Origin of the sequence: Streptomyces sp. NBC_00005 (assembly GCF_045160215.1) — a bacterium.
GTDB lineage: Bacteria > Actinomycetota > Actinomycetes > Streptomycetales > Streptomycetaceae > Streptomyces.
On record NZ_CP108316.1, the window covers coordinates 731,292 to 844,471 of the forward strand.

Annotated in this window: 110 protein-coding genes and 1 pseudogene (2 of these 111 cut by a window edge); 43 read left to right on the forward strand and 68 right to left on the reverse strand. The window is 69.6% G+C overall.

The genetic code is table 11. The annotated features are described in order from the left end of the window. The 4 genes from OG303_RS03740 to OG303_RS03755 form a co-directional block, all read left to right on the forward strand. Positions 1-1,123, forward strand: partial view of a hypothetical protein gene (locus OG303_RS03740; RefSeq protein ID WP_405864667.1) — the 3' portion only. The gene continues 488 nt to the left of window position 1, outside the view; 1,123 of the gene's 1,611 nt are visible here — the last part of the coding sequence; the start codon falls outside the window, past its left edge; it ends in the stop codon at positions 1,121-1,123. 218 nt (positions 1,124-1,341) lie between these two features. Continuing rightward, the gene (locus OG303_RS03745) at positions 1,342-2,451 is read left to right on the forward strand and encodes a sugar ABC transporter substrate-binding protein (protein ID WP_405877066.1); all 1,110 of its coding nucleotides are present in this window, start codon (positions 1,342-1,344) and stop codon (positions 2,449-2,451) included. Between the two features lie 31 nt (positions 2,452-2,482). Then, positions 2,483-3,262: an ATP-binding cassette domain-containing protein gene (locus OG303_RS03750; protein WP_405864668.1), complete on the forward strand. Its 780-nt coding sequence runs from the start codon at positions 2,483-2,485 to the stop codon at positions 3,260-3,262. Further along, positions 3,259-4,500 (forward strand): sugar ABC transporter permease, encoded by a 1,242-nt coding sequence (locus tag OG303_RS03755; protein WP_405864670.1) that lies wholly within the window; start codon positions 3,259-3,261, stop codon positions 4,498-4,500. Before OG303_RS03750 ends, OG303_RS03755 begins: the two co-directional genes overlap by 4 nt. 136 nt (positions 4,501-4,636) lie before the next feature. Here OG303_RS03755 and OG303_RS03760 read toward each other — a convergent pair whose 3' ends face one another. From OG303_RS03760 to OG303_RS03790, 7 genes are all read right to left on the reverse strand, one after another. Continuing rightward, positions 4,637-4,810, reverse strand: coding sequence for a hypothetical protein (locus OG303_RS03760; protein ID WP_405864672.1), 174 nt, complete (start codon positions 4,808-4,810; stop codon positions 4,637-4,639). Then, the gene (locus tag OG303_RS03765) at positions 4,807-5,178 is read right to left on the reverse strand and encodes a hypothetical protein (protein WP_405864674.1); all 372 of its coding nucleotides are present in this window, start codon (positions 5,176-5,178) and stop codon (positions 4,807-4,809) included. Before OG303_RS03765 ends, OG303_RS03760 begins: the two co-directional genes overlap by 4 nt. A 592-nt stretch (positions 5,179-5,770) precedes the next feature. After that, complete coding sequence (locus OG303_RS03770; protein ID WP_405864676.1) at positions 5,771-6,610, reverse strand: carbohydrate ABC transporter permease; 840 nt, start codon at positions 6,608-6,610, stop codon at positions 5,771-5,773. Beyond that, the gene (locus OG303_RS03775) at positions 6,600-7,553 is read right to left on the reverse strand and encodes a carbohydrate ABC transporter permease (RefSeq protein ID WP_405864678.1); all 954 of its coding nucleotides are present in this window, start codon (positions 7,551-7,553) and stop codon (positions 6,600-6,602) included. The genes OG303_RS03770 and OG303_RS03775 overlap by 11 nt, the downstream gene beginning before the upstream one ends. Positions 7,554-7,560: 7 nt before the next feature. Further along, on the reverse strand, positions 7,561-8,829 hold the full coding sequence (locus tag OG303_RS03780) for an ABC transporter substrate-binding protein (protein WP_405864680.1): 1,269 nt from the start codon (positions 8,827-8,829) through the stop codon (positions 7,561-7,563). 17 nt (positions 8,830-8,846) lie between these two features. Further along, positions 8,847-10,442: an FAD-dependent oxidoreductase gene (locus OG303_RS03785; RefSeq protein WP_405864682.1), complete on the reverse strand. Its 1,596-nt coding sequence runs from the start codon at positions 10,440-10,442 to the stop codon at positions 8,847-8,849. A gap of 134 nt (positions 10,443-10,576) precedes the next feature. Continuing rightward, positions 10,577-11,602 (reverse strand): LacI family DNA-binding transcriptional regulator, encoded by a 1,026-nt coding sequence (locus tag OG303_RS03790; protein WP_405864684.1) that lies wholly within the window; start codon positions 11,600-11,602, stop codon positions 10,577-10,579. A gap of 276 nt (positions 11,603-11,878) precedes the next feature. Here OG303_RS03790 and OG303_RS03795 point away from each other — a divergent pair, with 276 nt between their 5' ends. Continuing rightward, a complete protein-coding gene (locus tag OG303_RS03795; protein WP_405864686.1) occupies positions 11,879-13,753 on the forward strand; it encodes a hypothetical protein in 1,875 nt (624 codons plus the stop codon). Here OG303_RS03795 and OG303_RS03800 read toward each other — a convergent pair. Continuing rightward, positions 13,737-14,237, reverse strand: coding sequence for a GNAT family N-acetyltransferase (locus OG303_RS03800; RefSeq protein WP_405864688.1), 501 nt, complete (start codon positions 14,235-14,237; stop codon positions 13,737-13,739). The genes OG303_RS03795 and OG303_RS03800 overlap by 17 nt on opposite strands. A 134-nt stretch (positions 14,238-14,371) precedes the next feature. Next, positions 14,372-14,611: a hypothetical protein gene (locus tag OG303_RS03805; RefSeq protein WP_405864690.1), complete on the reverse strand. Its 240-nt coding sequence runs from the start codon at positions 14,609-14,611 to the stop codon at positions 14,372-14,374. A gap of 402 nt (positions 14,612-15,013) precedes the next feature. Between OG303_RS03805 and OG303_RS03810 the strand changes: the two genes are divergently transcribed. Beyond that, positions 15,014-15,355, forward strand: coding sequence for a hypothetical protein (locus OG303_RS03810; RefSeq protein WP_405864692.1), 342 nt, complete (start codon positions 15,014-15,016; stop codon positions 15,353-15,355). Between the two features lie 245 nt (positions 15,356-15,600). On the opposite strand, the gene OG303_RS03815 is transcribed toward OG303_RS03810, so the two are convergent. Both OG303_RS03815 and OG303_RS03820 read right to left on the reverse strand, forming a co-directional pair. Continuing rightward, the gene (locus OG303_RS03815) at positions 15,601-16,179 is read right to left on the reverse strand and encodes a GNAT family N-acetyltransferase (RefSeq protein ID WP_405864694.1); all 579 of its coding nucleotides are present in this window, start codon (positions 16,177-16,179) and stop codon (positions 15,601-15,603) included. A 197-nt stretch (positions 16,180-16,376) separates the two neighbouring features. Continuing rightward, a complete protein-coding gene (locus OG303_RS03820; protein ID WP_405864696.1) occupies positions 16,377-16,718 on the reverse strand; it encodes a hypothetical protein in 342 nt (113 codons plus the stop codon). 41 nt (positions 16,719-16,759) lie between these two features. Between OG303_RS03820 and OG303_RS03825 the strand changes: the two genes are divergently transcribed. Next, positions 16,760-17,059, forward strand: a complete 300-nt coding sequence (locus OG303_RS03825) for a transposase (RefSeq protein WP_405864698.1) — start codon at positions 16,760-16,762, stop codon at positions 17,057-17,059. Here OG303_RS03825 and infA read toward each other — a convergent pair. The 3 genes from infA to OG303_RS03840 all read right to left on the reverse strand — a co-directional run bounded on the left by infA (position 17,056) and on the right by OG303_RS03840 (position 19,476). Beyond that, complete coding sequence (gene infA, locus OG303_RS03830; protein ID WP_010981942.1) at positions 17,056-17,280, reverse strand: translation initiation factor IF-1; 225 nt, start codon at positions 17,278-17,280, stop codon at positions 17,056-17,058. The genes OG303_RS03825 and infA overlap by 4 nt on opposite strands. Continuing rightward, positions 17,277-18,068, reverse strand: a complete 792-nt coding sequence (locus OG303_RS03835; RefSeq protein WP_405864701.1) for a GNAT family N-acetyltransferase — start codon at positions 18,066-18,068, stop codon at positions 17,277-17,279. The genes infA and OG303_RS03835 overlap by 4 nt, the downstream gene beginning before the upstream one ends. A 352-nt stretch (positions 18,069-18,420) precedes the next feature. Continuing rightward, positions 18,421-19,476: an RNA polymerase subunit sigma-70 gene (locus OG303_RS03840; RefSeq protein ID WP_405864703.1), complete on the reverse strand. Its 1,056-nt coding sequence runs from the start codon at positions 19,474-19,476 to the stop codon at positions 18,421-18,423. Positions 19,477-19,661: 185 nt separating this feature from the next. Between OG303_RS03840 and OG303_RS03845 the strand changes: the two genes are divergently transcribed. Both OG303_RS03845 and OG303_RS03850 read left to right on the forward strand, forming a co-directional pair. Next, complete coding sequence (locus OG303_RS03845) at positions 19,662-19,961, forward strand: hypothetical protein (protein ID WP_405864705.1); 300 nt, start codon at positions 19,662-19,664, stop codon at positions 19,959-19,961. Beyond that, positions 19,958-21,451, forward strand: a complete 1,494-nt coding sequence (locus OG303_RS03850) for an MFS transporter (RefSeq protein WP_405864707.1) — start codon at positions 19,958-19,960, stop codon at positions 21,449-21,451. The genes OG303_RS03845 and OG303_RS03850 overlap by 4 nt, the downstream gene beginning before the upstream one ends. A gap of 481 nt (positions 21,452-21,932) precedes the next feature. On the opposite strand, the gene OG303_RS03855 is transcribed toward OG303_RS03850, so the two are convergent. Next, on the reverse strand, positions 21,933-22,550 hold the full coding sequence (locus OG303_RS03855; protein WP_405864709.1) for a TetR/AcrR family transcriptional regulator: 618 nt from the start codon (positions 22,548-22,550) through the stop codon (positions 21,933-21,935). Between the two features lie 68 nt (positions 22,551-22,618). On the opposite strand from OG303_RS03855, the gene OG303_RS03860 reads away from it, so the two are divergent. The 3 genes from OG303_RS03860 to OG303_RS03870 all read left to right on the forward strand — a co-directional run bounded on the left by OG303_RS03860 (position 22,619) and on the right by OG303_RS03870 (position 25,356). Beyond that, on the forward strand, positions 22,619-23,953 hold the full coding sequence (locus tag OG303_RS03860; RefSeq protein ID WP_405864710.1) for an alpha/beta fold hydrolase: 1,335 nt from the start codon (positions 22,619-22,621) through the stop codon (positions 23,951-23,953). Between the two features lie 399 nt (positions 23,954-24,352). Continuing rightward, on the forward strand, positions 24,353-24,520 hold the full coding sequence (locus OG303_RS03865) for a hypothetical protein (RefSeq protein WP_405864712.1): 168 nt from the start codon (positions 24,353-24,355) through the stop codon (positions 24,518-24,520). 389 nt (positions 24,521-24,909) lie between these two features. Continuing rightward, a complete protein-coding gene (locus OG303_RS03870) occupies positions 24,910-25,356 on the forward strand; it encodes an SRPBCC family protein (RefSeq protein WP_405864714.1) in 447 nt (148 codons plus the stop codon). A gap of 233 nt (positions 25,357-25,589) precedes the next feature. Here the strand turns inward: OG303_RS03870 and OG303_RS03875 are convergent, their stop codons facing one another. From OG303_RS03875 to OG303_RS03890, 4 genes are all read right to left on the reverse strand, one after another. Further along, on the reverse strand, positions 25,590-26,780 hold the full coding sequence (locus OG303_RS03875; RefSeq protein ID WP_405864716.1) for an MFS transporter: 1,191 nt from the start codon (positions 26,778-26,780) through the stop codon (positions 25,590-25,592). Between the two features lie 131 nt (positions 26,781-26,911). Continuing rightward, a complete protein-coding gene (locus tag OG303_RS03880; protein ID WP_405864718.1) occupies positions 26,912-27,652 on the reverse strand; it encodes a hypothetical protein in 741 nt (246 codons plus the stop codon). Next, complete coding sequence (locus OG303_RS03885) at positions 27,639-28,178, reverse strand: RNA polymerase sigma factor (RefSeq protein ID WP_405864720.1); 540 nt, start codon at positions 28,176-28,178, stop codon at positions 27,639-27,641. Before OG303_RS03885 ends, OG303_RS03880 begins: the two co-directional genes overlap by 14 nt. 31 nt (positions 28,179-28,209) lie before the next feature. Beyond that, entirely contained in the window at positions 28,210-28,662 is a 453-nt protein-coding gene (locus OG303_RS03890; RefSeq protein WP_405864722.1) for a hypothetical protein, read from the reverse strand. Positions 28,663-28,798: 136 nt separating this feature from the next. Between OG303_RS03890 and OG303_RS03895 the strand changes: the two genes are divergently transcribed. Beyond that, the gene (locus OG303_RS03895; RefSeq protein WP_405864724.1) at positions 28,799-31,561 is read left to right on the forward strand and encodes an AAA family ATPase; all 2,763 of its coding nucleotides are present in this window, start codon (positions 28,799-28,801) and stop codon (positions 31,559-31,561) included. A gap of 277 nt (positions 31,562-31,838) precedes the next feature. Here the strand turns inward: OG303_RS03895 and OG303_RS03900 are convergent, their stop codons facing one another. Together OG303_RS03900 and OG303_RS03905 are read right to left on the reverse strand one after the other, a co-directional pair. Further along, positions 31,839-32,654: a DUF899 domain-containing protein gene (locus OG303_RS03900; protein WP_405864726.1), complete on the reverse strand. Its 816-nt coding sequence runs from the start codon at positions 32,652-32,654 to the stop codon at positions 31,839-31,841. A 492-nt stretch (positions 32,655-33,146) separates the two neighbouring features. Beyond that, entirely contained in the window at positions 33,147-33,776 is a 630-nt protein-coding gene (locus tag OG303_RS03905) for an LUD domain-containing protein (protein ID WP_405864728.1), read from the reverse strand. Between the two features lie 158 nt (positions 33,777-33,934). On the opposite strand from OG303_RS03905, the gene sigJ reads away from it, so the two are divergent. Beyond that, a complete protein-coding gene (sigJ, locus tag OG303_RS03910; protein WP_405864730.1) occupies positions 33,935-34,873 on the forward strand; it encodes an RNA polymerase sigma factor SigJ in 939 nt (312 codons plus the stop codon). 60 nt (positions 34,874-34,933) lie between these two features. On the opposite strand, the gene OG303_RS03915 is transcribed toward sigJ, so the two are convergent. Next, positions 34,934-36,538: an FAD-dependent oxidoreductase gene (locus OG303_RS03915; RefSeq protein ID WP_405877067.1), complete on the reverse strand. Its 1,605-nt coding sequence runs from the start codon at positions 36,536-36,538 to the stop codon at positions 34,934-34,936. A gap of 76 nt (positions 36,539-36,614) precedes the next feature. Between OG303_RS03915 and OG303_RS03920 the strand changes: the two genes are divergently transcribed. Beyond that, the gene (locus OG303_RS03920) at positions 36,615-37,337 is read left to right on the forward strand and encodes a TetR/AcrR family transcriptional regulator (RefSeq protein WP_405864732.1); all 723 of its coding nucleotides are present in this window, start codon (positions 36,615-36,617) and stop codon (positions 37,335-37,337) included. Positions 37,338-37,443: 106 nt separating this feature from the next. Next, complete coding sequence (locus OG303_RS03925) at positions 37,444-37,566, forward strand: hypothetical protein (protein ID WP_405864734.1); 123 nt, start codon at positions 37,444-37,446, stop codon at positions 37,564-37,566. Between the two features lie 5 nt (positions 37,567-37,571). On the opposite strand, the gene OG303_RS03930 is transcribed toward OG303_RS03925, so the two are convergent. The 3 genes from OG303_RS03930 to OG303_RS03940 all read right to left on the reverse strand — a co-directional run bounded on the left by OG303_RS03930 (position 37,572) and on the right by OG303_RS03940 (position 40,037). Continuing rightward, positions 37,572-38,054 (reverse strand): SDR family NAD(P)-dependent oxidoreductase, encoded by a 483-nt coding sequence (locus OG303_RS03930; protein ID WP_405864736.1) that lies wholly within the window; start codon positions 38,052-38,054, stop codon positions 37,572-37,574. Positions 38,055-38,319: 265 nt separating this feature from the next. Continuing rightward, complete coding sequence (locus tag OG303_RS03935; protein ID WP_405864738.1) at positions 38,320-39,402, reverse strand: D-2-hydroxyacid dehydrogenase; 1,083 nt, start codon at positions 39,400-39,402, stop codon at positions 38,320-38,322. Beyond that, positions 39,399-40,037, reverse strand: a complete 639-nt coding sequence (locus OG303_RS03940) for an RraA family protein (RefSeq protein ID WP_405864739.1) — start codon at positions 40,035-40,037, stop codon at positions 39,399-39,401. Before OG303_RS03940 ends, OG303_RS03935 begins: the two co-directional genes overlap by 4 nt. An 840-nt stretch (positions 40,038-40,877) precedes the next feature. On the opposite strand from OG303_RS03940, the gene OG303_RS03945 reads away from it, so the two are divergent. The 7 genes from OG303_RS03945 to OG303_RS03975 all read left to right on the forward strand — a co-directional run bounded on the left by OG303_RS03945 (position 40,878) and on the right by OG303_RS03975 (position 47,555). Then, on the forward strand, positions 40,878-42,254 hold the full coding sequence (locus tag OG303_RS03945) for an MFS transporter (protein ID WP_405864741.1): 1,377 nt from the start codon (positions 40,878-40,880) through the stop codon (positions 42,252-42,254). Positions 42,255-42,281: 27 nt separating this feature from the next. Beyond that, positions 42,282-43,097, forward strand: coding sequence for a LamB/YcsF family protein (locus OG303_RS03950; protein WP_405864743.1), 816 nt, complete (start codon positions 42,282-42,284; stop codon positions 43,095-43,097). 22 nt (positions 43,098-43,119) lie between these two features. Further along, complete coding sequence (locus tag OG303_RS03955; RefSeq protein WP_405864745.1) at positions 43,120-43,857, forward strand: allophanate hydrolase subunit 1; 738 nt, start codon at positions 43,120-43,122, stop codon at positions 43,855-43,857. Then, a complete protein-coding gene (locus OG303_RS03960; protein WP_405864747.1) occupies positions 43,854-44,858 on the forward strand; it encodes a biotin-dependent carboxyltransferase family protein in 1,005 nt (334 codons plus the stop codon). Before OG303_RS03955 ends, OG303_RS03960 begins: the two co-directional genes overlap by 4 nt. 85 nt (positions 44,859-44,943) lie before the next feature. Continuing rightward, positions 44,944-45,741 carry an SDR family oxidoreductase gene (locus OG303_RS03965; protein ID WP_405864749.1) on the forward strand — a complete coding sequence of 266 codons (798 nt, stop codon included), beginning with the start codon at positions 44,944-44,946 and terminating at the stop codon, positions 45,739-45,741. 24 nt (positions 45,742-45,765) lie between these two features. After that, a complete protein-coding gene (locus tag OG303_RS03970) occupies positions 45,766-46,935 on the forward strand; it encodes a pyridoxal phosphate-dependent aminotransferase (RefSeq protein ID WP_405864750.1) in 1,170 nt (389 codons plus the stop codon). A gap of 32 nt (positions 46,936-46,967) precedes the next feature. Next, positions 46,968-47,555: a TetR/AcrR family transcriptional regulator gene (locus OG303_RS03975; RefSeq protein ID WP_405864752.1), complete on the forward strand. Its 588-nt coding sequence runs from the start codon at positions 46,968-46,970 to the stop codon at positions 47,553-47,555. Positions 47,556-47,849: 294 nt separating this feature from the next. Here OG303_RS03975 and OG303_RS03980 read toward each other — a convergent pair whose 3' ends face one another. Both OG303_RS03980 and OG303_RS03985 read right to left on the reverse strand, forming a co-directional pair. Beyond that, complete coding sequence (locus OG303_RS03980) at positions 47,850-48,467, reverse strand: phosphatase PAP2 family protein (protein WP_405864754.1); 618 nt, start codon at positions 48,465-48,467, stop codon at positions 47,850-47,852. Then, entirely contained in the window at positions 48,460-49,839 is a 1,380-nt protein-coding gene (locus tag OG303_RS03985; RefSeq protein WP_405864756.1) for a diacylglycerol/lipid kinase family protein, read from the reverse strand. Before OG303_RS03985 ends, OG303_RS03980 begins: the two co-directional genes overlap by 8 nt. An 864-nt stretch (positions 49,840-50,703) precedes the next feature. Here OG303_RS03985 and OG303_RS03990 point away from each other — a divergent pair. Next, positions 50,704-51,192 carry a hypothetical protein gene (locus OG303_RS03990; protein ID WP_405864758.1) on the forward strand — a complete coding sequence of 163 codons (489 nt, stop codon included), beginning with the start codon at positions 50,704-50,706 and terminating at the stop codon, positions 51,190-51,192. A 109-nt stretch (positions 51,193-51,301) separates the two neighbouring features. Here OG303_RS03990 and OG303_RS03995 read toward each other — a convergent pair. From OG303_RS03995 to OG303_RS04005, 3 genes and pseudogenes are all read right to left on the reverse strand, one after another. Further along, positions 51,302-51,733: pseudogene (locus OG303_RS03995) on the reverse strand (GNAT family N-acetyltransferase); the annotation flags it as partial. 58 nt (positions 51,734-51,791) lie between these two features. After that, a complete protein-coding gene (locus OG303_RS04000; protein ID WP_405864760.1) occupies positions 51,792-52,346 on the reverse strand; it encodes a hypothetical protein in 555 nt (184 codons plus the stop codon). 67 nt (positions 52,347-52,413) lie between these two features. Next, on the reverse strand, positions 52,414-53,175 hold the full coding sequence (locus OG303_RS04005; RefSeq protein ID WP_405864762.1) for a sulfite exporter TauE/SafE family protein: 762 nt from the start codon (positions 53,173-53,175) through the stop codon (positions 52,414-52,416). Between the two features lie 83 nt (positions 53,176-53,258). Between OG303_RS04005 and OG303_RS04010 the strand changes: the two genes are divergently transcribed. Further along, entirely contained in the window at positions 53,259-54,212 is a 954-nt protein-coding gene (locus OG303_RS04010) for a LysR family transcriptional regulator (protein ID WP_405864764.1), read from the forward strand. 48 nt (positions 54,213-54,260) lie between these two features. On the opposite strand, the gene OG303_RS04015 is transcribed toward OG303_RS04010, so the two are convergent. After that, on the reverse strand, positions 54,261-55,067 hold the full coding sequence (locus tag OG303_RS04015; RefSeq protein WP_405864766.1) for a hypothetical protein: 807 nt from the start codon (positions 55,065-55,067) through the stop codon (positions 54,261-54,263). 244 nt (positions 55,068-55,311) lie between these two features. Between OG303_RS04015 and OG303_RS04020 the strand changes: the two genes are divergently transcribed. Next, positions 55,312-56,247 (forward strand): squalene/phytoene synthase family protein, encoded by a 936-nt coding sequence (locus OG303_RS04020; protein WP_405864768.1) that lies wholly within the window; start codon positions 55,312-55,314, stop codon positions 56,245-56,247. 282 nt (positions 56,248-56,529) lie between these two features. On the opposite strand, the gene OG303_RS04025 is transcribed toward OG303_RS04020, so the two are convergent. Next, entirely contained in the window at positions 56,530-57,420 is an 891-nt protein-coding gene (locus tag OG303_RS04025; protein WP_405864770.1) for a DMT family transporter, read from the reverse strand. Positions 57,421-57,497: 77 nt separating this feature from the next. Here OG303_RS04025 and OG303_RS04030 point away from each other — a divergent pair, with 77 nt between their 5' ends. After that, the gene (locus OG303_RS04030) at positions 57,498-58,127 is read left to right on the forward strand and encodes a TetR/AcrR family transcriptional regulator (protein ID WP_405864772.1); all 630 of its coding nucleotides are present in this window, start codon (positions 57,498-57,500) and stop codon (positions 58,125-58,127) included. A 34-nt stretch (positions 58,128-58,161) separates the two neighbouring features. Here the strand turns inward: OG303_RS04030 and OG303_RS04035 are convergent, their stop codons facing one another. Beyond that, complete coding sequence (locus OG303_RS04035; RefSeq protein ID WP_405864774.1) at positions 58,162-59,130, reverse strand: TIGR03086 family metal-binding protein; 969 nt, start codon at positions 59,128-59,130, stop codon at positions 58,162-58,164. A 214-nt stretch (positions 59,131-59,344) separates the two neighbouring features. Here OG303_RS04035 and OG303_RS04040 point away from each other — a divergent pair, with 214 nt between their 5' ends. The 3 genes from OG303_RS04040 to OG303_RS04050 all read left to right on the forward strand — a co-directional run bounded on the left by OG303_RS04040 (position 59,345) and on the right by OG303_RS04050 (position 62,997). Then, positions 59,345-60,265, forward strand: coding sequence for a dihydrodipicolinate synthase family protein (locus OG303_RS04040; RefSeq protein WP_405864776.1), 921 nt, complete (start codon positions 59,345-59,347; stop codon positions 60,263-60,265). A 153-nt stretch (positions 60,266-60,418) separates the two neighbouring features. Beyond that, entirely contained in the window at positions 60,419-61,801 is a 1,383-nt protein-coding gene (locus OG303_RS04045) for an MFS transporter (protein ID WP_405864778.1), read from the forward strand. Between the two features lie 140 nt (positions 61,802-61,941). Further along, positions 61,942-62,997, forward strand: coding sequence for a LacI family DNA-binding transcriptional regulator (locus tag OG303_RS04050; protein ID WP_405864780.1), 1,056 nt, complete (start codon positions 61,942-61,944; stop codon positions 62,995-62,997). Between the two features lie 150 nt (positions 62,998-63,147). On the opposite strand, the gene OG303_RS04055 is transcribed toward OG303_RS04050, so the two are convergent. Then, positions 63,148-63,582: an Rrf2 family transcriptional regulator gene (locus OG303_RS04055; RefSeq protein ID WP_405864782.1), complete on the reverse strand. Its 435-nt coding sequence runs from the start codon at positions 63,580-63,582 to the stop codon at positions 63,148-63,150. 129 nt (positions 63,583-63,711) lie between these two features. Between OG303_RS04055 and OG303_RS04060 the strand changes: the two genes are divergently transcribed. Then, the gene (locus OG303_RS04060) at positions 63,712-64,467 is read left to right on the forward strand and encodes an SDR family NAD(P)-dependent oxidoreductase (RefSeq protein ID WP_405864784.1); all 756 of its coding nucleotides are present in this window, start codon (positions 63,712-63,714) and stop codon (positions 64,465-64,467) included. A 346-nt stretch (positions 64,468-64,813) separates the two neighbouring features. Here the strand turns inward: OG303_RS04060 and OG303_RS04065 are convergent, their stop codons facing one another. Continuing rightward, positions 64,814-66,586 (reverse strand): beta-ketoacyl-[acyl-carrier-protein] synthase family protein, encoded by a 1,773-nt coding sequence (locus OG303_RS04065; RefSeq protein WP_405864786.1) that lies wholly within the window; start codon positions 66,584-66,586, stop codon positions 64,814-64,816. 280 nt (positions 66,587-66,866) lie between these two features. On the opposite strand from OG303_RS04065, the gene OG303_RS04070 reads away from it, so the two are divergent. Both OG303_RS04070 and OG303_RS04075 read left to right on the forward strand, forming a co-directional pair. Continuing rightward, positions 66,867-67,283 (forward strand): hypothetical protein, encoded by a 417-nt coding sequence (locus tag OG303_RS04070; RefSeq protein ID WP_405864788.1) that lies wholly within the window; start codon positions 66,867-66,869, stop codon positions 67,281-67,283. Positions 67,284-67,331: 48 nt separating this feature from the next. Continuing rightward, entirely contained in the window at positions 67,332-67,478 is a 147-nt protein-coding gene (locus tag OG303_RS04075) for a hypothetical protein (RefSeq protein WP_405864790.1), read from the forward strand. A gap of 20 nt (positions 67,479-67,498) precedes the next feature. On the opposite strand, the gene OG303_RS04080 is transcribed toward OG303_RS04075, so the two are convergent. The 6 genes from OG303_RS04080 to OG303_RS04105 all read right to left on the reverse strand — a co-directional run bounded on the left by OG303_RS04080 (position 67,499) and on the right by OG303_RS04105 (position 73,041). Further along, positions 67,499-68,119, reverse strand: a complete 621-nt coding sequence (locus OG303_RS04080; RefSeq protein ID WP_405864792.1) for a hypothetical protein — start codon at positions 68,117-68,119, stop codon at positions 67,499-67,501. Positions 68,120-68,286: 167 nt separating this feature from the next. After that, complete coding sequence (locus OG303_RS04085) at positions 68,287-69,258, reverse strand: asparaginase (RefSeq protein ID WP_405864794.1); 972 nt, start codon at positions 69,256-69,258, stop codon at positions 68,287-68,289. 260 nt (positions 69,259-69,518) lie between these two features. Continuing rightward, the gene (locus tag OG303_RS04090; protein WP_405864796.1) at positions 69,519-69,947 is read right to left on the reverse strand and encodes an SRPBCC family protein; all 429 of its coding nucleotides are present in this window, start codon (positions 69,945-69,947) and stop codon (positions 69,519-69,521) included. Between the two features lie 127 nt (positions 69,948-70,074). Next, on the reverse strand, positions 70,075-70,641 hold the full coding sequence (locus tag OG303_RS04095) for a TetR family transcriptional regulator (protein ID WP_405864798.1): 567 nt from the start codon (positions 70,639-70,641) through the stop codon (positions 70,075-70,077). A gap of 109 nt (positions 70,642-70,750) precedes the next feature. Further along, positions 70,751-72,226: an APC family permease gene (locus OG303_RS04100; RefSeq protein WP_405864800.1), complete on the reverse strand. Its 1,476-nt coding sequence runs from the start codon at positions 72,224-72,226 to the stop codon at positions 70,751-70,753. 80 nt (positions 72,227-72,306) lie between these two features. Further along, positions 72,307-73,041 (reverse strand): FadR/GntR family transcriptional regulator, encoded by a 735-nt coding sequence (locus OG303_RS04105; RefSeq protein ID WP_405864802.1) that lies wholly within the window; start codon positions 73,039-73,041, stop codon positions 72,307-72,309. 215 nt (positions 73,042-73,256) lie between these two features. Here OG303_RS04105 and OG303_RS04110 point away from each other — a divergent pair, with 215 nt between their 5' ends. After that, positions 73,257-74,729, forward strand: coding sequence for an amino acid permease (locus OG303_RS04110; protein WP_405864804.1), 1,473 nt, complete (start codon positions 73,257-73,259; stop codon positions 74,727-74,729). 115 nt (positions 74,730-74,844) lie between these two features. Here the strand turns inward: OG303_RS04110 and OG303_RS04115 are convergent, their stop codons facing one another. Continuing rightward, positions 74,845-75,450: a hypothetical protein gene (locus OG303_RS04115; protein ID WP_405864805.1), complete on the reverse strand. Its 606-nt coding sequence runs from the start codon at positions 75,448-75,450 to the stop codon at positions 74,845-74,847. Positions 75,451-75,620: 170 nt separating this feature from the next. On the opposite strand from OG303_RS04115, the gene pepN reads away from it, so the two are divergent. Beyond that, positions 75,621-78,056 carry an aminopeptidase N gene (pepN, locus tag OG303_RS04120; protein WP_405864807.1) on the forward strand — a complete coding sequence of 812 codons (2,436 nt, stop codon included), beginning with the start codon at positions 75,621-75,623 and terminating at the stop codon, positions 78,054-78,056. A gap of 197 nt (positions 78,057-78,253) precedes the next feature. On the opposite strand, the gene OG303_RS04125 is transcribed toward pepN, so the two are convergent. Next, a complete protein-coding gene (locus tag OG303_RS04125) occupies positions 78,254-78,925 on the reverse strand; it encodes a TetR/AcrR family transcriptional regulator (RefSeq protein ID WP_405864809.1) in 672 nt (223 codons plus the stop codon). Positions 78,926-79,059: 134 nt separating this feature from the next. Between OG303_RS04125 and OG303_RS04130 the strand changes: the two genes are divergently transcribed. From OG303_RS04130 to OG303_RS04140, 3 genes are read left to right on the forward strand one after another with little or no spacing between them, the layout of a single operon-like run. After that, positions 79,060-80,262, forward strand: coding sequence for an acyl-CoA dehydrogenase family protein (locus tag OG303_RS04130; protein ID WP_405864811.1), 1,203 nt, complete (start codon positions 79,060-79,062; stop codon positions 80,260-80,262). Beyond that, on the forward strand, positions 80,259-81,299 hold the full coding sequence (locus OG303_RS04135) for a phosphotransferase family protein (protein ID WP_405864813.1): 1,041 nt from the start codon (positions 80,259-80,261) through the stop codon (positions 81,297-81,299). The genes OG303_RS04130 and OG303_RS04135 overlap by 4 nt, the downstream gene beginning before the upstream one ends. A 47-nt stretch (positions 81,300-81,346) precedes the next feature. Beyond that, positions 81,347-82,105, forward strand: coding sequence for an SDR family NAD(P)-dependent oxidoreductase (locus tag OG303_RS04140; protein ID WP_405864815.1), 759 nt, complete (start codon positions 81,347-81,349; stop codon positions 82,103-82,105). Between the two features lie 84 nt (positions 82,106-82,189). Here OG303_RS04140 and OG303_RS04145 read toward each other — a convergent pair whose 3' ends face one another. The 25 genes from OG303_RS04145 to OG303_RS04265 all read right to left on the reverse strand — a co-directional run bounded on the left by OG303_RS04145 (position 82,190) and on the right by OG303_RS04265 (position 107,333). Then, positions 82,190-83,230, reverse strand: coding sequence for an MBL fold metallo-hydrolase (locus OG303_RS04145; RefSeq protein WP_405864817.1), 1,041 nt, complete (start codon positions 83,228-83,230; stop codon positions 82,190-82,192). A gap of 95 nt (positions 83,231-83,325) precedes the next feature. Then, positions 83,326-84,825: a class I adenylate-forming enzyme family protein gene (locus tag OG303_RS04150; protein WP_405864819.1), complete on the reverse strand. Its 1,500-nt coding sequence runs from the start codon at positions 84,823-84,825 to the stop codon at positions 83,326-83,328. Between the two features lie 87 nt (positions 84,826-84,912). Continuing rightward, positions 84,913-85,233: an EthD family reductase gene (locus tag OG303_RS04155; RefSeq protein ID WP_405864821.1), complete on the reverse strand. Its 321-nt coding sequence runs from the start codon at positions 85,231-85,233 to the stop codon at positions 84,913-84,915. 30 nt (positions 85,234-85,263) lie between these two features. Next, on the reverse strand, positions 85,264-85,644 hold the full coding sequence (locus tag OG303_RS04160) for a hypothetical protein (RefSeq protein WP_405864823.1): 381 nt from the start codon (positions 85,642-85,644) through the stop codon (positions 85,264-85,266). Between the two features lie 10 nt (positions 85,645-85,654). Beyond that, the gene (locus OG303_RS04165) at positions 85,655-86,926 is read right to left on the reverse strand and encodes an FAD-dependent oxidoreductase (RefSeq protein WP_405864825.1); all 1,272 of its coding nucleotides are present in this window, start codon (positions 86,924-86,926) and stop codon (positions 85,655-85,657) included. A gap of 4 nt (positions 86,927-86,930) precedes the next feature. After that, positions 86,931-87,290 (reverse strand): nuclear transport factor 2 family protein, encoded by a 360-nt coding sequence (locus OG303_RS04170; RefSeq protein WP_405864827.1) that lies wholly within the window; start codon positions 87,288-87,290, stop codon positions 86,931-86,933. Between the two features lie 31 nt (positions 87,291-87,321). Then, on the reverse strand, positions 87,322-88,515 hold the full coding sequence (locus OG303_RS04175; RefSeq protein WP_405864829.1) for an ABC transporter substrate-binding protein: 1,194 nt from the start codon (positions 88,513-88,515) through the stop codon (positions 87,322-87,324). 178 nt (positions 88,516-88,693) lie between these two features. Further along, complete coding sequence (locus OG303_RS04180) at positions 88,694-89,314, reverse strand: TetR/AcrR family transcriptional regulator (RefSeq protein ID WP_405864831.1); 621 nt, start codon at positions 89,312-89,314, stop codon at positions 88,694-88,696. Positions 89,315-89,395: 81 nt separating this feature from the next. Next, on the reverse strand, positions 89,396-90,544 hold the full coding sequence (locus OG303_RS04185; protein ID WP_405864833.1) for an acetyl-CoA C-acetyltransferase: 1,149 nt from the start codon (positions 90,542-90,544) through the stop codon (positions 89,396-89,398). 28 nt (positions 90,545-90,572) lie between these two features. Then, the gene (locus tag OG303_RS04190; protein WP_405864835.1) at positions 90,573-91,379 is read right to left on the reverse strand and encodes an enoyl-CoA hydratase/isomerase family protein; all 807 of its coding nucleotides are present in this window, start codon (positions 91,377-91,379) and stop codon (positions 90,573-90,575) included. Then, positions 91,364-92,149 (reverse strand): SDR family NAD(P)-dependent oxidoreductase, encoded by a 786-nt coding sequence (locus OG303_RS04195; RefSeq protein WP_405864837.1) that lies wholly within the window; start codon positions 92,147-92,149, stop codon positions 91,364-91,366. The genes OG303_RS04190 and OG303_RS04195 overlap by 16 nt, the downstream gene beginning before the upstream one ends. Further along, entirely contained in the window at positions 92,146-92,925 is a 780-nt protein-coding gene (locus tag OG303_RS04200; RefSeq protein ID WP_405864839.1) for an SDR family oxidoreductase, read from the reverse strand. Before OG303_RS04200 ends, OG303_RS04195 begins: the two co-directional genes overlap by 4 nt. After that, positions 92,922-94,193: an acyl-CoA dehydrogenase family protein gene (locus OG303_RS04205; protein WP_405864841.1), complete on the reverse strand. Its 1,272-nt coding sequence runs from the start codon at positions 94,191-94,193 to the stop codon at positions 92,922-92,924. Before OG303_RS04205 ends, OG303_RS04200 begins: the two co-directional genes overlap by 4 nt. Positions 94,194-94,236: 43 nt before the next feature. Then, a complete protein-coding gene (locus tag OG303_RS04210) occupies positions 94,237-95,211 on the reverse strand; it encodes a phosphotransferase family protein (protein WP_405864843.1) in 975 nt (324 codons plus the stop codon). Then, positions 95,208-96,410: an acyl-CoA dehydrogenase family protein gene (locus OG303_RS04215; RefSeq protein ID WP_405864845.1), complete on the reverse strand. Its 1,203-nt coding sequence runs from the start codon at positions 96,408-96,410 to the stop codon at positions 95,208-95,210. Before OG303_RS04215 ends, OG303_RS04210 begins: the two co-directional genes overlap by 4 nt. A 44-nt stretch (positions 96,411-96,454) precedes the next feature. Next, on the reverse strand, positions 96,455-97,600 hold the full coding sequence (locus OG303_RS04220; protein WP_405864847.1) for a thiolase family protein: 1,146 nt from the start codon (positions 97,598-97,600) through the stop codon (positions 96,455-96,457). Continuing rightward, on the reverse strand, positions 97,597-97,989 hold the full coding sequence (locus OG303_RS04225) for a Zn-ribbon domain-containing OB-fold protein (protein WP_405864849.1): 393 nt from the start codon (positions 97,987-97,989) through the stop codon (positions 97,597-97,599). The genes OG303_RS04220 and OG303_RS04225 overlap by 4 nt, the downstream gene beginning before the upstream one ends. A gap of 5 nt (positions 97,990-97,994) precedes the next feature. Next, the gene (locus OG303_RS04230; RefSeq protein ID WP_405864851.1) at positions 97,995-98,783 is read right to left on the reverse strand and encodes an enoyl-CoA hydratase/isomerase family protein; all 789 of its coding nucleotides are present in this window, start codon (positions 98,781-98,783) and stop codon (positions 97,995-97,997) included. Between the two features lie 106 nt (positions 98,784-98,889). Further along, entirely contained in the window at positions 98,890-99,312 is a 423-nt protein-coding gene (locus tag OG303_RS04235; protein ID WP_405877069.1) for a zinc-binding dehydrogenase, read from the reverse strand. Beyond that, positions 99,309-99,503, reverse strand: a complete 195-nt coding sequence (locus OG303_RS04240; RefSeq protein WP_405877897.1) for a hypothetical protein — start codon at positions 99,501-99,503, stop codon at positions 99,309-99,311. Before OG303_RS04240 ends, OG303_RS04235 begins: the two co-directional genes overlap by 4 nt. A 323-nt stretch (positions 99,504-99,826) precedes the next feature. Next, positions 99,827-101,773 carry an FAD-dependent oxidoreductase gene (locus OG303_RS04245; RefSeq protein ID WP_405864853.1) on the reverse strand — a complete coding sequence of 649 codons (1,947 nt, stop codon included), beginning with the start codon at positions 101,771-101,773 and terminating at the stop codon, positions 99,827-99,829. A gap of 18 nt (positions 101,774-101,791) precedes the next feature. Further along, a complete protein-coding gene (locus tag OG303_RS04250; protein WP_405877071.1) occupies positions 101,792-102,943 on the reverse strand; it encodes an acyl-CoA dehydrogenase family protein in 1,152 nt (383 codons plus the stop codon). A 114-nt stretch (positions 102,944-103,057) separates the two neighbouring features. Continuing rightward, positions 103,058-105,559 (reverse strand): ATP-binding cassette domain-containing protein, encoded by a 2,502-nt coding sequence (locus OG303_RS04255; RefSeq protein ID WP_405864855.1) that lies wholly within the window; start codon positions 105,557-105,559, stop codon positions 103,058-103,060. Between the two features lie 11 nt (positions 105,560-105,570). After that, positions 105,571-106,440 (reverse strand): branched-chain amino acid ABC transporter permease, encoded by an 870-nt coding sequence (locus OG303_RS04260; RefSeq protein WP_405864857.1) that lies wholly within the window; start codon positions 106,438-106,440, stop codon positions 105,571-105,573. 92 nt (positions 106,441-106,532) lie between these two features. Beyond that, a complete protein-coding gene (locus OG303_RS04265) occupies positions 106,533-107,333 on the reverse strand; it encodes an SDR family NAD(P)-dependent oxidoreductase (protein ID WP_405864859.1) in 801 nt (266 codons plus the stop codon). Positions 107,334-107,434: 101 nt separating this feature from the next. Here OG303_RS04265 and OG303_RS04270 point away from each other — a divergent pair, with 101 nt between their 5' ends. From OG303_RS04270 to OG303_RS04290, 5 genes are all read left to right on the forward strand, one after another. Beyond that, entirely contained in the window at positions 107,435-108,493 is a 1,059-nt protein-coding gene (locus OG303_RS04270) for an NAD(P)-dependent alcohol dehydrogenase (RefSeq protein ID WP_405864861.1), read from the forward strand. Positions 108,494-108,732: 239 nt separating this feature from the next. Then, positions 108,733-109,887 carry a substrate-binding domain-containing protein gene (locus OG303_RS04275; RefSeq protein WP_405864863.1) on the forward strand — a complete coding sequence of 385 codons (1,155 nt, stop codon included), beginning with the start codon at positions 108,733-108,735 and terminating at the stop codon, positions 109,885-109,887. A 107-nt stretch (positions 109,888-109,994) separates the two neighbouring features. Then, positions 109,995-111,500 (forward strand): aldehyde dehydrogenase family protein, encoded by a 1,506-nt coding sequence (locus tag OG303_RS04280; protein WP_405864865.1) that lies wholly within the window; start codon positions 109,995-109,997, stop codon positions 111,498-111,500. Then, the gene (locus OG303_RS04285; protein WP_405864867.1) at positions 111,500-113,152 is read left to right on the forward strand and encodes a GMC family oxidoreductase; all 1,653 of its coding nucleotides are present in this window, start codon (positions 111,500-111,502) and stop codon (positions 113,150-113,152) included. The genes OG303_RS04280 and OG303_RS04285 overlap by 1 nt, the downstream gene beginning before the upstream one ends. After that, on the forward strand, positions 113,149-113,180 hold the start of the coding sequence (locus OG303_RS04290) for a sugar ABC transporter ATP-binding protein (RefSeq protein ID WP_405864869.1). It continues 1,519 nt past the right edge of the window; the window shows 32 of its 1,551 coding nt (coding positions 1-32); the start codon lies at positions 113,149-113,151; its stop codon lies beyond the right edge, outside the window. The genes OG303_RS04285 and OG303_RS04290 overlap by 4 nt, the downstream gene beginning before the upstream one ends.

Genomic DNA, 113,180 nt, shown 5'->3' on the forward strand with positions numbered 1-113,180 from the left:
CTGGGCCACCTATGCGCTCGTGGCCGGCGTCCCGCATCGCGCCAGGTGGCGGTGGGCGGTCTATGGCTCCACCATGCTGCTGGCCTGTCTGCTCCATGAGTTCGCGGTCCTCGCCCTGGTTGCACACGGCGTCACACTGATCGTCTCCCGTGCTCCACGACCGGCGCTGAGGGCGTGGAGTGTGGCTGCCGCGGGCGTTGTGGCAGGGCTGTTGCCGCTGGCGATCTTCAGTGCGGGGCAATCAGCGCAGGTGTCCTGGATCGGCGGACCGGTGCGGCCTGGTTATTTCCTGGTGGTGGCGGGAGTGGGCGTGGTGTGTGCCCTCGCGCCCCTGGGGGTGAGGGGGCCCGTGCGGCTTTCCGCGCTGGCGGTGCCGATTCTTGTGCTTCCCGGTCTTCTGCTACTGATCGCCTCACCGGTCAAGCCCCTTTTCGTCGACCGGTATGTTCTCTACAGCAATATCGGAATCGCCTTGCTGCTGGGCGCCTTGATGGATTACTTCCTCCGGCGGCAGCGGTTTTCCCGCTACGTGTGGATCGCGGCGGTTGCCGCACTGGCCACGCTCGTCCAGCCGAGCCTTTCGCTGAGGACGCCCCAGAGCCGGAGCAATGACGTCACCGCCATCGGCGCCGCCGTACGCGAGGAAGGCCGTCCCGGCGACGGGCTGCTCTATCTCGCCGGCCAGCACCGGATCCTGACTGCGGCCAACCCCGAGGACACCCGTTTCCTGACAGATCTCGCCCTGGCACAGGACCCCGTTTCGTCGAACACACTTGCAGGTGTCGAGCTTCCCGCCCAGGAGATTGCGGCACGCATGCTGGCATTCGACCGGATCGTCGTGGTCCGCGCGGTGGGTGTGCACTCGCCGACCAACCCGCAGGAGGAAGCGAAGACAAGCACCCTGCGGCGCCACTTCCGCGAGTACGGAACAACCCACGTCAACGGGGCGCGAGTCACCGTCTATGTCCGAGACCACGACCCATCTCCGAAGGCCGGTCCTGCCCGCAGACAACCGCCGCCGACCAGCACGAGCGGGCTGCGCCGGCCCTTCAGCCACGCCCTCAGAGCGCGGTCGGTGACCGTGAGGCCGGCGTCGCGGGCGTGCTCGGTCCGCGTGAGGTAGTGCAGCCGGGCTGGCCGAGGCGGCGCACGATCCTGCTGGATGTGGCCCTCGATCGGCGGGTGCGCTCTGGCCGCGATCCGCACAGTCCGAGCGCCGCGGGGCGGGCGAATCCGGCAGGAACGGTTCATCGGCGGCTTGGCCACGCTCGACATCGGGCACTTAATAGACTTAAACGCCTATTGTTGGGCAATATCCGACAGATTCGTAAGGAATGGACGATGGCTCTCGGTGCCGGCCTTCCGGCCGTGAAGCGTAGGTCCCTCCCCCGTGCGTCTGTGGTGATCATGGTCGCCGCCGGTCTGGTCCTGGCCGGTGCCTGCGGCGAGGGCGGTGCGGGTAGCGACGACAGTCCCAGCATCGGGGTGCTGCTCCCCGGTGGCGGGGCCTCTCGATTCGGGCAGTTCGACCGACCCCTGATCGAGAAGAAGCTGAAGCAGCTGTGCCCGGACTGCCCGACGACCGTCGCTGCCACGCCTGACCCGGCCGTCCAGCGGCAGCAGCTCGACGCCATGATCACCAGAGGTGTGGATGTCCTGATCATCGCTGCCGTCGCCCCCCAGTTGCTGCGCCCGTCGGTCGAGGCCGCGCACCGGGCCGGTATCCCGGTCGTCGCCTATGACCGGCTCGCGGAAGGCCCGATCTCCGGTTACGTGACCTTCGACGGCGACACGGTCGGCAAGCTTCAGGGCGAGGCGCTCCTGAAGGCCATGGGCGCGAAGGCGCGCGGCGGCCAGATCGTCATGATGAACGGCGCCACGATCGACCCCAATGCCGGCTGGTTCAAGCGGGGAGCACTTTCCGTCCTCAAGGGCAAGGTGAAGATCGGCAAGTCGTACGACACCGTCGGATGGCGGCCGGAGAACGCCTTCGTCAACATGACCGGCGCCATCTCCGCCCTGGGCGCGGGCAACATCGACGGCGTCCTGGCTGCCAATGACAGCCTCGCCGGCGCCGTGATCTCCGCCCTCAGAGCCACCGAGGTCAGGCCGTTGCCCCCGGTCACCGGCCAGGACGCCGACCTCGCGGCCGTGCGACGCATCGTCAGGGGCGACCAGTACATGACCGTCTACAAGCCCTTCAAGCCCGCAGCCGACGCCGCCGCCGAGATGGCCATCGCCCTGGGACGCGGCAAGACGGTCGAGTCCATCGCCACCGGCACCGTCGACAGCGCCACCACCAAAGACATCCCGGCGGTACTGCTCCCGGCGATCTCGGTGACTGTCAGCAACATCAAAGACACTGTGGTAAAGGATGGTATGTACACCATCGACCAGATCTGCACCCCTAAGCTGCGGTCAGCCTGCGACAAGGCCGGCCTCACCCGGTGAACTCTCCTCGAAGGCGCAAGGAGGTGGTCCCGTGCCGGTTCAGCCCCTGCTGGCGCTGCGCGGCGTTTCCAAGCGCTTCGCTGCCGTCCAGGCGCTGGTCGACGTCGAGCTGGAGATCAGGGCCGGGGAGGTGGTCGCCCTGGTGGGTGACAACGCCGCCGGCAAGTCCACCCTGGTCAAGGTGATCTCGGGGGTCGGCCCCGCCGACAAGGGCGTCATCCAGTGGCAGGGCAGTGCCGTCCAGATCAAGCGTCCTCAGGACGCCCAGGTCCTGGGGATCGCGACCGTTTACCAGGACCTGGCGATGTGCGGCAACCTCGATGTCGTAGGCAATCTCTTCCTCGGCCGGGAAATCCACCGGCTCGGCATCCTCGACGAGGTGGAGATGGAGCGCCACACCCGCGAGCTGCTGCACACGCTGCCCATCCGCATCCCGGACGTGCGTGTGCCGCTCGCCTCGCTGTCCGGCGGCCAGCGGCAGGTCGTCGCGATCACCCGCTCGCTCCTCGGCGCGCCCAGACTGCTCCTGCTCGACGAGCCCACCGCCTCCTTGGGCATCGAGCAGACCCGTCAGCTCCTCGACCTCATCGAGGAGCTGCGCGACCGAGGCGTCGGAATCCTCCTCATCAGCCACAGCATGGGCGACATCAAGGCCGTCGCCGACCGGGTCGCCGTCCTGCGCCTCGGCCGCAACAACGGCTTCTTCGACGTGAGCACCACGTCCCAGGAACGGATCATCTCCTCCATCACTGGCGCGGCGGACAATGCCGCCGCCCACCGCCCGACCGACCCGGAGGAGGCCTGGCCGTGACGGGGAGGGAGAGGAGGACGGGGGCGAGCTCCGACGATGCCGCGCCCCCCGCCGGACGTCTCGGGGTGTACGCCGGCGCCGTACGCCGCAGACTGCACGAGCGTGACCTCGGCGCGGCCCCGGTCCTCCTTGTTCTCGCCCTGACCTGGGTGATCTTCCAGGGCCTCAACGACAACTTCCTCTCACCGCGCAACCTGTCCGTCCTCAGCGTGGACATCGTCGGGACCGGCATGGTCGCCGTCGGTATCGTCTTCGTGCTGCTGATCGGCGAGATCGACCTGGCGGTGGGCTCGCTCGCCGGACTGGCGGGCGCCCTGTTCGCGTCGCTGAACGTGAACCTCGGAATGGCGGAATGGCTCGCCGTGATCATCGCAGTGATCTCCGGTACGGCCGCCGGGGCCACCCACGGGTTCTTCTTCGCCAAGATCGGTGTACCCGCGTTCGTCGTCACCCTCGCGGGACTGCTGGGCTGGAACGGCCTGATGCTCTACCTGCTGGGAACGGAGAGCACCATCAACTTCAGCGAGGACGGGTTGGTCGCCATGCTGACCAGCCGCTACTTCAGCGCCGTCGTCGTCACCTACGGCCTGGCGGCGCTGGGCACGGCCGCATACCTCCTCGTCTCCTACCATGACCGCAAACGCCGCAGCGCCGCCGGGATGCCATACCGGCCGGTGGGCGAGATCTGGGCGCGTACAGCCCTTCTGGCAGTGGTCGCGTTCGCCGCCGTCTACGTGCTGGGGCTGTTCGAGGGGCTGCCGCTGGCTCTCGTGCTCTTCCTCGCGGTCATCATCGCCTCGGACCTCGTCCTGCGCCGCACAACCTACGGCCGGCAGGTCCTCGCACTGGGCGGCGGTGTGGAGGCGGCCCGGCGGGCCGGCGTCCATGTGGCGCGCGTGCGGATCTCGGTGTTCATGGTGTCGGGGACCCTGGCCGCGGTCGGTGGCCTGTTCGTCGCGTCGCGACTTACCTCGGCGAGCCAGGTCCCGGGCTCCGGCATGCTCCTGATCAACGCCATCGCCGCCGCCATCATCGGCGGCACCAGCCTGTTCGGCGGACGCGGTTCGGCCTGGTCCGCGCTGCTGGGGGTGCTCATCATCCAGTCGATCGCCTCGGGCATGGCCCTGCTGGGAGTCGAACCCTCAGTCCAGTTCATGATCACCGGTGGCGTGCTGCTCATCGCGGTGGTTTTCGACGCACTGGCACGGAGCGCAGCTCAGTCGCGCGGGCGGGCATGAGGGATGTGCCGGGTCACATCGAATCGGCCAGGCGCGGGACGCAGCCCTGGTCCACGAGGGAGCTGCTCTTCACGTCGAGCATGCCGGGCTCCCGACGCCGCAGGCATCGGGAACCCGGTGTGCGCCGGACCAGGGATCAACGCAGGCAGGACTCCGCCGCGCCGGTTTCGCCCGCGGTGGTCCGGACGAGGTAAATGACCTTGTCAGCGCCACCGCGCACATGGGCCGGCACGTCGAACGAGACGCTCTTGCTGCCCTGGTCGACATCTTCATCAACCGGGAAGTCGACGCGAGTCAGCCACGGGATCATTCGAGCTCTCGCGGCTCATCCAAAACGGCCGCCTGATGCTCCTGCCCGGATGCGTGCGGCTTCGCCGGTCGAGCCTCAAGTTCCCGCTGCCTGGCGGCCAGTGCCCTCGCCAGCATCTTCGCCCGGTACGGATTCACCGTGCTGAGGGCCTTCGCCGCTTCCACGGCCTCGTCCAACAGGGCCAGCCGTCGCTCCGGCAACTCCCGCACCAGGGGCGAGCCACTCTCCTCCACCAGGACGTACGCCAGCTTCGACCCGTACACCTCCGGCTCGACCTGCGTCAAAAGACGGTAGATCCACAGCCCCTCGACACCCCGCACCACCCGCCGGTTGGCACTGATCAGCCTGACCCTCGCCAGCACAACCATGTCCTGATCCATCGATCCCCTTCGTCCCACCACCCCCGGCCCACGCATGTCACACGGCGAGACAGCACGGCGAACGCACCGGCAGCCGATGACGGATGCCGACACGTTGGCCGGAGAGTGGATGACGACGATTCTGCGGGCACCGCACTACCCTCAACAAGACCGAACGGGCGTGCGCTACGTCCTACCGAAAGCGTCTCCGAACAGGCATGATTGACCTGACACTCACTCAAGCCTCGTCCGTACCCACTCGCCAGGACGCGACGACAACATCCCGAGCATCGATCGGGCGCCCTCGGAGACAGACTGAGATCTGGAGGGGCAGCCGCCACGGGTACTCAAGGCAGGCGATGCCCCGTTCGAGCCCCGCGGCGACGTGATCCACTACCAGGGCGGCACCAACCTTCCGGACACACAGTCGCAGCCGGTGGTCACCATTTTCGCGCAGCGAAGGACCCCGGTTCTGACCGTGGTCGGCGCCGAGGACCTGGCCGAACGACGGCACCTATGGGTTACCCGGCCATGACGGCCACGAGCATTCCGGCCTCCGGCCCCTTCTGCGAGCTTCGATGCGTCCGCCGACCACCTCGCGTCACTTCAGCCCCGTATGCGCGAGCCCCTCCACGAACTGGCGCTGGGCGAAGACGAACACCGCGACCACCGGCAGCGCGGTGAGGGAGGCGGCCGCCAGTTGGACGTTCCACATGGGTCCTCCGTAGGCGTCGACGTACTGGGTGAGGGCCTGCGGCAGGGTGAACATCTCCGGCGTGGAGAGGTAGACGATCGGCTCCAGGTAGAGATTCCAACTGTGCAGGAAGGTGAAGATGGCGACGGCGGACAGTGCGGGGCGGGCCAGCGGCAGGGCGATGCGCCAGTAGATGGCGAAGCGACCCAGGCCGTCCATCCGCGCGGCCTCCTCCAGCTCGTGGGGCAGTGCGATGAAGAACTGCCGCATGATGAACGTCGCCAGCACGCTCGGCGCGCCGAGGACCGGCACCAGGATCAGCGGCCAGTGGGTGTCGATCATTCCCCAGTCGTGGAACATCTGGAACAGCGGGACGATGGTGACCTCGCTGGGGATCAGCAGTCCGGTGAGGACCACGAGGAACAGGACGTTCTGCCCGGGAAAGCGGATGCGGGCGAAGGCGTATCCGGCCAGCGACGAGACCGCGAGCGTTCCCAGGGTCACCACGATCGCGATGTACATGCTGTTGAAGTACTGCTGGCCGAACGGCTGCAGTTCGAAGACCTTGCGGTAGGCGTCAAGTTGCGGGTTGTCGGGGACCAGCTTCGGGGGGAAGGCGAAGATGTCACCGGCCGGCTTCAGCGAGGACGTCGCCATCCACCAGGTGGGGAAGACGAACGGCACGCACAGCACGATCAGGAGGCCGTAGAGCAGCAGCTTGGCGCGGGTGGACAGGTTACGACTCATGGAACACCCACTTCTTGCGCATCTGCCACTGGATGACGGTCAGCACCAGCACGATCACGAACAGCAGGACCGAGAGTGTCGCCCCGTAGCCGAAGTGGTGGAAATTGAAAGCCTGTTGATAGAGGTAGTAGACGAGCACGGTGGTGGAGCCGGACGGGCCGCCCTGGGTGAGCACAGCGATCTGCGCGAAGACCTGAAGCGAGCCGACGACCGTGATGATCGAGGTGAGCAGAATGGTGGGGCTGATCAGCGGCACCGTGATGCGCCAGAACTGCCGCCATCGCCCGGCACCGTCCACGGTCGCCGCCTCGTACAGCTCGCGCGGCACTCCCTGCAGAGCGGCCAGGAAGAGCACCATGTTCAGGCCGACGTTCTTGAAGCACTGCACGACGACGGCCGACAGCATCGAAGTGCCCTCGCTGCGCAGCCAGTTGGGCCCATTGACGCCGATCAGGTCAAGGCCGGCGTTGATGCCGCCGTTCTTCTGCAGCAGGAAGCCCCACACGATGGTCCAGGCGACGAGCGAGACGACGACCGGTGAGAAGAACACAGTGCGGAAGACGACGCTGCCGCGCAGCTTCTGGTTGAGCAGCACGGCCAGCGCCAGTGCGAGGGAGAGGTTGAGGACCACCAGGCCGGCGGAGAAGTAGGCCGTGGCCCGCAGCACACCCGGCAACTGCGGGTCGTCGAGCAGCTTCTGGTAGTTGTCCGTGCCCACCGAGTGGAAGGTGCCGGCCAGCACGTTCCACTCGTGGAAGCTGTACCAGACGACCAGGACCAGCGGGATCAGCACGAAGACGACGATGCCGACCAGTTGCGGGGCAATGAACAAGTAGCCGGCAAGGTGGTCCCGGCGCCGGGACGTCCAGAAGGGCTTCCCGCCGCGAGGGGCATCGCCCGGTGGGCCGGCGGCCGTGGTGCGGGGTCGTTCGAGGGTCTTCATGGCGCGGTCACTGCTCCAGCTGCGGCTTGATGGAGTTGCAGACCCCCGTCAGGATCTTCTGTACGTCGGCGTTCGGCTTCCACAGCGCGTCCAGGCCAGAGCGTACGGCCGCGTAGATCTCTGCCTGGCCGATGTGGACAGGCTTGACCTTGCCGCGCTTGATGCCGTCGATGACGACGTCGGCCAGCTGCTTCTCGCTGAGCTTGGCGTTGCTCTTGGCGAGCGTGGCGGCGTTCAACTGAGAGGTGCGGGCCTGTGGGAAGTAGGCGCCGAGTTTGGCGGAGTTCTCCTTGTTGGTCATGAAGGCCTGGAAGTCGGCGGCGGCGTCGGCGTGCTTGCTCTTGGCGAGCACGGCGATTCCGGCCTGGCCGATCACGGCGTACTTGCCTTTGGGCCCTTCGGGCAGCGGGACGAAGTCCCATGAGAACTTGTCCGTGAGGAGGGAGGCGCGGCTCATCTGGGTGACGGTCATGGCGGATTCGCCGGCGAAGAAGTCGGCGGTGGTGCCGGGGGCGAGCATCGCCTCGTCGTCGAAGATCGCCTTGTGCAGGCTGGTCATCGCCTCGACCATCTCCGGCTTGTCGAAGCCGCAGGTCTTGCCGTCGGCCGACCAGGCTTCGGCGCCCCAACCGTCCCAGTAGGTGGCGAGGTTGTCCCAGGCCTTGTAGTCGAAGTCGCGGATGACCATGCCGGTCTTGCCGGTCTTGGTGTGGACGGCGGCGCCCATCTTGTTGACCTCGTCCCAGTTCCACTTGCCCTGCTTGATCAGCACGGCGGGGCTTGGCTGGCCGGCCTTCTTCAGCATGTCGAGGTTGACGAAGACGCCGAAGGGCGAGGTGGAGAAGGGGTAGGCGTAGAGCTTGCCGTCCTGCTGCCAGATCTTCTTGGCGGCGGGCAGTACGTCGGGGTCGTCCTTGACCTCCTTGAGGGCGCCCGAGGAGACGAAGTCGAGGGCGGAGTTCTCGAATATCCACGCCAGGTCGGGGGCCTTGCCGCCGGCCATCTGGGTGGTGAGGGTTTCGGTGTAGTTCTCGACCGGGAGGACGTCGAACTTGATCGACTTCACTTCGGGGTGGGACTTGCGGTACGCGTCGGCGATTCCGTTGAGGAGCTTCAGATGCTCCGGGGCGCCGGACCAGACCGTCATACGCAGGCTCACGGGCCCGTTGTCGGAGCTACTGCTGTCGCCGCCGCTGCCGCAGGCGGTCAGGCCCAGGAGTCCGGTGGCGGCCAGGGCGGCGAACTTCTTTGTGCGCTGCTGTCGTTGGGAGTTCATGCGGGTGTCTCTCCTGGTCAGTAGCCACTGATGTCGGGCCAGCGCAGTTCGACGCCGTGGGCGCGGAGCAGGTGCTGGAAGGTCTCGAGCCGGTCGGGGGTGTTGCGTACGGCGCGGGGGGTGATCTTGTGTTCGACGCAGTGGGCCGCAAGGAGTCCGGCGACCTCGCCGATGTTCCACTCGACGGGGTGCAGGCGGTAGCAGCCGTTGGTGAGGTGGGTGGTGCCGAGGTTCTTGCCGGCGGGCAGCAGGTTCTCCATCCGGGTCGGTATCAGCGCGCCGAGCGGTATCTCGAACGGACTTGAGGGGACGTCGATGTAGGTGTCGCCGCCGGTGGAGGGGTGCAGGTCGAGGCGGTACATGCCGATGCCGACCGAGTCGGGGTAGTTCATGGCCCCCTTGCCGCCGCGCACATCCAAGGACAGATCCTGTTCGACGACGGTGTACTCGGCGCGGATACGGCGGGATTCACGGATATAGGGCGCCTGGGCGAGGCCGTCCGCTGCGCCGGTGATGTCGCCGCGCAGCCGCAGCCCGGGGAAGCCGGTGCCGCCGTCGGCTCGGGGGGCCTCGGTCTGCATCCAGAACAGCAGGGAGTACGACAGCTCCTTCGCCGCGGCCAGATGCGCCTCGGCGTCGGGGACGTCGATGACCGGGCCCTCCCAGTAGTCGATCATCGGCCAGTTGACCAGGGTGATGTCGCTGACGTACGCGCCGGGGACGAAATTGTCGCGGGCGGCGATGCGGCGGAAGGTCCACAGGTTCATGTCGCCCCCGCCGACCCGCTGATCGGCGACGACCTCGGCGGGGTCGTCGCCGGGGTTGGGAGTGAAGCCGCGTTCGACGACTTCCAGGGTGCGCGGGTGCGGGGCGGACCAGGACAGCAGCGGGGCGCCCCAGAAGGAGGGCTGGTAGGAGCGCCAGAAGTCGTAGGAGGCGGGGCGGTCGATGGTGTGGTTGCCGTCTACGTGGTCGAGGGCGAAACAGTAGGAGACGGCCTGCATGTTCAGCGGCTGGGCGGCCTCCGGGGCGGAGGGTTCGCCGGTGTCGCTCTGGGCCTCGAAGCCGGTGACGTACTCGGTACCGGTCAGCGGCAGCAGCTCGCCGGTCTCGGTGGCGTCGAGCACGTAGGCGGCGGTGACGGTGATCTGCTCGCCGCTGACGCGGTGAGCGAGGGTCACGCCAGTCACCCGGTCACCGTCGGTGGCCGCGGTCACGGGGCGGTAGGGCTGCAGGACACTGAGCCGTCCGCTGCCGCGGTACGGGGCGAGCAGCGCGTCGATCACGGCGACGCCCACGCGCGGTTCGTGGCACAGGCGGCTCACCCAGCCCGCGCCGGGGTTGAGGTCACGGCGGGCGCGGGCCCGGGCGGTCAGGGGGTAGTGGCGCCGGTAGTAGTCGCGGATCCCGTCGCGCAACGCCCGGTAGGAGGCGGTGGCGCCGAACTGCTCGATCCATGTGTGCTCGTCCGGCGGCACGGCCTGGCTGGTGAGCTGACCGCCCAGCCAGTCGTACTCCTCCGTGAGGATCACACTCCGGCCGGCGCGCAGCGCACCGAGCGCTGCCGCGACACCGCCGGTGCCGCCACCGACCACGAGGACGTCCGCGTGCATGGGTCTCCTCACTCAAAGGGGCGTTGCTCAATGGGGCGTTGCTCAGAAGCGCGTTACTCAGAGGGGCGTTCGGTTGTTGCGGATGTTTCGGACCGGAGCGGCTCTCCGCCCGTGTTCTCACGCCTGCCGGGGCGTCAGGACGCGGGCGGGCCGAGGGTCTCCCCGTACGTCAGCTCGCAGCCGAGCAGTAGCTGAGTGGCGGACGTCTGCCCGTGCAGCACGTCGAGCAGCAGTTCCACCGCCTGCTGCCCCATCTGCTGCCGGGGGATGTGGAACCCGGTGAAGTCCAGGGACGAGTCGACCGGGATGGTCGGGTCGCCCAGGGTGACCATCGACAGATCGCGCGGCACCGACAGGCCCTGTCCCGACGCGGCCGCCGCCAGGGCCACCGCTTCGGCCTCCACCTCCACGAACACCGCGGTGACACCCGCCTCCAACAGCCGGGCCAGCCGCTCTGCCGGATCCGGCGTCCGGGCCGAGAGGAACAGCGCCTCTGCCCCGGCCGCCCGGCGAAAGCCCGTGAGCCGGTCCGCGGAGGACTCCGCCCCCGTACCGGGGCCCACGAAGGCGAAGCGCCGATGTCCGAGGGCGCGGGCCCGCTCGACGAGTTGAGCGGTCACGTTCACGTAGTCGGCGCCCACGTACGGCACCGGCCGGCCGTCGGCGTCGTCGCGGCGGCCCACGCAGACGAACGGATAGCCTTCCGCCACCAGCCTGCTGAGCTCATCCGACGGAATTTCACGTCCCAGCAGGACACAGCCGTCCGCGACCCGCAGCCGGTTGTTCTCGTGGAAGATCCGCCGCTGCCCGTCGCGCACCGGTGCCGAGGTGAACAGCAGCAGATCGCATCCGCTGCGCTCCGCGCTCTCCTCGATGCCCCGCAGGAACGGGTGGTAGAAGTCGGCGCTGGTGCTGGGGAAGACCGGCTCGTAGGTGAACACGCCCAGGATCTGGTTGAGCTGCTTGAGCATCCGGCGGGCCAGCGGATCCGCCGCGTACCCGGTCTCCCGGATCACCTGCAGCACCCGGTCCCGGGTCTCGGGGGCGATCCGGGCACCGGCGTCCCCGCGGTTGTTGAGCACCAGCGAGACCGTGGTCTGGCTGACGCCCGCGAGCCGGGCGATGTCACGCTGGGTGAGCCTTCCGGGAGCCTGGCCCATAAGTGATCGCCCCCTCATTGATGATGCTAATACGCATTGCTAGTCAGGTGAACGGACCGTAGAGCGCGTGACGCAGGCCCGTCAAGAGGTCCGACCGCGACAGCAAATACCTGAAGTAATTCGCATTAGCACCTTGACGGCTGCTCCGGACAAGGCGACTGTGTCCGATCAGTCGAACGGTCACGCACCGCCGGCGACCATCGCCGCCCTCGCTCACCGCTCGTGCACGCACCGCTCATGCACGCACCGCTTCACTCACCGCCCAGGAGCCGCCTTGTGAAGTACGGAACCTCCGTGTCGCGCCGCGCACTGCTGACAGCCGCCGGGGCCGCGGGGCTCGCGGCCGCCCTGCCCGCGCCCCGTGCCCTGGCCACGGGAAGCCTCCCCAACCTCGCGCCCCTGCCCGTCGGCACACCCCACCGGGGCGCCTTCGCCGCCGAGGAACAACGCTTCGCCCCCTACCTCGTGAGCCTCGCCCAGATGGTCAACGACATCGAGGGAAGCAACCCTTCGACCTTCGGTTTCATGGGCGGCGGATGGTGGCGTACGCCGTCGGCGCCGTACAACGCCCGAGTGCAGGAACACGTCTACACGCTGGCCTGGTTCCTCACCAACGCCCGCTCCTGGAATCCGTATGCGGGCGATGCGGCGCTGCTGGCGGGCCTGGACGCGGCACTCGGCCACTACCTGAGCCTCCAGCACCCCGACGGCTCATGGTCGGAGTACAGCGCCGCCGAGCACTCCCTGCCCGCCACCGGCTTCGCACTCGGCTACCTCAGCAAGACCCACGTCCTGCTCAAGGAAGCGAACCTGCTGCCGGCCCGGCGCACCCAGATCGCCCAGGCGCTGCACTCCGCGATGACCTGGCTTCTCAACCCGTCAAACGACGGCGTGTGGCAGACCCCGATCCACTACGCGAACCAGGTCACCGCGGGCCTCGCGGGCTCGGCCCTGGCGCTCAGAACCAACCCCGACGCGGACCTGAGCACACAGCTGAACAACGCCTTCGCCCGCTTGGCGGACAACGGGCAGAGCACGGCCGGCTTCTTCCACGAGAAGGGCGGCATGGACATGAACTACAACTTCGAGGTGATGCTGCCGGAATTGGCGGACGCGTGGCGCCAGTCGAACAACAGCCACCTGGTGACGATGGCCGCGAAGTACACGGACTGGCTCGGTTACAACCTGCTGCGCGAACCCGACGGCTCCGGCTGGTTCACCAACATCGCACCGTCCACCCGGACCAGCACACTCGCCTACGCCGACACCCGCCCCGACCCCGAACGCACCGCTCTCAACGCCCAGTTCGTCCCCGCCGTGCCGGCACTGGGAGCATTCCTGTCCGCACGCGAGGACCTCGCCGCCGCCCGCGCCGCCTGGGCCGCGGACACCTCGCCGGTGCCGGGCCTGGTCAAGCAGGACACCTCCCCACGGATCCTCAGTCACTCGATCTACGGCGAGCGCTACCCGACCAGGCAGGCAAAGAGCGCGGCCATCGCGGCCGTGCCCTACATAGCCTCGAAGAACTTCACCGAGCACCGCACCGACCACGGCCAGGACTTCCTCTACATCCGCCGCCCCAACGTCTACCTCGGCGCCTACCTCGGCACCAGACCGACCACCCTCGCACGCACCGGCCTGGCGTTCCTCTGGCACCCAGTAGCCGGCACGATCATCCAATCCCTGAACAACAACAACTACGGCGTGTGGTCCACCGTGCTGCCCGGCCAGATCCCTGACTCCGACGGCCCGCAGACCGGCCAGTTCTTCGGCGGCAAGCCCTACGCGTTCCGCTTCTCCACCCCAAGCGGATCGGTGGTCACCGGCGTAAAGGTCGGCAACGGCCTGGTGCAGCGCTCGGTACGGGCCACCTCATCCGCGACGGAAACCATGCCGCTGATCCTCAAGGAGTCCGACCGGGTGGTCTTCTCCAACGGCACCACCGTGCCGTGGGGCGGCTCGGCCTCGGCCACCGCAACGGGCATCGACCTGCACCGCGGCCCCGGCGTCGTACACATCAGCTGGGGCACGCCCCACCCGGCCACCATCGCGGCGGCCTCGATCACATACCTGGGCGGCACCCGAAGGATGCACATCCTGAAGGTCCCCCACGCCGGCACGATCGACGTGAGCATCAGACTCGCCTACTGACGCCGGGCCGCTCGCCAACACCCCCTGGGGCATGCCTGCATTCGGCAGGTTGGGGCGAGGGGCAGCAGCCTCGGCCGACTGCCCGTCGCCCCAACCTCCCTCTCGGGTCGACACGACGTTCCTCCATGGTGTCCAGCCGTAGCCGGGTGTGGCCAAGCTTGTGGGCCTCGGTTTCGACGGCAGCCAGCAGACTCCGGCCGATCCCTTGGCCGCGGAACGCAGGGCGCACGAACACGCGCTTGATCTCGCCGACGTCTGGGGACAGCGCCCGGATGCCAATGCAGCCCGCCGGGCTACTGTTGACCCTCGCCAGAAGAAACAGCCCACCGGGTGGGACCAGTCCCGTATTGCCCGCCGGCGCCTCGGTTTGACCGTGCAGCAGCGGACCTCTCCAGCGTTGGAAGAGCTCCTGCTGATACTCCTCCAGCAGTTCCCGGCCGTCAGCAGCGTCGACCGGCTCGGCGTTGATAACGGTGTTGCTCACCGGTTCCTCTTTCGCATGAGTCGCACTTCGTACTGTGGGCCCGCGTTCCGCACTGCCTCCAGGAGTCTCCAGTCCTTGTGCCTGGCGTGGTCGGTGCCGTCCGGATGCTCAGTTGTGAAGGCAGTGAGAGCTGGTCAAGTGTTCGTGGGTGATAGGTGGTTGGGGAGGTCGGTGAGCTGCTCGATGCGGGGGACCGTCTCGTCTGCTGTCGGCGATGGTCCACCGGTGACGAAGTCGATGCCGCGGTCCAGCCAGATGCCGGTGATTCCGGCGAGGGCGCCCTGGGCGAGTCGGTCAAGGCTCTGCGGCTGTCCGGGATGCTGGAGACCCTGGACGTCCGCCTCGCCCAAGTCCACGGTGGCGAGCTGGGACACCTCGACTTCCCGCAGGTCCTCTGCCAGGACGAGACCACCCGCCGGACACCGTCGCCTTCCAACGCCGCTTGCACCGCCCGAAGGTGGCCCGGTCTTCGCAGCCCAGGAGGAATTTGGCGGACTTCACGCCGGAACACAGTGGGTCCACCTCCCCGGCCAGACGTAAGCCTCCGCCCTGACCGTCCAGTCCGAATGCTCCAGGCGGGGCTTCGTCCATACCCGACCCCTTTTGGAACTCATGAACGACCCTTGGAATGTCATGACTCGATCATGGCCTTCCAAAGATCGTTCCAGCTTCGGTCGTTCGCCGGTGACCCTTGGCAAGATGCGCGATGGAGATGCGCATCCCCGCAGGTCAGACCAGCCTGCGGTACATCTCATCGAGATCAACGGGGAGGACCAATGAAACTCAAGAAGCTTGCCGCCGCCTCAGTGGGGGCCGGCATCGTCCTGGCCGGCACTGTCGTCGGTGTGGCGACGCCCGCCATGGCCGCAACGAACTGCAGCACCTGGATATCCAGCAACCAGGGGACCGGTTACGCGAAGTGCACCGGGGGCGTCACCCGCTTCGACACCCACCGGGTGAAGGTGGTGTGCATCGACTCTCGCGGCACGAAGGCCACCAGGTACGGCGCCTGGGTCGACACCCGCAAGGGCGAGACCTCGAAGGCCGTCTGCAGCACCGACCCGGGGAACACCGGTGTCGCGGTGTACAGGGTCAGCGTCGAAACGGACACGCCCTGATACGACGAGGAAGCCCGGTAACCCGTCGGGATGCTGCCGGGTGATTCAGGGCCTCGCGTGACGTCGGCCTTCACGTCCCGATTGTGGACTTGGAGGCCGACGTTGTCCCTTCTACGGATGCAACAGCACCCGCGGGCACTCAGAGGGCGGTATGTAACCATTTGTCCGGTTCGCCGTTGTGTGTGGATGGGGCGCAGTGATCAGTTGCTTGGGGTTGGCCGATACCGGGTGCCGGGCGAGGGAACTCAGTGGGCGGGAACCGGCTCGGACGACGGCTGCCACTCCCGCCTGATCAGCCCGTAGACCCACGAGTCGGAGACCTCGCCGTTGACGACGCAGTCTTCCCGCAACGTCCCTTCACGCACGAAGCCGAGCTTCTCCAGCACGCGGGCAGAAGCCACGTTGCGCGTATCGGTCTCAGCTTGGACGCGATTGAGGTCCAGCGTGTCGAAGGCCCACCGCAGCACAGCGCGCGCGGCCTCGGTCGCGTAGCCGTGGCCCCACGCCGCATCGGCGAAGCAGTAGCCAAGCGATGCGCTGCGGTAGTCCGGATTCCACCCGTTCAGGCTGCACCAGCCGATGAACGCCCCGTCAAAGACACGATCTACGGCCAGCCGCGCCCCGGTGCCCTCCTGTGCCATCTGCCCGCAGGCCGTGATGAACTTCTCGGCGCGCACGCGTTCGCTCCACGGTGGCGCGTCCCAGTAGCGCAGCACGTAGGCGCTGCTGTGCAGTGCGAAGAGGTCGTTGGCATCCGCGTCTTCGAAGGCGCGCAGTCGAAGGCGAGCCGTGTGCAACGAGGGGGTGGGCAGCGACGTCCTCACGTTCCCTCCCTTGATCGGTGGGCGATCATTCAGACATCCGATGCGGGTCACTCGCAACGGGTTTTCTCGGCGGGCCGGCAGAACGACGAGTCCGCTCATCGGCGCGGCCGAGCGCCCCCAGAGGGCGGCATCTGAGGTGATGCCCGGTCTGGCCTTTCGGTTGGGCTGAGCAGGCTGGTTGCGGCCCGCCGTAGAGGCTACGGCCTTGGCAGGGTGAACAGGCCCTGCTCGGTCTCGGCCAGGATCCCCCGCTCGGCGAGCCGCTTGAGCATCAGACGGACGTTGTTGATGTTGCTGGGAGCGATCTCCACGTCCATCGCCTCACACACCGCCCGCGCCCGCAGCGGGGCATCGGCCGCGGCGAACACCTCCGTGATCTGCTGGTAGGCCGGATGGTTCGGCAGCTTCGCGGCCAGCGGTACGGGCAGTGGCAGATCGGGCAGCTCCAGCAGCGTCTTGCGAGTGACCCGGACCTCCTCGGCGGCGGTGTCGAAGGCGTTGTCGTGGGCGGAGGCGGCGAGCACCACCACGGCGATCACCAGGCGCAGGACGTCAACGGCCAGCTGCCCGGCCGTGAAGGGTGGACGATGACCTGCGGGTGCTGATCGCGCCGCTGCTGCCGCCCTGGCCCGAGAAGGCTCCTGGCCCGCGGCCGGTGCCGGACAGTCTGTGCCTGCAGGGCATCCTCTACGTGCTGCACAACGACATCGCCTGGCAACTGCTGCCCCTGGAGCCGGAGTTCGGCTCGGGCCACACCTGCTGGCGGCGGCTGGAGCGCCGGCCGCCGCGGCCATGTGGCCATCATCGGGGTCCCGGTCACGCAAGCGCCGTGACCGGGGCCCCAGGATCAGCTACCGCGGAAGGTGCCGACCGCCGCTAGTTCCGGTACCGGAACACGATCCGGCCGCGCGTCAGGTCGTACGGCGGGAGCTCCACCAGCACCCGGTCTTCCAGCATGATCTTGATGTAGTTCTTGCGGATCTTCCCGCTGATGTGCGCGAGCACCTGGTGGCCGTTCTCGAGCTCCACGGTGAACATGGCGCTGCGCAGACACTCGACGACCTTGCCCTCGACTTCGATGACGTTCTTGTTCTTCGTCATCGCACCAGCTCCAGGTTGCTGCTCAGCGGCCGGGCGCCGATGCCCTCGAACAGTGCCGAGGCTGCTTGGTTGGACTCGTGGACTTCGGTCCAGGCCGCGGCGAACCCGGAGCGGTGCAGCGTCCCCAGCGCGTGGGCCAGCAGCGCCCGCGCGATGCCGCGGCGCTGCTCGCCGGCCCGGACCGCGACCAGCCCGATGCGCGGCCGCTTCACCGTCACCACCCGGATCAGACCCAGGTAGCGGTCCGGCGCCGCGGCCACCGCGTACTTCGACGGGTCGACGATGGTGTCGCCTTCGGGGCGGGAAATCACCTCCGCGGGCATCGACTGCCACCCGACGGTCGCCTCGACTTCGTCGCGGATCGCGCGGTCCACCGCCCGCAGCAGACTCTCGTCCGCCTGGCCGGCGGCCACGATCGTCACGCCCGAAGGCGGCAGGACTGCTTCGAGCCCTGTGACCCGCGGGTCGGTCGGCACGACGTACTCCCACTCGCGGCGCCGGATCGTGAACCCGGCCCGCCGCCAGCCGGCCGTCAGCTCGGCGTCGGCTTCGTCGACCACCGTGTACAGCGGCGCCGGCAGTTGTGCCAGCATCGCCTCGGCGAGCCGGTCGAAGGCGGCGTCGTGCCAGGCGTCGATGCTGACGAACAGGCGTCCGTCGGGCCGGTGCTGCGCATGCCCGCGGCCGACCACCAGGTCGTCATCCAGTGCATGCCATTGCCTGTCCGCGACACGTGTGATCATCACCGCGTTCTCGCTCAGGCCAGATGTGAAAGGCTTCGTGTTCATCGGAGTCTCCCTCCAGGAGTGCCTCGATCTCAGGCGCTCCTGGCGACACCGAACGTCAGCCGCCGGACCGTGACGGGTTGAGGGAGCACCCATGGGTAACTGTGTTCACGGGGCTCACCTCCATACGACGATTTGACGGTCCACCGCGAAAGTAGCAGCGGGGTGGCGCCTCGCTCAAATCATTTCCTATGAGCTCGTAACGAGATCATGATCCGGTCTTCTTGAGGCGTCTCCAGCAGATGAGGCTGCAAGCCAGCCTTCTTCCACCCTGTTGAAGAAGCCTGAGACAACCATCCGAGCTCTGCCTTCATGCGCGGGACAACAGGGTGGCGCCAGAAGTCTGTCAATCTGTTTAGGGGAGGGTTCGGGGTAGTCCGAAGCGCGTCATGGCGTTGGTGTTGAAGCCGGTGATGGCGGTGATCTGGTCGCCGGCGGTGGTGATGACCAGGAGGGCGTAGGCGCGGTAGACACTGGCGTGGGGGTCTGCCAGGTACAAGCCGAGGGCGGGCTGGCCGTTGGCGCGGGTGGGTACCACGCGGTAGGTGCGGCCGGGGCGGAAGGTGGCGGCGGCGAAGAAGCGCTGGGCTGATTCGATGCCGCGGTATTCCAGCATGGCCGGGGGCATGGAGAGTCTCACGTCGCTGACGAGCAGTTCGATCAGGGCGTCCAGGTCGGCGTGTTCCAGGGCGTCGGTGAGCCGGGCGACGAGCCGGTGTTCGGCGGCGGTGTCGGGTTGGCGTGCAGGCCTGCGGTTGCCGGTGCCGCTGCTGCCCGTGCTGCTGCCGGTGCTGCTGGAGTCGGCGAGGTGGTTGTCGACGGTGGCCCGCGCTCGTTTGAGGGCGCTTTGAACCGATTCCTGGGTGGCATCGAGCATTTGGGCGACTTCGGCGGCGTGGTAGCCCAGGACATCGCGGAGGACGAGCGCGGCGCGTTGGCGTGGGGGCAGCAGTTGCAGGGCGGTGATGAAGGCCAGGGAGATGGCCTCGGTGGTCTCGTAGCGGGCCTCCGGTCCGGGGCGCTGGTCGACGAGGTGGTCGAGAAGGACGTCGGGGTAGGGCTCCAGCCAGGGCGGGGCATCGCCGGCGCCGGAGGGCTCGGGCAGGGTGGCCTGGGGCAGCGGCGGGGCGATGCGGGGGCGTCGGCTGTCGGCGCGCAACATGCTCAGGCACCGATTGGTCGCGATCTTGTAGAGCCAGGTCCGGAGCGAGGACTGCTGGCCGAAGCCGCCGAGGTTACGCCAGGCGGACACGAGGGTCTCCTGGAGTGCGTCCTCGGCGTCCTGCAGGGATCCCAGGATGCGGTAGCAGTGCACCTGCAACTCGTGCGAGTGGCCCTGGACCAGGTCGCGGAACGCGTTGTGGTCGCCGGCCCGAGCCTGAGCGATCAGGTCCGTCGTGTCCATCTCCATCGGCAGGCATCCTCGCTTCTCTTCTTTCCGCAGGGCGCGTTCGGCTTGTCTATCGATACCGACGCCGCCGGGCCCGCGAATTGGGCGGTGTCCGCGCGCCCAATTCATGGCCGTGCCGCCGTCTACCCGATTGGAGGCGGTCCCGGTCCGGGGCGCGCCCCGGACACAGAACAGGACCACAGATCATGGCCAGGTACGTTTTCTCCTTCCGTGTGCCCTCCGACTACACGCCCCACGCCGGGACGCCGACCGAGTGGCAGGCCTGGTTCGGCGCGTTGGGCTCGGCCCTGGTGGACGTCGGCAATGCGGTGACCGATTACGCCTCGCTCGGCGAGGTCGGCGGCAGCGGCTCCCGGATGGTCGCCTACTCGGTGGTGTCCGCCGAGGACATGGACTCCGCGCTGGCGCTGGCCAAGGACTGCCCGGTGCTGCGGGTCGGCGGCGGGGTCGAGGTCGGCCCCGTGATGGAAGCCGCCGGGTCGTGAGCGACGCCATGACCGGGTCGACGGCGCCGCCGGTAGGGTCGTTCCTGGCGACCGGGCGTGGCAGGGTCACGCTGGCGCTGCTGTGCGCGGTGACCTTCCTGGACGTCGTGGACGGCTCGATCGTGAACGTCGCGCTGCCGACCATCCGTACGCATCTGGGGTTCTCGGTGCAGAACCTGCAGTGGGTGGTCAGCGGCTATCTGATCACCTATGGCGGGTTCCTGCTGCTGGGCGGTCGGGCCGGGGACCTGCTGGGGCGGCGGCGGCTGCTGATCGCCGGGACAGCGCTGTTCGCGGCGTCCTCGCTGGCCTGCGGGTTGGCCGACAGCCAGGGGCTGCTGGTCGGCGCCCGGCTCGCCCAGGGTTTCGGGGCGGCGATGATGTCCCCGGCCGCGCTGTCCATCCTGACCACCACCTTCCAGGACTCCGACCGGCACAAGGCGCTGGGCGTGTGGGCCGGGATCAGCGGGCTGGCTGCCGCAGTCGGAGTGTTCTTCGGCGGGCTGCTCACCCAGGACTTCGGCTGGCGGTGGGTGTTCTTCGTGAACCTCCCGCTGTGCGCGCTGGTGCTGATCGGGGCGTTCCGGATCCTGAAGGCCGACCACGGCCGGTCCGTGCCGGGCGGTTTCGACGCGGTCGGCGCGGTGCTGGTCACCGCGAGCATGCTGCTGCTGATCTTCACTTTGGTGAAGGCTCCGGACGAGGGCTGGGGTGCGGGACGCACCATCGGCGGGCTGGCCGCCTCGGCGGTGCTGACGGCCGCGTTCGGGGTCAACGAGCAGCGGCGCACCCATCCACTGGTCCCGATGTCGATCTTCCGGATCAAGGGCCTGGCCGCGGCCGACGCCACCCAGGTGATCGCCTGGGCCGGGTTCTACTCGATGTTCTTCTTCGTCACTCTGTACATGCAGAACGTCCTGGGCTATTCCCAACTGCGGACCGGGCTCTCGTATCTGCCGGTGACCGTCGGCATCGGGTTCGGCTCCACCGTGGCGACGAAGATGTTCATCCGGACCGGTACCCGTCCGATCATCGTCTCCGGTGCGGTGCTCGCTGCCGGTGGCATCTTCTGGCTCTCCCGCATCCCAGTGGATGGAACCTATCTCGGCGACCTGCTCGCCCCGCTGGTGGTCATGGCGACCGGATTGGGGCTGCTGTATGCCGGTGTGCAAACGGCCGCGAACGCGGGCGTGCCGGAGGATCAGTCCGGATTGGCCGCGGCCCTGATCACCACCTCTTTCCAGCTCGGGTCAGCGCTCGGCCTGGCGGTGTTCAGCGGGATCGCGACCAGTCGCACCAGCCACCTGCTGGCCGCCCACACCCCGCCCCCGGAGGCACTCACCGCCGGATTCCAGCGGGCCCTGCTCGTCAGCGCCCTCTGCTTCGTGGCAGCCGGAGCCATCGCGCTGCGAGCCTCCAACACCCGCGGCGAACCCGCCGCCACACCAGAAACCCAACAAAACCTGGAACCCTCCTACGACCCCGCATAACACAAGACAACGAAATCCCGGGATGGCGTTCAATGCCATCCCGGGATTCTCCGACCCCCCGAGGAACCACCAAGGCGGCCAGTTCCCGCTCGGACGCATCGTTCGTCACGACCGGTGACCGTGGCGACCGTGGACACCACTTTCCCTCTGAACTGCAGAACCTCCAGGGTTCGTTCAGTCAACGGGGCGTCCGCTGCTCCGTCCTCCAGGTGGACTCCCGCCAGCGACCCCGCGCCTCATCGAGATCATCCAGAACCTCCGAGTACGCATCCGCGAGGCCCGAGCCAACGGCTGGCTCGGCGAGGTCCAGGGACTCCAGGTCAGCTTCGACGCTGCGATGGCCAAGCTCCACAGCCTCAAGCGGGCTCCGACCGATGGTGAGCCGCAGTTGGTCGACCTTGGTATGCCGGTCTTCACCGACCACGCACCCCTGCCCCAGCAGAGACCGGGAAGGTGGGTTCGGATGCCGGCCCTGATCCTGTCAGGGAGCGAGTTCGACTTGGCGAAGACTGTGGAACACCGCCGGGGTCGTCCATCCGCGCAATGTGGCGTGAATCGCCGATCGGAATGCGGCCTCGGCCGTGGCGGCGTCGAGGGCCCCGGCCAATTCGAGAGTCACTAGCCCGTGCAGGGTGGCCCAGATCGACAGGGCGATCGACGTTGCTTCGCCGACGAGGACGGACGCCGCCAACGCGCGATCGATCGCCGCGAGGAGCGGACGGATCGGGTCGCCGACACCGACCTCCCCCGACGGGTCGAAGGACTGCACACCACCGAACAGCACCGTGTACAGGTGGCTGTGTCCGCGCCCCCAACGACGGTAGGCGACGGCCAGCGCGTAGAGGTCGGCGAGAGGGTCCGCGGAGGTCTGCACCGCCGACACGTCCTGGAACAGGCCGGCGACGGCTCTGTCGCGCACCACACCGATCAGCCCGTCCTTGCCACCGAACAAGGAATACACCGCCGTCGTCGATGCCTCCGCAGCAGCGGCCACGGCGCGGACCGTGACCAACTCCCGCGGACGAGTGGCGAGCATCTCGGTCGCGCACACCACAAGCCGCTCTTTGACGGCCTCGTCGTTTGTTCTCGGCCTACCCACGGACCGCAGCCTACCCTCTCTGATAACGTCGTTTTGAAACAGCGTTCTGAAACTGTCGGAGGTCCGCCGTGCCCACGTCCGCCATACGTCTCGTCCGATTCACCGGACGCTTACTGCTGGCCCTGGCCGCCGTCGCGATGCTGCTCGTCGTCTTTCTCGCACTGATCGCCCTCACAGACGGGGCAGGCTCGGGGCTCGCCGCATGGTTGACGACCCTTGGAGTCGGGGCTGTCCTCGCCATGTGGCGGGGTCGGCGCCGCACTTGGCCGGCGCGGCTCGTGCCGTTCCTGCCCGTGGTTGTCGCGGCCGCACTAACGGTGTCGGTCTGCATCCCGACCGTGCCGACGGCCCGGCGGTACCCGCCCGCCCTGCCGTTCGTGACCACGCAGCACTGGAGCCTGACCACAGGCAGCCGGGTCGCGGTGTACCACTACCCGCCCGCGAACCCCCGCACCCGGCATCCCATCCCGTTCGTGTACCTCAACGGCGGACCGGTCCGTGGCATCTCGGTGCTCGACCACCGGTTCCTGCAACTCCTGGCACGCCAGGGCTACGACGTCTACGCCTACGAACAGGCCGGTGGCGGACGAAGCGACCTCCTCCCCATGGGCCAGTACACGATCTCCAGATCGGTCCGCGACCTCGCCGCCTTCGTCGACCGCCTGAACAAGGGCAAGGTCGACATCCTCGGATTCTCATCAGGCGGGGTCGTGCTCACCCGAGCCCTGGCCGACCCGAGCGTCGCCGCACGCTTGCACCGGGCGATCATCGCCGAGCCCGGCCCGATGGACGGCCCCACCGCACACATCACCGGGCACAAGGGCCGAAAAACCGCACGGGGCCTCGCGCCGGCCGTGACCGGACCTCGATCGACGCACGTCCCCCGGTACGCCGTGGCATTCGGCCTGATGCGACTCGGACTCCTCACCCCCGACACCGGACTGATCGGACAGGCCGAAGGCGACAACGCCTTCACCGCCGCAGACCTCGGCAGCGACACCTCATCCGCCTACTGCGCGCGCGACGCGCACCGCATCCCCGCCGAGGAGACCGCACAGAACTTCTCCTTCAGCCCCGCCGCAAGTCTCCGCGTCCAGCAGACGGTCAAGGACTCGCCCTCCATCACACCGCAACTGAGGCAGTCCCGGACTCCCGCGATGCTGATGATCGCCGAGTGCTCCTCCCAGGTCCGTCAATGGGCAACCGCCATCCTTGCCAATGACCCCGCAATCCAGCGCACGCAGTACATGCCCGGAGTCGGACACCACATGTGGAACGGCCTGGACGACAACAACGACCGAGCCGCGGCCGTCATCACTGCGTTCCTTCAGGCCGAGCCGGCCCCCCTGCCGAACTACCCGACCCGCGACGAGATCCCTACCTTCCTGCACGATCACAAATGACGACGTTGCAGCCCGTCACCGGCAACGGCGGGCGAACCCTCGAAGCGGTCCAGGCCCTGCGCCAGGTACAGCCAAGAACGACCTCATAAGGACCGGTCGTTGCCGCGCAGCTCAGTCGTCGTACTGATGGCCTCGAACTCGCCATCAGGGTCTTCTTCGGTGCCCAACAGGTGTCGGTGACCGCCTTCGTGGTGGAGCACGGTGCGCCGGGCGGCGCGGTCCCGATCTTCGCCGTGTCCCAGTTGCAGCGGTCTGCTGGTCGGCTGGCTGTACGGACTGTGCGGGTGGCGCGGGTGGCGTGCCACTCCCCGGTACAACTATTGGCGGCGACCAGTGCGTTGATGCCCGGCACTTTGCTGTTGGCTCACGGTCGGCTCACCGTTCGGGCTCGGATTGGTCGTGGTCCTCACCGGTGCCACGCTCCAGCCTCTTCTGGTGCTCTTCTCCGGGCTCACCGAGTCGACCGTCCACTCGGCCGTCCTGACCCAGACGTTCGCCTGGCTCGGCTCCGCCGGCGCGGCGGGCTCGGCTGCCGCGGCGGCAGTCTCCGGCATTCCGGCCGGATGAAGCCGTCCAGTCCCCCACCCGGCCAGAGTCCCAACACCGGTCGCCTCGCCGCACCACGCTCCTGCGGAAGCGAAAGACCAGGACCTGCAGACCTGCGGGCCGAAGAAGACATCATCGGCCCGCACCACGCCACCCGAGGACGGCCGACGATCCGATCCTTCAGGCATGAGCCGGTACTGGGCCTCTGCGCTTCCTGCGGCTGCCGCACCACGCCCCGACCCGGTGCACGTACCCCACCGGCAGGCGCAGATCCACAGCCCTTGTAGGGCCATGCCCGAGTTGTTGCGCCCATCAGGAGCGCAGGGGGAGCCGCGCCGATAGGCTGATGGGGCTCGGCACATCAGCTTGCGCTCAGCCGAAATTCCAGCGACCGCAGCACAGGAGGAATCGTGGCCGGTCAGTTTGAGGCAACAGCCGAGATCAATCGCCCTGTCGAAGAAGTCTTCGCCTTCCTCTCCGCCGGTACGAACGACCCCAAGTTCAGCCCGAGGGTCCAGGCGATCACGAAGACTCCGGAAGGACCGACGGCAGTGGGCACGGTCTTTACGAGCACGGTCAAGGACGCAGGCATGAAGACCGGCCGGGAGTTCCGGATCACCGAATTCGAGGCTCCCCACCGAATCCGCTGGGCAGAGGCCTCGAAGAACATCGTGACGGCGGACGAAGGTGGTTACGACCTGGAGTCCACCGGTCCGGGCACGACCAAGCTGAGGATCTTCAATGTCCTCGAGGGGCATGGCATCGGAAAACTGCTCGTGGGCTTCGCGCTGAGTGCGGCACGCAAGGACGCGCCCGCGTTCGGGCAGCGGATCAAGACGGCGGTGGAGGCGTCCTGAGAGGCCGAGCCCGAGGTACAAAGCGACGGTCAGGGCCGGCGCTTCGACGTCTGCTCGAAGCATGTGACGCCGCTACTCAACCGTGTGCGAAGCCGGTCGCAGACGATCGGTCTCCCCGACGATCACAGTGATGCGTGCCGCGCTCCCCACGTAGAACGTCGTACAGCGCGTCCGTCCGGCGGGTGGACCGAATCCGCAGACAGGCATACGTGGGCAACCGTGTCCGTAGGTGCTCACGTTCTCGCCGGTACCGGCCGCCGCAGCAGGTAGACGGCCGCGGTCGAGACCAGGACGGCCATGCACGCGATGAACACCAGCCCTGCGCCCTCCAGGCCGATGGGACCAGTCAGCACACCCACCGCGATCACCGGCACGGAGATGCCCGTGTAGGCCACCACGAACAGCGTCGAGATCACCGCCGCGCGGCTGCCCGCCGGAGACGCCTCGGCAACCGCGGACAGCGCCCCGCGAAACGCCAGGCCCTGCCCGCCCCCGCCCATGAGCGCACTCAGCACCAGCAGCGACATCAGGTCCCACCGCAGCGCGCCCGCAAGCAGCGCCAGTCCGGCCAGGAGCGCGGCGCAGCCCACCGGGAGCGATCGCCCCACACCGACCGGGCCCACCGCCAGTTGTCCGCCGGTCGAGGCGAAGAAGGCCAGCGCGACGACCAGCCCGCTCACGGCATGGTTGTCCACATCCAGGGACTTCGCGAGGAACGCCGGACTGACCGACGTGAACACCCCGAACAACGCGAACCCCGCGAACGCTGCGATCGCCGCGGGCGCGAACACCGACCGTACCTGCGCGGGCAGACTGGGGCGTTGCGGCCGTACGGTGCTCAGCGGACGCAGGTCCCGTACGGTCTCCGCGAGCCGCACCAGGACGGCGGCCGAGCCGGCCACCAGCGCGAGATGCACGACGAACGGCAGGTAGAGCGGCCAGGCAGCGTACTGCGCGAGCACTCCGGCGAGCAGCGGGCCGCAGCCCAGCCCGCCCATGTTGGCTGCCGTCGCCACGAACGTGGCCCGCGAGGCGCCGCCGGACGGTGCCAGCTCCATCACGTACGCCGTGGCCGCCCCGGTGAACAGACCGGCGGACAGCCCCGACAGCAGACGTCCCGCATACAGCCAGCCCAGCCCTGTGGCACACAGGAAGCAGACAGCGCTCGCCGCCGCAAAGCCCAGGCCCCACAGCAGCACCGGACGCCGGCCCACCGCGTCCGAGGCATTGCCCATCAGCAGCAGTACGCCGATGACCCCGAAGGCGTACACGGCGTACACGATGGTCACCGTCAACTCGGAGAAGGCGAACTTCTCCTGGTAGAGGGGGTAGAGAGGGGTCGGCAGCGTGGTGCCTGCCATACACACGGCGAACACCGCCCCGCCGAGCAGACACGCTCGCCACCCCCGCCGATCACCATCCATGCCGCCGACCGTAAACCCGCACGCCACCCCGCACCCACCCGCCACACCACCGGCACGGGTGAGTGTCGGCAGGAGACCCACACCTGATCCATGACACTCCCCATCCATGACACTCCCTGCGGTGAGTACGGCTATGGCAGGTTGATCGGGTCGCCGGCGTTGGCGTCACCGAGCCAGATCTTCCGTGCCGGCTCGTCGTAGTAGACGATCTCGGCACAGGCACCTTCCGGTTCCTTGTCTGCCGTCTGGAAATGGCCTGTCGACCACTTGGTGAGGTCGTACTCGGCGAGGAGTTTGTTGGTCACCTTCCGGAACTCGGTGTAGCTGACGCAGGTGCGCTTGGCGAACTTCGTCCTGAGTTCGGTGCGGAAGTGGGCAAGGTTGAGTTGCTCACGGGTCGGTCCGCGATAGGGATCCGCGTGGTGGCGTGCGCACTGCTCGCGGCCGCCGGGATAGACCTGGATGGAGCCTTGCCGTGAGCTGTCCACGCAGGCGGTGAGTGTGTCGGGCGCGGGCGTACCGAAGGCGTCCTTCCACATCCCCCGGCACGCTTTCACAGGATCGTCGCTGACGGGATCGAAGTCGATGACGGCATCGGCGTTCTTCGAGCCGACGCAGGTCAGTCCCGTCGAGTCGAGCGTATGTCCCTTGCCGTCCCCGGCCACCCAGGCATACGTACCGGCGGTGGCGCCGGCCACCACCAGGGCGACTGCCGGCGCCAGGACCATTGCGCGCCTGCGCCGCCGCCGGGTGCGCTGCCGCACTGTCGCCAGGATGCGATCGGCGATCGGCGATTGCGGGTCGGTCGTCGTCGGTGCGGGATTCGGATCGTTGTCCCGGAGCTTCCGGGTGAGTTCGTCATCGCTCAACATGATCCTTCTCCTCGGTCGCAGTGGGGTGGGAGCTCGACGCGGCCAGCCGTTCGCGTAACCGCTGCCGGGCTCGGTGCAGACGTGTGTCGACCGCGCCGACGGAGATGCCGAGCACCGTGGCGATCTCATGGCGGGACAGGTCGTCCCAGTAGGCCAGGCGCAGCAGTTCCCGGTCGGGGGCCGACATCTTGTCCAGCGCCGCCGCCAGCTCATCGCCGTCGTCATCCGGAGGGCTGGTGCAGGGTGGATCGCGCTGTTCTGCCACCCTCCGCAGCAGCCGGGTCCAACGGCGCTGACTGCGGGCCTGGTTGGCGAGTACACGGCGCGCGATGCCCAGCAGCCACAGCATCGCCGCGTCATTGTCCGCGGGCAGATGCCGCCGTCTGCGCCAGGCCACCACATACACCTCGGCGACCGCGTCATGCGCAGCCGCCTCGCCGGTCCGGCGCAAGCAGTAGGCCATCACTCGACGGAACGTCTGCCGGAACAGCTGCTCCAACTGCTCACTGCGTTCATCCGCATTCATAACCCAGCAATGTCCACCACACCGCGATCGCTTACCACCGGCGACGGGTTTCCCGGGACGGGTGCTTGGGCTGGCGTGCGCGTTGCCCTCCTCCTTGCCCCTTTCTCCCGTTCAGGATGTGTGGGTCCGCCGGCAGGGCGCCGACCGGGCGCAGGTGCGGGACCGGGGCGCATTGCTCCTGATGGAACGCCTGTCCCCCGTCGAACGCGCCGTAGTCGAACGCGCCGTACGCGTACTGCGCGAGGCGTTCGGCTAGCCGTTCCGAGCAATCGCCGAAACGCTCGAGTTCAGCGACGTCAACGCGCGGCACCGGGCGCGCAGGCACCTCGCCGAACAACGGCACCACCCGGTCGATGCAGTAGAGCGAGATGGGCTGCTCAAAGCCTTCCTCGCCGCGGCGCGAGCCGGCGACAAGGCGCGCCTCATCGGCCTGCTCCAGGGACTTCTTCCCTGCCTCACCCCTGATGGTCCCCCTGGCAATCATGCCGATACCAGCAGTTCATGAGGCCTCAGCCGAGGCAAGGCGGTGGTTGTCCGGGCCGCGCGCACGGGTGCATGATGGGGACGGTCCGAGTTGATCAGGGTCTGGTTCTGCCCCTTGACCTGCGCGGTGGTGGTGGATGGCTGGCAGCGCTCCTCGACGCGAGCTGCGTGGCCGACGTGGCGAGTGCGGGGCGTTGGATCAGGTCGTGGCCGGCGCCAGGGCGGGTCAGAGCCAGGTGCTGGTGCTGCGCGGCGAGCCGGGGGTCGGCAAGTCCGCGCTGGTGGAGTACCTGGTGGGGACCGCGTCAGGATGTCAGATCCTGCGGGCTGCCGGCGTCGAGTCCGAGATGGAGCTGGCGTTCGCCGGGTTGCACCAGCTGTGCATGCCGATGATGGGGCACCTCGATCGCCTTCCCGGCCCACAACGGGATGCCTTGGCCATCGCGTTCGGTCTGAGCGCGGGGAGCGCGCCGGACCGTTTCATGGTCGGGCTTGCGGTGCTCAGCCTGCTGGCCGATGGGGCGGAGGAGCAGCCGCTCGTCTGCGTGGTGGACGACGCGCAGTGGCTCGACCGGGTCTCCGCGCAGACACTGGCCTTCGTCGCGCGCCGGCTGCTCGCGGAGCGGGTGGCGTTGGTGTTCGCGGTGCGTACCTCGGCGCCCACTCCGGGTGATGACCCGTTGGTGGCGCTGCCGGAGCTCGTGGTCAGGGGTCTGCGCGACGACGACGCGCGTGCGCTGCTGGACTCGGTGGTCCACGGACGGCTGGACGAGCGCGTCCGGGACCGGATCGTCGCCGAGACCCGCGGCAACCCGCTGGCCCTGCTGGAACTGACGCGGGGGTCGACCGCGGCAGAGCTGGCCGGCGGGTTCGGGCGTCCGGACGCCCGGCCGCTGGCGAGTCAGATCGAGCAGAGTTTCCTGCGGCGCATCGGTTCGCTGCCGGACGCGGCGCAACGGCTGCTGCTGGTGGCGGCCGCCGAGCCGGTGGGGGACGTGCCGTTGCTGCGGCGGGTGGCCGAGCAACTCGACATCGCGCCGGACGCCGTGGGGGCGGCCGAGGCGGCGGGGCTGATCGAGTTCGGCGCCCAGGTGCGGTTCCGTCATCCGCTGGTGCGCTCGGCGGCCTACCGCGCGGCCGACCCCGGAGACCGCCGGGACGTCCATCGTGCGCTGGCCGAGGCCACCGATCCCGACTCCGACTCGGACCGTCGGGCCTGGCATCACGCCCACGCGGCGGTCGAGCCCGACGAGGCCGTGGCGGGCGAGCTGGAGCGATCGGCCGACCGGGCCCAGGCGCGCGGCGGTCTCGCGGCGGCAGCCGCGTTCCTGAGACGGGCGACCGAGCTGACGCCCGATCCGGCCAGACGCGGAACGCGGGCGGCGGCCGCGGCGCAGGCCACCTTCGAGGCAGGGGCCCCCGACACGGCGCTCGAACTCCTCGCCGCCGCGGAGCTGGGCCCGCTGGACGAGGTCCAGCAGGCCCAGCTGGCCCGGCTCCGCGGCCAGATCGTCTTCGCGCGCAGACGCGGCGGTCAGGCCCTGCCGCTGCTGCTCGACGCGGCAGGGCGACTGGAACGCGTCGACGACGGGCAGGCGCGCGAGGTGTATCTCGAAGCGATCGGAGCAGCGGTCGTCGCCGGTCGTCTCAGTGGCCGTGCCAGACTGCGGGAGGTGGCCGAGGCCGCACGCGCCGCACCGCGCGCACCGCAGCCTCCGCGGCTGACGGACCTCCTTCTCGACGGTCTGGCGACGCGGTTCACCGAGGGCTACGTCCAGGGTGCGCCGCTGTTGAAGCTCGCGCTGCGGGCGTTTCGGCGAGCCGCCGAACAGGGCGAGGAGGACGTCATGCGCTGGCTCTGGCTGACGTGGCTGGTCGCAGGCGACATGTGGGACGACGAGACATGGCAGGCAGTGACCACGCACGCGGTCCGGGCGGCTCGCGAGACCGGCGCGCTCAATTTCCTTCCCCTGGCCCTCTCCTACCGCGCCGTCCTGCATGTGCATGCCGGGGAGTTCGACCTCGCCTCGGCGTTGATCGACGAGTCCGACACCCTCACGGAGGTGACCGGCAACTCGCCCCTCGGGTACCCCACAGCGTTTCTCATGGTCTGGCGTGGCGACGATGTCCGGGTGGCGGAGTGGATCGAGGGCCGCGCCCAGGACGCGATGGCCTGGGGCGAAGGGCGAGCGATCGGGCTGGCCAACTACCTGCTGGCGGTGCTGTACAACGGCCTCGGCCGCTACCAGGACGCCCTGGCCAGGGCCGAACGGGCATGGGAGCACGAGGAACTGGCGGGTTTCGGGTTCGCCCTCTTCGAGCTGGTCGAGGCGGGTGCTCGCAGTGATGCCCCCGAGGCGGCCGCGGCGGCCCTGCACCGACTCGAGGAACAGGCCGGCGCCAGCGGCACCGACTGGGGCCTTGGCGTCGTGGCCCGGTCCAGAGCGCTGCTCAGCGACGGTCCGGCCGCCGACCTGCTGTACCGCGAGGCCATCGAGCACCTCGAGCGCAGCCGGATCGCGGTCCACCTCGCTCGCACCCACCTGGTGTACGGCGAGTGGCTCCGCCGCGAGAACCGGCGCGTCGACGCGCGCGAACACCTGCGCACCGCCTACGACATGCTGCACGGTTTCGGAGCAAGTGCCTTCGCCGAGCGCGCCCGTCGCGAACTCCTGGCCACCGGCGAGACGGTACGGCAGCGCACGGTCGACGTGCGTGAGGCCCTCACCGCGCAGGAGGCGCAGATCGCCCGGCTGGCCGCCGAGGGAAGGACGAATTCCGAGATCGGCGCGGAGCTGTTCATCAGCCCTCGCACGGTCGAATGGCACCTGCACAAGGTGTTCACCAAGCTCGACGTCACCTCGCGGAACAAGCTCCGCGGAGCGCTGGCCCGCCCCTGACGGCCAAGTCGGTGGCACTCACCTTGTCTTCTGTGGGGCCCCGTCCCGTTGGCCGTAGCGGAGGTATTGGCGGCGGATCGGCGCTCCGGCTGGCAGCAGCACCGGTGAGGCGATGAGGATGGCCACCGGGACCAGGGCACTCACGACGGTGAGCTGTCAATTGTCAGCCAGCCCTGCGGAGTTGGGTGCCCGACCACATGGTGGGTGAGGTGGTTACTGACTGCCAGGTGGCGGTGGTCCAGATCATGGCTTCGTGGGCGCCGTCGCCGAGAGCACGTCAGTGGTGGTTGCCGTGCCGGCCGAGGGTCTCCTCGGGGGTCGCGCCGGGGCGGGTCCACTGAGGCACGGGCCGGCCGGTCGGTCCCCAGGTGGCGACGCCGTCGGCGTCCGTGCGCCAGTACCAGCAAATCGGCGCGCCATGCCCGCCGACCGGCGAGCCGGCATCAGGGGCCTCGGGCCAGCCGTCGGGGTTGTCCTCCCATGCCTCGCGGCGGCCGTACGGTGTCATGTCGAGCAGGCTGAGGGACCCGTTGACCGGCTCGTTGCCACGGCCCGTCGTGGAGTAGGTGAGGAACACGCGGTCGCCGGCGCGCAGGAAGCAGGTGATGTATCCCATTTCTCCGCCGACGGGCGCATCCACGTCGCGCACCGAGTACCAGGGTTGGGTGTAGCCCATGAACTCGACGTAGGAGGCCACCTCGTCCCACCGGCCCGTGGTCAACACGGCGAACGAGACGCCGCGGGCGTTGAGGTAGACGGCGTCCTTCACGTGCCAGGCCGTAGTGGTGCAGCCCTCGCACTGCCCCTGGTGCGGCGCGCCGTCGTACCACATGTGCTGGTAGACAACGAGCTCGTCGCGGCCCTGGAACAGGTCCAGGAACGGGACCGGTCCGTCGGGTCCGACGACCTCGATCGACCCGTCGAGCTCCACCATCGGCAGCCGACGGCGGGCTGCGGCGATGGCGTCGCCCTCGCGGGTGTGCGCCTTCTCGCGGACCACCAGTTCGTCACGGGCGGCCTGCCATGTGGCCAGGTCGACGACGGGTGGGCGGCCGGGCAGTGCGGTGGTCGGATCACTCGGCGTGGTCGGCATGGTGTCCTCCGTGGTGTCTCGCGCCGGGCAGCGTCGTACGACGTTCCACTGCGGTCACCAGAACAGACTCGTGACCCGGTCGGAACTCATCGCGGCATGGGTCTCCCCCGGCCGAGCCTGCACGGACCACGTCGGGCTGACAAGTTCGCAGACGCGCTCTGGGAGCGCGCGCAGATCGGTGGGCGCGGCAGGGTCCAGAACCAACCGAGGCACCGAGCCTCAAGATCCCTCGGGCGCATACTCCTGTGATCGAAAACGAGGATGTCCGTGCCTGCGCTGCCATTTCGGTCTGCCGAACCGCTGTGGGCTCAGTTCGAGGCTCTGCCTGATCCGTAGTGCCTGGACCACCACCGCTGGGACACTCCCCCACAACGCCGCCGCTCATGGCCAGTGATCTGCGCGGGCTCCGAGCGTCCTGCCCAGAAGTGGTGGCCATGGCGGCTCACCCTGCTGCCGCTCTGGATCAGCCTTGGCCGGGAGACTTCTGGTCGTTCAGAATCCGATGGCTTGGCGGAGCAGGAGGACGGTGCCGCGTCCAGGCTGGTGTTCTGCGTTGAGGATGAGAAGGCGGTTGATGGCGCTGGGCCACCCGTAGGCCTCCTGGGTGCGGGCACTTTCCAGCGGGAGGCAATGGTCTTCTATGCGCCGCAGTGCGGTGTCCAGGTCGGGTACCACCTTCTGTGCCCCGACGATCCAGATCGCGCGGGCGGCGCCGCCGGCGTAGCCGGGCAACTGGCTTCCGCTGCCCGAGGCGACCACGAGGGAGCCGGTTTCGGTGACCGCGGCGACGCTGCCCACGGACACGTCGGGGCTGGCGAGAAGCCGCCGGATGTCGTCGGCGCCGGTGACGCGGTCCATGGCCAGGACGCGTGGCTTGATGGCTTGGTACCGTCCGCCGGCGTTGATGTCCTCATCGATGCCGGACAGGCGGAGGGTCTCGCTGGCCCCGGTGAACACGCTGGCGCCCTCCGGTATCAGATCTTTGATGCGGGTACGCGCGGCGGCGACGTCATCGAGGATTTCCACGGTGAAACCGTGTGCGGTCAGAGCGGTGGCCGCCCGCTCCAGGCGCTGCGCTGGCGCCGGGTCGGCGAACGGTGTTGCCGGCATGTGGGTAGTCATGATGTCTCTGATCTTCCTGTTCGCTGGATGCTGTGTGTGTCTCACCGGTTCGACAACACAGCCCCCTGGAATGTGAGGCGCCGCGCCGGCCTCACATTCCGGTGCGCTGTCTTGTCGAGGTGGTGAGAGCAGATGCGACCGAGGGAGCCGTCGGCACCATGACCACGCGATCCGGAGCAGGACACGGCCGGCCCGATCCGGGCCTGGACGCGATCATGAGTGAGCGGCGTCAACTGATCAATGTCGCCTACCGCCTCCTGGGCTCCCTGGCCGAGGCCGAGGATGCTGTCCAGGAGACCTACGCCCGCTGGTACGCCATGTCTCCGCAGCAGCAGGACGCCATCGAATCCCCCGGCGCCTGGCTGACGACGGTCGTCAGCCGTATCTGCCTCAACCTGCTCGGCTCCGCCCGGGCCCGGCGAGAGACCTACGTGGGCGAATGGATCCCCGAGCCACTACCCGAACGTACGGAATGGAGCCCCACGCAGCAGGGCGGCACCGCCGCCGACCCGGCCGACCGGGTCACCCTGGACGAGTCGGTCAACCTGGCCTTCCTGGTCGTGCTCGAATCGATGACCCCGGCCGAACGCGTCGCGTTCATCCTCCACGACGTCTTCTGCCACTCCTTCGCCGAAGTGGCCGAGATCGTCGGCCGTACCCCGGCGGCATGCCGCCAGCTGGCCTCCTCCGCCCGCCGCCGCATCCGGGCCTCCCAGCATCCCGCGACTCCGGCAGCCCAACACGCCGGCATCGTCAGGGACTTCAAACGCGCATGGGAAGCCAAGGACATCGAGGCCCTCATCGGCCTGCTCGACCCCGACGCCACGGCGATCGCCGACGGCGGCGGCCTCGCCACGACCTTCCTGCACCCCATCGAAGGCGGCGAACAGGTCGCGCACGCCTGGGTCGAAATCGCCCGCCGGAGGCCCGGCAACATGACGTTCCTGGAGCGTACGGTCAACGGTCAGCCCGGTCTGGTGGCTGAGCAGGACGGCGTCACCGTGACGGTGTTCGCCTTCGACGTCTCGGGCGACCGGATCAAGCACATCTGGGTGGTTCGCAACCCCGAGAAACTCCGTCGCTGGACGACGGGCTGACGCACAACTCCCTCCCACCACCGGTCCGCTCACAGCCGCCACCCCAGCAGCGGGACACCCTCAAGCAGTGGGCTCGGGTGAGGCCGACAGTGCGCCGGTCCACCCGTGCAGGGCGGCTTCGAGGCCGGTGACGGCGGCGATGTCAGTGGTGTCGGAGGCCCAGGCGACCACCCCGTCAGGGCGTACCAACACCCCGGTCGGTGTCGCGTGGTCGTCGGTCACACTGCTCACTCGCCCGGACCGCGCCGCTGCGAAGCGGGCGAACGCGCCATCCGCAGTGCGGTCGAGCAGCAGGAATCCGCCGCCGTGACCGTGGTCGACCAGACGGGAGCCGTCGCTGAGCCACAGGTCGGGGGCGTACCGGCCGACCAGCGGATGGTCGCCGGGCAGGTCGATGCGCTGCGTGACGCCGGAGATCTTCTTGACCGCGTAGGTCGTGCCGTCGCGGGTGCCCAGCAGATCGGCGACGACCTCCCGCAGCGCCGCTGACTTGGCGTCCCCGCGCAGCACCCCGATCTGGGCCCGCGTCCAGTCCAGCACCCAGGCGCCAAGGGGGCGACGCTCGGCGTCGTAGGTGTCGAGCAGTCCTTCGGGTGCCCACCCGGCGATCACGGCACCGAGCTTCCAACCGAGGTTCATCGCGTCGCCGACCCCGAGATTGAGCCCCTGACCGCCGAACGGCGGGTGCACATGCGCGGCGTCGCCGGCCAGAAGCACCCGCCCCGACCGGTAGGTCGCGGCCTGGCGGGCGTTGTCGCTCCAGCGGGTCGCGGCGCCGCGCAGCGCGGTCAGCGTGACATCGGTGCCCGAGACCCGGCGCAGACTGGTCTGCAACTCCTTGAGGGTGACCGGCGCCCTGGAGGTCCTCCCGCGCGAGCCAACCCGAGCGTCGGGCAGGTCGGCGTGAGGGCCGTGGAACTCCACGGTGACCACCCGCCCGGGCTGCGGCCCGTAGCGGTACGCCCCCCGGGTCGACCACGCCCAGCCGTCTCCGAGCTTCTCCGGGTCGGCGATGTCGACGAGCGCCAGGTGCCCGGTGAGTTCGGGGTCAGTGCCGGGGAAGTCGATGCCCGTGAGGCGGCGTACGGTGCTGCGCCCGCCGTCGCACCCGACCAGCCACCCGGTGCGCACCGTGCCGGCTGTGGTGCCGACGAGCACGCCGTCGCCGGCGTCTTCGAGCGCGGTGACCTCAACCCCCCGACGCACCGGTACGCCGAGTCGCGCGACATGGTCGGCCAGCAACTCCTCCAGCTCACGTTGCGGCACCATCCTCGCCCCGTCGACCGCGGCGTGCGCGGCCAGGTCGGGATCGAACCAGTCCACGAGGTCGGCGTCGAGGACCATCCCCGCGAAGTGCCCGGTGAACCGCGACTCACGCGCTCGCCGACCGCCACCGGGCGGCTGGTCGTTGGCCATGCGAGCGAACGACCCGATCCGCTCGAACATTTCTCGCTGCACCTTTTCGGCGGCAGGCAGCAGGCCGCGGCGGTCGAGTGCCTCGGCCGTCGGCACGTTGATCGACCCCGCCTTCATCGACTCGTCCGGCTCGGCCCGTCGCTCGAGTACCTGCACGGTCGCCCCGGAGAGCGCCAGCTCCGCGGCGAGCACGAGGCCCACCGGCCCGGCGCCGACCACGGTCACGTCCACGTCCTGGTTCACATTCATCGTCACGAACGCTGTTCTATGCGTGAACGCTGTTCGTGTCAAGCGAACGACGTTCGCCGCAAGCTACGATGGCCCGGTGAACCCGAGAGAGCGACGCGCGGCACGCCACCAGCCACCGAACCCCGAAGTCGAAGCCGACCCCAGGCCACGGCGCCGCAAGGCCCCGATCACCGTGGAACAGGTCGTCGACACCGCGCTGGACGTCATCGCCACAGAGGGCTACGAGGCACTGACCATGCGGCGGCTGGCCGGCGCGCTCGAAACCGGACCCGCCTCGCTCTACGCACACGTGGTCAACAAGGCCGACCTCGACGAGCTGCTCATCGGGCGGCTGTGCGCCGAGTTGGTGCTGCCCGAGCCCGACCCCGCCGCCTGGCGCGAGCAGATCCGCGGCGTGTGCACCCAGATCCGCGACCAGTACCTGAAATACCCCGGAATCTCCCGCGCCGCGCTCGCCATGGCCCCCACCGACCTCGAGACCCTGCGCGTGAGCGAAGCAATGCTGGCGATCCTGCTCACCGGCGGCGTCGACCCGCAGGCCGCCGCCTGGGCCATCGACGCCCTCTTGCTGTACGTGGCCGCCTACTGCCTGGAGGCATCGATCGCACGCCGGCGATCAGCACATGATGACGCCGCCTGGGTCCTCGACCGCGACGAACTGCTACGCCGGTTGACCGCGCTGCCTGCCCAGACCTTCCCCCACACCACCCGCTACGCGGCCGAACTCACCGCCGGCGAGGGCCACGACCGGTTCGACTTCACCCTGGCCCTGATGATCGACGGCCTCGCCCATCGCTAGTGCTGCTTCACGGAAGTTCATGGAGGGGTGTTGATCCCATGGCCTTGAGCGGGGTGCCTTCGCAGGTCCATCGGTAGGGCCTGGCGGTCTTGTTGCATCCGATGACGTGCACCTCCAGCTTCTCGATCGGGTCGTCGCGGCCGGCGAAGTCGCCGTGCCGTACGACCCGGCAGGTCAGGTCACCTGCGCGAAGTACGGTGCCTCGAGCAGCGTGGCGATGTCCGGCTAGCTCGGTCAAGGGGGCGCGGGGTGCCGAAGCCGCAGGGTGTCTTCAGAAGCTGAGGAGGACCTTGCCCGAGACCGACGCGTCCGCGGCGACGGCCAAGGCCTCCAGGGCGTCATCGACGGAGAAGGCGTGTGGATGTATCCGGATGCGATTCCGTTGATCTGCAGTCCTGCGCCGGCCCATTCCCACGTCATGGCCCGGGTGAGGTTGCGCAGGGCGCCCTTGGCTGCCGTGTAGGGGCCGATGGCCGGGCGGGCCAGGTCGGTCTGGACCGAGCAGATGTTGATGATCTTGCCGCTACGGCGTGGCAGCATCCGGCGGGCGACATGGCGGCTCACGACGAAGGCGCCGGTGAGGTTGGCCTCGAGCACCCGCAGCCAGTTGTCGAGGCTCACCTCGACGAGGGGTTCACGGTGCTGGACGCCCGCGTTGTTCACCAGGACGTCGATGGCGCCGACTTCGGACTCGATCGACGCGAGGGCCTGGGCCACGGCGTCCTCGTCGACGATGTCGAACGCCCGGGCGCCGCGACACGGCCGGCGCCGAAGCGGTCGGCGAGCGTGGCGCGCGTCGCTTCGAGGCGGGCGGGGTCGAGGCCGTTGAGGACGATGGTGGCTCCGGCGTCGGCGAGGCCGGTGGCGATGCGAGTCCGATGCCGCGGCTCGATCCGGTGACCAGGACGACTTTGCCGGTGAGGTCGAAGGGGGAGGTCATCTCCGTACTGGTTTTCCTGGTGACGGGAACGCGACGGTCCGGTCAGTAGAACTCGACGGTGTTCACGCGGTTGAGGAGGCTGTCTCCGTCGAGGAGCCGCGTGGCGTTGGCGGCGAACAGTTCGGCGATGAGGCGGTCCTCGGCCGCGTTGAGCGCGGCGGTATGGGGGCTCACCAGGACGTGGTCGTGATCCCAGAGGGGGCTGTGGGCCGGCAGGGGTTCGGTCTCGAAGACATCCAGGGCGGCGAAGCCGACACGGCCGGAGTCGAGGGCGTCGAGCAGAGCGGACTCGTCGACGACGGTTCCGCGGCCGACGTTGACGAGGGTGGCGCCGGGCCGCAGGGCGTCGAAGAACCGCTTGCCGAGCAGATGCTCGGTCGCCTCGGTGCCAGGGAGCGTGTTCACGACGGCATCCACGGAAGGGGCCACCTCGGCGATACGGTCCGGAGGCAGCACGGTGGAGACACCGGGGACGGTGACGTCTCTTCTGCTCGTACCGATGACCGTCGCGCCCAGCGCGTGGAGTTTCGCGGCGACGGCGCGACCGATGCCGCCAAGACCGAGCACGAGCACGGTCTGCTCGCTCACCTGCCCCATCGTCCAGCGGCCGCTCCACTCGCGGTGGCGCTGCTGGCTGTTCAGCCGAGGCAGACCCTTGGCGCCGGCCAGGACTCCGAACACGGCGAACTCCGCGAGCGGCTGTCCGTGCACTCCCGCCGAGGTGGTGAACAGCACCCGGTCGAGTTCGTCCGCGCGGAGCCCGGCGGCCCTGACCTGGCTGCCGCCGCCCGCGGCCATCGTGTGCACCCAGCGCAGGCGCGGGTTGGCCCGAATCGTGCGCGCCAGGGCCGCCGGGTCCACATCGGGGATGCCGTACAGGGCGTCGGCGGAGTCGACGGCTGCCTCGTAGGCGCGCTGCTGCTCAGGGGTCCGCCGCCAGGACGGGTCACCGGCGAAGTCGGCGGGCCAGCGCATCGGAGGAAGCAGGGACTGGTCTATGACGAGGTCGATCCGCGGCTCCAGTTCCTGGATGCGCGCGCAGTTGCCCTCGGACAGCGGCGCGGCGACCGCCACCCGGAGCCGCGCGGGCACCTGCTGCTGTGCCACCTGTCGCGGCGTGGTCATCGGGCGAGCCTGTCCCGGATCGCTTCGACCTCGGCGTCCAGGTCGGCCTCGCGGGCGACGATCTCCTCGACCGTCTTGAGCGCCTCGTCGGCGCGGTGCGGCGGGATGACGATGACGCCGTCCCCGTCGGCGGCGACGATGTCGCCGGGGTTCACCACCACGCCACCGATGGCGACCGGTTCACCGATCGTGCCCGGCCCGTTCTTGAACGGTCCTGCGGGGGTGAGCCCGCGGGCGAAGACCGGGACACCGAGCTCTTCGATGATGGCGGCGTCACGGACGTATCCGTCGACGAGCGCGCCGGCGGCACCATACACGGCGAACCGCTGGGCGAGGTTGTCGCCGATGATGGCGCGGCCCTCGTAGCCGAAGGCGTTGATGACGAGGATGTCGCCGGGGCGGATGTGCTCCAGCGCCGCGATCACGGCCTTGTTGTCGCCCGCGACGGTGAGGACCGGGAGGGCGGTGCCGACGGCCTTGGCACCGTTCCAGATGGGCGCGATCCCGCCGTCGACGATGTTCAGCCGGTCGAGGGCGTCGCCGAGGTTGGCCACGGAGTGTGTGCGGAATCGGTCCAGCACATGCCCGTCGACGCGTTCCCATGAGCTGGTCACGCGCACGTTGTCCTGAGTCATCGCAGGCTCCTTCGGGTGGTGTCGGTACGGGGACTGGAAAGACAGAGAGGGGAACGGGCCGACGTCGAGCAGTCGGGCCCCGGCACGGGCGCCCGTCCGCCGGGCCCGCTCGGCGGGTGCGGCACGACAGCGCCGGTCTCTCCCCGCGGCTGCTCCGGCGGATGTGGCACCTGCCCCGCCGGGACGGCTCCCGCCGCTTGTGGCGCTGGGGCCATGAACTGTTCCCGTCCCGTCCCGTCCATAAAATGCGAAAGCTTTCGCTTTTTATGAGAGTCAGTGTGCATCGATCCACGCCACAAGACAAGGGCGGCATCCCAGGTGATGGCGTCGCCGGCGCACCACGGCGAGCGCTCCGTCCGATCAAGGAAAGGCGCCAGACAGACAGGCCCGAGCTCGACTTCCGCAACGAACGTAAGTCCGTCAAGCGTGTCGAGATCGCCGAAACCGGCGCCGAGCAGCCATGGAGATGCTGACGATCCAGTACGGAAGCGCGATGGAATCGCAGGGTTAACTTCAGGGCAACGCAGACTCTTGACCGCCCCCAGAATGCGAACCTATTCTCATTCGCGATCGAAGTCGCAACTTGACTCCGGAGCTGTTCCAGCCCCCTGCCGACACGACGGCGACTCCGACACCGGGCCACAGCAAGTCCCGATGGACGGTTCCTGAACAGCACCGCACAACCACGCGATCATCCCGAGGCGCCATCACCGCCTGCCCCGCAGAGCCAACAGCGTATGGGTCCACCTCGGCACCGGAGCGACTGCCGGCCGCTAGCACGTTCAGCGCATGATTCTCAGGACACCGTCCCGGAGTCCGCGACACCGAAAGTGAACGCGTATGACAACGTCAGATCGGCTCGACACCACATCGGACCGTCATGAGGCCTCGTCGGAAAGGCCCGCCGTGGCAGCGGTCGACATAGTCACCGCCGACGGCAAGGTCGTCCGCAAGGCCACCGTCGCGGGCGCCATCGGGTCCTTCGTCGAGTGGTACGACTACGGCATCTACGGCCTGCTCGTCACCTATCTCGCGATCAACATCATGGGCGGGGCGGAGGCCGGGGGGCTCTTCCTCACCAACGTCGGCTTCCTGATCAGCTTCATCGCCCGCCCGTTCGGCAGCGTCATCTGCGGATACCTCGGGGACAAGCTCGGTCGCAAGTCCCTGCTGGCCACGCTTCTGGTCCTCATCTCCGCGGCGACCGCGGCCATCGGCCTCATCCCCTCGCACGCCGCGATCGGGGTCGGCGCGCCCGTGCTGCTGGTCCTGCTCCGTGTGCTGCAGGGCTTCTCGGCGGGCGGTGAGGTGGCCGGCGCCATGTCCTTCGTCGGCGAGTACGCCCCGGACGCGCGCCGCAACTACATGATGAGCTTCATCGCCGTCGGCTCGTTCATAGCCCTGATGTTCGGCAGCGCCTTCTCCGCCGTCCTCATCACCACGCTCGGCGACGCCGCGATGACCTCCTGGGCCTGGCGGGTGCCGTTCCTGCTGGCCGTCCCGCTCGGCTACGTCGGCTTCTACATCCGGCGCCGGCTGGAGGAGACCCCGCACTTCGCGGTGCTGCGTGCGCAGAAGACCGTCGCCCGCAACCCGCTGCGGGACGCCCTGACCTCCCCGCGCCACCTGAAGGCGATCGCGCTCACGATCTTCCTCCCCGCGCTGAACGGCCCCGGCTACTACCTGCTCTTCGTCTATATGCCGACCTACTTGAAGACCTCGCTCGGCGAGCACAACTTCTCGATGCTGCGGGCGCTCACGGTCACCGCGTTCAGCCTGATCGCCATCGCTGTCGCCATCCCGCTCATGGCCCGCCTGTCGGACCGGATCGGCCGCAGGCCCGTCCTCGCCGGATCCGCCATCGCGATGGCCGTCGTCTCGTACCCGATGTTCCGGCTCATCGTCACGGGCGAGTTCGGGCTGGCCTGTGTCGGCACCATCGTGCTGGCGATCGCCTTCTCCGGCCACGCCGCCGTCGTCCACACCGTGCTCGCCGAGATGTTCCCGACGACCGTGCGCTACTCCGCGTACAGCATCGGCTTCAGCATCTCGACGATCATCTTCGGTGGCAGCGCCCCGCTGCTGATGACCGAGCTGATCGAGTCGACCGGCTCCAACCTGATCCCGGCCTTCGCCTCGATCATCACCGCCCTGATCACTCTGGTCGCCCTCGCGTTCGTGCGCGAGACCAAGGGCCAGCCGCTCGCCACCACCTGATACACCCGCTACATCCCGGGAGACACCATGGGAATCAACTCCGCAGCCGTCGTCGCCGATCTCGGTGAGAGCTTCGGCAACTACACGATCGGCGACGACGCCGCCCTGCTCGGCCTGGTCACCTCGTCGAACATCGCCTGCGGCTTCCACGCCGGTGACCCGCGCATCATGGACCGGACCGTCGCCGACTGCGTGGAGCGCGGGATCGAACTCGGGGCCCACCCCGGCTACCCCGACCTCGTCGGCTTCGGCCGCCGGCTCATCGAGGCGACCGAGGAGGAGATCCGCACCGACGTCCTCTACCAGCTCGGCGCGCTCGACGCCTTCGCGCGGGTGCACGGCGGCACCATCAGCCATGTCGCGCCGCACGGCCGTATGGGATCGATCGCGCAGACCGACGCCAAGCACGCCCGTGCCATCACCGACGCGGTAGCCGCGTACAACACCGACTACATCGTCATCTGCCAGCGCGGGCTGCTCGCCGAGGAGTCGCGCAAGCGCGGCCTCGAGGTCGGTTACGTCTTCCTGGCCGACCGTGGATACGGCGACGACGGCATGCCGGTTCCCCGCTCGCACGAAGGCGGTCTGATCCACGACCCCGAGCTGATCGGCCGCCGCTGCGCCCAGGTCGTACGGGAGGGGACCGTGCTCTCGGTCGAGGGCAACGTGGTGCCGCTGGGCCACGACGCCGACGTACTGCTGCTGCACGGCGACCACCCGTCCGTCCTCGCGAACGGAACCGCCCTGCGTGCCGCGCTCGCGGCCGAGGGCATCCGCGTCGCCGGTCTGCGGGACGTGCTGGCGGAGAAGGCCGAGAAGGCAGAGGCGGCCCTCGCCCACTGAGGGACGGACACAGGATCAGGCGATGACCACAGCCCAGTACGGCGCCATCACCGCCGAGCCCTTCGGGGACTCGGCGGTGATGGTGACCATCCCCCACACCGACCAGGCGATCCGCCGGGCCGGGATCGTCGCCTTCCGTGACCGGTTCCTGGCCCACCGCCCCCACGGCGTGCTCGACGTCGTCTCCGGTCTCGAGTCCCTGCTCATCGAGTTCGACCCGCTGCAGACGGCGCTCGAGCACGTCGAGTACGCGGCCCGCCTGGTGGCGCAGTGGGCGCCGTCGCCGTCGGACGGGGCGGCCCGTGTGCGGGCGGTGCGGGAGTTCGCCGTCCCGGTCGTCTTCGACGACGAGACCGGCCCCGATCTGGCGTCCGTGGCCGAAGAGCTGGGCCTGGCCCCCGCCGAGGTCGTCGAGGCGATCGCGGAGTCCACTTTCACGATCGCCCTCCTGGGCGCGGCGATGGCGCCGATGATGGACGGGCTCAAGGTGCCCCGGCCGGTGCGCCGGCGGGCCGAACCGCGCACGGACGTCGCCCCGGGCGCCCTCATGATCGCCGGGACCAACGCGATCATCCAGCCGTTCCCCGGTCCGACCGGATGGCGGGTCGTCGGGCGCACCCCGCACACCATCGTCGACATCTCCCGCCCGGACCCCGTCTCGTTCGGCACCGGCGACATCGTGCGCTTCGTCCCCGTCACCCGGAACGAGGCCTCGGCGCTGGACGCCGGCTTCCTGCTGCCGGTGGAGGAACCCGTATGACGACCGTGGCACTCGACATCACGAGCGGCGGATGGGTCACGACGTTCCAGGACCTCGGCCGCAGCGGCACGGAGCAGCGCGGTGTGCCCACCGGCGGCGCGGCCGATCAGCACTCGGCAGCCGTCGCGAACCTCCTCGTGGGCAACGCCCGGGGCGCGACACTCCTCGAGAGCCTCGGCGGCGAGCTGGCCCTGGTGCCGGACGCCGACGTCCTGCTGGCGGTGACCGGCGCCCCCGCGCAGGTCACCGTGGGCTGCGCGCCCGTCGACAGTTGGTCGCCGCTGGTGGTGCCGGCGGGCCAGGAAGTACGGGTCCGCGGCGACGTGAGCAAAGGGACCCGGGCCTATCTGGCCGTGAACGGCACGCTCAGCGCGGGCACCCTGCTGGGAAGCACGGCGCCGGACGCCAGGATGGGATTCGGGCAGGTCATCGCCCGGGGCGACCGGGTGGTGCTGGAGACGGAGTTCCGTGGGTTCGGGCGCCGGCTGTTCGAACCGCCGTTGTTCCGGCTGCCCGTTCCCGTTCCGCGCTTCGACGACGGGCCCTGGGTCGTCGACGTCGTCGCGAGCCACGGCATCCACACGATCACCGGCATCCGCGAGCTCATCGAGGACTCGACGTACGTCGTCACGCCCCGCTCCAACCACGTGGGGCTCCGGCTCGACGGGCCGGTGCTCCACCCGGAGGGCGACACCGAGATCGTGTCGCACGGTGTGCCCATCGGCGCGCTGCAGATCCCGCATGCGGACGAGCTGATCGTGCTCGGCCGCTACCGGAGCCTGACGGCGGGCTATCCGATCGTCGGCGTCGCCTCGCGGGCCTGTCTGCCCCTGCTCGGACAGGCCGGTCCGGGACGGGAACTGCGCTTCCGCTGGACCGACCGCGAGACCTCGCTGCGCCGGTTCGCCACGCGCGAGGCCGAAGTGCGCGCGCTGGGACACGCGGCGGCAGAGGCCTTCGGCGCGCTCGGGTTCTCGGCACCCTTGTCCCGCATCAACTGAGAAGGTATTCTCATTTGAAACTGAGATATCATATCTCTCGGATCCCATATCAGACATACCTCGCATATGTCATGAAGGAGGAACGGTGACGACGTCGGCCGACAGGACCGCGCTCATCACAGGAGCGGGCAGCGGGATGGGGCTCGAGACCGCGCGGCTGCTCGCGCGGGACGGCGCCACCGTCGTGCTGGTCGGCCGCCGGCAGGAGGCCCTCGACGCCGTCGCGGCCACGATCCGCGCCGAGGGCGGAACCGCCCTCGCCCTCGCGGCCGACATCACCCGCTCCGACGACGTGACACGGGTCCTCGACCGGGTGCACGCCGAACTCGGCCCCGTCGACGTCCTGGTGAACAACGCGGGCAGCGCCTCGTCGGTGCTCAACCCGCAATGGCTGCCGCACGACGAGTGGCGTGAGGTGCTCGACGTGAACCTCACGGCGGTCTTCCAACTCACCCAGGCGGTACTGCCCGACATGCTCGGCCGCGGCACGGGGACGATCGTCACCGTCTCCTCGCTCGCCGCCGTCAACCCCAACCTGCTCGGCGGAGCCGCCTACGGCGCGGCCAAGGCCGGGGTCCGCAACTTCATGACCTTCCTGCACAACACCTTCCGCAACCAGGGGCTGCGCGCGATCACCGTGCTGCCCGGGGAGGCGGACACCCCCATCCTCGACAACCGTGCCCGGCCGCCGGCCCCGGAGGAGCGTGCGCACATGGTGCAGCCCGAGGACGTGGCCGCGGCCATCCGCCTCGCCGTCACACTCCCCCAGCGCGTCGTCCTCCAGGAGATCGTCGTCGCCCCCACCCGGCAGCGCGACACCTCGGGCGACCTCGAGATCAGCCGCTGGGCGGGCGCACCCGCCGACGCCGCACCGCAGGCCTGAACACCCCGTTACCAGGAGGAGCGCATGCCGCCCACCATCACCACGCAGCCGCCCCGGTTCGCCACCGCCGACGCCGCCGCCCGGATCGCGGCCGCCTCGCGCCGGACGCAGCAGCCGCAGTCCCGGGGCGACCTCGTCTCACTCGCCATGGGCGAACCCGACTTCGACACCCCCGCCCTGGTGACCGAGGCGGCCCACGCCTCACTGAGCGCCGGACGCACCCACTACTCCCCCCTGCTCGGTGAACCGGCACTGCGCGAGGCGCTCGCCGAGAAGCTCGCGGGCATCGCCGGAGTGCCGGTCGGCGCCGGGGACATCCTGATCACCCAGGGCGGGACGGCGGGCCTCGCCGCCTCGATCCTCGGCATAGTCAACCCCGGCGACAAGGTGGTCGTCCCCGACCCCACCTACTCCCTCTACGCCGACCTGGTCAGCATGGCCGGCGGAATCGTCGTGCCCGTCCCGCTCGCGCCGGACCTGCACTGGGACCTCGACCTGCTCGCCGACGCACTCAAGGACGCCAGGCTCTTCGTCTGCTGCAACCCGGTGAACCCGACCGGCATCGTGCACAGCCGCGAGGAACTCGACGCGCTCGCCGACCTGTTGGAGGGCACCGACACGATCGTCATCTCCGACGAGGCGTACTCCGACCTCGACTACACCGGCCGCCCGTTCACCTCGGCGATCTCCATCGACGGCCTGCGCGAGCGTACGGTCTACTGCCAGACCTTCTCCAAGAGTTACGCGATGACCGGCTGGCGCGTCGGCTACCTCTGGGGTCCTGCGGCACTCATCCGGGCCTCGGCGCGCATCCACAACACGTTCAACGGCTCCGTGAACACCTTCATCCAGGACGCCGCCCTCGTCGCCGTGCAGAGCTGCGCCGACGACGTCGCCCGGATGCGTGCCGCCTACCAGGAGCGCGGCGAGATCATGCGGAAGGAGCTGTCCGCGATCCCCGGCCTCACGCTCAGCGCGCCGGAGGGAGCCTTCTACCAATTCCCCCGCTACGACATCGACTTGCCCTCCGTGGAGGTCGTCGCGGCACTGCGCACCCACGGTGTCGCCGTCCGCCCCGGAAGCGAGTTCGGGGCCCAGGGCGAGGGTCACCTGCGACTGTCGTACGCTGCCAGCGCGGAATCCATCACCGAGGGCGTGCGTCGGCTGGCCCACGGCCTCTCGGTACTGCAGTGAAAGCCGTCTCGCATGCACCCGGGGGTCGACCCATGCGCAGTGACACCGAGCGCAACCGCAGGCACCTCATCAAGGCTGCCGCGTTGCTGTTCGAGAACTCGCCCACACCGGTGAGCCTGGCGGAGATCGCCAAGCATGCCGAGGTGTCGACCGCCACGGCCTACCGGCACTTCTCCTCCGTCGAGGAGATCCTGCACGCCTTCCGGGCCCAAGTCGGTTCCGAGCTACGGGACTTCAGCGCGCGCCAGAGCACACGGGGCATGGCGCGACTCGAGGCGGTCTCGCGGTACTGGGTGTCGCTGGTGCTCGAACACGGCGGTGCGATGGCGCAGATGCGTTCGCACCGCGGCTACCTCGAACGGCTTCGAGAGGGGACCGGTTACCTCGCACCGCAGGCCGAGGCACTCGCCGAACCGCTCCGGCAGAGCACCGAGGACCTCGGCCTCGGAGATCTCGGCGACGAAGCCCTGTACCTGTGGAACGTGCTGTTCGACCCACGCGACATCCTCGACCTCATCAAGAGCGGACGCACCGAGGACGAAGCCGCCGCCGGCCTGGTCGCCGCACTGCGCGGCGCCCTGATCGGCTGGTCGACGGCGCAGCGGCAACGGCCGGAGTGAGCGGGCGCCGCGACCGCGGGCGCGCCGAAGGCTCCCGAGGGATGCCGGGCCTCTCGTACACGCCGTGCGGCCGAGCACGAGTCCACCTTGCCCCAACCGGGTAGCGGTGCTCATGGCCCGGCCGCTGCGTGTGCCGATGGTTCGGGTACCAGGTCGTTGGCGGACGAGTGCGGGGCGGGCGAGTGCAGGGCGGGCGAGTGCAGGGCAGGCGAGGACTTCCCCTCTCCGCGGCCCGCGCCGCAGCCGCTATCACCGAGGCAGCAGCCATGTGCGTGAGTCAGGGCTGCAGGATCGTCAACGAGCCGACAGCCCGGAGGGGCGAAATGCTGTGTCCCTCAAGCCGTCCCAGCCGGCTGCCGCGAGAACCGCGGCTGCGGCACCGGTTCCGAGTACGGCGCCGGCGATGACGTCGCCCGGGTAGTGCACCCCGGTGTGGATCCGTGAGTAGCCCACGGCACAGGCCAGCAGGCCCAGCGGCACCGTGGCGGCCGGGAACGCAGGGCCCACGGCCGCGGCGAAGGCGACCGCCGAGGCCGTGTGACCCGAGGGGAACGAGGCCGATTCGGGCATGGGGACGTGCCGGCCCGGGAAAGGCGAGTCCTCGGCGCGGCGAGGGCGTGGCCGTCGGACGAGCCGCTTGCCGAGCAGATTGGCCGTCGCCGAGGCGACGCCGATCGCCGCGACGCCGAGAGCGGCGGCGCGCCGCGAACGGCCGGGGCACACTGCCAGGGCTCCGGCGACCGCGAACGAGATCTTCGAGTGGTCCGCCGCCGCCGAAAGCCGCCGCAGTGCGGAATCCAGCGTGGGTGTGCTGGTGACCGTCACGGCCTCGTAGAGCGCCTGGTCGAGGGTGGCGAGATCGCGCAACAGTCCTCGCGGTACCCGCTGGTCCCGCGGCGGGCGGTCAGTCATCGCTCTGCTCCTGGTTCTTCTCGCGTGGGAGGGGGGTTCGGGCGAACGCGAGCCGGACGACGCGCCGCCAGTCGACGGACGGTGCCACGTACGGGGCGCCGGGACGATGTCTGGGTACCCGCACCCGCAGTGCGCCCGGCCGCACAGTGCAGACCACGGGTGCGGGCAGGGTGAGCGCCTCACCGTCCACGGCCACCGGGATGAGCTCTTCGTCGGACTCGACCACTACACGGCGGCACGTCAGGGAGGTGATGCCGCCGGCCCGTTCCCCACGCAGCGCCAGTTCGGCAGCCTGGGCCGCGCTGTCGACCCGGATCGCGATCACGCCGAGCGTGCCCGTGTCGACCCGCGGTCTGCGCCCGCCGCCCAGCGGGTCGGCCCGTGCGTAGGGGTTGTTGCTCACCAGCAGTGCCTGCGGAGCCGCCAGACGTTCCTCGTCGGCCCGGGCGTTCAGGGTGGCGCCCGCGGCGCCCGCCAGCAGGTCCGGCAGATGATCAAGTGCCGTGGCCGCCTTGGCGTCCCGGTAGTCGGGGTTCTGCACGATCTCCGCGTACGCCCCGAACGAAGCCGTGTTGACGAACGGCCGGCCGCCCATGTCCCCCAGGTCGACGCGGAGTTCCACTCCGTCCGAGAGGGCGTCCAGACTGCTCGCCGGATCGTCACGGTCCAGGCCGAGGTCCATGGCGAAGTGGTTGCGGGTTCCGGCGGTGACGACGATGAAGGGCAGTCCGTGCTCAGCGGCCACTCCCGCCACCAGGGCCTGCGTGCCGTCGCCACCGGCCACGCCGAGCAGGTCAGCGCCCTCGGCCACGGCCTGACGGGCCAGCGCAACCGGGTCGGGATCGGTGTCCAGATCGAGCAGGATCACCCGAGCGCCCAACTCCTCGGCCCGCTCCACCAGCCCGAACTGTCCGACCTTCCCGCCCCCTGATCGCGGATTCATGATCAGCACGGCGCGTCGGGGCCGCCGGGCCGAGTGCGAGTGCATGCCGTGCGGCCTGCGCAGTCCGCGCAGCGCGCTCCTGGCGCAGGCCAGTGCCACCGTCCACGACGCAAGGGCCGCCACCGCCACCACCCACAGGCCCGAAGCCGCGTACAGCACCAGGACACCGATGGGCGCGGCAATCGCCAGCAGGGCGCCGAGGAGACGGGCCACCCCACGGTGCGCCAGCGCCCACCAGATGCCCGCACCGGCCAGGGCCAGTCCGGCCAGGCCCAACAAGAGAATCAACCACTGGCCGGCTCCCGCCACCACGGCCGCGACGGCTCCGGCAACGCACAGCAGGGCGAGCCGGGCCAGCGCTCGCGGCGACCTCACGCCTCGGCCGGAGCCGTCCGGCTCCGCCGCACTCGTCGTTCCCGTCGCGTTCATGGTCGCTTCCCGGTCACAGCTTGATCGGACAGTCATCTTCGCATTGCATGATCCGCATTGCTGGAGCACTTGAAGTGCTTTTCGGCGCTCTTGGGAGCGAGGTCGAGTGTGTGACCTCGCCCCTCCGACCGACCGAGGCCGTCGGCCCGGCCCCACGTGGGTCGAGCGGCGAACCCGATGAGGGACACGTATGCGGTACTCGCCCCACCTGCCGCCCAGGTCCACGACAGCATCGTCGACCCACGCCTCGTCGAGTGCTGCCTTGTCGCCCTCTCCCCAGGCTCCCACGATGCGGTTGCCCCAGCCCTCCCGTCGAGCGTGCGCTACTCGGTCTTTGGCCGACGGAGCCTTGGGACCTGGGTCTGGTTGAGCGGGGGAACTCGACGCCCCGAGCGCCGCTCCTTCCTGGCTCACCGTGCCCCGCAGTCGGCCGGAGGACGTCTACGGCCCCGTCCTCGACGCCCCGCGGCGCAATCCCGCGTCGGAGGTTCTCCCGATGGCGACGCAGCAGCAGGCTGCGGTGCCGGTCCGCCACCCCAGCCGGACGACGTCCACACCGGTCGCCGAGCCGGGCACCGACGAGGTGCGCTTGCGGACTGTCGGAGCGTTGCCTCCTCGCCTGCGAGGGTGGTCCGGGCTACCGCGGGCCCGGCCGGTCGCTGTCGACGCCACGGGGTCAGCCGAATGAGGCTTCGTGCGGGACGTGACGTGCCGATCAGGTGTACTGCGAGGACACATCACGTCAACAGACGTTGGCGGTGACGCAGACCATAAGCGATCGACAGACCAGATGTGTTGGTAGCGACCCGTCCAAGAAGTAGGTCCCCGTGGGATTCCGATGTTCCGGCGGGGATAGGTCCGCTCATGGCCCGGGTCGAGAAACGTATGTGGATCACCTGCACGGTGATCGGGGTGCTGTGCTTCGTCATCGCCACGATTACAGGCGTCAGCGCGGGCCGGCAATGGCGGGACGGGGAACGGATCGACGCCGCGCCCCAGCGCGTTGCCGGTGTCATCGAGCGAAGGGTGCCGGAGCCCAGAGGGAACATACGGCTGGACATCACCTACTCGGTGGGCTCCCGTCATTACTCGACGAGCCGAGAAGCATATGAACTGCCGCCCAAAGCAGTGCCCAAGCCAGGTGTCTCACTCTGCCTCGAGGTGGCTGCCTCGGTTCCGTCCGTCAACCGGCTCTGCGGCCAGCACTATCCGGCAGGCGACGACATGATGCCGACGTACGTTCTCGTCACCGTGGCAGGGACCATCGGAGTGCTCATCTGCATCGGTACCGTCGTCGCCACCCGACGTTCACGCACCCCTGCGAGACAAGGCGACCAGGTTCCTGCTCCGTGACCCGCCCGAAGTCCTGCGGCTTCCTACCAACCACCGCTGGACGGTGTCGAGTTGCTCGCCTGGCCACGTGCCCGAAACGTTGCCGGGATCGAGAAGGCGAGCCCGACAGCTACGTCGTCGAGGGCTTCGGGCCTGGCGCGAAGGAGCCCGGGTCTGTCAGTCGAGCGCTCAGGCGTGCCTTTGCCGCGGACCACTCCTCGGCGAGCAGCGAGAAGTACACGGTGTCCCGCCAAGTGCCGTCGTGACGGCGCCGGTGACGGCGCAGCACCCCTTCGCGTTGCGCCCCGAGGCGCGCGATGGCGTCCTGTGAACGATGGTTGAGGTGGTCGGTCTTCAACTGGACGCGTCCCATGCCCAGATCTTCGAAGGCGTGCGTGAGCAGGAGAAGCTCCGACTCGGTGTTGACCGCCGTAGGCCAGTACATGCGTCCGTACCAGGTCCAGCCGATCTCCAGCCGCTCGTTGGCCACGTCGATGTCCATGTACGTCGTCCAGCCGATGGCCCGCCCGTCGGCACGGTGGATGACCGCGAACGAAACGTACTCATAGTCAGGCATTGGGCTAGGAGCAACTTCGGTCCGCACTAGTGCAAATACGGCTCTATCGGCGGGAGTGACGCGAGCGGCTCGGTACCGCACCCAGGCGACCGGACACAGGCGCGACGCCGAGGTCACCGTCTCCGCCCCCGCCCTCGTGGCGCAGAACCCAGTCGTCGAGGTCGAGGGCTGCTTCCAGTGGTTCCCTGATCATGTGGGACCGCCACCAGGTCGGATCGCCCAGGATGCCGGTGCTGTCGATGACTTCAGGGGAGCGCAATTCCCTCCGGAACCGTGTCTCGGCCATCGCGAAGCGTTTTCGAGCAGAGTGCGCCGACGTCCCGAGCACATCGCCGACGAGGTCCCAGTCTGCGCCGCCCATGCGCTCGAATACGACAGCTGCTTCGAGGAAGTGGTGAGCAGCCATGAGTACTTGGACGGCGTCGGCGAGCACGCCGCCGGGAGAGCGGGTGGTGCCATCGGTGCTCAGTTCGTGCTCACCGATCGGGACGGCGGCTCGCGCCAGATCGGACAGTTCGCATGCCTCGTAGGCCATCACCAGCCGGGCCCGCAATGTGTCGGCGTAGGACGTGGTGGCTTCGATGTCACCTTCGCTCATGTCAGTCAGCCTCGGTTCCGGCGATGGGTGGGGTGATCAGCGCGGCTCGCCACGGCTTTCCAGGTGGTCAACTGCCTAGGAAATACAGGACAGTCATGGATACGGCGGTGGTCAGGATGATGCTCCGTAGCAGCCACGCAGGCAGGCGGCGGGCGACGTGCGCGCCGGTGAATCCGCCGGCCACCGCACCGGTCAGCATGGCGGCGAGGAAGTGCGCGGCGCTCAGTGCGTCGGAGGCGACGAGGAACAGCGCGGTTGCACTGAGATAGATGGCCGCGAGCTGGGTGACCCGCATCGGGTTGCTGGCGGCGGTGTCGAGACCGAGGCCGATGTTCCACAAAGCAAGCATCATGATGCCTACGGCTCCGCCGAAGTATCCGCCGTACGCGGCCAGTACGAACTGACCGAGCAGGACGGCCGTCGAGCTCATGCCGAGCGGGCGGCCCAGCGCGGTGCTCACTGCGCGGGAGACGTGACGCCCCAGAGCGAGGATCACGGTCGCGAAGGCGAGCAGCCACGGCACGGCCACGTCGAACGACGACGCGGGCAGCGTCAGCAGAGCTGCGGCGCCGATACCGCCCCCGACGACACTGATCGCCGTCAACGCCCAAGTGGGCGTTGTTCCCACGGGGGTCAGGTCGCGCCGGTAGACCCATGCGCTGGCCACGGCCCCGGGTACGAGCGCGATGGTCGACGACACGTTCGCCGTCACCGGGGACAGGCCGACCGCGACGAGAGCGGGGAGAGCCACGAACGTGCCACCCCCGCCGACGGCATTCAGCGCTCCGGCGGCAACACCGGCCACAAGGACGAGCAACAACGAGGACACCGGGCGAGCATCCCCCGTGGCGGACGGGCTCACAATGCGCAATCCGTGTACTCAGCCTAAGTCTGTTCCTTACCCTCGGGAGAGTGCGGTACGACTTGGACGACCTGCGGCTCTTCCTCGGCATCGTGGCTGAGGGGTCGATCACCGGTGGCGCGCGCCGGATGCACCTGAGCCTGCCTTCGGCCAGTGCCAGGGTGCGCGCCCTGGAACACCACGCGGGCGTGGCTCTGCTGGTCCGCGGCCGACGCGGGGTACGGCCCACTCCGGCGGGGACGACACTGGCCCGGCATGCACGCGAGGTGCTTGTCCAGACGGCCCGGCTCGAGAGCGCCGTCGCGAGCTACTCCCCGTCCCCCACCGCTCCGCTGGTGCTGCTCGGCGGTAGCTCCGCGATGCACCGGCTCGTGCCGCAAGCGCTGGTCTCGTTCCTGCGCGAGAACCCGGAGGTGGACGTCACGGTCTCCGAGAGCCGCACCCTGGACACCGTGCGACTGCTCGCCTCCGGCAAGGCGGACCTGGGCGTTGTCGTCGATGACGACGCCCGTGACTGTGACCTGGAGTTGGAACCCCTGGGCGACGACTCCCTCGTCGTGATCGGCCAGGCCGGCGGGATTCTCAACGGCCGCACCGCGCTTCCCTACAGCGAAGCCGCCGAGCACCCGATGGTCGGGCTCGACGCAGACTCCGCACTGCGCCGCTGGATCGAGAAGCACCTCGGGCCCCATGCTCCGGCGGTCCGTTACCGCACCACCGTCGCCGGCCTCAACCTCGTCGTCGCTCTCGCTGCCGCCGGAGTCGGCCTCGCCGTCGTCCCACGTCGCGCCGTCGACGGCCACCATCAGCTCGACGTCTGCGAACTGCAGGACTCCTGGGCCCGCCGCCGTCATCTGCTGGCCTGGGGCGTAAAGGATCACGTCTCCTCACCGGCCACCGAGGCCCTCGCCGAACACCTGCGCCGCGCGGCACAGTCCGACCTGTCCTCCCCCGCCGTACATGAGCAGCCTCCCGGCCAAGGGTTTGTCGTCGGCGACGCGTGAACGAGTGGTGGCGACGCCGGACATCCGGGCCTGCGGCGGATCCGCGCTTCAATGAAGGACGTCGGTGGCCGCGGGCTCAGGCATCCTCTGACGTCGCTTCGCGCGTCGTGCGCTCAGCACGCGGTCGGTTCCGGCAGCCAGTACCGCGGTGAAGGTGGTCGATGCCGCAAGAGCGAGGAGGGTTCGTCCTCCGAGACCCGCGGCTGTCCCCGCAACGGCGGCTCCCACGGAGGACAGGGCGATCTTCAACCCCGCGCTCGTCACGAAGATCTGTGCGCGGGCACCGGGCGGTGCGTAGGCGGACCGAGCGGCCAAGGTGGCCGTGAAGGAGGCCGAGTTGGCGACGCCGACGACGGCGAAGGCCACCAGTGCGAAGACGTAGCCGGGTGACAGCGCCGCCGTGAAGGTCACGACGGCCAACGCCGTGAACAGCCGTATCGCCAGGGTCTCGGGCTCTCCACGCAAGGGGAACGCCGTGACGAGCAGCGACCCGGCCAGGTTGCCCACGCCGTACGTCGCGATCAACGTGGCTCCTGCGGCGGCCTGGTGCGTCAGCCGCGGGCCGAACGCGGCTGCCACGACGGGAAGCGCACCGAGTTCCAGTGCACTGAGCATCGTCAGTACGGTGACTCTGCGCAGCGGCGCCCGTGACACGAGGAGGGCGATACCGGCCCGCATGCTGGGCGTACGATCCGCGCCGTGCGCCTGGGACTGGTCCGCCGGCAGCGCCCGGGTCAGCCCCGCGCCGCACACAGCCGCCGCGCACAGTACGAGCAGTGCGGTCAACGGGGCGTACGCCGCGGACAGGCCTGCGACAGCCGCGGGCCCGACGGTGCCGCCGATTCCGTACGTCATGGCGTCCCAGCCCTGGGCTCGCCGCTGGGCAGGCTCGTCGCGGCCGGCGATCCCGCCGAGGCGACTGCTCAGGCCACCGGTCAGGAGCGGGCCGCAGCATCCTGCCAGCGCGGCGCCCGCGATCGCGACGGCGATCGAAAGGTTGTTGAACGTGCTGGGTTGAACCCACTGGGTTGAGCGCGCTGGGTGAAGTTACGCTCTCTGTCTGCCTGATCATCGGACGGGCGACGGAGCAAGGAGTCATGTGAGCAGGTGGTCGGTCGCCCTGGATCAGTGCGGCATCAGTGATCCCGGTCTTCGCAGGGACTACGGCATGCAACGCACGATCGCTCGGCGGTTCGCCCCGGCGGAGTATCTGGCGGTCTGGCTGCTGCTCCCCGTGGAGCTGCATCCGTCTATCGTCGTTGCCGTTGCCTTCATGCACGAGACGGACAACCGCATCGACACCGGGGAGATGAGCGCTCGGCAGGAGGCTCTCCGTTCCTGGGACCAGCAGGTCACCGCCGCGCTGGAGAGTCTTGGCAACGCTGAACTACCCATGCTGAGGGCCCTTGCGGACACCACCCGGCGGCATCCGCACATGGCCGCACGTGTGCGCGCCTTCCTCGATGGAGCGTCGACGGAGGTCGCCTGGACGGGCTTCGACACCGAGAGTGACTTCCAGGCGTACGTGGACAGTTACTCGTTGCCCGCTCTCATGCTCACGGCCTCACTGCTCCAACCGCCGTCAGAGGCGGGCGCGTTGACGTTCCTCGCTGGTTGCCGGACGTTGATCGAGTCCATGCAGCGCATCGACTTCCTTGCGGATCTTGCCGAGGACACCGCTCACGGACGTATCGGCATCCCGCGTGACGACCTGGCCCGATTCGACCTCAAGACCGAGGACCTGGAGCGCAGTTCGGGTGAGCACCTGCCCGCCGTCGAGCGCCTGGTCGCAGCTCAAGCGCGCCTGGCCGGTACCGCACTCGATTCCTGCCGGGCCCTGCCGAATCTCGTCGAACCTGGATATCGGCCGTTCCTCGACACCCTGATCGCCGTCCAGCTCCTCCGTCTGCAGGATGTGGAGCGCAAGGGCGGCTCGCTCTTGGAACGCGGCGCAAGGCCCGAAGTATCGGCGACCCTGCGGCTTCTGCTGCGCCAGTATCGCAACGCCCGCAGACAGCGGCGCCGTTCCGGGTGAGCCCGACGACTCGGCGCGGCACGGGTCCGGTTGCTTGTAGCTGTGCGACAGCCGGCCACCTCACCGGGCACTCCGGGTGGCTCCGCACGGTGACAGGTAGGGCATTGCGCTTTGTGGCGCGGGCACGATGTCTTCGCCTTGGCCGTGGCGACAGGCCGCGGGAGCCCACTCACGTGGCCTGTGCACAAGAGCCCCTGACGGGGGGATTCGATCAAGGCAATTGCGGAACCTTTCCCCATTTTGGACGCCCGTTCTGGCACGACGTCCACACCCTTGCTTCGACTACGGCACCTGCTGCTCGGCCGGGGACGTATTGCCGCGGTGGACGACGACGACCGCTCCGAAGGTGACGGCCAGGCCGAGAAGGGCCTGAAGACCAAGCGGTTCGCCGAACATGAGGGCGCCCCAGGCTGCCGTGACGGGAGCCATCAGGAACATGAGCGTATTGACCTTGGTGACCCCCGAGCGCTTCAGGATGAGCCAGTACAGCCCGTACCCACCGAAGGTCGACAGGGCTATGAGCCAAGTGATGGCGGCCCAGAAGGTCATGTCAGGAGGGGGCGTCACGGTTCCGGTGCCTGCGGCGAGGGCCGTGAAGAGTACGGCGCTGGTGATGCAGTGGACGGTCATCGACGCCGATGCCGCGACCCGGGTACGAGACCTGTCCTCGAGGAACGTGGCCGCCACCAGCGACAGCATGCCGAGAAACGGTATGAGGTAGGCCCACCATGCGTCGGCGGTGTTCGCCGCTGCATCGGCGGTGGTGACCACGGTGACGCCAGTGGCGCCCAGGCACAGGCCGAGCCACTGCCTGGGCGCGACGTACTGACGCAACAGGGGTCCGGCGAGGGCTCCGGCGACCAGGGGCTGGACGCCGTCGATCAGGGCTGTGGTGCCGCTGGAGACACCGAGTTGGATCGCGTAGTAGACGGTGAGCAGATAGCCGCTCTGCGAGAGCAGGCCGATCAGCCCCTGCCGGGCCATGTCCCGCAAGGTGAGGACGCGCCAGAACGCGGCGCCTCCCGCTGCGGAGACAGCGAGCAGGATGACGGCCAGTGGCAGGAACCGCCACATCAGGATCGTGCTCGCGGGTGCACTGCCGGCGCCGAGCTTGGCCCCGATGAATCCGGAGCTCCAGCAGAGCACGAAGGCGACCGAGAGAAGGAAATTCACGCCAACGCCAACCTTCACCGAGTAGACAGATCTGTTTACTCAGCTCCCCACTATACCGATCTGTATACTCGTGCGGTATGGGTACTTCGGAGAAGCCGCGACGGATCACGATGACGCCCGCCGCACGTCGTGTTCTGGACACCGCCGCGCGGCTGTTCTATGACCGCGGCATCCACGCCGTCGGGGTGGACCTGATCGCGGCCGAGGCCGGGGTGACGAAGAAGACCCTCTATGACCGGTTCGGATCCAAGGCGCAGATCGTCGTGGAGTACCTCGCCGACCGCGATGAGCGCTGGAGAGACTTCCTGACCCGGCGGCTCGACGCCGCGGGACCCGCACCGCAGGCGCGCATCCTGTGCGTTTTCGACGCTTCCCGTTCTTGGGCGCAGGAGCACAGCTCAAGAGGGTGCAGCATGGTCAACGCGCACGCCGAGATCAGCGATCCGTCCCACCCCGCGTATCCGATCATCGCCGGACAGAAGGAGTGGATGCTCGGTCTGTTCACGGACCTCGTCACGGACCTCGGCTCGGACGCCGTACCGGCGGGATCGGCCGGATCCGCCCAACTGGCCCGGACGCTCATGCTGCTCCATGAAGGGGCCCTGGTCGCGCATGGCCTGAACATCTTCCCGGACTCCATCGGCCATGCCCGCGACCAGGCGCAGGCGCTTCTTGTCGCGGTCATGAGTGGCGAGGCCCGGAGCTGAGCGGCGCGACCGTCGCGTGGCTGCCGCACCGGGGTCACGCGCCGGACGATCGGCCCCTCGGCGAGCGGCCCATGCGGTTCAACAGCCGGTCCTGGACTGATACTTCGGCGGTGGGGGCGTCGGGCGGCGGTGCGAAGAAGCGATGGGTCGTGTCGGCCGCGGTGAGTGTCTCCGCGAGGCCGGCGTAGATGTCTTCCAGATGGGCGTCGGCCCAGGCAACCAACGATGTGTCGAGTTGCTCATCGGCACCGATCGCACGGGCGAGATCCCATGTGTGTATGAGGGTGTCCGTCGTCCGCACGGCCAGGGACTGCTCTCCGGGGACCTTGCCCAGGGGGTAGTCCAGAACACACGCCAGGGCAAGGGGCTCGGCGAAGGCCTCGGCGCACTTCTGCACCGAGCGTACGTAGGATCCGACCGGATCCACCCCGAGCGCATCCGCATCCCGTTGCTCCAGGAACTCCGCGCCTGTACCGCCCCGCACCAGGCCCACGTAGTTCAGGTTCCCCCGAGCCATGTGGTTCACCAACTGCCGAACGTTCCACTCGGGACAGGGAGTCGGCGCTTCCCACTGCTCGGGGAGAACCAGTCGCAGTCTGTGTTCGAAGCCGGTGCTGGCCAGTAGGAACCGGCTGACGATCTCATGCAGGTATTCCGTCATGTGCCGCATGATGTTCCGCCGGCGGTGCGGGTGCTGGCGGAGATCGGACATCGCGGTTCGGCGGCTGTCCCGGCAGAAGCGCCGGCAGGAAGCGGATGGCTGCAGCGCGACCAAGCGGTCTTGGCGATGTGTCGTGTGGCTTGGGTAGAGGCCATGGCAGGTGGGGCTGTCATGGTGATGAGGCCGTTGCGTGTCGAGCTGTCGCTGACGCAAGTCGCCTAACTGCGGCGTCGGTTGAGAGCGTGGGATCTCGTACCCGACGAGCGCATGCGGCTGGAATGTGTGCGCCTGTCGGGGCAGGGCCGGATCGCTCCCGAGATCGCGTCGCTGGTCGAGAAGCACGTGACCATCGTGCGCAAGGCACTGCACCGGTTCATCGACGGCGGGTTCGATCCGAGACCGGCCTGTCGGATCAGCCCGACAGGCCGGTGCCACGCCACCGAGGTGACGCGAACGGTGCGTCAGGCCGCATTTTTCTTCCCACGTCCCTCTTGACGGTACGCACGGCAAGGTTGTGCAATCGATTCCGTCATCGATTCCACAAGGAGTGTGTGTCATGGATCCCATGGACCTGCGCGGCCTCGTCCCGGCCCCCGTCACCGCGTTCACCGCGGACGGCGAGGTGGACCTTGCCGCCAACGCCGATCTGGCGCGGTGGCTGGTTTCCGTCAAGGGGGTCAAGGGGCTGGTCTGTCTCGGCCATGCCGGCGAGGGAACGTACCTGACCGCCGAGGAGCAGGTGGCGCTCATTCGCACGCTCGTCGAGGCGGTCGGCGGCCGGGTGCCGATCATCGCGGGCATCACCGGTGAGGGCACCAGGGTCGCGGCCCTGGAGGCCCGCCGGGCGGCGGACGCCGGTGCCGTCGGAGCGCTGGTCTACCCCTCGCACGGCTGGCTGCGTTTCGGGTTCCAGAAGGGCGCCCCGCAGGAGCGCTACCGGGCCATCCACGAGGAGTCCGGCCTGCAGAACATCCTGTTCCAGTACCCGGACGTCACCAAGGCGACGTACGACCTGGAGACCCAGCTGGAGATCGCCGCCCAGCCCGGCACCGTCGCGACCAAGAACGGTGTGCGCAACATGCGCCGCTGGGACACCGAGATCCCGGTGCTGCGAGAGAACTTCCCCGATCTGCAGATCCTCACCTGCCACGACGAGTACCTCCTGCACACCATGTTCGACGTCGACGGCGCCCTGGTCGGCTACGGCGGCCTCGCCCCGGAACCGCTGGTCGAGTTCATCGCGGCCGGCAAGGCGAAGGACTACGCGAAGGCGCGCGAGATCCACGACCGCCTGCTGCCCGTGACCAAGGCGGTCTATCACCGCGGCTCGCACATGGAGGGCACTGTCGCGCTCAAGATCGGCCTGGTGGCCCGCGGCATCCTCAAGGATGCAACCGTCCGTCCGCCGCTGCAGCCGCTGGCCGACGGCGCGGCCGCCGAGATCGAGCTCGCGCTCAAGCACGCCAAGCTCATCTGACCGACACCCGCCGCACCCCACCCCATCGGCCCGGAACTCCCCCTTGCCGGGCCCTGGCAGGATCGGCGGCACGAGCTGCCGATCCTGCGCCCCGTCCGCCGGCCCGCACCGCTCACCGCCGGCCGGCACCCCACCTCAACGGCGAGGAACCACATGACAACCTTTGTCGCCGACGGAGGAGCAGCAAGGGCCACGAACGCCGCACTCGTCGCCCGTCTCGAACGCCTTCCCGTCACGCGCCGCCTGATGCTCATCCGCGTCATCGTCGGCAGCGCCACCTTCTTCGACGCCTACACGGTCCTGGCGATCGCCTTCGCGATGCCGAAACTGGTCGACGAATGGCACCTGAGCGCATCCCAGGTCGGTCTGATCCTCTCGGCCGGCTACCTCGGGCAAATGGTCGGAGCGCTCGTCTTCGGATGGCTGGCGGAGAGGATCGGTCGCCTCCACACGCTGCTCATCACCATCGTGCTCTTCGTCTCGATGGACATCGCGTGCCTGTTCGCCTGGAGCGCCGCGTCCATGATCGTGTTCCGCTTCGTCCAGGGAGTCGGAACCGGCGGTGAGGTGCCGGTGGCCAGCGCCTATATCAACGAGTTCATCGGCGCCCGCAAACGAGGCCGCTTCTTCCTCCTGTACGAGGTCATCTTCCCGGTCGGTCTGATGTTCGCCGGCATCGCCGGATACTTCCTGGTGCCGACGTACGGCTGGAAGGCCATGTTCATCGTCGGCGTGATCCCGTCGGTGCTCGCCATCCCCCTGCGCTGGCTGATGCCGGAGTCACCGCGCTGGCTCGCCTCCAAGGGGCGCGTCGAGGAGGCCGACGCCGTGGTCAGGAAGCTGGAGGACGACGCCGTCAGGCAGGGCCTCGCTCTGCCCGAGCCCGTCGTCCGTCCCCTTGACCCCAAGGCCACCGCCCGGTCCGACTGGCGGGAACTGTTCAGGGGCATCTACCGGAAACGGACCCTCATGATCTGGGTCCTGTGGGCCTGCGTCTACATGATCAACAACGGTCTGGTCACCTGGCTGCCCACCCTCTACAAGCAGGTCTTCAAGCTCCCGCTGGAGACCAGCCTCGCCTACGGATGGATCACCTCGGGCGTCGGCGTCATCGCCTCCGTCGTCTGCGCCCTGCTGATCGACAAGGTCGGCCGCAAACGCTGGTACACCGCCGCCTTCCTGGCGGCGACCGTGCCACTGCTCGTCCTCACCGCACTGGGCGCCACCACGGCCACCCAGGTCGTCGTCCTCGCCCCCATCGCCTACGCGATCCTGCAGACCATCTCCTTCTCGCTCTACCTCTACTCCGCCGAGCTCTACCCGACCCGGCTGCGTGCGATCGGCACCGGCTTCGGCAGCGCCTGGCTCAGGGCAGGCTCGTCGATCGGCCCCCTCATGGTCGGCTGGATCGTCGCCGACCTCGGCACCCGCTACGTCTTCACGGCCTTCGCCGCCGTGGCGCTCGTCGGTGGCCTGGTCACGATGGTCTTCGCGATCGAGACCAAGGGCAGAGTCCTGGAGGAACTCTCGCCCTGAGCGTCCGGCGCCGCGGGTCCCGTCCGCGCAGGCGACGGCTTGTGCGGACGGGACAGCCGTGTGCAATCGATTCCTCATCGTGTTGCACAAAGGGTAGGCTGCTCGCGTCGAAGGGGTCCAGGAGAGGGGACGCGGAGAGCATGAGCGGTTCGGAACTCGAGGGCTCACACCAGGATTCCCCGGCTCCGACGGCCGGGAGCAAGCCGCCCACCATCGCCGACGTGGCCCGCGCCGCCGAGGTCAGCCCGTCCACCGTCTCACGCGCCCTCAACCGCGAGCACCGCTTCTACCGCAGCCCCTCTGCCGCACGGATCCGCGACATCGCCACCGAGATCGGCTACGCGCCCAACCCTGTCGCCGCCAACCTCCGCCGCAGGCAGACCAACACCCTCGGCGTGCTGGTGCCCCGCCTCACCGACACCGTGATGGCCATGCTCTACGAAGAGATCGCCTCCGCCAGCCTCAAGCGCGGCTACCACACACTCGTCGCCACCACCCACGACGACCCCGACCGCGAACGCGAGAACGGCGACGTCCTGCTCCAACGCCGTGTCGACGGCCTCGTACTCACCACCGCCCGCACCGACGGCGGCTTCTCCCAGGACCTCGTGGACAAGGGCATCCCGCACGTCCTGGCCCTGCGGACGTACGGGGACAGCTCCGCCGCAGTGGGTGACGACCGCCTCGGGGGCTACCTCGCCACCCGGCACCTCATCGACCTCGGCCACCGGCGCATCGCCCTGATCGCCGGCCCCTCCTACGCCTCCAGCGCCCTCGGCCGACGCGCCGGATACGAGGAGGCGCTACGAGAGGCCGGCCTTCCCGTCGACGAGACACTCATCATCCCCTCCAGCTTCAGCATGGAAAGCGGCGAAGACGCCGGCCAGCACCTACTGGGCCTCGCCTCGCGCCCCACGGCCGTCTTCGCCGTCAACGACAACACCGCCATCGGTTTCCTCGCCGCCGTCCAGCGCGCCGGCCTGCGCGTACCCGAGGACCTCTCCATCGTCGGCTACAACGACATCCCTCTCGCCAGCCGGCTGGCCGTGCCCCTGACCACCGTCCGCGTCCCCTTCGACGCCATCGCCGCAACAGCCGTCGACCAACTCATCGACCTCATCGCCGGCGTCCCCGCGAGCACCCGGACCTTCGCCCCCACACTCATTCCCCGGCGCACCACGGTTCGTGCGACCTGACCTCACGCGGTCACCAGGCGGGCTCGGATGAAGCAGAGGGTCCGGGCGGCACAGGCGGCGTGCGCACGAGCACGAGCGACTGGTTGCCAGACTGTCCGTTGGCCTGGGCACGGCTGGGGACCTTGGTGATGTCAGGGCGCAACGGGGAGGCTAGCGAGGTGCCGCCAGGACGTCCCGGAGTACGTCCTCGAGCGTGACGCGGGCCAGCTCCTGTCTCAGGGTCTCCTCAATGCCCCCGTAGATGCCCTGCATCGCCGGCTGGATGCCGTAACCCACCACGCATCCCTGGTCCGGGGTGGTGCGGTGCATCGCGAACAGAGGGCCGGGTTCCACTGCCTCGTACACGTCGAGCAGGGTCATCGACTTCAGCTCACGCGCCAGCGACCAGCCCGCGCCCACGCCCCGCCGGGACTCCACGAGCCCCGCCCTGCGCAGCTCGCCGAGCAGCCGCCTGATCACCACGGGATTGGTGTTCGCGCTGGTCGCGATCTGCTCGGAGGTGGCGACCTCGTGGCCCTGGCGCTGGTAGAGACCGATCCAGGCCAGCGCGTGGGCGGCGATGGTCAATCTGCTGTTGGCGCTCATGAACCCCTCATCTCGGCCGCAACGCTTCATGTTACGACCGCGCAGTCGTAACAGCAAAGGTTGCAATGGAGCAGTCGTAACAACTACTGTTTCGACTATCGGGAAGGGCCAATCAACGAGGTGAGAAGAATGAGCAAGCCGCTGACGGGCAAGGTCGCCCTGGTCACCGGAGGGTCGCGCGGACTGGGAGCCGCGACCGTACGACTGCTGGCCGAGCAGGGCGCCGACGTCGCGTTCACCTACGTCAGCTCCGAGAAGCAGGCGCAGGCCGTCGTCGACGAGGTGCACGGCAAGGGAGCCAAGGCCGTCGCCTTCCAGTCCGACCAGGCAGACACGAGCCGGGCGCCGGCGCTGATCGACGACGTGGTCGCGCACTTCGGCGGCCTGGACATCCTCGTCAACAACGCGGCGATCTCGGTGGAGCAGGGCCGCACGGTGGACGACCCGGACGCCGACACCGCCGCACTGGACCGGATGCACGCCACCAACTACCTCGGCGTGATCGCGGTCATCCGGGCCGCCTCCCGAGTGCTGCGCGCGGGCGGCCGCATCATCACGGTGAGTTCCGGACTGGGCTCCCGGGTCGGTGTCCCGGGCCTTGCCGACTACTCGGCGACCAAGTCAGGGATCGAGAGGTACACCATGGGCGTCGCACGCGACCTCGGGCCCCGGGACATCACGGCCAACGTCGTGGAGGCCGGACTGATGGAGGGCGGCATGGAAGGGCCGGACCCCGAGACCCTCAAGGCCCTGGTCAGCTCGCTGTCCCTGCAGCGCGTGGGGCACCCCGACGAAGTCGCCGCGGCGATCGCCTTCCTGGCGAGCCCCGCCGCGTCGTACGTCACGGGCGCGGTCCTGGACGCCCACGGCGGCTACAACGCCTGAACCGGAACCCTGCCGCGCGCCCCGAAGGACATCGCGCCTTCGGGTGCGCGCACCGCTGACGAGCACCACCAACACCATGGCGCACACCCGGCGTGCGGTGAGCCGCTCGCGCGGCACGACGAAGCCGACCGCCCCCACGGCAGGGCTCAGCGCGAGCATTGGCGGCCGCCGCGCGCCCGAACCCCGGTCGACCGCACGCCCTTCTTCAGGAAGCCAGTGTCGTCAACGATCCGGACCGCCTCCGGGGCGCCCAGGTGCTCCCAGGCATCCGCCCGCACCGTCTCCCACCCCATAACCAGCACAAGGCCCCAGCTACCCCACCGTCACGCAAAAGACCGTTGCAGTATCAGGTCGTGCGGCGCAGTGCCAGCACGGCGTTGTGACCGCCGAAGCCGAACGAATTGCTGAGCGCGAGATCTCCCGTCGTCGGCAGTGGGCGTGGCTGTCCGGTGACCAGGTCCACGTCGATGGCCTCGTCCTGCGTCTCGCACCCGAGGGTGGGAGGAATCAGCGCGTGGTGCAGGGTCAGGACGGTGACGACGGCCTCCACTCCGCCCGCGGCGCCCTGCAGATGCCCGAGGCTGCCCTTGAGCGCGGTGACCGGCACGGACCGGAGTCCGTCAGGGCCGCCGAGAACTGCCCCCAGGGCGCCGGCCTCGGCGAGGTCGCCGTCGACGGTAGCGGTGGCATGCGCGTTGACGTGCACGACGTCCGCGGCGTGACCGCCCGCGTCCGCCAGTGCGCGCCGCATCGCGAGCGCGACCCCGCTGCCCGACGGGTCGGGCGCGGCCATGTGGTGGGCGTCGGCGGAGAGCCCCCAGCCGGCGGCCTCGCAGTAGATCCGGGCCCCTCGGGCCCGTGCGTGCTCCTCGGCCTCGAGCACCAGCAGCCCGGCCCCCTCGCCGTTGACAAACCCGTTCCGGTCCTTGGCGAACGGCCGCGACGGTGAGCCCGTGTCCAGTCCGTGGGTGGACAGCGCACGCATGGCCGCGAAGGACGCCATGATCGCCGGCGTGACGACGGCCTCGGCGCCACCGGCCAGGGCGACGTCTATCCGGCCGTACCGTATGCGGTCGATCGCCTGGCCGATCGCCTCCGTTCCCGAGGCGCAGGCACTGGTCACGGTGCGCGCCTCCCCGGTCAGGTGCAGCGCGAGGGAGATCTGGGACGCGGCCTGCGAAGGCACGGTCATGGGTGTGGTGAGCGGCGAGACAGCTCGTGGCCCCTTGTCCCGCAGGTTCCGGTCTCCGCCGACGAGGACGGAGGCGTCACCGAGGATGGCGCCGATGCTCACCCCGGCCCGCTCCGGGTCGAGCCCGCTCTCCCGGGTGCCGCCCTCGGCGAAGCCGGCGTCGGCCCATGCCTCCCGCGCCGCCAGCACGGCGAACTGGGCAGCCCGGTTCATCCGTCGGGCGGCCGGCCTCGGCAGGAAGTCCACCGGATCCACGGGAACGGTTCCGGCGATCCGTATGGGCAGGCCGGCGAACTCCTCGCCCTGCAACTCCCTGATTCCGCACCGTCCGTCGAGGAGTCCCTCCCACAGCGTGCTCGTTCCGACTCCCAGCGGGGTGATCGCTCCCAGTCCGGTCACCACGACCCGTCGCGGTCCGATGCCGTCGGCCGGGCGGACCGGTCGTGGCAGGAGCCGTACGACGTGGTCGCGCGGATCGCGCGCCGCCCGCTCGCGCAACTCATCGTCGGCGAGCGGCTTGACGGCGGAGCGGTCCGCGTCCCGGTGCCAGAAGCCCCACCGACGTGTGTACGACTCCTCGACGGCCCGCGGATCCACGGTCCGCAGAATGCTGACGCGATCGCCGTCGCGGAAGCGCGCGGCGCCGAGATCGGCGGAGTCGACGCGGGCGGCCTTGTCGATGTCCGTCCGCCGAGCGGAGACGGTGACACGGCGCGTCGGTTCGAGCAGTTCCTCGTGATCCCTTCCGCCGAGCGGCGGCCGCAGGGCGACGCGGATCGTGTCCGGTGACTCCGGCAGCACGTGGGTGACCACGTACCACCTGTCTTCGCCGACATCGCTGTCCGACAGGGCGAGGAGGTCACCGGGGAGGAGTTCGGCGGCGGTGACCACGTCGCGGGGCGCGGGAAGGTCCGAGGAATGGCGCATGAAGGCAACTGGCTTTCTGGGCTCGGGCTGAGGTGCCGAATGGGTCGTCCGGCGAGGTGGCGCGTTCCGGGCCGGTGTCGGACTGTCCGGCACACCGGCTCATAATTAACCATCAACTGTTGGCCAACATACGTTGACGACTATGCACAGTCTGACACAGCTCGCCGGCGCAGCCGGGCCCGGACCCTGCCGGTGCTCCATGCCCGACCCTCCCCCGGTACGGCGTGGCGTCGCAAGGAACCTTACGACAGCGGCCGAAACACCAGATGCAGTCGGTGAGTTGAGGGCGCTGTTGCTCGGAGCCGTCTCACTGAGCACCGCCGCGCTGGCGATCATGCCGAATCCCCTTGCGCTCGGCGTCGCGCTGGCCATCGGCGGCACCACCATCGCACCGGCGTTGACCGTCTACACCGCCATGGCCGGCCGTATCGTGCCCGCAGGTATGCGGAACGAGGCCGGCACATGGCTGGTGACCGTTCCTGTCGCGACCAACTCTGCGGGCGGCGCCGTCACAGGTGTCATCGTCGACCACGACGGCACAACCTGGTCGTTCCTCTTCGCAGCATTGGTCATCAGCGCAGCGACGGTCGTGGCCGCCCGTCCGGCCGGCTCTGTGGCGCGGGCAGATTTCGTTACGGCAGACGATCAGGACGTACAGATTCGGCATACCTGTGGCAGTGAATGCACGAGTGAGTGAGATGTTGGCTGGCTCGCGGGGTCAAAAACGTTGCATCACACCCGGTATATGTTCCGTGAGGCGGGCCGGTCAGGTCGGTCGGGATGCCAGAATCCCGGCGCCCATCTCACCCTGCTCGGCCGTGTCGGCGGGGAACGCGCCGTCTACGCGATGGTGCTCTTCCCGATCGTGGTGCTCCTGCTCTCGGCAGACTGATTCGTCACCGACCGCGGCTGTCAAACGGCAGCCGCGGTCCTGCCGGACCGTGCCGCCTGCCCCTTGGCGGCGGCGGAGTCGAGCATGGTGTAGAAGACGGATCGCTGCTGCTTGATCCGCTGAACCTCACCACGAGCGACCAGGTTCTCAAGGGTGTTGCGTACGACCTGGTCAATGAACCTCCGCTCCGGGTATGCCTGTGCGAGAGCGCTGGTGACTTCGGCGGCCGAGCGCGGCTGACTGTGCTTGGCCAACTCCTCGACTGCGAGCACACGCAGCACGGGCGACGTGTTCTTGTCCCGCTCGGAGGAGGCCGCAGGCTTCGCGTCGTTGCCCTTGCGAGCAGCCTTGGCCGTGTCTCGACGTGGCGAACCCGCCCCGGCTCTGGAGCCCCCCTTCCTCTTTGCCTTGTCACCCTCATTGCCACGCCGCCGGTCGGCGGGGCGGCCATCGCTGATCGCCTGACGCATGCTCAGGAGCAACGCGCGATCACCCTCGAGCACGCTCAACCGCTCCTGCAGTGTCGCGATCTCCGAACTGATCCGGTCCTGTTCCTTCGCGTTCCCCTCCAAGTCGGCGTCGAGCCGCTCGGCATACTGGGACTTGAGGTCGGCGTGGTTCGGGCCGGCGTCGCCTGACATGTGAGACCTGCTCTCTGAACGATGTCCTTGTGGCGGATGCTACCCATGTCGGCTGTATCCCGGAGACCCCTGTGGACAAGCCTGCCAGGTGGTGAGATGACCGCCGCCGCCAGACATTACAAGTGTATGACCGTCGAGTCACTCCCCGCCCTTCGTCGGCAGCTACCTCATCGTTCACCTGTCAGACCGGCGAATGTGAGCCCGATTCGTGTGCGGTCCGCACCGTCGGCGAGCAGGGCGTGAAGGAGCAACCTTGCCTTCGGTGCGTCGAGGGGACCGGCGGGGATCAGGCCGCGGCCAAGGAGGTCGAACTCGGATCCGGGGCCTTGGTACGTACTGCTGAGGATCGGTCCCGCACCGGTGCGTGAGGCGAGGACCACCGGCATACGGGTGGTGAGGCGCTCCAGTGGCTGGACCAGCCAGGCCGGGGCATGCCCGGCGCCGAAGGCCGCCACGACGAGACCGTCGAAGCGGTCGTCCACCGCGTCCAGGAGCTCCCCCTGATCCCCCAGCGACAGCGTGACCAGGGCGATGCGAACCGGGCGGCGCAGGCTCAGCGGACGCTCGACGGTGGGTGTCGGGGGCCGGAGCAGGATCCGGGGTCGGCCCTCGACCACCGATCCGAGTGGACCCGCACCGGGCGAGGCGAAGGTCGCGATCGACGTCGTATGTGCCTTGCGGACGTGCCGCGCGGCGTGGATCTCGTCCGCCATCACAACGACGGCGCCGAGGCCACGGCACCGCGGATCGCCGGCCACGGCGATGGCCGCCGTCAGGTTCGCGGCACCGTCCGCCCCCGGTGAGTCGGGGCGTCGCATGGCTCCGGTGACCACAACGGGCTCTTGGTGCGCACACAACAGGTCGAGGAGGAAGGCGGATTCCTCGATGGTGTCAGTGCCCTGTACGACGATGGCACCCGAGCCCGCGGCCCCCGCCTCATCGATCAGACCGGCGAGCTCTGCCAGGTCGTCGACGGTCAGCGCCGAGCTGGGCAGCCGCCGGAAGTCCTGCAGGCGTACCGCGATGTCGTCGGTGGGTGCCAGGCCGGCCAGGACCTGGGCACCGGACAGACGGCCTGGGCCTCCCTGTGCGGCCGAGATCGTTCCGCCGAGTGTGAACACGGTGACGGTGCTCGCCATTCGCACTCCATGTGTCTCATACGTTCCGCTCAACCTTTGCCTGCCACCAGGTCCTGCAGGAGTGAGGTCAGAACCGAGTTGGTCGTCATAGCCATGTCGTCATAGCCATGGGGTCAGGCCAGGAGTCCGGGTGTCCAGGTGTTTGGTCCATCGGGGCACCGAATCACTGTGCCAAAAGCCGCCGAATCACGGTGCCGAAAGCCCTGGCGGCATCGACCGGTTCAGGCAGGCCGTCGCGCTGTTTCACATGTTGCTACCGCTCAGGACGCTGCCTGTTCACTGTGCTTCTTGATGCCGTTGCCCTCGAGCGAGAGATAGCGTCGGGTGGTCGAACCGGCAAGGACGCCGACGATCCCCGCCAGCACTCCACTCTGGTGGACGGACAACGTGAGCTTCACGCCGCCGTTCTCCTCGGTCAACGCGTGGACACCGCGGGTGGTGATGCCGCCGCTCTTCGATTCCCAGGTGAAGGAGTGCCCCTCGCGGATCTCGGTCACCGTCCACACCGCTTGGCGAAGCTTCGGCTGCTTGATGGAGAACCGGTTTCCCACCAGTACCGAATCGGTGTCCAACGACTCGACGGAGTCGATGGACGGCGTCAACTCCGGCCAGCCGCCGATGTCGGAGACAACGCTCCACGCGCGTTCGATCGGAGCGTCAATGTGGGTGGAGAACTCGAAGTCCGGCACGACTGCCTCTCAGAGTGATGTGGGTCCTTGCTCGATACACCCCCGCGATCGCATCCATCCAACCTGTGGCGCACGTGTATGACAAGGGGCCGTCCTTCGCGGGATGGCCCGCCCTGGACTCCACTCGCTACCTCTCCAGTACCGCCAGGATCGCGGGGGCGTAGCGGTCGACCAACGTGTCTACCGGCTGCGACGTCACTGCGGGGATCGCCAGCAGATAGCGGCCCAGGGCAAGCCCCAGGAGTTGACAGGACACGAGTGCCGCGCGCTCTGCCGCCTCGCGGTCGTCGAGCGCTGCTCCGAAGGCGGGACTGACCTGCTTCATGAAGATGCTGCGCATGTGCTCGGCGGCCTTCTGGTTGGTGACGGCCGAGCGCAGCAGGAGCAGGAGCGCGTCGTCGGCGGCATCCCCCTCCCAGCGCTGCAGGAAGTGCCGCACCACGACTTGGGGGAGTTCGTCGGCCGGTACCGCTGCCAGGTCGGGCAGCTCCAGATCGATGTCGACGGCGGCTGCGAAGAGCTGCTCCTTGTTGCCGTAGTAGCGCATGACCATGGAGGGGTCGATGTGGGCGTCCGCGGCGATCGCCCGGATGGTGGCCTTCTCGTAACCGTCGGCGGCGAACCGTGCCCGCGCTGCCGCGAGGATTGCCGCGCGCGTTTGGGAGCCTCTGGACCGTTGTGCCTTTTCTGTCATGCCAACGAATGTAGGCCAACAAAGTTGACTCTCCAAGTCGGCGCTCAGGGTTTGCCGGCCGCTGCAAGCCAACACTCGTTGACCGTTCTGGCGCCAAGGCCGGCCGTGTTCACTCCACGTCGGCGACGACCGAACCGACGCGTTCGGCCAGGCCCGGGTCGCGTCGCACCAGGAGGGTCGCGTAGCCGACGGCTGCGAGAAGGGCGGCCAGGGCCGCGTACGGGAACCAGTTGTACGGCGCGGGCTGGCCGGGCTTGGCGAGGTAGTAGAGCGGGACCAGGATCGAGAGGGCACCGATCGCTGGCAGGACCAGGTGCCGTACCGTCCGGAACTCCTGCGGCCGGTACCTGCGGTAGTACAGCGGCAGGGCGATGTTGGAGGCCAGGTAGACCAGCAGGATCAGGATGGCGCCCAGGCTCGAGGACTCGGTGAAGAAGACCACGGGGTTCATCGGGCCGCCGTCGGAGCCGAGCAGATGCCCCAGTGCCCAGCCGCCGATGATCAGCAGAGAGGTGACGGTGAAGGTGACGATCGCGTTGTTCGGCGTACGGCGGGTGGGGTGGACGTAGCCGAAGAACGACGGGAGGAGTCCTTCCCGTCCGGCGTTGAAGATCAGCCGGGCCTGGGAGTTGATGCCCGCGATCAGGACGCCGAGGGTGGAGGTCAGGCCGCCGATATAGGCGACGACCGCCAGCGCGCCGAGCGTGTGGTGGGCGACGTCGATGAAGGGGATGGCGGAGTCGCCGAGCCGCTGGACGTCGTAGCCGAAGCCGGTCACGGTGGCGTAGGCGAACAGGATGTAGCTCACCGTCATGATCGCGACGGAGGAGAACACGGCGCGGCCGACGTTGCGCCGTGGGTTCTCCGTCTCCTCGGCCAGTGCCGCGGAGTTCTCCCAGCCGACGAAGAGGTACACGGCGAGCGGGAAGCCCGCGGCCAACCCCCTGAAGCCATGGGTGATGTGGTCGGGCAGGAACGGGTCGGCAGAGAGGTTGCCGCGGTGTTCGACGACGGCCGCAACCGAGACCACGACCAGGACCAGCATCTCCACGCCGAAGAAATAGCCGGCCCACTTCGTGGAGACCACGATCCCACGCAGCATCAGGACGACCGCCAGCCCGGTCAGCAGCAGCGTCCAGATGATCCACGGCAGGTCGACGCCGGTGTAGTGGTGCAGCGTGATCTGCACGAACCCGCCCGAGATCGCGATGACGGAGGCCATCGCGATGATGTAGCCGAGGCCGGCCAGCAACGCGGTGGTCACGGCACTGACCGGCCCGAAGGTCTTGCCGACGAAGGTGATGAAGCTGCCCGCCGACGGGTGCGCCCGGGAGAACTCGGCGAGCGTGTTGCCCAGCAGGGCGACGGCGACGCCCGCGGCGGCGATGGTCAGAGGGGACGCGATGCCCGCCGTGGTGGCCAGGAAGGCGAAGCCGAAGAAGAAGCTCATGGCCGGGCCGACGTTGGCCATCGTGGCGGCGGCGATGTCCGCCATACCGAGCACGCCGCCGCGCAGACGCTGGGGCGCGCCGCCGACGGGGCCCGATGTCGGCGGCAACGGGCCGACGGCTCCGGGGTCAGGCATGGCGACAGCTCCTTTGCGGAGTAGCGGTGCGAAAGTGCGCGAGTGCGGCGGCTCGGGGCGGCCGGCGTCGGCGGCGGGCGTCAGTCCGGCCCCGCGTGCTGGTGTGCCTTCACCGCGTCCACGGCCGGCGCCATCGCGCCACGGATGAGCTCGTCGAGCAGGTCGGCGTGGTGGCGATTGCGCGCCCGTACGACTTCGGGTGCCGGGGCGAGCTGCAGCAGGCACTGGCGCCCGAGCAGATCGGCGGCGAACTCGCGGATCCCGGGGCCGCCGAGCGCTTGAGCGAGGTCGAGGTGGAAGCGGGCCTCCAGTTCCAGGAGTCGTCCGGGATCGTCGGCCCGGTCCATGTCGTCGACCAGCGCCCGCAACCCGTCGAGCCGGCCGTCCGGGACATCGCCGGCGGCGTGCGCCACGAGGCCGCACTCCAGCAGCAGGTGGAAGGCGTCCAGCGACGCCGCCTCGTCGGGGTCGTGCAGCAGGGCGACGACCGTGTCCCAGTCCTGCGCCACGAAGGTGCCTCCCGACCGGCCCCGACGGCGGTCGAGCAGCCCGTCCTGGCACATGCCCTCCAACGCGCGGCGCACGGTGATCTCACTGATCCCGAGCTCCTCGGCGAGGACTCCGGCGTCCGGCAACCGGTCCCCCGGCGCCTCCGACTTCAGCCGTACCCGCAGGGCGATCCGCGAACGGACGAGTTCCGATCCCGTGGGGCCCCGGCCAGGCAGGACATGGGTGTCCAGCACCCCACCGACCGGCGCGGGCCGCGCGGGACCTGGCTGGCTGTAGGGACCGAACTTGCCCGCTGCGTTCACCACGACGCCACCCTAACGGCGACCACTCTGCTGGTACGTGCACGAAGGCTCCCCTGGGGGCCGGAACACGGGGGACGAGGCGCAGGCGGCACGGAAATCGCAGCTCAGCGCTGAAGCGAAAAATAGAGCAAGGTGAACATTTAAACAAGACTGTTTTTTTAGATCGTACTGAACTAATTTCGTGCCGCCCTGGTCCGTACTCCCTCATGGATGTCGAGATGACCACACGTCCCCCTGTCCCCGCCCCTCCCGCCGCAGACCCGCCGGCCACCGCAGACGGCACCGACGCCCCGTCCGGCTCAGGTCTGCAGGCCGGGCTGAAGAACCGTCACCTGTCGATGATCGCGATCGGCGGCGTCATCGGCGCCGGCCTGTTCGTCGGCTCCGGCTCCGGCATCGCCGCCGCGGGCCCCGGGATCCTCGTCTCCTACGCGCTCGTCGGACTCCTCGTCGTCCTCGTGATGCGCATGCTGGGCGAGATGGCCGCCGCCAACCCCACGTCCGGCTCCTTCTCCGCGTACGCCGACCGCGCGCTGGGCCGCTGGGCCGGGTTCACGATCGGCTGGCTGTACTGGTTCTTCTGGGTCGTGGTGCTCGCCGTCGAGGCGACCGCCGGAGCCAAGATCCTCGCCGGCTGGATACCCGCCGTACCGCAATGGGGCTGGGCCCTGATCGTCATGATCGTGCTCACCGCCACCAACCTGGTCTCGGTCGGTTCCTACGGCGAGTTCGAGTTCTGGTTCGCGGGCATCAAGGTCGTCGCCATCGCCGCGTTCATCGTGATCGGCGGCCTCGCGTTGTTCGGTCTCCTGCCCGGCTCCGACCACCCGGCCAGCGGCTTCACCAACCTCACCGCACACGGCGGCTTCCTCCCCAACGGCCCCGGAGCAATCCTCACCGGCGTCCTCATGGTGGTCTTCTCGTTCATGGGCAGCGAGATCGTGACGCTGGCGGCAGGCGAGACGGCCGACCCGCGGGCCGCGGTCACCAAGGCGACCAACAGCGTGATCTGGCGCATCGCGGTGTTCTACCTGGGCTCGATCCTGGTCGTCGTCTCGTTGCTGCGCTGGGACGACCCGGCGATCCTCAAGGACGGCTCGTACGTCGCCGCACTGAGCTCCATCGGCATCCCGCACGCCGGGCAGATCATGAACGCCATCGTGCTGACCTCCGTGCTGTCCTGCCTCAACTCCGGCCTGTACACGGCCTCGCGCATGGCCTTCTCCCTGGGCCGGCGCAGTGACGCCCCCGCCGCCTTCGGGCGGACCGCGCGGGGCGGAGTGCCGCAGTCGGCCATCCTCGCCTCCGTGGTGTTCGGCTTCGTCGCGGTCGGCTTCAACTACCTGTGGCCCGACACGGTCTTCCAGTTCCTGCTCAACTCCTCCGGCGCCATCGCCCTGTTCGTCTGGCTGGTGATCTGCTTCTCCCAGCTGCGGATGCGCAGGATCATCCAGCGGGAGACGCCCGAGAAGCTGGTCGTCAAGATGTGGCTCTACCCGTACCTGACCTGGGCCACCATCGCCCTGATCACCTTCGTCCTGGGCTACATGCTCACCGACACCGCTGAGGGCGGCGGCCGCGACCAGGTGGTTCTGTCCACCCTGGTGGCCGTGGGCGTCGTGGTCTTCGCACTGCTCCGCCAACGACTGTCCAGCAGGAAGAAGACGTACGACAACGTCCCCCAGTCCTGACGAGCCCATGCATGGAGGCGGGACAGGCCAGGCCGGCGACGGTTCGGACTGTCCCGCCCACGCGCATGCGGGACTTCACCCGATCGCCGACCAAAACCCGTGCTCTGAAGGCCGGTTACTGAGTCTCGAACCCGTCGGCCCGGCTCCAGTGGAGAGTGTCGCCACGCCCGAAGGTGGCCTGACTCCCGTCAGCGGAGACGGAGACCCGCTCCCAACCGTCGAAGTCCTTCTTGACGTTGACGTTCCACTCGGTCAGGGTGCCGGTGCCGACGGCCGCGATGGACTCGGTCGGGGGCTCGCCGTCGTAGCAGTAGGTGCCGAAGTCCGCGATCGCCGCGACCGTTCCGCCGTTGGTCCGCAGTTCGATGCCCTGGCAGGCGTCGGTCTTGGTGCCGTGGACGACGACCGGCTTCGTCCAGGCCTTCGCCCGGGGACTGTAGTGCTGCTCGACGAGCCCCTTGCCCCGGCGGTAGTACATGGCCACCCGGCGACCGTCGTCGAGTTTCACCTGGGCGTTGAACGGGCTCGGACTGCCGCTCCAAGGCCAGTCGCTCTTCCCCAACTCGGAGGCGTACCCCGAGGAATCCGCGGAAGAATCCGCGGAGACACTCGGGGAAGTGTCTTTCGCCGCCGACTCCTGGTGACCGCACGCCACCGCGGCCACCATCACCGACACCGCCACCGAACCCCAGGTCAGAACCCGGCTGCCAGCCTTGCGCATGCATGTCTCCCGTCGCCTCGCCGAAGCATAGGCGGACTGATCCGTCCGCGGCGTCCCGGCCCGCGCCGCCCACGCCGCAAGCCAACGCCCCTTCGACACGCCAAAAACCACTGCGCCCACCACCGCCCTCCGGCATACGCTGACGCCCGCTGTCTGCCGAGGGAGGACACATGGGGATCCGAAGCCTGACCCGTACCGAAGCCGAGCGCCGGGCCGCGCTGTTGACCGTCGAGCGGTACGACGTGGACGTCGACCTCACGGCGCTGACCGACGGACCCGAGGTCCGCTGCGTGTCCACCGTGACGTTCACCTGCCGCGAACCGGGCGCAGAGACGTTCGTCGACTGCGCGGCACAGGTACGAAACGCCACTCTGAACGGCACCGCACTCACTCCCACCGGTGACGGCCGTATCCCCCTGCCCGCGCTGGCCGAGCACAACGTGCTGCGCGTGGAAAGCGTCCAGGCCGACACGGCCACGGGCGAGGGCGTACACAAGGCGGTCGACCATGCGGACGGCGAGGTGTACGTGTGGATGAGTTTCGAACCGGACGAGGCCCGGTTCGTCTGGGCGTGCTTCGACCAACCCGATCTCAGGGCCCCGCACGCCTTCACCGTCACGGCCCCGCCCACCTGGACCGTCACCAGCAACTCGGGCGACCCTCGCATCGAGAACCTGGACTCGGCCCGCCGCTGGTCCTTCCCGGGCACCCCGTCCCTGGCCGTGTACAACACCGTCATCAACGCGGGTCCCTTCCACGAGATCCGCCGCGAGGCCGACGGCCACGACCTCGGCCTCTTCGCCCGACGCTCCCTCGCCGACGTCCTCGACCGCGACGCCGACGAGATCTTCACGCTCACCCGCCAGGGCCTCGCCTTCTTCGGCGAGGCCTTCGCCATGCCGTTCCCGCAGCGCAAGTACGACCAGGTGTTCATGCCCGAGTTCGGCGGGGCGATGGAGAACTACGGCTGTGTGACGTGGTCGGACGGGTTCCTGCGGCGGGCCACGCCCACGCCCGCCGAGCGGGAGCTTTTCGCCAAGATTCTGCTGCACGAGATGGCGCACATGTGGTTCGGCAACATCGTCACCATGCGTTGGTGGGACGACCTCTGGCTGAACGAGGCGTTCGCGGAGTTCGCCTGCCACTGGGCCGCCGAGCGCGCCACCCGGTACACCGACGCGTGGGCGGGCCACCTGGTGGGCGACAAGCTCAAGGCGTACCTGGCCGACCAGGGCCCGGTCTCCCACCCGATCCACCAGCCCATCCACGACGTGGCCCAGGCCGCGTCGATCTTCGACAACATCACGTATCCCAAGGGCGCTTCCGTCCTCCAGCAGCTCATGACGTATGTCGGAGAAGAGCAGTTCAGGGCCGGCATGACCGCCTACTTCGCCCGCCACGCGTGGGGCAACACCACGCTCCAGGACCTGATCGACGCACTTTCCGAGGCCAGTGGACGCGACCTGGCCACCTGGCGCACGGCCTGGCTCGCGACGGCGGGCACTGACCGCTTCTCACTGGAGCGCGACGGCGAGACGGTCACACTGGTGGCCGCCGACACCCCACGCCCACAGGTGCTTGCGGTGGGCGCGTACGACCGGCACGGCGAAGCACTGGAACGCAGCGCGCTGGTACGCGTCGAGGTGACGCAGACCCGTACCGCGGTCACGGGCCTCCCACCCGCGGCCGACGTCCTGCTGATCAACGACGACGACCTGACCTTCGCCACGACCCGCCCGGACGCCACGGCCAGGAACGCCCTCTTCCGTGCCGCGGCGCAACTGCCCACGGCGATCTCCCGGGGCGTGGCCGCGGCCACCGTGTGGGACATGCTGACGACGGGTGAGGCCTCGGCGGCCGAAGCCGGACAGTGCATCACCGCGGTTCTGACGGCCGAGTCGTCCGACGCCGTGATCGAGCCCTATCTGACGCTCGCCGCCAACATCGCCGAACTGTGGGCTCCGCCCGGCGAACGCGCCGCGCTGACGGCGGCGGTGGCCAGGGTATGTCGGGACCTCGCCGCGGACCCCGGGCGCCGCCAGGTCGCCCTGCGCGGTCTGGCCCGTACCGCGACGACCGCGGACGACCGGGCCTGGCTGCGCGAACAGGCGGGCGACGACGTGGACTTGCTCTGGCGCGGGCTGGTCCGCGAGGCGGAACTGGGCCAGGACGTCGCCCGCGAAGCCACCCTCCTGCTGGAACGCGACCCGGACCCCGACGCCTGGATCCGCGCCCTCACCGTACGAGCCGCCCTGCCCGACCCCGCCACGAAGGCGGAGGTGTGGCAGCAGCTCGCCGTCGACCGCGCCGTCCCCGTCCACGCGGTCGGCCAGGTGGCGGCAGCCTTCTGGCGCCCCGGCCAGGACGCCCTCCTGACCCCCTACGCCCAGCACTACCTGAAGGCGATCCCCCACCTGCACCAGGGGGGAATGATCCCGGCGATGGTCTTCACCAGCCACCTCTTCCCACCCCACGCCATCGACCCGGCCTACATCGAAACCGCCCAGCACACGTCCGACAAGGCAGCCCCCGTCGTCCGCACCACGCTTCTCGAACGATCGGACACGGTCCGGCGCATGCTCCGCTCCCGAACGCACGGGGCCTGACCGGCCCAGGTCCCAGCCGCCGGTCGCACGGGCGGTGCGTCCCTCGCCGGGCCCCGCCCTGGCATCGCACAGGGTGTGCCATTTCCTGCGAACTGCCAGAGGTGGGGCGGGAACCGACCCGACGCTCACCGCCCCGGCGACGCTGCGTCCTTCAACCGGCCCACCCCGCGCAGCTGAGCGGCTCCCGCCGTTCGGATCTACTCCGGTGCGCCTGCGGCGTGTGTCCCTCCCCGCGGCTGCGCTCCCACGATGCGCAGGGCGATGTCGCCGTACTGGTAGGCGAGTTGGTCGACGGAGAACTCGCCGCCCTCGTGGAACCAGCTGGACACGCCGATACCCATGTCGAGGATCGAGTACGAGGCGATTCTGGCCGACTGCACGCGGAAGGCACCCTCGGTGATGCCTCGCTCGATGAGTTCGCGGAAGCGCCGCTCGTAGTCGCTGCGGCCACTCAACACCCGTTGCTGGTCGGGCAGTTCCAGGCTGCCGATCTCACGATTGCCGACGAAGGCCTCCAGGCGGTGCCGGGCGTGGTAGCGGATGTGTGCTTCCACGGAGCGGCGCAACTGTTCCCGCACCTGGTCGGTGCCCGCGACGGCCGCGATGTTGTCGGCGATGAGCTGCTCCATCGTGCCGATCATGATCTCGGCCAGCAACTCGTGCTTGGACGCGACGTGTTTGTAGAGGCTCGGACCACGGATGCCGACGGCCGCTCCGATATCGGTCATGGTGGTGGACCGGTAGCCCTGTTCGGCGAACAGGCGCAGCGCGGCCTGCCGAATCGCCGAGCGGCGGTCGGCCATGGGCACGCCCTCCAGACGTGCGGGCCGGTGCGGCCGCTCGTACGGCCCCCCTGGTGCTGAGCTCACCCGAACTCCCGAAGCTATTACTGGTTACCCGATGACTTGATCACTTGAGCTGCCACTATAGCTCGCTCTCTTGACACACGAGGAGCCTTTCCCTTCTGATGGCTAATGGTCAGTAGCCAAGCTCGGGAGTGGACGTGTCCATCGGGTTCGAGATCGACAAGACGGTCGCCGACATCGCGCGGCGCACTACCGAGTTCGTACGGGATGTGGTGATACCCGAGGAGCAGGCGTGCGACGGAGACGTGCACGCCGGACCGGAGCCGCTGCGTCGCCGACTGCAGGACGCGGCCCGAGGGGCGGGCCTGTTCGCTCCGCATGTCGGCACCGAGTGGGGTGGCCTCGGGCTGGACATGTGCGGGCAGGCAGTGGTGTTCGAAGCGGCCGGCTACTCGCTGCTGGGACCGCTCGCGCTCAACTGCGCTGCACCCGACGAGGGCAACATGCACCTCCTCGAAGTGGTGGCCACCGAGTTGCAGAAGGAGCGCTGTCTGCGCCCGCTGGCCGCCGGCGAGGTGCGCTCCTGCTTCGCGATGACCGAGCCGGCCCCGGGCGCCGGATCCGACCCCCGGGCACTCGCCACGACCGCGACGAGGACCGACGGCGGCTGGCGGATCGACGGCCGCAAGTGGTTCATCAGCGGCGCGGACGGGGCCGCCTTCGCCATCTGCATGGCCCGTACCGGCGGCAGCCCCGGAGACCCGGGCGGCGCGACCATGTTCCTCGTCGACGCGGACAACCCGGGCATGAAGATCGTCCGGAACATCGACACGCTGGATCACGGTCTGTTCGGCGGGCACAGCGAGGTTGTCTTCGAGGGCTGCGAGGTCGGCGACGAAGCCGTGCTGGGCCGGGTGGACGAGGGTTTCGCCTACGCGCAGGTGCGTCTGGGGCCCGCGCGGATGACTCACTGCATGCGCTGGCTCGGCGTGGCGCGGCGGGCTCAGGACATCGCCCTCGAGCGTGCGGCGGGGCGTTCGGCCTTCGGTAGGCCGCTGGCCGAACTCGGCATGGTGCAACAGCTGTTGGCCGACTCGGAGATCGACATCGAGACCAGCCGGGCAGTGCTGTGGCGCGCCTGCTGGGAGCTGGACCAGGGCCGCTCGGCCGCGCAGCACACCTCGATCGCCAAGACGTACGTCTCCGAGGCGGTCAACCGCGTGGTCGACCGGGCCGTGCAGGTGTGCGGCGCGCTCGGCATCTCGGGCGACGCCCCGCTGTCGCGGCTGTACCGGGAGGTGCGTCCCTTCCGCATCTACGACGGGCCCTCCGAGACCCACCGCTGGGCCATCGCCAAGCGCGCGGTACGGGCGGCACGGGAGCGGGTGGCCGCACAGTGACCGCATCCGAAGCGGCCTTCGACGCGACGTTGCTCGGCGTCGACGTGCCCGCACTCCAGCGCTACTTCGAACGCCATGTCCCGGACGTCGCGGGGCCGTTGAGGATCGGGCTGTTGCAGGGCGGGCGCTCCAATCTCACGTACGAGGTGACCGACGGGACACACCGGTGGGTGCTGCGCAGGCCGCCGCTGGGGGTGCTGACACCCACCGCGCACGACATGGACCGCGAGTTCCGCGTCGTCGCCGCGCTCGGCGGCACCGGTGTGCCGGTCGCCCGGGCGGTGCTGTCCTGTACGGACGCGGAGGTCATCGGGGCGCCGTTCAGCGTCGTCGACTTCGTGGACGGTGTGGTGCTGCGTGACGGCGACGACGCCGCCGGGCTGCCACGCCTCGAAGCGCGTCGCGCCGCCGAGGCACTCGTGGACGCCCTGGTGGCGCTGCACTCGGTCGACGCCGATGACGTCGGGCTCGGCGACTTCGGCCGGCCGCACGGCTATCTGGAACGTCAGGTCCGACGCTGGCGCGGGCAGTGGGACAAGGTCGCCACCCGTACGCTGCCCGACCTCGACGAGTTGTACGGCCGACTGGCCCGCTCCCTTCCGACGAGCGGCGCCCCTGCCCTCGTGCACGGCGACTACCGCCTCGACAACACCATCCTGCGAACCGGTGACTTCGGGCGCATCGCGGCGATCGTCGACTGGGAGATGGCCACACTCGGTGATCCGCTGGCCGACCTCGGAATGCTCCTCATGTACTGGGATCCGACCTGCGAACCGGTCCTCGGAGCGCGCCACGTCCCGACGGCCAACCCGGGCTTTCCCACAGGCCGCGAACTGGCCGAGCGATACGCCGACGAGTCCGGCCGCGACATCAACGCCCTGCCGTACTACCAGGCGTTGGCCTGCTTCAAGCTCGCCGTCATCGCGGAGGGCATCCATGCCCGCTTTCTCGCAGGCCAGACCGTGGGTACCGGCTTCGAGCGGGTGGGCTCCGCGGTTCCCGCACTGCTGCGCTCGGGACTGGAGCTACTGCCGTGACCACTGACGCGCACACCGCAGGAAACGAAGCAGACGAAGGAGAAGCCGTGCGCCAACCACTGTCCGGACAGATCGCCTTGATCACCGGTGCGACCGGCGGCATCGGCGATGCCGTCTCGCGGCGGCTGGCCGCCGAGGGGGCCACCGTGGTGGTCACCGACGTGGACGCCGGCCGCTGCGAGGAACTGGCGAAACAACTGACGGCCGACGGAGCCCGAGCGCTCGGCCTCGCGCTGGACGTCAGCGATGAGGACGCGTGGCGCGCCGTCGTCGAGCAGGTGGTCGCCGAGCTCGGCGGCCTGACCGTGGTCGTCAACAACGCCGGGATCGCCGAGATGCGCACGGTGGAGACGGAGACGCAGGAGTCCTGGGACAAGGTCATCGCCGTCACCCAGGGCGGGGTCTGGCTCGGTATGAAACACGGCGGACCCGCGATCGAGCGGTCCGGGGGCGGTTCGATCGTCAACATCGCGTCGATCTTCGGCACCGTCGGCGGCTTCGGCAGCCAGTTCTCCTACCACGCCGCCAAGGGCGCGGTGCGGCTGATGACGAAGAACGCGGCCCTGCACTGGGCCACACGCGGCGTGCGCGTCAACTCGATCCACCCCGGCTTCATCGAGACACCCCTCTCCCGCGAACTGTGGCGGGGCACGCCCCGGCACACCGCGATGGTCGAGGGCACCCCCATGGGACGGCTCGGCAGGCCCGAAGAGGTCGCGGGGGCGGTGGCGTTCCTCGCTTCCCAGGACGCGAGCTTCGTCACCGGATCCGAGCTGTACGTCGACGGCGGTTGGACGGCGCGGTGACAGGAGGAGGGGGCGCGGCAACGGCCGTGCCCCCTCCTCCTGTTGTGCCTGAGACCTGTGACCGCACCCGCGTGTTGTGACGTGTCACCGCACCCGCGTGTACTGGTTCACCCCGTCCACGAACCTCACCGTCGCCCGCTCGCGCAGCACCAGGACGTCCAGGTGCGCCGCCGTCTCATTGACCGCCAACATCTGGTTGAACTCGCTGAGTTCGCCGAACGGCACCTCCCTGCGCGTCCAGCCCAGTTTGCGCGCGACCGCATGGGCGTCGAGGGTGGCCTCGCCCAGCGCCGTCAGGCTCTTGGCCAGCCGGTTGTCGTGGTGGGTGAGCAGCTCGGCGACGCGGGTGTGGGCACTGTCCGCGACCGGCCCGTGCGCGGGCAGCAGCCGGGTGTCGGCGTAACGGGTCATCATCCGCAGCGAGTCCAGGTAGTCGGCGAGCGGCCGGCTGTCCTCTTCGGCCAGTTCGAAGCCGATGGACGGCGTGATGTGCGGCAGGACGTGGTCCCCGGAGATCAGCAGGCCGCGCTGTTCGTCCAGATAGACCACATGTCCCTTGGTGTGCCCGGGAGTTGGTACGACGTGCAGCTCACGGTCGCCGAAGCTCAGGGTTTCCGCGCCGAGCCAGCGGTCGGGAGCCTCCCACACGCTCGGGTCGTAGCCGCCGTGGTCCATGGCCTGGATGCGGTCGGCCAGTTCGACCGCGCCCGCGCGCCGCAGCGTCTCCAGCGAGCCGGCGGGTTCGTCGCTGCGCAGCCGGTTGAGCATCTCCAGGCCGGGCCGCTCCCCCGCCCCCAGGTAGACACGGGAGCCCAACAGCCGACGCAGCTCCACCGCGTTGGTGTAGTGGTCGCGGTGGATGTGCGTGACCAGGATGTGGCTGATGTCGCCGAGGTCGCGGCCGATGGCGGCCATCGCTTCCTCAAGTGCCTTGCGGGCCTCGGGGATTGCCCAGCCGCCGTCGATCATGACGATGCCGTCGTCGTCCGCGAGGTTCTCCAACAGATACACATTGACGGCGTGCAACCCGTCGTTGGGCAGGGGCAGGGGGACGCGGTGCACTCCGGGCTGAACCGTCTGGACTCCGGCTGCGGCCCACGGGCCCTGGTCGAACCGCGCTGTCATGACTCTCCCTTGCTGGCTTACTGGTCTGCTTGTGTCGGTCGGGCCAGGGCGGGGCGGGCACACGTGCGGGTGCCCGCCCCGGCTGTGCCCTGGAGTCAGGTCGAGTCGGGTGTTCGCCCGCGCAGCCGGTGGACCAGTGCGCGAGCTCCCGACCGGTCGAGCTTGCCGACCTTCGTCTGGGGCAACTCCTCGACGGCGTACACGAATTCGGGCCATTTGCTCTTCGACAGCCCGACGCTCTCCAGGTGCCCGGTCACCTCGGTCAGGTCGATGCCGCCGCCGTCCTCGGTGACGACGAGCAACGCCACCCGCTCGCCCAGCACCTCGTCCGGAGCGGCCGCGACGCATGCCCTGGCCACGCGCGGGTAGCTGGCGACGGCCCGTTCGATCTCGGTGATGTCGATGTTGCGGCCGCCGCGGATGATGATGTCCTTCTCGCGGCCCATGATGCTGACGGTGCCGTCCTGGTGGGTCATCAGCAGGTCACCGGTGGCGAAGTAGCCGTCCGCGGTCAGCTGCGGCGGTTCGACTGCGCCGGCGCGGGCGTAGCCCACGAAGAGTGAGGGACCGCGTACCTGCGCCGGTCCGGTGACGCCCGGTCCCGCTTCGCTGCCGTCGGGGGTGAGGGCGCGCAACTCCGTTCCGGGGAAGGGTCGTCCGTCCCTGCCGAGCCGGATCTCCTCGGGCTCGTCGGGCCTCGGCGAGGTGTGTCCGAGGCACTCGGACATGCCGAACACACGGAGGATCCTTGTGCCCAGGGACTGTTCGGCGCGGGCGAGAGCGCCACGGTCCATCGGGCCGCCGCCGACGGTGATCGCGCGGACTCCGGCGAGGATGCCGGATCCGGCTGCCTCGGCGCCCATCTGCAGTGCCATCGTCGGTACGCACATGGTCCAGCGGGCCTCGGTCTCGGCCATGCGCCGCAGCGCGACGGCGCGGTCCCACTTGGCCGTCAGGACGAGCGGGCCGCCCAGGAGAAGGGAAAGGTAGACGCCGAAGCAGTATGCGGCCGTCGAGGAGAGCGGCACGATGGCCGCCACCGCGTCGCCGCGGTCCAGGCCGTTGATGTCGATGGTGCTCTGGCCGGCGTAACGCAGGGCTTCCTCGGACTGCACCACTCCCTTGGGCCGCCCGGTCGAACCGGAGGTCAGTCCGATGAGGACACCGCCCGACCAACGCTGCACGTCACGCCGTTCGGGTGCGGCTCGGCAGATCCAGCCGTCGAGCACGGTGTCCGTACGGCCGGGCAGCAGCTCGGGCACCGCCCATTCGTCCCTCGCCGACGGCTCGGCGACGACGACGTCCGGCCGGATGTCCTCGAAGGCCGCGGCGAACTCGGCCCGTGTGGTGTGCCGGTTGACCACCGCGAGGACACCGCCGCGCAGGCCTACGGCGAGGCTGCCGGCGACGGTGCGCCATGAGTTGTCGGCCTGGAGCATGACGGTGCCGCCGCCCCCGTCGGGGAACATCGCCTCGGCGAGCCGGTCCGCCTCGGCCAGCAGGTCACGCGCCGTATGGCTGCCGGCGTCGTCCACGACGGCGACGAAGTCCGCCTGCCCGGCCCTTCGTTGGAACTCCCGCACTACCTCTCGCATGCCTCTTCCTCGCTACGCCTGTGCCGTGCCGAATTCCGCGACGGACCCTTCGATTTCGATGTGCCGAACCTGCGCTCTCGCTGCCACTCAGGCGATGAACATCTCCGCCTCATACCCCATCACCGCGATGCGGCGGCCCTTCATGTCCCCGACCTGTGCCACCGCCTCCGCCCACTCCTGGCTCGCGAGAGCCGCCTTGACGGCCTCGGGAGAGTCGAAGCTGAGCACGGAGAGCCCGTCCCAGCCCTCGGACCGGGGCTCCAGGGCCTGGTCGATCTCGGTGTGCCGCCAGGCGCGGAGGCCGGGGAGCCGGTAGGTCAGTTCGGCGTGGTCGCCGCGCCACCAGGCGATGAACCGCTCGTGCGTCCACTCCGGGGGCCGTGCGGCCAGCAGGACCAGGTTGTACATGGCTGTTCTCCATGGGTGTCCGGTGGGTGTTCAGTTGAAGCGGATCTCCGACGACCGTCCGATGAGCAGACGCTGCAGTCGGCCGTGCGCGTCCACTCGCCCGGCGGCCACGAAGCTCGCCTCGGGCACGCCCGAGCGCCGCACCTCACCGAGGAAGAGTTCGTCCTGGCCGAGGGTGGTCGCGGACAGCATGTGGTGGGTGCGCGTGCCCTTCTCGCGCTGTTCGAGGTAGCCGACCAGCGCGGCCCGGTCCCCGGAGAAGTCGGTGGCGTTGCCGTCGCCGGTGGAGAAAAGGATGGAGAGCGAGAAGTCGTCGCTGATCAGGTCGAGGATTCTGGACGGTTCGTCGCCGTCGAGGATCTCGAACCAGGCGATGAGGAACGGGGCGGGTGCGGTGGATGTGTCGGTCATGTCGGCTCCCTTACACGCTGAGTGTGGTGGTCGCGGCGAGTCGCCCGGCCCGGCGGCCCGAGACGACGGCCAGGCAGAGGCCGCCGCCGTATCCCTCGTGGTAGGCGTCGCCCATGTCGGCACCCGCGGCATACAGTCCCGCGATCGGCTCCCCGGAGGCGTCTACGACACTGCCCCGGTCGTCTACCTGGATGCCGCCGAAGGTGAAGGTGACGGCGGGGACGACGTCCGCGGCGAAGACGCGGCCGTGGCCGAGGCGGGAACGTGTCGCGTCGTCCAGGTCGGGGGCCTCGTATCCCCATTCCCGCACTGCGGGCAGCAGCGAGTCGAGGTCGTGGGCGACGGTGGCCCGGCCGCCGCGGTCCCGGCTGAACGCCCAGCGGTCCAGGCGCGGGGTGCCGGGCACGAACGGCGCCTGCGCGGCGTCCTGTTGGACGAGTTCCGACCAGAGCAGCAGGGCTCGTCCGCCGTGGGCGGCCAAGGCCATCGCGTTGTTGTGGTCGCCGCGGCGCTCGTCGGTGAACCGGCGTCCCGAGCGGTCGAGCAGTACGCCGAGGCCGCTGTGGTAGAGCGCGAAGGTGATGAAGTCCACGTGGGAGAGGGACTGGACGCCGGATGCGAAGAGGTGGCCGTAGAAGCCGGTGTTCGCGGTGTTGGCGGACCCTCCCAGACTCTCGGCGAGTGCCACGCCCGTGCCGCGGGAGTGCGGGTTTCCGCGCAGTGGTGGCACGAAGCCCCCGCCGACGAGCGAGGCGCGCACCTGTGGGTCGGCCTGCCGGCCGCCGGTGGCCAGTACGACGGAGGTGCTGGTGATCCGTAGAGCGCCGTCCGGTGTCGTCGCGCTCGTCACGTAGCCGGTGCCGGTCCGTGTGATGTCGTCCGTGTGCGCTTCGGCGACGACCCGGCCGCCGGTGGCCGTCACTTCTCGTACGAGATGGGCGATGATCACGGGCATGTCGAACTTGTGGCCGCGTCCGGCGAGTGCCCGCTCCTCGTCGGTGAGCGGTGGCACGAAGCCGGTGAGCCAGTCGATGGCGTCGCGATAGCCGTCGACGACGAGCTGCCCGTGGCGCTGGAAGCGGCCCGGGTCCTCCTCGCGCAGTCGTTCGGAGTTCTCGATGGCCCAGACGTATCCGCCGGAGATCGCGGCCGATCCGCCGACCGTCGGGGCGGGCTCCAGGACGATCACCGAGGCGCCTTTCGCCGCTGCCGTGGCGGCCGCGCTCAGCCCCGCGAGCCCGGCGCCCAGCACGACGATGTCCGCCTGCGTCTCTACCGTCATGGCATCAGTCCTGCCGGTCGATGAGGTCGTACGTCGTGGAGAAGTACGACTGGTAGCGGGCCATCCGGCCGTCGGGGGTGACGACGGCGGCGGACAGGAAAGACCCGACGGTCTTCCCCGACTCGGTCACCACCCCGTACACGGTCTCCAGATCACGGTCGGAGCTGGAGCGGAGGATTTCGTGCGCCCTGTCGACCGCGTTGCGGCCCGCGATGTACGCGGCGAAGTCGTCCTTGGAGCGCCCCGTCGCCTCGCCACCCGGCAGGGCGATGAGGTAGCGGAAGTCCGGTTCGAGCAGTTCGAGAGCCTGCTCGGGGTGATCGCTGTCCATGCGTGCCATGTAGGCGCGCAACACGCCGGCCATAAGTGATCCTCTCGCTGTTCGGTGGGGGATGTCAGTCGCGGACGGGCGGGGTGAAGAAGTCGCCCTGCGACTCCCAGCGGCCGTCCCTGACGACGACCTTCTGTACGTCGCGGGTGCCGAGGTGGTTGTCCTTGGAGTAGTTCAGGACCGGCCCGACGCCGGTGTCGACCGCCTTGGCCCTCTCGTACGCGGCTGTCAGTGCCTGGGAGGTGACCGGTCCGTCGATGGTCCTGGCGATCTCCACGAAGGCCTTCGCCGCGGCCCAGCCCCACAGGGTGATGAAGTCGGCCGGTTGTCCGCGCTCGTACTTCGCCATCGCCGTGCGGAACTCCTTGATCGCCGGGTCGTCGTCGTTCGGCGACTTGACCAGCTGTACGGCCTTGACGCCTTCGGCCGCCTTGCCGGCGAGCGTGAGTGTGGACTGTGCCGCCACCGGTGCGTAGCCGTACACGGGGGTCGACAGGCCCTGCAGTTTGGCTTCCTTGAGGTAGGACGCGGCCTCGGCGGAGGCGAGGATCAGGACGACGGCGTCGGGCTTCGCCGCCTTCACCTTGCTGATGACCGGGCTGTAGTCGGTGGTCTGGAACTTGACCGAGAGTCGCTTCACCCGGACCGACGGATCGGTCTTGTGGGCCGCGGGGGCGATGTCCTTGGCGACGTTCACGAACGCCGCCGGGTCGCTGTGCACGACGAGTACCTTCTTCGCTCCGTCGCGCACCACCCATTGGCCGAGCGCGGCCGCCTGGTCCTCGTAGAGGGTCTGCAGCCCGAACAGTCCGTCGCGGGGCGGCTGGTACCAGGTCGCGTCCCCGCCGAGCGGGTTGAGAACCGGGACCTTCCGCTGCTCCAGGACGAAGGGGAAGGTGGCCTGGGACTGGGCGGTGCCGTTCGCCCCGACGATCGCCACGACCCCGTCCTGGTCCACGAGGCGGCGGGCCACCTGGACGGTCTGCTGCGGATCGAAGGCGTTGTCCTTGACGATCCAGTCGATCTTGCGGCCGTTGATCCCGCCGCTTGCGTTGACCGACTTGAAGTACGCGTCGGCGCCGGCCCTCTCGGGGATGCCGAAGGAAGCCACGGCGCCCGTGAGCGGGAACCAGGCACCGATCCTGATGACCTTGTCGTTCCCTGCCGCCGAAGGGCCTCCGGTGCCGCAGGCGCTCACGACGAGGGCGAGCAGGGCGGCGGCTGCGGCGATGAGCGAGCGTGTCGTGCGTCGTCGCAAGACCCCTCCTCAGATCAACCTGAGTTCAGTTCAGTTCAGTTCCGATGGTAATCCGCGGGAAACACGCCTGGCAATGGCCGGTCATGAAACCGATCACCGCGACACCGGCACGGGGACACAGCGCGGCCCCTGACGGGTCCTCCGTCAGGGGCCGCGAAGAGCGGGAGCCGGCCGCGCGTCAGGTAGCCACCATCCGCACGCAGGCACCCTCGATCAGCTCGCTGATCTCCGACAGCGGCGTCGGCCCCGACGGCCGGTACCACCGCCACACGCTGACAATCAGACCGAGCACGCTCGCCCCTAGCAACTGCGCGTCCCGCAGCGGGAAGGCGCCCTGCGCCATGCCCTTGACCAGCAGGTTCATCCAGTCCCGCTCGACGACCTGGACCAACTGGCGCGCCGCGACGCGCTCCGCCTCCTCGCGCTTGGACCCGCGCGAGCCGGACAGCAGGTCCATGTGGTTCTGCAGGATGCGCATCTGCAGGACCTCCTGCGGGGAGACCTCGTACGCCGCGCGGACCGCGGCCCGCAGCGCCTCGACCGGGTCGGCCGCGTCCTTGGTCGCCTCGACGAACCGGTCGTGGGAACGCTCCAGTTCGAGCCGCATGATGGTGAGCAGGCAGTGCGTCTTGGACTCGAAGTAGTGGTAGAGGGCGGTCTGTCCGATGCCGACCCGTTCGGCGACGGTGGACCACTTGGTGGCCTCGAACCCCGTCTCGCCGAAACAGTCCACCGCGGCCGTGAGAATGGCTGCGCGCTTGGACCGCGGTCCCGCCTCCGGTTCAACGATCCTCGTCATACTCCCTCTCCATGGCCGTCACCCACCGTGTCCGTACCCGAGAGTAAACCCAAGTTGAACTCAGCTACCAGCCGGGGCCGGTCACAGGCGCTCGATCACGGTCGCGTTGGCCATGCCGCCGCCTTCGCACATCGTCTGCAGACCGTAACGTCCGCCGGTCCTGCGCAGCTGGTGGACGAGGGTGGTCATCAGTCGCGCTCCGGTGGCACCGAGCGGATGTCCCAGCGCGATCGCGCCGCCGAAGGCGTTGATCCGCTCCGGAACGGCGCCGATCTCCTTCTGCCAGGCGAGGACGACGGACGCGAAGGCCTCGTTGATCTCGACCAGATCGACCTCGTCGATGGACAGGCCTGCCCGGTCGAGGACCTTCTCGGTGGCGGGGATCGGGCCGGTCAGCATGTGGATGGGGTCGGAGCCGACCACGGCCATGGTGTGTACGCGCGCCAGCGGGGTCAGGCCGTGACGGCGTACGGCCTCCTCGGAGGCGATCAGCAGGGCGGCGGCGCCGTCGGAGATCTGGCTGGAAACTGCGGCCGTCAGCCGGCCGCCCTCGGTGAGCGTCTTCAGGCCCGCCATCCTTTCGAGCGTGGTGTCGGCGCGCGGGCCCTCGTCGGCGGTGAGCCCGAAGGACGGCACGATCTCCTCGGCGAAGACGCCGTCGGCCTGCGCGGCAAGGGCCCGCTGGTGGCTGGTGAGGGCGAACCGCTCCATGTCCTCGCGGGAGACGCCCCACTTCTCCGCGATCAGTTCGGCTCCCCGGAACTGCGAGACCTCCTGGTCCCCGAAGTGCTCCTGCCAGCCGGCCCCCCCGAAGGGACTGCCCATGCCGGCCTGTTCACCGACGAACATCGGGCTGGCGATGGGCACCAGGCTCATCACCTCGACACCGCCCGCGACCACCAGGTCGGCGGCGCCGGACCCCACCGCCTGGGCGGCGAAGTGCACGGCCTGCTGGGAGGAACCGCACTGGCGGTCGATGGTGGTGCCGGGCACGTGCTGGGGCAGCCCGGCGGACAGCCACGCGGTGCGGGCGATGTTTCCGGTCTGGGCGCCCATCTGGCTGACGCACCCGAAGTACACGTCGTCCACGGCCCCGGGGTCGGCCCCGGTGCGCTCCAGCAGGGCGCGCAGCACATGGGCGCCGAGATCGGCGGGGTGCACGCCGCTGAGCGTGCCCTTGCGGCGGCCGACGGGGGTTCGGACGGCGCCGACGACGAATGCTTGCGACACGGGGGCTCCCTTGGTTCGAGTGACGGGTTCAAGTCCTGGGCGCGATACGCGAGTAGGCGGGCGCGCGCTTGGCGAGGAACGCGGCGACGCCTTCGCGGCCCGCCTCGGAGGCGGCTGCGGCGGCGAGTGCTCGGGCCTCGCGGTCCAGATGCGCGGAGAGTTCGGAGGTGAGGCCGGCGGCGACGAGCCGGCGGGTGGCGCCGAAGGCGGAGGTGGGGCCCTGACACAGGGTCTCGGCCGTGCGCTCGGCCTCGGCCGCGAGTCGGTCGGGGGCGACGACCCGGCTCACCAGTCCCAGTACGGCGGCCTCCGTCGCCGGGACCCTGCGGTTCGTCAACAGCAGATCCAGCGCCCGCTTGGGGCCGATGAGGCGCGGCAGCGACCAGCTCACTCCGGCGTCCGGCGAGTAGCCGATGCCGGTGTAGGCGGCGGTGAACACGGCGTTGTCGGCAGCAAGGGTCACATCGGCGGCCGCGGCCAGGCCGATGCCCGCGCCCGCTACCGCTCCCTGGACGGCGGCGACCATGGGCGCGTCGGTCGCGGCGAATGTGCGCAGCGCGTCGTGCAGGGCGTCGGTGACGGCGATGAGGTGCTTTTCCAGGGCTTCGCCGGAGAGCCGGGAGAACTCCCTGAGATCGCCGCCGACGCAGAAGGACTTCCCCTCGCCGGTGAGCAGCACGGCCCGTACGGGCTCCCGCTCGCAGGTCCGCGCCGCCTCGAGGAGCCCGCGTGCCGTCTCCAGGTCGATGGCGTTGCCCGCCTCGGCGCGGCGCAGGGTGACGCGGGCGAGGCCGTCGGGCCGGATGTCGGTGTCCACGCTCATCGGGCGGTCCATCCGCCGTCGACGGTCAGGACATGCCCGGTGCAGTACGACGACGCGTCCGAGGCCAGGAACAGCAGGGCGCCGTCGAGTTCGTGGCCGTCGCCGCCGCGGCGCAGCAGGGTGTTGCGTTCGACCCAGTTGCTGGAGCGTTCGTCGGCGAAGAGGTCGGCGGTCATCTCGGTCCGGAACCAGCCCGGGGCGAGTGCGTTGACGCGGGTGCCCTCGCGGCCCCACTGTCCGGCCAACTCGCGGGTCAGGCCGATGAGTCCGGCCTTGGACGCCGAGTAGCTCGCGCCGCCGAGGGGCGCGGCGGAGACCAGGCCGAGGATGGAGGAGACGTTGATGATGCTCCTGCCGCCGGCGGGAGCTCCGGCAGGGACCGGTGCCTCGGCGGTCAGCCGCGCCAGGTGGAACGGAGCGGTGAGATTCAGGCCCAGCACGTCGCCGAAGGCCTCCGGGGACTCGTCCGCCGCACGTGTCTCGCCCGAAGTGGCCGCGTTGTTGACCAGTACGTCGATCCGGCCGGTGCCGCTCAGCGCCGTCTCGGCCAGCCTCGTACGGTCGGCCTCGACCGAGACGTCGCAGGCGACCGGGTGGATACGGGCGTCGGTGCCGGCGAGTTCCTTGAGCCGGTCGATACGGCGTGCGGCGGCGAACACGGTGGCGCCGGCCTGTGCGAGGACGACGGCGAACCGCGCGCCAAGTCCGGCGGAGGCGCCGGTCACGATGGCCGTTCTGCCCTCCAGCGAGAACAGTTCGGCGGCGGAGCGGGGCGTGGTCACTCGTCCACCCCGATCGGCAGGGCGGTCGCGCCGCCGTCGAGGACCAGGGTCTGGCCCGTCATCCAGGAGGAGGCGTCCGAGGCCAGGAAGACGGCCGCATTTGCCACGTCCTCCACCGTGCCCAGGCGCCGCATCGGCAGCTTGGCGGTGAGGATGGGTTCGCGAACCTCCCATACGGCACGGGCCAGTTCGGTCTTGATCAGCCCGGGCGCGATGGCGTTCACCCGCGCGTGCGGCCCGAGTTCGTAGGCGAGCTGCCGGGTCATGTGGAGCATGGCGGCCTTGGTGGCGTTGTAGTAGCCGATGTGCGGATCGACGATCAGGCCGCCCACGGAGGCGATGTTGACGACCGCTCCCCCGTGCTCGGCCATCCAGGCCCGCCAGGCACAGCGGGTCCAGGCGATCATCCCGTACTGGTTGACCCGTACGGTCTTCTCCGCACGCGGCAGGTCCAGATCGAGCAGGTCGCCGTGGTAGGGGTTGGTCGCCGCGTTGTTGACGAGGATGTCGAGGCGCCCGAAGCGGGACATGGTCTCGGCGACGCAGGCCTCGGCCTGGTCGGGTTCGCCGGCGTTGGCCACGACCGTGTGCAGGTCGCCGTCGCCCTTGACGCGCAGCAACTCCTCGCGGGCCTCGGCGAGTCCGGCCGCCTTGCGGGCCGCGATCACCACGTGTGCGCCCGCCGCACGGTAGGCGGTGGCGATACCCAGGCCGATGCCTCGGGATCCGCCGGTGATGACAGCCACCTTGCCATCGAGGGTGTTGGCACTGCTCACGCTGCCCCTGCCTTCGTGTCGGACTTCTTCTCAGACGTCTTCGCGGACTTCTTCTTCTCGGACTTCGTCTTGTACGGGGCGAGTTCCTGGCGGGCCAGGGTGCGCAGATGCACCTCGTCGGGACCGTCGGCGATCTTCAGCGCCCGAGTGATGGAGTAGAGCCGGGCCAGTACGGTGTCGTCGCTGACCCCGGCCGCGCCGTGCGTCTGGACCGCGCGGTCGACGACCTTGTGGGCGACCTCCAGGGCCGCGACCTTGATGGCGGCGACCTCCATGCGGGCGGCGGCGTTGCCGACGGTGTCCATCAGCCAGGCCGACTTGAGGACCAGCAGCCGCAGTTGCTCGATCTCGATACGGCTGCGGGCGATCCACTCCCGCACCACGCCCCGGTCGGCGAGGGGCCCGCCGAAGGCCACGCGCTCGGTGGCGCGCTCGCACATCAACTGCAGGGCGCGCTCGGCGAATCCGACGGCGCGCATCGCGTAGTGCATACGGCCCGGACCAAGCCGCCCCTGGGCGATCGCGAAGCCCTCCCCCTCACCGCCGAGGATGTTCTCCACCGGTACGCGGACGTCCTCGAAGAGCACGTCACCGTGGCCGAGCCGGTCGGTGTAGCCGAACATCGGCAGGTCGCGCAGGATCGTGATGCCCGGGGTGTCCCGGGGGATGAGCAGCATGCTCTGCTGACGGTAGGTGGGCGCGTCCGGGTCGGTCTTGCCCATCAGGATGATCAGCTTGCAGTCGGGGTCGAGGATCCCGGAGGTGTACCACTTGCGGCCGTTGACGACGTAGTGGTCGCCGTCCCGGGTGATGCGGGTACGGATGTTGCGGGCGTCGGAACTCGCGACCTCGGGTTCGGTCATCGCGAAACAGGAGCGGATCTCGGCTTCCAACAGGGGCCGCAGCCAACGCTGTTGCTGTGCGGGTGTGCCGTAGAGGGCGAGCAGTTCCATGTTGCCGGTGTCGGGCGCCGAGCAGTTGAAGACCTCGGGGCCGATGATGGAGCGGCCCGCGAGCTCCATGAGCGGCGCGTATTCGAGGTTGGTGAGTCCCGCACCCCAGTCGCCGTGTGCCATGAAGAGGTTCCACAGGCCCTCGGCGCGGGCCTTCTCCTTCAGCTCCGTCATCACCGGCGGCAGCGCGTGCGGGTCGTCCGCCTCGGCCAGTTGCCGGTCGTAGACGGCTTCCGCGGGGAAGACGTGTTCCTCCATGAACGACCGCATACGGCCTTGGAGTTCACTCGCCCGGGGCGAGAATCCGAAATCCACGATTGCTCCTAAGCAGGGGTGGGACGGCCGCGGTCGGCCTGGATCAGGCGAGGATGTCGCGCGCCGTGCGGATCATCGCGGCGATGGTGGGCGGCAGTCGTTCCTGGTCCGGGTCGTGGTGCTTGCCCTCGCGGTGCCGGCGCAGGTTGTGGCCCATGATCGCGGCCATCTTCATGCGGCCCAGCGCCCGGAACCAGTCCATCGCGGGCAGCGGGGGCCCGCCGTCGCCGTACGCGTCGAGGAGTTCGGCCTCGGTGGGCAGTCCGGGGACCGGGCGCCCCACCTGGGGGAAGTTGTGATGGTCGGCGAAGAGCAGGAACCAGCCGAGGTCGATGCGTGGGTCTGAGACGCTCCAGATCTCCCAGTCGACGACCGCCACCGCGCGCTCACCGACGCACAGCACGTTCCCGAGCCGGAAGTCGCCGTGCAGCAGCACCGGCGGAAGGTCCCCGGGCACGTCGTCGGCAAGGCGCTCGATCAACTCCTCGCCGCCTGGACGCAGTTCCGCCGGGACGGCATGCATGGTGCGGCTCCACCGCTCCAACTCACCGGCCGCGTCGAGCGGTTCCGGGGCGTCGAGACCCGGTGTCCGGACGTCGGTGGCATGCAGACGTCGTAGGACTGCCGCGATCTCCAGCATCCGTGCGCGCGCCGTCGCTGCGGGCAGCTCGGGTTCGTCGAGGACGGGCTCGACGGCCTCCCCGGAGGCGAAGTCCATGGCGAACCAGGCCGGTTGGGTCTCGTCGACGGCGGCGACATCCGGCACCGGCACCGCTGAACCGGCCAGCGCGCCCAGCACACGCGCCTGGCGCAACACGTCGTTGCGTCCGACGGGCCGCTGGCCCGGGGGCACGGCCTTGATGACGTACGTGGCCTCCCCCACCGCGACCGAGTAGGTCAGCCCGGAGTGGCCCCCCGGCAGGATCTTCAACTCCCCGACGGATACGCCCGGATGGAGGCCCGCGAGGCGATCGCGGACCCGCGCCGTCAGCTCCCACACGTCGGTGGCCGTGCTCATCGGACGGGCTCCTTGGGCAGGCCGAGCACGCGCTCGGCGAGGATGTTGTGCTGGATCTCGTCGGTGCCGCCGGCGATGCTGTAGCCGGGCGCGCCGAGCAGGTGCTCGGTCCAGGCGTACGTTCCCCACTCCCCCGTGTCGGCGACCAAGCGCGGGCCGAGCAGTTCCGTCACCAGGTCGCTGGTGCGCCGCATGGTCTCGGTGGCGTACAGCTTGCCGACCGAGGCTTCCGCGCCGGGCTCGCGTCCGGCGACGAGTGCGCCGGTCACCCGTAGTCCGATGAGCCGCTGCACGAGGGCCCGGAGGTAAAGGTCGGCGGCGCGCTGCTGTTCGCCGCCGGTGAGCGGGCGGGGCAGGTTCCTGGCCAGGTCAAGTGCCTTGTCGGCGTTGTCGAGTCCCAGGTTGCCGGAGTCGAGTCGTTCGGCGGCCAGCACGCTGAGCGTGACCCGCCAGCCCTCGCCGACCGGTCCCAGCCGGTCGGTGTCGGGCACCACCACGCCGTCGAGGTAGACCTCGTTGAAGCTGGCGCCGCCGGTCATCTGCTGGATGGGCCGGACGGTCACGCCCGGGGCGTCCATCCGCACCAGGAAGACGGTGATGCCGGCGTGCTTGCGTACGTCGGGATCGGTGCGGCACACCGCGACGCCCCAGGTGGCGACCCCGGCCCCCGAGGTCCACACCTTGTGGCCGTTCAACACCCAGTTGTCGCCGTCCCGTTCCGCCTTGGTGCGTACCGCGGCGAGGTCGGATCCGGCCTCCGTCTCCGAGAACAGCTGGCAGGCCAGTTCGTCGGTGCGCAGCATGGGCCGCAGCCAGCGCAGCTTCTGCTCCTCGGTGCCCCAGATGCGGATCGCGGGCGCGACGAGCTGCTGGGTCACCGGGAAGATCTCGGTGCGGTGCGGTACGTCGAAGGCGGCTTCCTCGGCGCGGTAGAGCTGCTCGTAGTACGCGGGCAGGTCTCGTCCGCCGTACGTGGCCTGCCAGTTGAGGGCGCCCCACCCTGCGTCGTGGCGGGTGCGTTCCCATGCCTGGGTGCGGGCGGTGTGCTCGCGCTCCTGCTGCTCGGTCCAGTTCTCGAACACGGCGACGGAGTCGGAGCCGCTGCCCCACTCCCCGTCGGCGGCGCGCGGCCGGGCGACGGTGGTGAGCCACTGCCGGGCCTGTGCTCGGAACTCCTCGGGTTCCGGGATACCGCTCATTTCTCTTCCTCCACCTCCGTTCAACGGGGCATTCAGCGGGGTCTTCAGCGGGAGAGCACCGTGCAGGCGCTCACGCCCGGGGCGCCGTAGACATGGGTGAAGCCGACCCTGGGTTCGCCGGGGACCTGGCGTTCGCCGGCCCGGCCGCGCAGTTGCTGGACGACCTCGTAGACCTGGCGCAGTCCCGATGCGCCGATGGGTTCGCCGTTGGCGATGCAGCCGCCGTCGGTGTTGACCGGCAGCGCGCCGCCGATCTCGGTGGCTCCCGTGGCGATCAGCCGCTCCTGTTCGCCGTGTTCGCAGAATCCGCACTCGGCCATGTGCATGACCTCGGCGCCGCTCTCGGTGTCCTGCAGCTGGCAGACGTCGATGTCGTCGGGGCCGACGCCGGCCTCCTCGAAGGCGGCGGCCGAGGCGTCGCTGCTGACGCTGGTCAGTTCGCCGCCGGGGATCCAGGGGCTGAACACCTCGAACGAGCCGAAGCGTCGGGTGCGTACGGCCGCCGAGCGCAGGGTGACCGCGGGGCCGTCCAGGGTGCGGGCGGCCTCGGGCGAGCAGAGCACCAGTGCGGCCGCGCCCGCGCCCGGGGAGCAGAACATGAAGCGGGTCAGCGGGTCGCTGACCATGCCGGAGTCGAGGATCTCCGCGGCGGACACCGGTTTGCGACGCCACGCCTCGGGGGTCGACCCACCGTTGCGGTAGGCCTTTTCGGCGACCTGGGCGAGGGTGTTCGGCGTGATCCCGTGGTCGTGCATGTAGCGCTGGATCTTCATCCCGAAGAACTGCGTGGTCACCATCAGCCCGTCGCTGCCGTACTCCTCGCTCAGCCCCCAGTCCTCGGGCCGCGGATCGAAGGCTCCGCGCGGGTGTTTGTCGAAGCCGACGGCGAGGACGACGTCCGCCATGCCGGAGCGGATCGCGTTCACGGCGGAGATCAGTGCGCTGCCGCCGGTCGCGCAGCCGTTCTTGACGTTGACGAACGGCAGCCCGGTCAGGCCGAGTTGGGCCACCAGCGTGTCGGCGAGTCCGGCGCTGTCGCTGCCGCCGAACGCGGCCCGCACCCGCGGCCACTCGATGCCGGCGTCGGCCAGCGCGGCGGTCACCGCGCTCACCGCCAGTTGGCGACCGCTGGCCTCGCTGCGGCCGAACGGGGTCCGTCCGGCGCCGCAGATCAGGACGTCGCCGCTCATGAGCCCTCCTCGTGGTGGGTCGTGGGGCGGGCCCTCGGCACCCCGTCACCGGCGGTCACCGTGAGGGGCATGCCGATGCGGATCCCGGCGAAGTCGTCGGTGTCGTCGACGTCGAGCACCGCCGCCACCCTTACGCCTTCCGGCAGTTCGACGTAGCCGAGCGCGAAGGGCACGAAGCCGTCCGACGGGGCCCGGTACGGCGGCGACTTGGGTGCGTACCGCTGTACCGTCCACGTCCACAGCGTGCCCGCGGCGGACAGGCTCGCCGGGGCGGCCGGCCCCCCGCAGCGCGGGCACGCTTCGTCCGCGGGGTAGACCGTCACCGAGCAGCCGGAGCAGCGTGAACCCTGGAGTCGGGCGGCGGCCGGACTCCGCGGATCGCCGGTCATCCGGATCAGCGCCCCTGCCACTTCGGTTCGCGCTTCTCCAGGAACGCCGAGACACCTTCGTTGGCGTCCTCGGAGTTGAGCGCCACGCCCACCGCCAGGTGTTCCATCACCATCAGCGACTGGGTGTCCGCGTCGAGGCTCCGGTCGATCGTCATCTTGGTGAGCCACATCGTGAACGGGCTCTTGTCGGTGAGGTCGCCGATGAAGTCCTCGACCGTCGCGTCCAGCTTGTCGGCCGGCGCGGACTTGTTGATGAGGCCGAACTCGGCGGCCTCGACGCCGGACAGCAGCTTGCCGGTGAGCATCAGCTCCTTGGTCTTGCGGATACCGATCATGCGCGGCACCCGGTAGATCGGACCTGCCCCGCCGAACAGCGCGCGACGGATGTGGAAGTCACCGATCTTGGCGTCGTCCACGGCGATCGCGAAGTCGCAGGAGATCATGATCTCGAAGCCGCCGGCGGTGACATAGCCCTCCAGGACCGCGACCGAGGGCGTCTTCATCGAGTAGAGGCGGTCGCACACCTTCGCGGACTTCACCGCGACGTCGATGGCGTTCGACTTGCCGACGTACTCCGCCTTCAGGCTGTCCAGGTCGAAGCCCGAGCAGAACGTGCCGCCGCGCCCGCGGACCACCAGGACCCGGAGCTCCGGGTCCTCGTCGACCTCGGTGATGATCTCGTCGAGCCGGTCCAGGATCGGCACCGTGACGCAGTTCTTCTTCCAGGGCCGGTTCAGCCAGACACGGGCGACATGGCCGTCACGCTCGAACTGGATTTCGTCTTCCACTGCCATCTTCCATTCCTCCAAACTGAACTGAATTCATTACGAGTCTGCGGAGCGGATGATCGACTGTCAACCCCCGGACCCGGATCCGGCCGAGATTGGTTCAGTCCGTCGTTCAGCCCGTCGGGTTGCCGGGGATGTCGACGAGGACCTTGAGACGTCGCGCGTCGCGGACGTCGTGCCGCTCGAAGACGCCGTCGGGGTACGCCTCGGCGCCAAGAAGCGCCATCTCGGCCAGACGCACCGCGGACGCGCCGATGGCGACCGGGCCGGAGTACAGGGCCACCATCACGACCGGCGCCTGGGCTGCCATGGAGCAGATCGCGGCGTCCAGCGCCTCCGGCCGGCCCGCGCACTCGACGGCGGCGTCGACGCCGCGCCCGCGGGTGTGGGCCATGACTTCGTCGACCACGTCGACAGCGCGCGGATCGAGTACGCGGGCACCGTGCCGTTCGGCCGCCGCGCGACGGGACGGCGAGGGCTCGACCACGAGTACGTCGTGGACACCCTGCGCCTTGAGCGCGAAGAGCGCGCCTATACGACCGCACCCGCCCCCGTCACCAGCGCACTGCCGCCCGCCGGCACACGGGCCCGCTCGACCGCGTTCAGGGCGGTGGCCATGGGCTCCACCAGCGCGCCCGTCTCCAACGCGAGGCCGTCGGGCAGCTGGAACGCGGACTCGGCGGGCACCACCACGTACTGGGCGAGGCCACCTCCAGGGGAGGTCACCCCGATCGCCGCCAGGGCCGTGCAGAGATGCGCGAGCCCTGACGTGCAGCGGGGGAAACCCCGCAGGTGCGGATCGGCCGCACGCAGACCTTCCGCTGCGACACCCCGAGACTGCCACCGTACTGAACTGACTTCAATATAATGGTTGAGACCTGCACCTACTTCGGTTCACTATGGACAGGGGTCGGCCCGACCCCAACGGCGCATGATTTTCGTGTCTGTACGAGGAGTGCAGAAGCCCCTGCGCTCCTCTCCCCCGCGGCTCCGGTGGGCGGTGGCTTCGGGTAGATGGTGGCCGCGGGGCACCTGGGGCGGAAGAGCGTTCAGGGGGCTTCGGCCGTGACCGCCTCCGCGGCCGCGCGTCCCTCGGCGACGGCGTGGGCGATGCGACGCGGGACCACACAGTCGCCGACCGCTCGGACGGTCTGACCGGGAGCGGGAGTGAAGTCCGGGCGGTGGGGCCGGCGTTCGCCGACGGTCACCAGGACATCGGCGGCGAGGCCGGTCTCGTAGCCGTCCATGATGTTGCGCAGTCGCAGTTCGCCGGCTGTCGTGGCGGCCACAGTGCTCATCGGGACGATGCGTACCGGTGCGCCGGTGAGCCGTTGCAGCAGTTGGGTGCGGTTCTCCGGCGACAGGCCCGTGGCGAAGCCCGTGCCTGGGGTGATCACGGTGACCTCGCGGGCGCCTGCCGTCAGCGCGCTCTCGACGGCGCTGATGCCCTGCCACCAGCCGAAGCCGTCGTCCAGGACGGCCACTCCGGGCGCATACGGTACGACGTCGGCGTACTGGTTGAGGAAGTCCGTGGTGGTGAGGATCGGGAGCTCGCCCGGCACGGGGACGGCGGTCTCCTGGGCGCCGGTGGCGAGCACGATCTGGGAGTACCGCGCCAGTTCGGCGGGGGTGGGAGCCATGCGCAGCATCACGCGTACGCCCAAACCGACCAGCTGTTCGCGCTGGTGGTCGACGAGCTTCTGCCAGCCGGAGCGGTGCGCGGCGCGGGCGGCGAGGCGTGCCTGACCGCCGACTTCGGCGGCGCTGTCGTAGACGACCACGTCGCTCCCGGCACGGGCGAGCGCCATCGCGCACTCCATGCCCGCGGGGCCCGCGCCGAGGACGGCTACGGGACCGGTACCGGAGCCGGGCCGGGTGAGCAGCAGCGGTACGGCCGGGCGGATCGCTGAACCGGGCGGGGCGAGTTCGGGGTTGACCGAGCACGATCCGGTGGGCTCGAAGGTCCGGCAGCCCTCGTTGCAGCCGGTGCAGGGGCGTATGGCGTGCTCGTCGCCGGCGACGGCCTTGCGGGCGAAGTCCGGGTCGGCCATGAACGGCCTTGCCATGCCCACCAGATCGGCTCCCGAGTCCAGGGCCCGTTCGATGTCCGCCACCGACCGGAATCCCTGGCTGACGAGCAACGGCACCGCGACCGCCGCGCGCAGTCGGGCCACGTCCTCCAGCAGCGGCGGGCGGGTGACGGCCATGCCGGGGACGTAGGTGTTGCGGACGCCGGTGGTGACGTTGACGTACGCGAAGGGTGCCGCTCGGCACAGACGTGGGAGCAGCTCGGTAAGGTCGTCGAGATCCAGTCCCGAATTCTCGCCGGGCTCCACCGACACCCGTACGCCGATGGGGAGTTCGCCGATCTCGGTGCGGATCGCCTCGATGACCTGGGTGAGCAGGGCGATGCGGTCGGCGTACTCGTCAACGCGGCTGTTCGTGATGCGGGAAAGGAACTGGGCGAGCAAGTAGCCGTGGCCGGCGTGCAGTTCGACGCCGTGGAAGCCGGCCTGCACGCTGTTGGCCGCCGAGATGCGGAAGGCGTCCACGACCCGGCGTACTTCCTCGGTGCTCAGTGGGTGGGGTGCGGTCGCCTCGCGGGGCGAGCGGACGGCGGACGCGGAGACCGGGGCGTAGTAGGTGCCTGCGCCCAGGGTCTCCCGGCCCAGGTGGACGAGTTGTGCCACGGCCACGGCGCCGCCGTCCGTGATGGCCTCGGCCCGACGGCGTACGGCGTCCTTGATCTCGGGTCGCCATGCCTCGGTGAGGTAGCGCTGCGGCAGGGTCGACTCGGGGGCCACGGCGGTGCCGCCGGTGATCACCATGCCGGCGCCGCCCTGCGCCAGGCGTCGCCAGTAGGACGCGTCGGCCTCGGTGGGGGCACCGTCCGCGACCGCGGCGGTGGCATGGGCGGTGGCGACGAGGCGGTTGCGCAGTGTCAGCCCGCCGAGCGTGAACGGTGTGGCGAGCGTGCGGCCGGTGTGGAGTGTCATGCGGCGCTCCGTGCCCGCTCAGGCCGCGGACCGGGGGGCGAGGCCGATGAGTTCGGCCAGGCGGGTGCGGTTCTGGTCCGCCGTGCCGAACAGCACCTCACTGCTGCGGGCCCGGCGTACGTACAGATGGGCCGGGTGCTCCCAGGTGAAGCCGATGCCGCCGTGCAGCTGGACGTACTCGGCCGTGGCCAGGCGGAAGGTCTCGGAGCAGACCGCGGCGGCGGCGCTCGCGGCCACCGGCAGCTGCGGTGAGGCGAGGGCCGCACAGGCGGTCGCGTACGCGGATGCCGAGCGCGCGGCCTCCAGCGCGACCAGCACGTCCGCGAGGCGGTGCTTGACCGCCTGGAAGGAGCCGATCGGGCGCCCGAACTGCCGTCGCTGCCCGACGAATTCGACCGTGGCGTCCAGCGCGTGGCCACTGCCGCCGACCTGCTCCGCGGCCAGAGCGGCCCGTCCGGCGTCGAGTGCCGCCGTCACCTCGCCCGAGCCGCCCACGAGTGCGGCCGGTGCGCCGCGGAACTCGACGAGGGCCTGACGGCGCGTCTCGTCGAGGACGCGGCGGGGTGTACGTACGCACGTGACCGTGGTCGGCTCACACGCGAACAGCCGTGTGCCGTCGGGGGTTTCGGCCCGCACCAGGATCACGTCCGCACCGGCGCCGTCGAGTACGAAGTCCGCCGCGCCACGCAGCACCCAGCCGGTGGCGCCGTGCTCGGCCTGGACGCCAGCCTCGGGGCCGGCGGCCGGTGCGTCCTCGTGGAAACCGGCCACCGTCGCGGTGAGCGTGCCGTCAGCGATCCGCGGCAGGTAGCGCTCGCATGCCTGGCGGTCCCCGCTGTACAGCAGGGCGTGCGCGGCGAGGACCACCGTGGGCAGCAGCGGCGCGCAGTACAGCGTCCGCCCGGATTCCTCCAGCGCCACGGCGAGTTCGGCGAAGGTGTAGCCGGATCCTCCGAACTCCTCGGGGATCGCCAGGCCGTGCACGCCGATCTCGCCCGCCAGCCGCGCCCACACCGTCCCGTCGTAACCGCGCGGGGTGGCTTGATGTTTGCGTGCGTCCTCGGGCCCGCTCACTTCGGTGAAGAAGTCCCGCAGGACGGTGCGGAGTTCTCGTTGCTCCTCGGTCTCGGACAGCAGGTGGGGGTCGATCTCCGGGTGACGGGGGTGCATGGGGTTCTCCATCGTGCTCGTGTCGTACGGGTGGTGGCGGGGACGGTCGTCGACCACGTGCCTCATTCACGTGTCTCAACCACATGTCTGAGCTACGTGTCTCAGCTAGGTGTCTCAGCCGCGTGCGGTGGCCACGGGAGCGTCGTCCTGCCCGTCGAAGTAGGCCCGTTCGGCGTCGGCGAGGAACGTCGGGTCGGCCGGCTCGCCGCGGACGGCGATGCCGCCCTCGTGCAGGACGACCACTTCGTGGCAGGCGGACGCGGCGCGGCCGAGCGACTGTTCCAGCAGGACGACCGTCATGCCGTCGTGGGCGAGGCGGCCGATACGGGCGTACACCTCGTCGACCATGGCGGGCGACAGGCCGAGTGCCGGTTCGTCGACGATCAGGAGGTCCGGTCGTGCCATCAGGGCCCGGGCGACGGCCAGGATCTGCTGTTCGCCTCCGGAGAGCCCGGCGGCGGGTACGCCCATCCGCTCGCGCAGCCGTGGTGGCAGCCATTCGGCGGTCTCCGTGAGCCGGGCCCGCAGGGCCGCTCCCTTGATGCCCGCCGCGTAGGCGGCGACCTCCAGGTTCTCCCGCACGGAGAGGGTCTTGAACAGGGCCCGGCCCTCCGGCACCAGCGCGCTGCGCAGGTCGCCCGCTGCCGAGCGTCGGCCGCGGGTGGGCGGGAGTGTGCCGTGCAGGATACGGCCCAGCGTGGACTTGCCCGCGCCGTTGGCACCGACGATGCCGATCACGCTGCCGCGGGGCACGGTGAGGTCGACTCCGCGCAGGGCGGTGACCCCGCCGTAGGCGTGATCCACCCCGTCGAGGTGCACGGCGGTCTGCAAGCTGCGGTCCCGGCTGGGGAGTTCGCCTCGTGCACCGCCTTCGCCGAGGTAGGAGGAGCGCACTCGAGGGTCGTCCAGGATCGTGCCGGGCTCGCCCTCACCGATCGGCCGGCCGAAGTCGAAGGCGACGACGCGGTGGGCGACGGCGAACAGGTCGTCCAGGACGTGGTCGATGATGACGACGGCCGTTCCGCGCTGTTGCTGCGCCACGATCTGCCGCGTGAGGAGGGTGCGTTCGGTGGCGTCGAGGCCGCCGAACGGCTCGTCCAGTACGAGCAGTTCGGGCTCCTCGGCGAGGGCCCGGGCGAGGTCTAGGCGCTTGTGCAGGCCGAACGGCAGCTCGGCCGGGTAGCGGTCGGCGACATGCGCGAGGCCGACGCGTTCGAGGAGCTCGGCGGCTCGGGTCCGGTTGTCGGCGGAGGCTCGGCGGCGGGTGCAGAGCACGTTCTCCAGGACGGTCAGCTCGGGGAAGGTTTCGGCGTGCTGGAAGGTCCGCCCGATGCCGAGCCGTCGGCGGGCGGTGGCGCGGGTCTTGAGCAGGGCCCTGCCGCCGTACTGGGCGGTGCCGGCCACTCGCCCGCCTCCCACGAGCCCGGACAGGACGTTCAGCAGCGTGGTCTTGCCGGCGCCGTTGGGGCCGATGACGGCCAGGGTCTCGCCGGTCCGTACGGACAGCGAGGCTCCTTCGAGTGCCGCGAGGCCGCCGAAGGTGACGGCCACCTGGTCAAGTCGTAGCAGTTCAGGGGCGGTTGGTCCGGGGGCGGGAACGTTCGGCGCGGGTTCTTCGGACGGTTCCACGGGGGCTGGGGCGGGCGACTCGGGCCGCGGCAGCAGGCGGCGGGCCGTCCGTCCGAGGAAGGGCACCACCCCGCCGGGAAGGAACAGCAACGCGACGATGAGCACGGCCCCTTGGAGGATGGGCTGTGCCACCCCCGCGCTCTCGGCGACCGTGGGCGCCCAGGTCAGATAGGCGCCGCCGACGACCGCTCCCAGCAGTGTTCCGGCGCCGCCGAGGACGCATGCGGAGATGAGCGCGATCGCCAGTGCCAGCGAGAACGGGTCGGGGCTGACGAATCCGACGACCAGAGCCAGCAGGACGCCCGCCAGCGCGGCGAACACCGCGCTCACCGCGAAGGCCAGTGCGGACTGGGCCTCGGGCGCGATGCCGATGGAACGGGCGGCCATCGGGTGGGACTTGGCGGCGACCAGCCGCATCCGCAGGGCACTGGGCCGGGCCAGTGCGGCCACGGCGAGCGCGATCCCGGCCGTGCCCACCGCGATGTACTGCGCCTGTGTGCCGGCACTGGCCATCGTGCCGAGGCCGAGGGCACTGTGCAGCTTCTCCATGGGGATGCCCTGGTCGCCGCCGGTCACGCTGGTCCACTGGCCCATCACCTCCAGGGACACCATCGTGAAGGCGAGCGTGAGCAGGGCGACGTACAGCATCGAGAACCGCGCGCCCGCACACCCGAGAAACGCCCCGAGCGCCGCGGCGCACACCGTCGCACCGAGCACCACGAGCTCCAGCGACCAGCCGTGAGTGCTGCCGTACGCGGCGAAGTAGGCGCCCAGGGCGAAGAAGGCGGGATGGGCGATCGACCAGATGCCGGCCCATCCGGCGAGCAGATTCACCGAGAGGACCAGGACGGTGTACACGGCTGCGAGCCCTACCGAGTACGCCTGGTAGGGCGGGATGGCCCCGCTGTTGAGTATGAGAATGAGAGCGGCCGCGGCGAGCGGCCCGAGCGCCGCCCGGGTGAGGTTGGATCGACTGACGACAGGCATGGACCGCTCCCTCAGACCCGCTGGAACGTGCGGACGCCGAACAGCCCCTGCGGGCGGATCAGCAGCACGAGGATGGTGAACGAGAACACGAAGGTGTCCCGATAGCCGGCCGAGACGTAGCTCGCGGCCAGGTTGTCCAGGACGCCGACCGTCAGTCCGCCGATCACGGCCCCGTACATGCTGGTCAGACCGCCGAGGAAGATCCCGGCGAAGGCCCGGAACAGCGGTGCGCTGAGCACCGTCGGCACCAGTCCGGCCCGGGGCGCGTACAGGAAGGCGGCGAGGGCGGCGAGGCCGAGTCCGAGCGCCCAGGCGATCCGGGCGATGCGCTGCGAGCCGAGCCCGAGGACCTGCGCGGTGTCGGCGGACTCGGCGACGGCGCGCATGGCGGTGCCGATGGATGTACGTCCGAACAGATAGGCCACCGAAGCCATCGCCGTGGCCGCCACGCCGATGGTCAGCAGGCTCTGCGTCGGTATCGCCGAGCCGCCCAGCGAGACCGACCCCTCCACCAGGCTCGGGAAGAGCCGTGGCTGATCGTCCCAGATCGTGCTGATGACGCTCTCCGCGATGAGCGAGACGCCCATCGTCATGACCAGCGCCGAGAGCAGCTCCCCCTGGGCGAGGGGTCTGATCACCGTCTCGCGGGCGATCAGGCCGACCGCCGCGGTCGTGACGATCGCCGCCACGGCGGACACGACCAGCGGCAGGCCCCGGTCGTACAGCGTCAAGGCCGCGTAGAGCCCTACGGTCGCCAGGCTGGCGAGCGCGAAGTTCACCACGTCGGTGGCCCTGTAGATGATCACCAGCCCGAGTCCCATCAGGCCGTACACCGCACCACTGGCGAGACCGCTCACCAGGACGAGCAGGAACTGATCCACGTCGACCGTCTCCTTGCCGCAAACTGAACTCAATTCATGAACGGTAGACAGGAGAGTCCGGGTGAGCAAGACCTCTGCACGGGTTCGTTGACTCAGGCGGTGAATCGGCCGCCGTTGGCCAGCAGCACCGCGCCGATCAGGTTGGCCGCGGCATCACTGGCCAGGAACAGGGCGATGTCGGCGATCTCCTCGGGTGTGGCGTACGGGCGCACCCGCGGGTCCGCGAAACCGGTGCGCAGCGCCGCGGGGGTGCGTGCCGCCATCCCGGTCTCCGTAGGACCGGGCGCGACCACGTTCACCCTGATCCCGGACGCGACGACCTCCTTGGCGACGGCCTGGCTCAGTGCGTGCACGCCCGCCTTGGACGCGGCGTAGTGGGGATAACCGACGGGGGTGTCGAAGGCGGACGAGGATCCGATGACGACGATCGCGCCCGCGCCGGCAGGCCGCATGGCCCGCACCGCGGCGCGCAGCACATGGAAGGTTCCGTCCAGGTTGATCGTCATGACGCGACGCCATGCCGGGTCGGCGAGGCGGTCGGTCACCTCGGGCGGACGCCCCGCGGCGAGCGCGTCCGCTATCCACTGCTTGGCCTCCGGGTCGTCCACGCCCGCGGCGTGCACCAGGACGTCGAGTCGCCCGAACTCCTGCAGGACGTCCTCGACGGCCGCGTCGACCGCCGCCGCGTGCGCCACGTCGAGCGACACCGCCCGGCCGACCGCCACGTCCTTGGCGACGGCCGCAGCGCTCTCGCCGTTCACGTCTGCGAGTACGACGACCTTCGCCCCCTCGGCGGCAAGCTGCCGCGCCACGGCCGCCCCCATGCCCGAGCCGGCGCCCGTGACCATCGCGACCTTGCCCTCGAACCGGGCCGACTGCCCATTCCTGCTCATCAGCACACAACCTCTCGACGCATCCATACTGAACCGACTTCACCTCTGTTATCGTCTCCGCCGTCTGCCTGACAAGACCCGGGACGGTGAACATGCGGGCGATGCGACTGACGGATTGGGGCCGGGAACCGGCACTCGGCGAGGTCGAGCGGCCCGTACCCCGCGAGGCCGAGGTTCTGGTCCGAGTGGAGGCCGTGGGGCTCTGCCACTCGGACCTGCATGTGATCGACACGGCGGCGGGGGTGCTCCCCTACCGGCCGCCGTTCACCCTCGGCCACGAGGTCGCCGGGCACATCGCCGGCCTCGGTGCTGACGCCGAAGGGTCCCGGCTCGGTGAGCGCGTGGCGGTGTACGGCCCGTGGGGCTGCGGAGATTGCCCCCGCTGCGTCGCCGGCCGGGACAACTACTGCGACCGACGCGGTGATCTCGCCTGGCACGGGGTCGGACTCGGCCGGGACGGCGGGATGGCCGAGTACGTGCTCGTCCCGTCCGCCCGCCATCTGGTGCCGATCGGCGACCTTCCGGCCGACCAGGCGGCGCCGCTCACCGACGCGGGTCTGACCTCGTATCACGCCCTCGCCGGAGTGCGCCACGCGCTCGGCGAGGACTCCACCGCCGTGGTCATCGGCGTCGGTGGACTCGGGCACCTGGCGGTCCAGATTCTGCGTGCGACCACCGTGAGCCGCGTACTCGCCGTCGACATCCGCGAGGAGGCCCTGGCCCTCGCGCACCGTTCCGGGGCGCACGACGCCACCCTGCTACGGGCCGACACCGCTCGGGTGTTGAGGGATGGCACCGGAGGCGTGGGGGCGGACGCCGTGCTCGACTTCGTGGGCAACGAGGCCACGCTCGGACTCGCCGTCGACGTTCTGCGCCCGGGCGGGGAACTCGCGCTGATCGGCAGCGGCGGCGGTCAAGTGACCGTACGCAAACCGGGGTTGCTGCCTCCGGGCTTCCGGCTCTCACTGCCCTTCTGGGGCACCCGCCCCGAGCTCACCGAGGTCATCGCCCTGGCACGCTCGGGGGCACTCCACGTCGAGACGGAACGGTTTCCGCTGTCGGCGGCACCCAAGGCGTTCGACTTGCTGCGACGGGGACAGATCCGGGGGCGGGCAGTGCTGATGCCCGACCGAGGGACACCCCTGCCGACCTGCCGATAACCGGCACCCGGCCAGGGCAACGGTCGCGGTCGGGCCGAGCGGCTCCGCCCGAAGGTGACCGCATCGCGCGGCGTACATGTCAAGAGGCGCGTACGGACGCGCCGAAGTGATCCACGACCAAAGGCGTGCACGACTGTTGCCTGCCGGACCCGGCGCCCTTACATTCACCTGAACTGAACTCAGGTTGCACGGCATGAAGGCACGGCAGAAGCCGCTGCCCGGTCGACAGGAGAAGTGCCATGAGTCGCAGAACCAGCCCCATGAACCGCACCACCCGCACCCGCACCGCAACGGCCGTGCTCACCGCCGCCGCGCTGCTCACCCTGGCCGCCTGCGGGGGCAGCGCCGGCGCGGACAGTTCCCCGAAGGCGGCGGCCGGCGGGTCCGCCGGCATCAAGGCGGCCCAGGAGGTCCTCGCCCAGTTCGAGAAGCGGCCGACGTCGGTCGGCATCACCCAGCCCGTGGGCAAGCCGATCCCGACCGGCAAGAAGATCGACTTCATCCTGTGCGGGGTGCAGTCCTGCCAGGACCTGGCCAACTACTTCAGCCAGGCCGCCAAGGTGCTCGGCTGGAAGGTCAACAAGATCCCCACCCAGGGCACCCCGCAGTCGGTGCAGGCCGCGTGGACCCAGGCGGTGCGGGACAAGCCGGACGCGGTGATCGCCTCCGGGTTCCCCCGCAGCGTCTTCGCCAAGCAGCTCAAGCAGCTCAAGGACATGGACATCCCCGTCGTCGAGTCCTCCACGGACGACAAGGCCGGCGACGGGATCAGCATGCTCATCGACGGGCCCGACGTCGTCGACATCGAGGGCAGGATCATGGCCTCCTGGGTGACGTCCGACAGCAAGGGCCGGGCCGACACGGTCTACTTCGACCTGCCGACCTACGGGATCCTCAAGCCGGTGGCCGACACCTTCCGCAGCGACTACCAGAAGTGGTGCTCCGGCTGCGGGTACGACAAGGTCGACGTGCCGATCAGCGCCATCGGCAAGGACATGCCGGACCGCGTGGTCTCCTACCTGCGCTCGCATCCCAAGGTCACGCATGTCGCCTTCTCGCTCGCCCTGATGAACGTGGGCGTGCCGGCCGCACTGCGGGCCGCCGGGCTGCAGAACAAGGTGCACACGATCGTCAACGTCGGCGAGGCCACCAACTACCAGTACATCGACTCCGGTCAGACGCAGGCAGCCGTCGCGTTCAACAACATCGAGAACGCGTGGGCGCAGGCCGACGGGCTGGCACGGCACTTCACCGGTCAGTCGATGAAGGTCACGCAGGACGCTCAGCTGCCGTTCATGCTCATCACCAAGGACAACCTGATCTCGACGAAGACCGAGTTCCCGCTCGTCGAGGACTACCAGGCCCAGTTCAAGAAGCTGTGGGGCAAGAACTGACGGCGCTGCCGGACGGCCACGCCACCATCCTCCCGTAGCACGACTGAATTTACTTCAGCTCGACTCACGACCCGATCGCGCGACGACGCGCAGATGGGAGTCATCACATGACCGTCCAGTCGGCCGATCCGGCTCTTTACCCCCACGCCCTTTCCGAATCCACCGTGAAGACCCTGCGACGGCCGCTCTTCGGCCACGTCATCGAGGGCGAGACGGTCCCGGCCCTCGACGGAGCGACGATGCCGGTGATCGACCCGGCCACCGGCATCCGGACGGCCACGGCCGCCGCCGGCACGTCGGACGACGTGACCGCGGCCGTGCGCTCCGCGCGCACCGCCTTCGACGACGGCCGCTGGCGGCTGCTGGCACCGCTGGAGAAGGAGCGCCGGCTGCGCCGGCTGGCGGCGCTGCTCGCCGAACGGGCCGACCTGTTCGGCGAGATCGACGTCATCGACGCCGGGCTGCTGCGCGGGTACACGACCTTCGTCGTCGACGGCGCGGTCGCCGGCGTCGAGTACTACGCGGGCTGGCCGACCAAACTGCACGGGACGATCCCCGCGGTCCCCTCCGAGTTCGCGGTGTACGAGATGCGCGAGCCGATCGGCGTCATCGGCATGATCATGCCGTGGAACGGGCCGACGTTCGTCCTCGGTTTCGTCGCCGCCGCGCTGGCGGCGGGCAATGCGGTGGTACTCAAACCCGCCGAACAGACCCCGCTGAGCGCGGTGTTGATGGCGGAGCTGGCACTGGAGGCGGGCATACCGCCGGGCGTCTTCAACGTGGTCCAGGGCCTCGGCGAGACCGTGGGCGCGGCCCTCGTCACCGCTCCGGAGGTCGACGCCGTCTCCTTCACCGGATCCGTCGCGACAGGCAGCGCGATCCAGGCGGCCGCGGCCGCGCGCGTCAAGCGGGTCAGCCTCGAACTGGGCGGGAAGAGCGCCTTCATCGTCTTCCCCGACGCCGATCTGGAGGCCGCCGCCACCTCCGCGGCCATGGGCGTGTGGGGCGCCTCGGGCCAGGTGTGCACCGCGGCCACCCGCGTCCTCGCGCACCGGGACATCCGCGACGAGTTCGTCTCCCTGGTCCTCGACCGCTCGCGCGACCTGCGCCTCGGCTCCGGATTCGACCCCGCCACGCAGATGGGGCCGGTCGTCTCGGCCGACCAACTCGCGCGCGTCCAGAGCTATGTGGACATCGGCCGCGCGGAGGGCGCCGAGCTCGTCCTCGGCGGCGAACGGCACGGAGACGTCGGCTTCTTCCACCAGCCGACGGTGTTCACCGGGGTGCGCAACGACATGCGCATCGCCCGGGAGGAGATCTTCGGCCCGGTGATGTCGGTGCTCGACTTCGGCTCCGAGGACGAGGCGTACGCGATCGCCAACGACAGCGACTACGGACTCGCCGCCGGGGTGTGGACCGAGAACCTCTCGCTCGCCCACCGCGCGAGCCGCGCGCTGCGCACCGGAACCGTGTGGGTCAACACGTACCAGATGGTCTACCCGACGGTGCCCTACGGCGGGGTGAAGCTGTCCGGTCACGGGCGCGCGCTCGGCGCCGCCGCCCTGGACGACCTGACGGTGCCCAAGAGCGTCTGGATGAAGGTGGGTTCCTGATGGGAGCGGTGATCGAGGCCGACTGGGTGGTGGTCGGCGGCGGCAGTGCGGGATGTGTGCTGGCCGCCCGGCTGAGCGAGGATCCCGCCGCCGAGGTGGTCCTGCTGGAGGCCGGAGTGGACTGGCGTTCCGCCGAGGCGCCGCCGCAGCTGCGCAGCATGAACGGCTGGCGGGCCCTGGACGACTCGGCGTGCGGGCAGTTCCAGTGGCCCGCCCTGGAGTCGCGGCGCAGCACCGCGCAGGAACGCCGCCCGCACCTACGCGGCCGGGGCCTCGGCGGCTCGTCGTCGGTGAACGGCATGATCGCCATCCGCGCGTTGCCCGACGACTACGACCGCTGGGCGTCGTACGGCTGCCCCGGCTGGTCGTACGACGAGATGCTGCCGTACCTGCGGCGCCTGGAGAGCGACGCCGACTTCGGCGACCGGCCCTGGCACGGCGCGGACGGGCCGATCCCGGTCCAGCGGCTGGGACGCGAGGCGTGGGGCCCCGCGGACGACGCGCTGGCAGAGGCCGCACTGGGGCTCGGCCACCCGTGGTGCGAAGACCACAACGGGCCTACGGGCACCGGTGTTTCGCCGTACGGCGTCAACTCCCGCGACGGCTCCCGGGTCACCACCAACGATGCCTACCTGGAGCCGGCCCGGCAGCGTTCCAACCTGCGGATCATGGGCGACACGACGGTCGACCAGGTGCTGGTCGAAAACGGCCGTGCGGTCGGTGTACGGGTGCGTATGGGCGGCGCGTGGACGGAGGTGCGCGCAGGGCGGGTCGTGCTGTGCGCCGGGGCCGTGCACTCCCCCGCGATCCTGCTGCGCTCGGGCATCGGACCGGGCGGGCGGGTGGCGGCGCTGCCGGTCGGCGAGGGCATGCAGGAACATCCACTGGCGCTGTTCTGGCTCCATCCGCGCCCCGAGGTGCGGCCGGACATCGACGCGCGGCAGACCAACTGCTGTGTGCGCTACTCGTCCGGTCTCGCGGGCGCGGGCGAGAACGACATGATGGTCGTGTCGATCAACCAGACGCTCGCGCTGCCCGACATGAACGACTCGCACCTGGTCGCCGACGGCGCTCGCGGCACCTGGGGCGGTGCGGGCGGCGGCAGCACCTCCGGCGGTCCCGGGCTGCTCTGTCTGTGGGCCAACCAGGAGTTCTCCCGCGGCACCCTGCGTCTGGCCTCGCCCGACCCGGATGTGCACCCGGTGATCGAGCAGAACCTGCTCAGCGACCCCGGGGACCTGACCCGCATGCGCGACGGCGTCAAACACTGCCTGGAGCTGGTGCGTTCGGGATCGTTCGACGCCGCCTTCGAGCACATCGCCGTCGACCTCACCGGCAGCGGGGTCGACACCCTCTCGGACGACACCACCATCGGCCGCTGGCTGCTGGAGACCATCGGCGACACCGGCCACATCTGCGGCACCTGCCGCATGGGCGACCCCGCCGATCCACGGACGGTGGTCGACCCGGCCGGCCGTGTGCTCGGCGTAGACGGGCTGTGGGTCGCCGACGCCTCCGTCTTCCCCGAGGTGCCGCGGGCCAACACCAACCTGCCCACCATCGCCGCCGCGGAACGGATCGCGGATCTCGTCCGGGGTCGCGCGATCCCGGCGAACGCCGCCGACGGCCTGACCGTACGGAGCGGATCGTGAACGCCCCCGGGAACGGCGCCGCACCGAC

Excerpts from the sequence above, each read along its gene's own strand:
- OG303_RS03745 (WP_405877066.1), top strand. The coding sequence starts at position 1,342 with ATGGCTCTCGGTGCCGGCCTTCCGGCCGTGAAGCGTAGGTCCCTCCCC.
- OG303_RS03760 (WP_405864672.1), bottom strand. The coding sequence starts at position 4,810 with ATGATCCCGTGGCTGACTCGCGTCGACTTCCCGGTTGATGAAGATGTC.
- OG303_RS03765 (WP_405864674.1), bottom strand. The coding sequence starts at position 5,178 with ATGGTTGTGCTGGCGAGGGTCAGGCTGATCAGTGCCAACCGGCGGGTG.
- OG303_RS03770 (WP_405864676.1), bottom strand. The coding sequence starts at position 6,610 with ATGAGTCGTAACCTGTCCACCCGCGCCAAGCTGCTGCTCTACGGCCTC.
- OG303_RS03775 (WP_405864678.1), bottom strand. The coding sequence starts at position 7,553 with ATGAAGACCCTCGAACGACCCCGCACCACGGCCGCCGGCCCACCGGGC.
- OG303_RS03780 (WP_405864680.1), bottom strand. The coding sequence starts at position 8,829 with ATGAACTCCCAACGACAGCAGCGCACAAAGAAGTTCGCCGCCCTGGCC.
- OG303_RS03785 (WP_405864682.1), bottom strand. The coding sequence starts at position 10,442 with ATGCACGCGGACGTCCTCGTGGTCGGTGGCGGCACCGGCGGTGTCGCG.
- OG303_RS03790 (WP_405864684.1), bottom strand. The coding sequence starts at position 11,602 with ATGGGCCAGGCTCCCGGAAGGCTCACCCAGCGTGACATCGCCCGGCTC.
- OG303_RS03810 (WP_405864692.1), top strand. The coding sequence starts at position 15,014 with ATGAAACTCAAGAAGCTTGCCGCCGCCTCAGTGGGGGCCGGCATCGTC.
- infA (WP_010981942.1), bottom strand. The coding sequence starts at position 17,280 with ATGACGAAGAACAAGAACGTCATCGAAGTCGAGGGCAAGGTCGTCGAG.
- OG303_RS03835 (WP_405864701.1), bottom strand. The coding sequence starts at position 18,068 with ATGAACACGAAGCCTTTCACATCTGGCCTGAGCGAGAACGCGGTGATG.
- OG303_RS03840 (WP_405864703.1), bottom strand. The coding sequence starts at position 19,476 with ATGGAGATGGACACGACGGACCTGATCGCTCAGGCTCGGGCCGGCGAC.
- OG303_RS03845 (WP_405864705.1), top strand. The coding sequence starts at position 19,662 with ATGGCCAGGTACGTTTTCTCCTTCCGTGTGCCCTCCGACTACACGCCC.
- OG303_RS03875 (WP_405864716.1), bottom strand. The coding sequence starts at position 26,780 with ATGGATGGTGATCGGCGGGGGTGGCGAGCGTGTCTGCTCGGCGGGGCG.
- OG303_RS03880 (WP_405864718.1), bottom strand. The coding sequence starts at position 27,652 with ATGTTGAGCGATGACGAACTCACCCGGAAGCTCCGGGACAACGATCCG.
- OG303_RS03885 (WP_405864720.1), bottom strand. The coding sequence starts at position 28,178 with ATGAATGCGGATGAACGCAGTGAGCAGTTGGAGCAGCTGTTCCGGCAG.
- OG303_RS03890 (WP_405864722.1), bottom strand. The coding sequence starts at position 28,662 with ATGATTGCCAGGGGGACCATCAGGGGTGAGGCAGGGAAGAAGTCCCTG.
- OG303_RS03895 (WP_405864724.1), top strand. The coding sequence starts at position 28,799 with ATGGCTGGCAGCGCTCCTCGACGCGAGCTGCGTGGCCGACGTGGCGAG.
- OG303_RS03900 (WP_405864726.1), bottom strand. The coding sequence starts at position 32,654 with ATGCCGACCACGCCGAGTGATCCGACCACCGCACTGCCCGGCCGCCCA.
- OG303_RS03905 (WP_405864728.1), bottom strand. The coding sequence starts at position 33,776 with ATGACTACCCACATGCCGGCAACACCGTTCGCCGACCCGGCGCCAGCG.
- sigJ (WP_405864730.1), top strand. The coding sequence starts at position 33,935 with ATGACCACGCGATCCGGAGCAGGACACGGCCGGCCCGATCCGGGCCTG.
- OG303_RS03915 (WP_405877067.1), bottom strand. The coding sequence starts at position 36,538 with ATGAATGTGAACCAGGACGTGGACGTGACCGTGGTCGGCGCCGGGCCG.
- OG303_RS03935 (WP_405864738.1), bottom strand. The coding sequence starts at position 39,402 with ATGACCACGCCGCGACAGGTGGCACAGCAGCAGGTGCCCGCGCGGCTC.
- OG303_RS03940 (WP_405864739.1), bottom strand. The coding sequence starts at position 40,037 with ATGACTCAGGACAACGTGCGCGTGACCAGCTCATGGGAACGCGTCGAC.
- OG303_RS03945 (WP_405864741.1), top strand. The coding sequence starts at position 40,878 with ATGACAACGTCAGATCGGCTCGACACCACATCGGACCGTCATGAGGCC.
- OG303_RS03950 (WP_405864743.1), top strand. The coding sequence starts at position 42,282 with ATGGGAATCAACTCCGCAGCCGTCGTCGCCGATCTCGGTGAGAGCTTC.
- OG303_RS03955 (WP_405864745.1), top strand. The coding sequence starts at position 43,120 with ATGACCACAGCCCAGTACGGCGCCATCACCGCCGAGCCCTTCGGGGAC.
- OG303_RS03960 (WP_405864747.1), top strand. The coding sequence starts at position 43,854 with ATGACGACCGTGGCACTCGACATCACGAGCGGCGGATGGGTCACGACG.
- OG303_RS03970 (WP_405864750.1), top strand. The coding sequence starts at position 45,766 with ATGCCGCCCACCATCACCACGCAGCCGCCCCGGTTCGCCACCGCCGAC.
- OG303_RS03975 (WP_405864752.1), top strand. The coding sequence starts at position 46,968 with ATGCGCAGTGACACCGAGCGCAACCGCAGGCACCTCATCAAGGCTGCC.
- OG303_RS03980 (WP_405864754.1), bottom strand. The coding sequence starts at position 48,467 with ATGACTGACCGCCCGCCGCGGGACCAGCGGGTACCGCGAGGACTGTTG.
- OG303_RS03985 (WP_405864756.1), bottom strand. The coding sequence starts at position 49,839 with ATGAACGCGACGGGAACGACGAGTGCGGCGGAGCCGGACGGCTCCGGC.
- OG303_RS03990 (WP_405864758.1), top strand. The coding sequence starts at position 50,704 with ATGGCCCGGGTCGAGAAACGTATGTGGATCACCTGCACGGTGATCGGG.
- OG303_RS04000 (WP_405864760.1), bottom strand. The coding sequence starts at position 52,346 with ATGAGCGAAGGTGACATCGAAGCCACCACGTCCTACGCCGACACATTG.
- OG303_RS04015 (WP_405864766.1), bottom strand. The coding sequence starts at position 55,067 with ATGACGTACGGAATCGGCGGCACCGTCGGGCCCGCGGCTGTCGCAGGC.
- OG303_RS04030 (WP_405864772.1), top strand. The coding sequence starts at position 57,498 with ATGGGTACTTCGGAGAAGCCGCGACGGATCACGATGACGCCCGCCGCA.
- OG303_RS04040 (WP_405864776.1), top strand. The coding sequence starts at position 59,345 with ATGGATCCCATGGACCTGCGCGGCCTCGTCCCGGCCCCCGTCACCGCG.
- OG303_RS04045 (WP_405864778.1), top strand. The coding sequence starts at position 60,419 with ATGACAACCTTTGTCGCCGACGGAGGAGCAGCAAGGGCCACGAACGCC.
- OG303_RS04050 (WP_405864780.1), top strand. The coding sequence starts at position 61,942 with ATGAGCGGTTCGGAACTCGAGGGCTCACACCAGGATTCCCCGGCTCCG.
- OG303_RS04055 (WP_405864782.1), bottom strand. The coding sequence starts at position 63,582 with ATGAGCGCCAACAGCAGATTGACCATCGCCGCCCACGCGCTGGCCTGG.
- OG303_RS04060 (WP_405864784.1), top strand. The coding sequence starts at position 63,712 with ATGAGCAAGCCGCTGACGGGCAAGGTCGCCCTGGTCACCGGAGGGTCG.
- OG303_RS04065 (WP_405864786.1), bottom strand. The coding sequence starts at position 66,586 with ATGCGCCATTCCTCGGACCTTCCCGCGCCCCGCGACGTGGTCACCGCC.
- OG303_RS04075 (WP_405864790.1), top strand. The coding sequence starts at position 67,332 with ATGTTCCGTGAGGCGGGCCGGTCAGGTCGGTCGGGATGCCAGAATCCC.
- OG303_RS04080 (WP_405864792.1), bottom strand. The coding sequence starts at position 68,119 with ATGTCAGGCGACGCCGGCCCGAACCACGCCGACCTCAAGTCCCAGTAT.
- OG303_RS04085 (WP_405864794.1), bottom strand. The coding sequence starts at position 69,258 with ATGGCGAGCACCGTCACCGTGTTCACACTCGGCGGAACGATCTCGGCC.
- OG303_RS04095 (WP_405864798.1), bottom strand. The coding sequence starts at position 70,641 with ATGACAGAAAAGGCACAACGGTCCAGAGGCTCCCAAACGCGCGCGGCA.
- OG303_RS04100 (WP_405864800.1), bottom strand. The coding sequence starts at position 72,226 with ATGCCTGACCCCGGAGCCGTCGGCCCGTTGCCGCCGACATCGGGCCCC.
- OG303_RS04110 (WP_405864804.1), top strand. The coding sequence starts at position 73,257 with ATGACCACACGTCCCCCTGTCCCCGCCCCTCCCGCCGCAGACCCGCCG.
- OG303_RS04115 (WP_405864805.1), bottom strand. The coding sequence starts at position 75,450 with ATGCGCAAGGCTGGCAGCCGGGTTCTGACCTGGGGTTCGGTGGCGGTG.
- pepN (WP_405864807.1), top strand. The coding sequence starts at position 75,621 with ATGGGGATCCGAAGCCTGACCCGTACCGAAGCCGAGCGCCGGGCCGCG.
- OG303_RS04145 (WP_405864817.1), bottom strand. The coding sequence starts at position 83,230 with ATGACAGCGCGGTTCGACCAGGGCCCGTGGGCCGCAGCCGGAGTCCAG.
- OG303_RS04150 (WP_405864819.1), bottom strand. The coding sequence starts at position 84,825 with ATGCGAGAGGTAGTGCGGGAGTTCCAACGAAGGGCCGGGCAGGCGGAC.
- OG303_RS04155 (WP_405864821.1), bottom strand. The coding sequence starts at position 85,233 with ATGTACAACCTGGTCCTGCTGGCCGCACGGCCCCCGGAGTGGACGCAC.
- OG303_RS04160 (WP_405864823.1), bottom strand. The coding sequence starts at position 85,644 with ATGACCGACACATCCACCGCACCCGCCCCGTTCCTCATCGCCTGGTTC.
- OG303_RS04165 (WP_405864825.1), bottom strand. The coding sequence starts at position 86,926 with ATGACGGTAGAGACGCAGGCGGACATCGTCGTGCTGGGCGCCGGGCTC.
- OG303_RS04170 (WP_405864827.1), bottom strand. The coding sequence starts at position 87,290 with ATGGCCGGCGTGTTGCGCGCCTACATGGCACGCATGGACAGCGATCAC.
- OG303_RS04180 (WP_405864831.1), bottom strand. The coding sequence starts at position 89,314 with ATGACGAGGATCGTTGAACCGGAGGCGGGACCGCGGTCCAAGCGCGCA.
- OG303_RS04190 (WP_405864835.1), bottom strand. The coding sequence starts at position 91,379 with ATGGACCGCCCGATGAGCGTGGACACCGACATCCGGCCCGACGGCCTC.
- OG303_RS04210 (WP_405864843.1), bottom strand. The coding sequence starts at position 95,211 with ATGAGCACGGCCACCGACGTGTGGGAGCTGACGGCGCGGGTCCGCGAT.
- OG303_RS04215 (WP_405864845.1), bottom strand. The coding sequence starts at position 96,410 with ATGAGCGGTATCCCGGAACCCGAGGAGTTCCGAGCACAGGCCCGGCAG.
- OG303_RS04220 (WP_405864847.1), bottom strand. The coding sequence starts at position 97,600 with ATGAGCGGCGACGTCCTGATCTGCGGCGCCGGACGGACCCCGTTCGGC.
- OG303_RS04225 (WP_405864849.1), bottom strand. The coding sequence starts at position 97,989 with ATGACCGGCGATCCGCGGAGTCCGGCCGCCGCCCGACTCCAGGGTTCA.
- OG303_RS04230 (WP_405864851.1), bottom strand. The coding sequence starts at position 98,783 with ATGGCAGTGGAAGACGAAATCCAGTTCGAGCGTGACGGCCATGTCGCC.
- OG303_RS04245 (WP_405864853.1), bottom strand. The coding sequence starts at position 101,773 with ATGACACTCCACACCGGCCGCACGCTCGCCACACCGTTCACGCTCGGC.
- OG303_RS04250 (WP_405877071.1), bottom strand. The coding sequence starts at position 102,943 with ATGCACCCCCGTCACCCGGAGATCGACCCCCACCTGCTGTCCGAGACC.
- OG303_RS04255 (WP_405864855.1), bottom strand. The coding sequence starts at position 105,559 with ATGCCTGTCGTCAGTCGATCCAACCTCACCCGGGCGGCGCTCGGGCCG.
- OG303_RS04265 (WP_405864859.1), bottom strand. The coding sequence starts at position 107,333 with ATGAGCAGGAATGGGCAGTCGGCCCGGTTCGAGGGCAAGGTCGCGATG.
- OG303_RS04270 (WP_405864861.1), top strand. The coding sequence starts at position 107,435 with ATGCGACTGACGGATTGGGGCCGGGAACCGGCACTCGGCGAGGTCGAG.
- OG303_RS04275 (WP_405864863.1), top strand. The coding sequence starts at position 108,733 with ATGAGTCGCAGAACCAGCCCCATGAACCGCACCACCCGCACCCGCACC.
- OG303_RS04280 (WP_405864865.1), top strand. The coding sequence starts at position 109,995 with ATGACCGTCCAGTCGGCCGATCCGGCTCTTTACCCCCACGCCCTTTCC.
- OG303_RS04285 (WP_405864867.1), top strand. The coding sequence starts at position 111,500 with ATGGGAGCGGTGATCGAGGCCGACTGGGTGGTGGTCGGCGGCGGCAGT.